The following is a 115,343-nucleotide window of genomic DNA, read 5'->3' as shown; positions in this document are numbered from 1 at the left end:
CACATCAATACGATGCCGCTTGAGCAGTTTAATACCATGGGAGAGGGGGTGATAATCACCGTTAAGTATAGTCACCTCTTCCGCACCGCTTTCTTGAATATATGCCCTTAACTCATTGCCATAGTCATACCCAAGAATGGCACCTAGCTGTACGGTTTTAAGGGAATCGATTCCTTTATAGACCCAATCGCTCTCTTTACGCACAAAGAACCTATTCTCTAAAACAGCAAGCTCCTCTTTAGGATAAACAAAGTCGGGAGCATCACTCTTAAAGCCCCCCATAATAGCGTTAACTTCACCCTTACGTGCTTCTTGAATAGCCCGAGACCAGTTCATCTCAATATATTCAACCTCATAACCATGTTTAGAAAACACCCGCTCGGCCACTTCTACCATAAACCCCGGCAGTTCCGACCCCGCTTCACAGTTAAAAGGACACCAACGATCGGCCGCAATTGAAATATGCTCGGCAAAAGACGCAGGCACAAACATAACGCACCATAAACAGAGGCAACGTAATAAATAACGCATAAAAACAAACAACCGCAACATAAGCACACTGGCAGTAAAGAGACATCTGTTAAGTATAGCGAACACAACTAGATCGCGCATATAATTAGGCTGTTATCTGCAATAAACAGTGCAGAGCCACCCCGATTAGTCGACAAAATAGGGATCCCTACCTAAAGTTAACATAGGGCTTTTTTTCGGCGTCTACACACCGTTTAACCCCAGCCAAAGGCCAAACAGAACTAAATGGGGGGAGCGCACTGAAATGTGGTGCAATGCCCTATGTTCCTTGGTAAAAGAAGAGATGTAAAAATAGCCTAAACTCTTCTGCATTTTTACTTTACTAGCACGCCAACGGAAAATTAGGTTAATCGATTAATAGGTATGCACTATGGGTAAAGAACGCATTGCAACAGGTTGGCAAGAATGGGCCCTACTGCCCGAACTTGGCTTACCACCGTTACAAACAAAAATAGATTCCGGCAGACAAACATCGACTCTACACGCCTTTATGACAGAAGAGTTTGAGCGAGATGAGCAAGTGTATGTTCGCTTTTGCATTCATCCAAAACAAAACGATCACTCCGACGCCATCATGTGCGAAGCGCCGATCCTTGGTAAATATGAAGGTACAAATAAACACGGCGATCCGGATAATGATTACTTAATCCGCACAACCATACAGATGGGGCAACAACAATGGCCTGTCGAGCTTGTCATCACCAATATGGATGACATGACGTTCCGCTTACTCCTAGGTCACTCTGCAATTGACGGACGACTCATCGTTGACCCTGCCGCAACATTTTTATTAGGTGGGCCTGACGACATTATAGATAACTCACCCCAAAAGGCCGAAAAATGAATATCGCCATCCTTTCACGTAACCGAAAGCTATACTCGACTCGCCGCTTAGTTGAAGCCTGCGAGCAACGCGGCCACACACCGATGGTAGTTGATGCATTAAGAACCTATATGGATATTGCATCCAATAAACCACAAGCTCACTTTAAAGGTGAGCCACTGCCTAATTTTGATGCGGTCATCCCCCGTATTGGTGCCTCCATCACCTTTTATGGTACGGCGGTTTTACGTCAGTTTGAAATGATGGGGTCTTACCCGTTAAACGAATCGGTCGCAATCTCACGCTCGAGAGATAAGCTTCGCACCATGCAGCTACTCTCACGCAAAGGCGTAGGCATGCCCTTCACCGGCTTTGCCAACAACCCTGATGATATCGGCGATTTGATTAAAATGGTGGGCGGCGCGCCCCTTGTTATCAAATTGCTTGAAGGTACCCAAGGTATTGGGGTTGTATTAGCCGAAACCCAAAAAGCGGCTGAAAGTGTATTAGAAGCGTTTATGGGTTTAAAAGTTAACATCATGGTACAGGAATATATTAAAGAAGCGGGCGGTGCCGATATTCGCTGTTTAGTGATTGGCGATAAAGTTGTTGCAGCCATGAAACGCCAAGCGATGGAAGGTGAATTTCGTTCTAACCTCCACCGTGGTGGTAGTGCCTCACTGATTAGAATATCACCGGCTGAACGTGCCACCGCAGTCAATGCTGCCAAAATCATGGGGCTTAATGTGGCAGGGGTTGATCTATTACGCTCTGAGCGCGGGCCTTTAGTGATGGAAGTTAACTCATCACCTGGACTAGAAGGTATTGAAGCGGCAACCGGCAAAGATATAGCTGGCATGATCATCGAATTTATTGAAAAAAATGCTAAGCCGCACCGTACAAAAACACGGGGTAAAGGTTAATCCCTATGGCAGATACCACATTCACAATTAACGGAACACATGTCGCCCCCGGCACGCGAACAACGATTGAACTGCCTGCCGGGCGGCTATATACCCATACACCCATGACAATCCCCGTTCACGTGGTCAACGGCAAACGGGGTGGACCTAGGCTGTTTCTCAGTGCCGCTATTCATGGGGATGAGATTAATGGCGTTGAGATTATTCGGCGTGTATTAACGTTGCCGGCGCTCAAGCGTCTTAAAGGTACATTGATCGCAGTGCCTATCGTTAACGTACATGGCTTACTTAGCCACTCCCGTTACCTACCCGACCGCCGCGACCTCAACCGCTCCTTTCCCGGTAGCGAAAAAGGCTCACTGGCTGCACGTATTGCGCACCTTTTTATGGAAGAGATTGTCTGTCAAAGTACCCACGGCATCGACCTTCATACGGGCGCAGTACATCGTACAAACCTGCCTCAAATTCGTGCCAACCTGGATGATGAGGAGACCGAGCGACTCGCACGGGCCTTTAATGTTCCAGTGATCATCTCCTCTAACCTACGGGACGGGTCACTTAGGGAAGCCGCCGCCGAACATGGCATACCTATGCTTTTATATGAGGCAGGTGAAGCACTACGTTTTGACGAGATGGCGATTAGAGCCGGTGTTAAAGGGATTGTGAATGTCATGCGTTCATTAGGTATGCTTCCGCCCTCCCGTGGCACCAGCAAATCGTATAAAGAACCGGTTGTTGCCCGCTCTAGCTCATGGGTAAGAGCCTCAGACAGCGGTATTTTACGTGCACTTATCCCCTTAGGCGGCCGTGTAAGCAAAGGCACCCTACTCGGTGTTGTATCTGATCCCTTTGGGGAAAAAGAAGCACAAATCACCTCCCCCTATAGCGGAATTATTATTGGCAAAACCAACCTCCCTCTCGTCAACGAAGGTGATGCGCTTTACCACATTGCTCGTTTTGGTGACATTGAAGAGATTGAAGCTAAAGTTGATGAGTTCCAAGAAGATCTATCTGATGAACTTAATCGATAAACACAGGATCGCCGGTTAAATGGTTACAACATATTGGAAAAGAAAAGGTCATGCGATGAGCATCGGTAATGATGACCAGATCGCCGCATGGCTAGATGACCCATCGAGCTTTATTTGGATTGATATCCAATATAGCGACATGGATCAACACCGGGTGGGCGAGCTACTCGCCTCTTTAAACTGCAATGCGCTTGCGGTTAAAGATGTACTGCGAACACGCCACCCCCCCAAAATAGAGCTTTTCCAACATCAGACCTTTATCCTGTACCGTGGTATTTCCGAAGTCATTAATGAACTGGAATACGACCACCAACAGATCGGCTTTTTTATCAATGATCGCTACCTTGTAACGGTACACCCTGAGCATTCGATGGGGATTAGTCAGATTCTGCTGGCTGATGAGTTGCCAGAATACGTAGAAGAGCCGATGCTTCTGGCCCTAAAGATCATGCATCGTTCATCCGATACCTACCTATCCAATATGCTGGAATTTGAAGACGTCTTAGGACGACAGGAAGACGCGCTATTGGCCGGTGAAGGCGAAAAACATATGGCCGCATTAGCGGGTTACCGTATAAAACTGCTTCGCCTAAAACGTATCTTTAATTACCACCAGCAGATGTTTGCAGAGTTTTGCTCCCACGCAAACGATAACAGTGAATCCTTTATTCAACTGTCAAAACATGAACACTACCTCACCGATGTTTATGAACGTTTTGAACGGATCTACAGCTTATCCTGCCTGTATTATGAGATGTGCTCTGATATGGTCGAAGGCTACATCTCCATAAGCTCACATCAACAGAATGTGTCTATGCGGGTGCTGACCGTTATTACCGCTATTTTTGTACCCTTAAGCTTCTTAGCAGGGTTATACGGGATGAACTTTGAAAATATCCCAGAATTACACCACCCTAACGCTTACTACATTCTACTTAGCAGTATGCTCTTCATATCCGTTTCACTGATCGTACTCTTTAAGCGTAAAAAATGGATCTAACTTCGGCTCAACCGTTATCAGCAAGGGCTATTAAAAATGACTGAATTTTGGAATTATCCACTGCTGAATGTCGGCGAGTACCAGTTACTCGCCAATCAACTGGTGATCTGTATCACCATCATTATCTTAACCTTTGTTATCGCCTCCTTTGTTAAAAAGTGGTTCAAATACCTCGCCAAAACCAGAGCTGTTCTCTCCCACGACCAGATGTACATCATTGTACGCTTAGCCCATTACGTCATTATCGTGGCGGGCTTACTGATGGCAGTTGCCTCGTTAGGCATTGATATTAGTAAACTAGCACTCATTGCCAGTGCATTAGGTATAGGTATCGGGTTAGGGCTACAGGGAATCGTCAACAACTTTGTCTCTGGGGTCGCGATCATGCTTGAACGCAGCCTAAAAGTCGGCGACTTTATTGAGCTAGACACGGGGATCACCGGTGAAGTGATGGAGATCCACATGCGAGCAACACTCATCCGCACAAATGATAATGTTGATATCCTGATCCCCAACGCCGACCTCACCAACAGTAACGTGATCAACTGGACCCTAGAAGAATCCATCCGCCGCTTTCGTATCCCTGTGGGCGTTGCTTATGGCAGCGATAAAGACCTAGTCAAACAAGCGATGTTAGAGGCCGCGGCGGTCGTCCCTTACACCCTAACACTCAAAGGAAAAGAACCTATCGTATGGATGACCGGCTTCGGCGATAGCAGCTTAGATTTTACTCTAGGCGTTTGGGTAACAGCCGATCAAGTCAAACGCCCTACCGCCATCATGTCTGATTACTTATGGGCGATTGACGATGCCTTTAGAAAATACAAAATAGAGATTCCCTTTCCACAACGGGACCTACACCTTCGCAGCCTAGCAACAAAAGTGACAGACGAAGTCCGCACACTAAAAGAGCACTAAACCTTTAAAAAAGGTCTGGTTTAAACGCTAATCTATACACATAAAAAAACCGCCATCATAGCGGTTTTTACATCAATATAACCCTAGAAAAACAGAAAGAGGGAGATCACGTTTACAGCTTAAAATCATCCTGAAGTTTCGCCCAATGCGCCCTCAAACGTTGTTTATGAGCTTCATGCATAGGTAAATCCGTCAATAACTCAGGCCATAGCTTAGATTTTTCGATTGCATGATACAACGACTCTCTAACCGCGATCCACGGCACACCGATTCTATTCGACCACACCTCAAAATGAGCGAGTGATAGTCGATACCAATCTTTCTCTTTCGCCATATTCAACCCAGTTTTTCGCTCTCCCTGAATGTATGCAGCAGTGAACACAATATCGTATGCGGGTGATAATTCAGGGTTAATATGGTCTGGATAAATTACAGAGAAATTCTTTGTATGAGCATCACCGTTGCCCAATAAAATATTTGCTAAAAGACGAACCGCCAACTGCTGAACATCACGAATACTTGAATATTTAAACAGCGTTCGGCCTATCATTTCATAATTAGCCTTATCATATTTATCACTGGCATATAGATTGAAAATCTGAGCAAAATCTTCCGTATGTACTCTACCCTGCTCCGTTCGATCAAAGCGTTTAATGGCGTAAGCATATGATTCATTCGGGAGCGCTATATCCGGTAGCCCGTTCAAATCAGCAAGCTCCACTAATTTAATCTCTGGTATATCGACACCTATAGATTCAGCCAACCGCATAACGGTGTATTCATTTTCGGGCACATAGAGGTGAATCGTCGAGGGCGTTTTTATAATCCAATTATCTCCCTCAATCCCCGAATCGATGTTATAACGCCCATCTTTATAGGCCGATGAAAACTTGATCTGCACACCCGCAAGGGAAAACTGACGAGACTTCGCGCCAAGATCCATCAGTATAGGCTCAGCCTGTTCACGGTTAATAAGCGCCCAAGGCGGCACCTCATTCGCAGCCAGTGGAATAGCCCTAATCGCACCCGGTAGATTGTCCCCAACATACGCCAGTAAAGGAAACTCATTCTCCTCGCTGACTTTAACCCCCTGCGCCATCCATTTTCTTAATGCTCCCTCAGGTAATAAATTCGATAAAACAGGGGGCAAGCGAATTGATGTCATTTGAGGGTTCGCAAGGAATTGCGGGGCATCTATCTGCGCAAGGGAAACGGTAGGCTTTAAGGCGGGATGAAGCTTTTGATATTCAGGCGAAAATACCAAAATATTTTTTGAATTAGCGTAATTAACTAATATACCCACCTGTGTACCATGGAGAGTAATACTCAGGGCAGCCACCCTCTCATGGCGTTTATCACTCATCTGAAAGTTCCTGCATTAATGCATTTATCCCTGTTGCTGATGATAAAGCCTTCGATGGATCCTCTTCATACTGAAGTTGCTGAAGCATAAATTGCTTGTAAGTTTCCAACTGCGCTTCAGAAGCATTAAGAATCATATCCACCAACAACATACGTTCACGCGGCACCAGCGCCATTTCAAGCGCGAGTGCATCAGTCACACGAAATAACGTAGACAGCCGAACATCCGCTCCATTTTCTAATCGGTTATATTGCTGAGTCTTCATCCCCGTAAGCGCCTGCATCGCATTTTGCGGACCGACTTTAGCTTTACGGTATTTAGCAACCTCTTGACCAACCTGTTCTGGAAAACGCATATAAAATCAACTTATCTATTTACTTTACTTAAATATAAACTAATAGATTTATTTTACAATAAATTAAACTAATGAGTTGATTTTATGCAAGATGGAAAAACGACCGGACAGCATCGATATAGTTCAGATAGCAAAAAGCCCCGCATTCGCGAGGCTTCTTTGTATTTGGTAGGACTAGTCAGATTATTCCCCTTCGGGCTATCGTCGCAAGCTCCGATGTGGTCTCGCTGCGCTCGGCTCAAACTGCGCAGTTCTCATCTGCTAGTCCTGATAGCAAAAAGCCCCGCATTCGCGAGGCTTCTTTGTATTTGGTAGGACTAGTCAGATTCGAACTGACGACCCCTTGCATGTCGAGCAAGTGCTCTAACCAACTGAGCTATAGTCCTAAATAGGTGGTGCGCAGTATACAACGCTGTTTAACCAGTTCAATATATTTTTGATATTTTTTCTAAAAATAATCATTAACACCACTCTAACCAGAGATATCTACCATTAGATGTCATTCCTCACTTTATGATTAGACCTAAGCAAACTAGAATACATCCAGTGGGAGGTCATGCGAGGTACGACCTGCGAGAGCAGTACATACGATGAGTAGTTAGCGATCTCTTTGTAAGGGTTTCTGCGAGGTGCTTTCCTTTCTATCCATATGATCTGGATAGCCTCAGCTCTACAATGCAGCGCTTACTGCCATGAAACTCAGTACTCCCATCAATCAGACATTTATCCACGCATACGCAACCATGTCGATGCAAAAAAGAGGCAGACCCTATGCTTAAAGATGTTTCCATCAAAACAAAATTAGCCATTATGGTGGCTCTGCCTGTTATTGGATTGATATTTATTACGCTATTTGCACTGCAAGAGCTGAAGTTAACGGAAGCTGGCTCTAAACGGATTTATCATGATCGGGTTGTCCCACTCGAAGATTTAAAGATTATTGCCGATGACTATGCGGTGCTCGTTATCGACGCGATCAATAAAGCGAATGCTGGTATTTTTACGTTAACGCAGACAATAAAAGATATTGAGAGTTCTAAACAGGAGATTGACCTAAAGTGGCAAGCGTATCTCGCGACCGGTCTATCCGATGAGGAAAGGCAGCTCGCGAATGAAGCACAAACCCTTTTCGTGTCAGCAAACACCGCTATCGATAATGCACTGCAAACCCTCAACCGTATATCAGGAAGCCCAGAGGGGCAGCTTGACGCGTTGGACGGCCCACTTTACGCCCATATAGACCCGATTAGTGAGAAAGTGACGGAGTTAATTAACTTACAACTGCGCGTTGCTAAGCAGGAATATGAAACTATTCAACAGGTGTATGCAGAAAGTGTTCTGATGCTGTCGGTCTTATCAATAGTGATTATGGTGCTACTGATTGCCATATCAACCTATATCTACCGCTCCATGATGACTCCACTGTCACATATGCAGGAAACCATTGAGCGTATTTCTGAGTCATCTGATTTAACCCTCACCTTACATACTGAAGGTAAAAATGAGTTAGGCACGATCAGCCGAAGCTTTAATACCATGATTGCACAAGTACGTGAGATGGTGAGCCAAATATCATCCGCGACCAATCGACTGGCCAACGCTGCGACCGATATGACAAATGTCAGTGTTGAAACAAAGTCGAGTATTAATACCCAACGTGCAGAGATAGAACAAGTGTCTGCCGCGATGAACGAAATGGCGGCAACATCGCAAGAGATCTCACGCAATGCCGAGCAAGCCGATACGGATGCACGCAACACAAAAGACAAGGCTCAGCTAGGGTCTACAATCGTCAATCAAGCGGTTGTAGCGACCAATGCACTGGTGACCGATGTACAAAGTGTATCCGGTAAAATTAAAACACTGGAATCCGATAGCGAGAACATAGGCTCCATTATTGATGTGATCAAAAGTGTTGCCGAGCAAACCAACTTACTTGCGCTTAATGCTGCAATCGAGGCAGCCCGTGCAGGCGATCAAGGCCGTGGGTTTGCCGTTGTAGCCGATGAAGTACGTACACTCGCGCAACGTACCCAGGTCTCTACACAAGAGATACAAGAAGCGATTGAACGTTTGCAATCGGGGATCTCTGACGCCGTAACGGCCATGGACGAAGGCCAAGAAAAAGCCGAGATAACAGGCGCTAAAGCCACTGAAGCGGGCCGTGCTTTAGAAGATATATCAACAGCGGTCTTGAGTATTACGGATATGAATGCCCTCATCTCTAGCGCATCCAATGAGCAAGCCAGCGTCTCTGAAGAGATTAATCAATCACTGATTAACCTGCACAATGCCTCTAATACCTCGAGCCATAGTGCGGAAAAAATATCATTATCGAGTGCGGAGCTTAACGCGCTGTCCAACGAGCTTAAAGCGATGATCACTAAATTTCGTGTAAATTAAACAGAACCCTTTCATTGGCAAACCGAGTAACACCCGAGCATATGAACAATCATCAGTGATGATTTTCATATGCTCTAACGGTCTCACGCTCAATCCACCAGCTTATGTTCTATCGCATAACGAGTGAGCCCTGCGGCCGTATGTATATCTAATTTCTGCTTAATATTTTGTCGGTGGGTTTCGACGGTACGTACCGAGATATCGAGTTCTCGGGCAATCTCTTTATTACTATTACCTTCAGACACCAAGATTAATACATCTTTTTCACGACCGGTGAGCTCTTCCTGTGCCTGAGCACTGGCCTGCCCGCCCTCTTGCTCAAACTGACTAAATAAACTTTGAGATGCCCCTGAGCTAAAGTATGTCCCGCCACCATAGACGGTTTCAATGGCCGAGATGAGTTCACTAGATGAAACGTCTTTTAAAACATAACCCGCCGCGCCGCATTTGATCAGCTTAACAATATATTCGCGGTTGTCGTGCATACTCAAAATTAAGACTTTGACGTCGGGTTGCTCAATGCGGAATCGTTCTGAGGCTTCAAACCCGTTCATGACCGGCATGGATATGTCCATCAGTACCACGTCAGGGTTAAGCTGAGCCGCTAACTCCAAGGCTTGTAGGCCATCATTGGCCATACCCACGATCTCAAGCAATGCTTCGCTTTCTAAACGAGCACTGATCCCGTCGAGTACGAGAGGATGATCATCAACCAGTAATACGCGGATCTTGTTTACAGTCGACATTAGACGTTGTTACCCCCTATAAAATTGCGAAACCGACTTTAATACGTGTGCCTACACCCAAACGACTTTTTATACTAAAACGGCCACTGAGTAACTCGGTACGTTCACGCATGTTAAGCAGACCTATACCTGTTCCCGTCTTCTCTGGATTAAACCCTCTACCATCATCTGAGACTTCTAACCAAAGGTGGCCTTCACCAGACCATATTTTTAAACCAACATGTTGAGCTTGCGCGTGTTTTTCAATATTGGTCAGTGTTTCTTGCGCTATTCTATACAGTGATATCTCAATGTCATCAGGTAAACGTTGTTCTGGCAGGGTTATTCTGACATTCATCTGTATGCCGGTACGCTCAGAAAACTCACTGGTCATACTGTATAACCCTGATTCCAGCCCTAGGTCATCAAGCTGTATCGGTCTTAGATCATGGGAGATCCGGCGTACTTCTTGAATCGCCATATTAAGGACATCGCAGCCCTTTGTAATATCATGGACCGCGCTTTCGTCACCTTTTAAAAGCTTATCTCGGGCCAGCTCTAACCTAAATTTCACCGATACCATTAATTGGTTAATGCCATCATGCAGTTCACGCGCAAAGTTACGCCGTTGACTCACTTGAAATTGGACGTATCGATGGGCTAGCTCGCGTAGACGTACATCCGCTAGCTGTGATGAGTGCATGTTAATGGCGACACCGATGAGCGCAATAACAATGATTGTCGCAGACAGAATGACCACCACCGTAAAGAAAGTATTTCGGATATTACGTGTCACTTTAAGGCGGGTATTCGCTACCTCTTTAGCGATATCGTCAATATAGAGACCGGTTCCCATCATCCAATTAAATTTAGGGATTTTAACCACATAGCTTAGCTTTTTTTCTTGGTGGCCTTCCGAAGGTTTACGCCATAAGTAACGATAAAAGCCGCCCCCCTCTTCCGCAATTTTAATCAAATCACGTATGACATACTTCCCATTGGTATCTTGCAGCTCTATTAAGTTCTGCCCGACCAACTCGGGTTGGATGGGGTGAACTAAGTTAACGCCTGCCATGTCATATACAAAGAAATAGCCATCACTGCTATAGATGAGGTTTTGCAGCATGTTCTTTATTTCTTTCTCAGCGTTTTTATCGCCGGGTTCCGCTTCTTCAACAATCTCCTCTATCGCGTTCATGGCCAACGCGACATAATGTTGTAGCTCTTGATGCTTAGAGTGAAGGAGGTTTTCTTCGAAGGTTTTAATCTCTTGCTCAGAAAGAATATGTGCCTGATTAAGGCTGATCATAGTAATAGCGATCGTCACAATAATCAGTGGCAATATAGACAGCAGCAGTATTTTGGCTTTTAACGAGGTCGTGACGCGTTTCATAGTAAATTATTATAATGAGTGACTGGCAACATAGCGCAGTCGATAACGACAAAGCAGCGGGCTGCTAACCAATAGATCCCTATGCTTAATAAGCACTGACGCAATCAGTATAAAGCAGTCTTACGGAGAACACCCGATGGTTTTTACGTTATGGGACAATGTCGCGCAAGTCACACAAAAGGCAATTACGGTCGGCGCATTAGAAACGCTTAACACATCCGTACGGACCCAACAGGACGGTGAGCTTACCTTCCATATTCATATACTTAAGAACCTAAAAAATAAGCCACGGCTCGAACCTACGGATACCAATAGCCAGCGCCAACCTGATACTGACCCCTTTCTGCCCCATGAACAGGCCCTGTTTGTCAGCCAAGTCGGTGACACCCATAAATGTTTATTAAATAAATATAATGTATTAAATGACCATATTTTGCTCGTTACCCAAGCCTTTGAAGAGCAAAGTAACGTGCTAAACCAAGCCGACTTTAACGCACTACAGCAATGCCTCTGCGCAGCCCCAGCCTTAGCCTTTTATAATAGTGGCCAAACCGCCGGTGCAAGCCAGCGTCATAAGCATTTACAATTGGTCAAGCTACCCGATCAACCGGAGCAGCTTATCGCGTTTTACCCACAGTTATCCGCACTGCATGATGAAGTGCCTAGAACCTTAGCTGACCTGCCATTTCGACACGCCGCACTCGCCCTACCGCCCAACCTATTTGCGGCAGAACATATGTATAACAACGATAACGCGACCCAATTAAAACAGCTTTATGACAGACTGAGGATGACGCTGGGGATCGAGAAAAAAGAGGACAAGGTATCAAGCGATTACAATCTACTCATAACCCCTGATTGGATGCTGATGATACCCCGATCGGAGGAGTGCTTTGCCGGCCTATCACTTAACGCCTTAGCATTTAGTGGGTCCATTTTGGTAAAAAGTGAGGCCCAAGCCCAACAGATCATTGATGCAGGGTTGGCCAACGCATTAACGGCGGTGAGTTCAACCCGCCACGGGTCAGATTAACGCAGTTTGGCCATTACCTAAGACAACCCGTTGTGGCTGATATTGCCAATGCTGCTGTATTCGCTCATCAGAGAGAAGCTTATCGGGACTATCGACTGCGCTCACCCGCCCCTGATCTAACAAACAACAGCGATCACAATAGCGCAGCACTTGGTTAAGGTCGTGCAAAATAGCAACAACGCCAAATCCCTCCTTTTTCACCAGCGTTTGGGTCAACCTTAAGAGATTATGCTGCTGCCCTAAATCTTGTGCAGAGGTGGGCTCATCAAGCAGCAACAGCGGCGAGTGGCGGGCTTGACTGAGTTGTAATAATACCCGCGCCAACTGAACCCGCTGCCTTTCACCGCCGGAAAGCGAAGGATAGGCACGATCCGCAAAGCTATAACAGTCCGTGGCATGCATTTTTTCATCGATCAAACTAGCGGCCTGGGCTTTCGATAGGGAGAGCGGGGTTAACCCCAGCGCGACGACCTCTCGCGCACTGAATGGGAAGGTTAACTGGCTCGACTGGGGCAACACCGCCAGATGTTTCGCTAATTCGCGGCGGTTCCATTGCGCTAACGCTTTGCCATAAAGCGTGATCGAACCGCTGGCTTTAATATCACCACTAATCGCTTTTAACAGGGTTGTTTTACCCGCACCGTTTGCTCCTAGCAAGCCATACACTTCACCCGCCTTGACCGAAATAGACACTTGATTAAGTAGCAGCTTGCCCTGTGGTTTAAAGCTGACATTCGTCAGTTGTAACATCATCAACTCCAATTTTTACGCTGCTGGATTAACAGAATCAAGAAGAATGGCGCGCCAAGTAATACAGTGACTAAGCCCACAGGGAGTTCAGCTGGCTGCACCACTAAACGCGCTAATAGATCAGAACACATCAGCAGGACGGCACCTAATAGCGCAGATAACGGCAGTAAAAAATGGTGATTAGGCCCAGTCGCTAAACGTACCAAATGGGGAACCACTAAACCCACAAAGCCGATGATGCCTGAGCAAGACACCGCAACACCGACACCGACAGCGGTAAGGATAATCATCTGTAACTTTAACTGCTCAACATCGACCCCTAAGTGGCGCGCTTCCGGCTCACCTAAAAGTAACGCATTAAGGGCTTGGGCTCGCCGCTGGAAAGCAATCATTAACAGCACCATAGTGGTAAAAGCTAACCATAAATTAGCATCATTGGCTCCGGTTAATGACCCCATCTGCCACACATTTAGCTCGCGTAAACTGGCATCATCTGCAAAATAACTTAAGAAACCAATGGCCGCACCCGCAAAAGCGGATATCGCTACCCCCGCCAGTAATAAGATTAAGACTGAGGTGCCGCTTTTGGATTGAGCTAAACCGTAGACCAGCAACGTCGTCAGTAAACCACCCACAAACGCCATTGTAGGGATCGTCCAACTCCCCCACACCGCTGGGAACACAACAATAGCAACAATAGCACCCACCGCGGCACCGGACGAAACGCCGATAATACCGGGATCCGCTAACGGGTTACGGAATAACCCCTGCACAACGGCGCCACATTGGGCCAATATCGCCCCGACAAACACCGCTAAAAGGAGCCTTGGCAAACGCAGCTCCAACACCACTATCTGTTGGTAATCCTCAAGTTGACTCAAGTTCGCGCCAAATAGCTTATCCACCACAATCAGTAAACTGTCGTATACCGGTAGATTCATGGCCCCGAGCACAAGCGATAACAGTGCGCACACAATCAAAAGGCTAGCTAGGGCTAAGGCGCAAAGGGAAACAGACCGTTGCATCAGTTGTTTGCCTGCACAACAAGCGCCGGTGCATTAGATAACGCCTGCGTTAAACGGATCGCTTCATTAATCGCTGACACACTCAACCCAGCAACCAACGTAGCGCCATTCACCGCAATGATCCGCTTCTGTTTTACCGCCGGTGTATGGGTTAATACCGGGTTTGCGTCAAGTAAGCTCTGCACTGCGCTTTCAACATCACTACCAGCAACAATAATGACTGAAGGCTGCATCTCAAATAGGGACTCTGCAGAGATGTTTCGATAGTTTTTAAAATCAGCGACATTTTGCGCCTTCATCAGTTCAATAAATGACTGGCCACTGGTTCCTTCACCGGCCAAACGCAGTTTACTATCGTCCATCGACAGTAAGAACGCGATGCGCTCACCCGCTAAGTTAGTCCTATCCAGTTCGGCCAACTTTGCATCAACCGTTGTGAGTAAGCGCAGACCTTTTTCTTTTTGATCTAACGCGTCAGCCAAGGTCAGCACATTGTCACGTAATTGATCGCTGCTTTTAGCACTGCGTAATTGCACAAACTTAACCTCCGCCTGTGTAAGTGCACTCACAACTGATGGGGGACCTATATGTTCACTCCCAATCACAACCGATGGGTTTAAACTCATTAAGCCTTCCGCTGATAAAGTACGGTGATAACCAATACTTGGCAGTGCGGGAAAACCTTCAGGAAGCTGGCTAGTGACATCAATAGCGATCAGGTCATCCTCAAACCCCAACGCAAAAATCAGCTCGGTAACCCCCGCATCGGTACTAATTAAGCGTGGGCGTTCGTCAGCGTAAAGTGCAACTGGGGCGAGCATTAACACAATCACCTTTAGCCAAGCGAACGCTGACAACGTAATTTTTGTCCGAGCAAAAAAGAGAAACGGCAATCTAATCATGGTTGGGCGTCTTCCATTAAAATTTGAGTGTTAGTGATTTGCTGTTCATTCAGGAGCGCTAAGAGTTTGAGCAACGGCGCTACGTCGGAATCCCGCGCGGCGGCAATGGAGAGCGCGCGCTCCTTTTGATCGGCAATATGAGTCAACAGCGCTTGTTTAAACTCAGCCCATTCATAAAATCGCTGTTCGCCAATCCCATAAATAGGTGCCTCTTCCAATAAACTAATACTGAGCGGCGCAACGGTATTTTCATGCACACTGATATCACTATCACTGTCCGGTATGTCAACCGGTAATGCGAGTAAACGCGTATTTGCCGTTAACAGTAAAAAAACCACAACGATAAAAATAATATCGATTAATGGCGTTAGCTCTAAACTGCTATTTAGCGCTGCCTTTTGCTGCATTCGGATCATTTTAATGCCTCAGTGCACACACCTTCGATACGCAGGTTGCCCACATTAAGCACCTGCTCGGTTATGGCGATTAGACGGTCGACCCACAGCTGAAAGCCATGTGCTCCAATGACAGCGGGAACCGCAATGATCAATCCTGCGGCGGTTGTTTTCATCGCGATACCTAACCCTTCAGCCATCATGGAGGGGTTAATCGGCCCCTGATGATCACCTAAGGCATCAAACACTTGAATTAAGCCGATAACGGTACCGAGCAACCCCAACAAGGGTGCAATGAGTGCGATGATTTGTAGCATACGGATACCGTGGCTCAGTTTGCGCTGGCGGTTGTGCAACCATATGGCCGCAATATCCGTGCGCATCGTCCGTGTCTGATCCGCATGCTGATTAAGTAAGGCCATACCCGCTGTAGGCAATCGCCGCTGAAGACTGTGGTAACACAGTACCGTTATCCGCTCGAGTAGAATTAATAAGGTCAGCACGGAACAGATTAATAACGGAATACCTAAAGGCCCCAAGTACTGCTGCGTTAAAACAAAGAGATTCATCATGTATCGTTTTAAAACCTAAAAATCAGTTAAGTGAGAAAACAACCGGAATTCGAACCCGTGAAGCAACACGAATACCGTTCTTTTCAGAAGGCTTAAATTTCCACCCAGATACCGCCTTCAACGCCGATTGATCCAGCAGGGTTAAGCCTGAACTCTGGGTTATCTCCAATTTTGATTTATTACCTTTTTCATCCAACCAAATATCTAACCATACCGTCCCCTCTTGCCCCCGTTTACGCGCAACTTTCGGGTAACGGGGCGGCGTGGGCTGCACCGCAAAAATGGGCTTAGTAATAATCGTTTCATGGCTATCTAACGGGTCGGCCAGAGCCTGTGTTGATGCTGGGGCCTTCGCTTTCACATCGGCCAGCGATGTCGTTGGGGCCTCCTTGATAACCTCAGGCGTTTTAACTGGAAGATGATCTTGCGTTTTAGAAGAAGAGCTCGGCTTAGATGGAGGCTTAGGGCGTTCGCTAAGCTCTGTCGCTCTCTTATCAATGGGGGTCGACTTAGTCACCCTTGTATCGGGCATAGAAGATACTGCAGGTACAGGTGATACCTCACGTTTAGGCGGCGGGGTAGCCGTATCGCTGGGCATCACCGCAGCGGTATTTTCTACGACAGTCTTATCCTCTACCCGCTTTTTTGGTGGCTGCTTAAAGGAGATCGCAAGCGATACATGACTATCATCGCCAGACGCGCCGCCCATAACGCTAGGTTTTACCAACGCAGCAAACGCCCACTCTTGCAGCACCAGAAGCCCACAGACAAACAGCAGCCTCCAGCTCAACAGCCCCCATTTTTTTGTAACGTACTGGGTCATAAATTTAAGCCACCTTAACCTTATACAACACAAAATCTTCACATCAATCTATGAATTGGCAGCAATAATAAAACAGCAAACATAGTAATGCAAATACAAGTCATTATCATTTACATTAAGTTTTATAAATAGTAGCATCCCCACCATCAGGACCTAAAGGGGATAAAAATCCCTAACTTTAACGGGCGAATAACCCTTGCTGATCAACAATCATTTGCAGCAACAGGCCAACGCTAGACAATCAATTCTCATTAACGTAATAGGGGAATTCATGAAACCTAAACCTTTAGCGGTGCTTATTAGTGGCATCATTTCAATGCCTGCGATGGCGGCATCTGCTGCTGATAACAGCCCAGTCTTTAATGTGGGTGAAGTGGTGGTAAACGCCACACGCATGGAACAGAAGTCAGATGAGGTTTCACGCCAGATCACCATTATTGATAAGGAAACCATCGACAGCATTCAGCCTCAGTCAGTCGCTGAGGTGGTGGCGAATGAACCTAATATATTGATTGAAGGCGGTTCCCGACCGGGCTTTCAAACCATTAATATTCGCGGATTAGGCAATAACCGCGTGTTACAAACCGTTGATGGTGTACGACAAGATTTTGAATCTGGACACCGCGCCAGTTACTTTTTAGACCCGGTCATAATGAAATCGGTTGAAGTGGTGAAAGGGCCTGCCAGCACCCTATGGGGTTCCGGTGCATTAGGCGGTGTGGTCGCGCAAACCACCATTGATGCAGAAGATATTTTAGACAGCGATAATGATGTGGGCGGCCTCATCAAAAGCGGTTTCAACTTCAACAATGATCAGCTTACCACGACAGCAGTTATCGCTGGCCGTACCGATACCCTTGATTGGCTAATCAGCGGTTATGGCCGCGATTCTAATGATATAGAGCTAGGTAACGGTGAGCCGCTGGGTAACTCCGCGTCAGAAGACCAAGGGGCACTGGCTAAGTTAACTTGGCAGCTTAATGAAGATCAATCCATTGCATTTAATATGCGCCATGCAACCGTCGAAGGCGGTGTTCCCTCTAATGGCGCCTCCCAAGTTAATGGCAGTAGTGTTTTCTTAATTGATAAAGACCAAGTGAATAACAGCGTCTCCGCCGACTACAGAATCGATACAGCGTCACCGCTCTTAAATGCACAGATCATGGCGTACTGGAATAGTGTTGAAGTGGATGAGTCCCGAGTCAGCGACAATCGTGCAGATAGCACCGAAAAAGATACATACGGACTCAATATCAATAACTTATCCCAATTTGGCGACATCTCGATACTCTACGGTGTTGATGGATCACACAGTAATTTTTCGGCACAACGCAGCGGTACTGACCGCCCGACCCCACCGGACGCAACTATGGATATATGGGGTGCATTTACCCAAGGTATTATCCCCTTATCTCCTAAGTGGTCTGTAGAGTTAGGCGCTCGTTATGATCATTTTTCAACGGAGGCCAAAAACTTAGGTCAAAGTCGCTCTGATAATGAGCTATCCCCTTCTGCCGCGCTGATCTGGCAAACAACCGACAACCTAGAGCTTACCCTACGCCACGATCGGGCATTTCGTGCGCCAACCGCGGAGGAGCTTTACAGCACGGGCACCCATTTTTGTATGGGACCGGGTATGTGTAACACCTTTTTACCCAACCCAGAGCTAGACGCAGAAAAAGCGGCCAATACGGAGTTGATTGCGAAACTGGCGATTAATCAGGCATGGACGGTAAAAACCTCTATCTTTGAAAACCGTGTAGATGACTTTATTGAGCAGACCGTATCCATGTCCCCTTTCCCGGGTAATACCTATTGGGAAAATGTTGATAAAGCAAAACTACATGGGTTTGAAATTAGCGCGGTATACAGCCAAAACGATATTAATTTAGCCTTAGGTTACGGCCAAACTCGAGGTAAAGATCTAGCGACAGGCGACCCGCTTAACAATATTCCAGCCGATACTTGGTCCGCTGATCTAAGCTCTAGCTTCTTGAATAATCAGCTAAAAGCAGGCGTACGCGTCTTATATGCGGAAGAACAAAACTTGTCCACAGGTGACGTGTATGACGACTACACCATTACTGATATCTATGCGGCTTGGCAACCCAAAGCCATTAAGGACTTAACGCTCAACCTCACAATTAATAATGCCACGGACGAATATTACCGTCGGGCATGGGCTGAGCTATATGAAGCGGGCCGCGAAGTATCCCTCGCTGCCACGTATAAGTTCTAACGAAAGGCGTTCAATTAACAGGGCGGTTCTCCCCCCTTCGAATCGCCCTGTTAATACTTAACCTAGAGCATCATAGTCATGAATAGAGAAGACGGATCAAACCTCCCCGGCGATCTTGCCGAAGCCCTATTAAGCGAGCTTGCGACGTGGGGAAATACCACGACGATCATTTTACATGGTGGGTCTGTATTTGAGTTTAAAGGCCCCTTTCCTAAGGGTGAAATTGGCCATGGTTACTACAACCTAACAGGCCCGATTCCAGGCTTCCACGGACATATCAATTTAAATGGGATTCATCATATTAACTTTCAAGATAAGCCCCACCGAGGCCAAGCAAGTTACGCCTTTAATTTCCAAGACCAAGACGATAACAATATATTCAAAGTATTTTTAGGACGAAACGAGGACGGTACGTTAATCGCCGACCAAGTCAGTCGCTTTAAACACATCCAACAACAGCTTAGTTTAAAAAACCTGTAGGAATGCCCCATGAATAAAGACTCACTACAAACCCGCGTGCAAGAAGAGGTCTTAACCTTTATCAACAGTCGTAAAAGCCTACAGCTGGCGACATCTGGAAAAAATGGTGAGCCTTATGCGTCATACTCACCGTTCGCAATCGGCGATGATTGTTTATATGTTTTGCTGAGTGAAATGGCCGTACACGCCACAAATCTGCAAGAAAACTCAGCGGCGTCGGTACTGATTATTCAGGACGAAGATGATGCAAAAGAACTGTTTGCCCGTAAGCGGATTAACTACTCGATAAACGCTGAGCTATTAAGCTATGACAATGAAAATTGGACCTTGGGTATTAATACACTGGCTGAACGGCATGGGGACAGAATCAATAAACTCAGCCAACTATCTGACTTTAAACTCTTTAAGTTAACCCCCACAGGTGGGCGCTATGTTAAAGGTTTTGGTAAAGCTTATACCTTGGCGGGAGAGGGGCTAACCGGTAGTGAGGTTCAGCATATGACGGGCGGACATACAAAAAGGGATGCAGCCTAGCCCTATTTGAGAACGCCGCCTAAAAAAGCGAGTCGTATCACGAGCGACTCGCTTTTTATATTTAACACAGAGGCTTAACCTGCATCAAACATAACCGCATCGGTGGCATCCCACCATTTCTCTGTAGCATTCGGTTGCTTTAACGGCTCCGCGGGTTCCGGCGTGTACTCTGCATTAGAGGTTGCCCTTGGTAACGGCGCAGGTTGTGGAGTCGGTACGCTTAGTGCTTTCTTTTCCTCTTTAAAAAAGCGTTTTTCCTTCTCCTTCAGCGCAGGAAAGCCCTGATTATACTGCTGATAAAAACGGTTATTACTTCTTTCTAACTCTTGGCTACTCGAGGGGGTATTCAAAATACGCGGAGTAATTAACAACACCATTTCAGTTTCCTCTTCCTCTTCAATCGTACTACGGAAAGCCGCACCTAAAACAGGTACATCGCCTAAAAAGGGAACCTTACGTTCGTTGTTTGAAACCGTCGAGCGGATTAAACCACCCACCGCCACCGTCAAACCATTTTGAGCGGCAACAATCCCTCTTAACCGAGAGGTGTTAATTGTATCTATCGAAAGGTTTACCACATTACCTGTACCATCCGTCACAGGCACGGTTCCACCGCCCGGATTCAAGGTTGAGCTCTCTTGCTCTAAATCTAATAAGACAGAACCATCTGAGTTAATACGCGGCGTAATCTTTAACGAGATACCGATCTCTCTGAGTTCCGTTTGCGTCTCAATATAAGCCGGCGAGATAACAACGCCGCTGTCTATTGTCGCTGGGTTATATGTAAAACCACGCGTCATAATATTTTCTTCACCAATAAAGAGGTCAGCCTCTCGATGATTAGACGCCAAGACCATCGGATTGGAGAGTACTTTTAAACGCTTATTTTCTTCAAGAAACTCAATATTGGCGCGTAAACGGTCATTCAGATATTCGTAAAGGAATGAGCCTGAATTTAAGAGGCCATTATTACCAAACGAGGTCGGTGTTAGTGAATCATTGCTACCAAAAGGGGCCAATTCGAAATTAAAGATAGAGTTAAAATCTTCGCCCAACGAGATGCTGAGGATCTTCATTTCCAACATCACTTGGGGAACAGGAATGTCCATCTGCTTGACTAAACTAGCTATGGAGGTCAGCACTTTATCATCATCTGTTCGAGCGATAATCATATTATGCTCGTTATTCACGGTTACATAGATCGGCTGAGGCTGTAAGGTAACCGCTTGAATTTTATTAGGATCTAATGGCACCACACTGCTGCCGGTACCTTCCCTTGTTAGCTGTTCGATCTGTGCCACCGAAAAATCCGACGTATTCGCATCGCCATTACTACCATAGCGTTGCTGTGACGAATTGCTTGAAGATCGGCTTGAAGATCGACCGGATGTGCTATTTGAACGACTGCTGCTTCGGCTCGATGTCGATGTGGACTGCCCTGCTTCAATACCTAGCGATAACTCGACACGGTCGCCATAAAGATCTTCAATCGCTTGGGCAACAATTTGCACATTCGCATTACGTAATCTAAATACCTCAATCCGTTGGCTCTCTCGTACAACAAGGTCGCGGGTGTACTCTTCACGCCCCATAATACGGTAAGTACGGGTATCCTCATCATAGCGGTACCACAGATCACTAATTCGGCAGATCGACTTAATTGCATCAATCTCCGAAACATTTTTAAGGTGTATAGTGATACTTTTATTGATCGCACTGGGCGTGGCAATAATATTTGATTGTGATAACTCAGATAGGACCCTAACCACATCCCCCAGCCGTGTTTCTGAAAACTCTATTTCGGAAATCGTCGCAGCCGCAGAAGCATAACAAGCGAAGGCAAAGGGCACTAAGCCCAACACTATTTTTTTAAACATATTACCCATTAGCGAAGCACCTTCATCTGCCCTAAAGTCCCAGCCTCAATCGTGAGGCTTAACCGAGATATCTTTGTAATTCTGATTGCATGTCTGGGGTTGGTTGGATCAATATTAATCTCATCCCCCTCTTTAACCATATGCACACGGCTGCCCGCAATCTGGATCAATGCCATCGGTGGCAGGTTTGCCCCTCTGTCCACATAGCCTTTGAACAGCAGTGCTGGCACCTTTACATCATCGGGCGTACTACGAAAACCACGTCCAAACGCATTAAGTAGTCCATTAACGCCACCCGCTTCATCTGTATTTTGCAGTGTTTGCGGCGCACTAAAGGGATCTCTCATAACAAGAACCTCTGCCGCATGCACTGTGTTAAAACAAACCAGCGTCATTAACAAAACAAACCAATTCATAAGCACCTAACCTGATACAGCAAACATTGATTTAAAGAAGCCATAATAGACATACCCAACAACACCACCGATCAATAAAATTGATATAGGCTCCATTGCGCCAGCTAAGGCCTTAGTAATAGAACGCACACGCTCTTCATAAAAACCGCCAGCATCTTCCATTACTTGCACCATATTACCGGTACGCTCACCCACTAACGTCATCTCTTGAATCAGCCCTTCGATATAGGGTTTACGAAAACTTTTCCCCATATCATCACCGCACAAAATATCATCTGCAGCTTGAGAGATATCCCGTGCAATCACCTTGTTACTAATTAACGAACTGATAATCTGCAACGACTGCACAACCGATATGCCGCTCTGGAGCATACTGGTTAAACCCCACGTAACTTGGGACATCGCCGTTGCCGAAATCATTGAACCGATAAGAGGCGTTTTTAATAAAATAAAATCGATCCATAGCCGCCCTTTCGGGTGTTTATACACAAGGTAGATCGAGATGGATATCACCGTCAGAACGACAATAATGAGCCACCAATATTGGTGGATAAAACTTGAAATACCTATCATTTGTAGCATTTCAGTCGGCGGGATACGCCCTGTTTTTTCAAAGAATGCCGCAAATTTAGGGATAACGGTCGTCATCAAAAACACAAATACACCTACCGTCATGAGTAACACCACCGCAGGGTAGGTCATGGTTGAGATTAATTGACTTTTAATCTCCGCCTGTCGCTCCATAAAATCGGCAATACGCACTAGTGCCGGCTCAAGTTCACCACTGGCTTCAGCACTACGGATCATATGTAAGGCTAAAGGTGTGAACACCCCTTCATGTTTTTCCATCGCTTGTGAAAACGATCGACCCGCACTGATATGGTCATTCATATCATCGATGATTCGGCGCATACCTCCACGCTGTATGCCACGCAAAATATCCAAGCCTTCTGACACGGAAAGCCCCGAGCGAAGCATTAATGCAAACTGTCGGAAGAAAAAGATTTTTTGTGAATTTTTAATCGGTAAAAACGCACTTATCTCATCCCATAAACCCACACTAGGTTGCGCTTTTCCCTGTTTCGATGCGCTTTCACGAATGTCAGTAATATAGATCCCTTTTTGCTGTAACTTGGCAATGGCTGCATCATGGTCGACCGCTGAAATACTGCCGCTACGGGCTTCGCCTGAGGTACTGATGCCGTTATAGGAGAACTTCATCTAGCCGCCTCCACTAACTGATTTACTAACCCTAAGTGCTTAAGTTCATCTAAGGTGGTGAGCCCCTGAATAACTTTCTCACACCCATCATGGGCGAGGCTGACATAATATTGCGCATGTTGACGTAATTTCTGTTCGTCAGCGCCCTGTGTGATCAACTCACGAAGTGGATCATCCACCCATAAGGTTTCAAACAACGCTATACGCCCTTTAAAACCCGTTCCGTCACACAATGAACACCCTTGAGGGTGGGAAAGCATAACGGTTTGATCGCTGTCTAAGCCAAGAGAATCCAGTTCAGCAAAATCAGCTTCCATCTCCAATTTACAATGTTGGCATAGCTTTCTCGCCAAACGCTGCGCAACAATTCCTTGCAAGCTGGAGGCGATCATAAAGGGTTCTAAACCGATATTTTTCAATCGTGTCACACTGGCAATGGCGGAGTTTGTATGCAGAGTGGACAGTACCATATGACCGGTTGTCGCAGCTTTAAGCGCGATCTCTGCTGTTTCCACATCACGTATCTCCCCCACCATAATCACATCGGGATCATGGCGTAAAAAACTACGTAACGCGGAAGCAAAGTTTACTTTGGCATTCATCTGTACTTGAGAAACGCCTTCAACCACCATCTCCACAGGGTCTTCCGCCGTGAGTATATTGGTACTTTCTGACTTAAGCTGCGTTAATGCGGCATAGAGTGTGGTCGATTTACCACTACCGGTTGGGCCGGTGATAAGCACAATACCGTGGGGTTGCGCGATCACGCGACTAAACTGACGTAAGCTTTCGGATGACATTCCCAGTTGCGTTAACGTTAAGAGCTGATTGTCAGTGCCTAATAATCGCAGGGTGACGCGCTCTCCGTGCTTCGTAGGTGCGGTTGCGACCCTCATTTCAAATTCGATATTTACCGGCGTTACATAATCCGCACCGCCATCCTGAGGCATACGCGTTTCCGCAATATCCAGATGGGACATCACTTTAATTCGGCTTACCAGTGAGCTGCCTTCGGCCAAGGAAAACCGTTTACCAAACTGCTGCAAGCGGCCATCAATACGAAGACGAATGAGGTAATGGTCAGTTTGCGGCTCGATATGAATATCAGATGCTCGGTGCATATAGGCTGCATTTAACAACTGTTTAAACGCATCCACCGCATCAAAACCGGTCTCGGGGGTATGGATCTCTAAATCTATGCGTAAGCAACTTTCAAACGTTTCAGGATCAGTGACGCATAATTTAATATCGGTTTTAAAGATCCGTTGAAGTTGCTTTTCTAAGGCTGGATTTTCAGGCGAGTCGGTAACCACATAAATCACCTCTTGCTCATCACTCACCAGCTCAATCGGTAAAATACGGAACTGCGTAATAAAACTCTGGGGGATTAATTTCAGTTGTTTTCTATGTATACGAACCTGAGACGCGCGCACAAACAACATATCACGCTCACTCGCATAGGCATGATAAAAACTGCTCAGGGATAACCGCTGCTGGTAGCAAAGCGCGGTTACATCATCCAACTTAAAACGACGGGCCATTAAGCGCGCATCCGCTTGCTGCTCAGCCGTTATTAAACCTTGATTAATCGCTGCCTCAAGCAGCCCTTTTCCTCGAATGCTCATAGCGCTACCTATTTAACACCTTGAGCGCGTTTTCAAACTGCTCTTTTCTAGAGGTTAACTGCAAGGCTTTCTCACGCGTAATCAACTTACTTTTAACCCGTAATGCCAACGCATATTCAAGGGTTTGATTACCTTGTGCCCGCCCAGTTTCCATCACAGAACGAATCTGTGACGAATTTTGCTCACGAATAAGATTAGAAACAGCAGGGTTAACCATTAAAATCTCATTAACCGGTATACGCCCTACACCATCAGCTGATTGCACAAGGGTTTGCGTAACAACAGCACGTAAACTCATCGATAGCTGCTGACGCACCGTGTTTTGCAAATCACCGGGGAACATCCCCACCAGACGATCAATCACTCCCACGGCATCATTGGTATGCAAGGTCGCAAATACAAGGTGGCCCGTCTCCGCAGCCGTAATAGCGGCGTGCATCGTTTCAAGGTCACGCATTTCGCCCAATAACATCACATCAGGGTCTTCTCGCATGGCACTGCGAATAGCGTCGGCAAAGGATAGAACGTCTTCCCCGACTTCCCGCTGGTGTACCACCGCTTTTTTATTCGTGTGAACAAACTCGATGGGGTCTTCAATCGTTAAAATGTGACACGCACGTTCTTCATTTATCTTATTGATCATGCTCGCTAAGGTCGTGGATTTACCACTACCTGTTGTGCCCGTCACCAAAACCAGACCATCTTTTTGGCCGGCGATCACCGCTAACTGCGCGGGCAGACCTAACTCCTCAAACGTACAAAAAGCATTGTTCAATGCCCGTGCGGCAAAGGCTAAGTTGCCCCGTTCAAAATAAAAATTTAAGCGGAACCTTTCACCGTTTTGGTTGCTATAACCTAAATCACAGCTACGTTGGTGGGTTAGATGCTCAAACTGCTCTACCGATAAGATCGCTTCAGCCATCCCTAATAGGGTATGTTTTTCTAAAACGGGCAACTGCACTTGCTCGACCAAATCCCCCTGAATACGTAACACAGGAGCAACATTAACAGAGCCATGCATATCAGAAGCGCCCTGCGCCAACATACAAGCCAATAGCGTTTCGAACTGCTGTGTATAGGAATGACTATTCATTACAAGGCCAGTGTTATTTGAATATCTAAAACACGTCCACCACCGATGGCTGTGCGCTCCGTTCTGCTAACCTGGATTTTGATAGGCACAACAGAAAATTCCAGCGTAGATAACTTTTGAATAAAACCATACAACGCGCTGTAGCCGCCTTGTAAATGAAGCTCATACAGGGGTCTATTCAAAGAGGAGGCCGCCGTTTTTCTTGCCTTTTTAGAGACAAATTGCATAAGGTTTGCCTCACTTTGCACTTTAGACAGTAATTGAAGGTTATTGTCTTTGGCATTGCGGTTAACCTCTCCGACTAATTTGGCCACTTGAGTTTTATCGCGTAGGTCGACAAACACGTGGCCAAAGCCCGACAGCAGCGCCTGCTCTTCTTCAATTAAGCGTTCAAGTTTTTTAACATCTTTAGTGCGAATCGACTTACCATCCAGCTCCGGCAGCGCCTTACTTTTAGTGTTTTTTCGCTCTTTCGAAAGCTTTTTATCCATGGAGGTCAGCTGATCATCTAAAATCAGCACCTGAGTATTTAACTCAGCCCCACGTGTAAAAAGGTAGCCGCCAACAACCAACACCAAACACAGAGCCAGAAGTAATATTTTCTCTCGGGGAGCCATTGCCGCAAACGCAGTCATCATTATTGAGCCTCCTGACGTTTAAGCAAAAACTCAAACGCATAAACACCGTTCTGCATCCGTGCAGCATCACCGCTGAAGTTACTCGGGCTTTTATCGATATACATATGCAGTGATTCTAAGCTGATAGATAACACCTGATTAAAATCATCAATACTGGCTTGGTCGACCGCTTTCCCTGTCAACGAGAACTCATACCACTGATTCTCTTTTATGCTCTCTAACACAACACCATCATTAATGCTTTCTGACAGTACCGGCAGCAAACGCGACATAAAGGATTGGCGCTTGACGATAACCTGTTCCACTAACTGTTTTTCCGATTGAAGGAGCCCTAGGTCTTTCTGTTTTTCTTCATACAACGCAATGTTCTTCTGTGCCTCACCGTACTCTTTACGCTGCTCTTTCTTAGAGGCTTTAAAACGATTTAATTGCTCCTCTTTTGCAACCAACTGCTGGGTTAGCTGTTCAAGTTTCCAATAGTAATACCCCTCATAAGAAGCAATAAACAGAGGAACAGCTAGCAAGGCCATAGCAACCTTAAAACGCGGGCTACGATAAAAAGGATCAGGCGGGGGCATCCCGGCTAGTGGTGTAACCAACAATGGCGAAAGCCCCAAAAAGTGCTGTACGGCACCCAACTCACATAAAAGAGCCTCACTCCCTTCTGCTACATCAAGTGAGGTGTGACGCGCTAACGGCTCTGGGGTAAGCTGAAATACCGATTCAAGATATTCAATCTGCTCCGCATAAACCTGATCAACATCCGCCACGACCCAGCGCTCGATATCAACAAACGCACCCTGCCCCATAACATCAGCAACCGCTGTAATATCTAACTGCTTACCGGAACACTTAATCATGACCGTATCGATAACACTGTGATTCGACAGCACGGCACATAACACATACGCTTGATGAAATTCAGTCAATAAAATCGTCTCGGAGCTATCGCCAATTAAGGGGATGGTTGAGCCCGCAAAAGGGTAAACCTGTCTTAAATTTAGGCGCGGAATGCCATTTGACCCACTGATTTTTTTGACCGCATCCAACCACTGCTGATGTTGTACAATCGGCATGGCCGTACACAGATACTTATTCGCCATATCACGGCTACCAGACAGATCGCTGTCATCCGCCGACGGGGTTACTTGTGGACGCCACTGGGTCAGTAATCGCTGGTCCGAAAGCTGTAGTTTTTGCTGAATATGTAAACACTCAGCAATCTGTTCTCTTGACACCATCTGTTCACGCATGGCGACCTCACCAAACCGCATTGGGCTTGGATCGCCCGTCTGGTGCGTGCGCTGCTTTTCTTCCATGGCTAAAACAATCAGCTCTTCACGTTGAGCAGCGCTAATATACCCACGTCCCATCAACAGCCAGCCTAAATCCCAATGGGGAGATTGAGACGCAACAATACCCTCCATCTCCCAGCGCAGCATTTCCAACAAATTACTGCTGTCTGCGGAATCAAAACTGTCGGTGACTTCAACCAGGCCAGAGATCGCACTAATATGCAGTAATAGAACATTACTCGGTATATTTTTACCCAGTACGTTTTGCAGCTGCTCAAAGACATCTTTCAATGCAGCATCAGGCTCAACTTTATGTGATGTAACAGAGACCGTTACTTTCAACTCATTACGACTACCGTTAATCACGGTCGCCTTTAGATCAAAACCGTTCACCTTAAGAACAAGAATTCCTTTTCCCGCTGTTTTTTTATTCAGGAAAGACAACATTATTTAACCTCAAGCTGCAAAGCGGGTTGCGTTGAACGTGGAATAACCAAAAGACGGTCATAAGCATTAACGACCGAGCCGCTATCAACGACAAATATGGGATGCTGACCCGCAGGAATATAGGTTGTTTCGGGGTTAGAAATAGAACCTACCCCCTTTTTCTGCCACTCTGAAGAGGAGAAGGTAAGCGTGCGCTCTATAGAGGGGACACCACCAGAGGCCGCCGCGATGGAAAAGTAATAGGTTGTCCAGCGTTCATCATCGCTGGCTGCTTTATTCTGGAAAACCGCTATAGCTACTTCTTGCGCTGTCAGCTTATAGTTAGTCACATTAATATTGAGCTGGCTTAAAGGCACCTGCCAATCCAAACTAGAAACAGCCCCAGAAACAAGCGTATTAAATGGAGCTGGATGCGAACCATCATCCCCGGTATAAGTAAATCGGTAATCCCCTACAGCAGTACTACTGACCTCGAACCCTACACCCCAACCATCTAAAAATGCACCGTCACTATCGACACCCTCTTGTAGATAAGGGCCACGATAGCCTTTCAATTGTGTATACCTCGGCGGAACCTCAAAATCACCCGCACCTGTAAGTTTAAGATAAGGTTTTATCCCGCCAAACGTGTCCCAGTCATTCGCGCCATCAAGATTCCACACATCATTTTTCCCAATTAACGGAAATAGCTCAGACGGGTCTTGCGACGGCGTGCCACTGGTGGGCGGTAAAACCCCGTTATCAACAACAAAGCCAGATAACAGTGGCTGGTTTTGGTAGGTCGATTGATTATAAACAGCCCGTTTAATGAGCTTCATTTTCGCTACGGTTTCATCATAACGAAGCTGATTGTCTTGGTTATCAATAAAGGCTAATGGAGTACTCGCGATTAAGCCAATAATGAGCATCACTAAAACCAACTCAAGCAATGTAAAACCTTGCTGCTTAAACTGAGTGCAACGCGGATCGTTGTTAATCGATAAAGTGGGCATTAACGTAGACATAAAACAATATCATCCCCACTACTGCTACATAAAAGATCTTGACTGCAATAACCGTCTTCCTCGTCATCCGTTTCAGCGTAGTCACAGCTATTCGGCTCATAAATCCCATTCCCCCCTAAACTCACTAAACGGGCAGCCCCTGGCACAATGCTATTATCCTGCAAAAGCTCAAGGTCTATCGCCAGATAAGGCCGGCCAAAGCGATCTAAAGGCGAGCCATCCTCAATTTTTCGCCATTGAAATAGACAGTCTAAGGTATGACATCCATCACGGCTGCGACTAACGCCATTATCCACGGGGTAATGATCAAACGGATCGGCAATGGCAATAACCGACTCGATGACGTCGCCACCTGAAGCAATTAGGTTAGGTTCACCAGCACTGCTGCTATCATCGACGCTGGTTCCATTGGCCGCCAAATCATCACCTATATCCACATAAAGGTATTTATGGCCACTTAAATAAGGTCCGCGCCAACCACGCCGGTAATCAATACTCCAGTCTGCGGCTGAGGCTGGCTTAATAAAAAGGAAAGAAAGGTCAGCAGGGGTGTCACGGGAAGGGATAAAATCGGTATCGGTATAGTAAGCATCAATAGCGTCACCCAGTTGTTGCATCTGGTAACGTGCCGCTTGCTCTGTGGCATCAGAGCCCACATCACGAAACGATGTGACAACACCACCAGCGATGACTAACAGCAGCGCCGCAACAACTAACATTTCTAATAAGGTAAAACCCGACTGATAACGGAAAACCGCTTTCCTAAAAGCATCGTCCCTGACACTTTTAGAAAAACGGTCTGATACACCACAGCTTGTACATCTGTCTACAAAATACATTTACTACCACATCATTTTTATTGTTTTTATAATGATGACTAGAGCTAACTAGTCAGTTTTTCTGTTAATTTTTTAATCAATATCTAAGTAACCTAGCTACCCAATTAAATAAGAAAAAAGGCAGGAGGGCTCCCCCCCCTGCCAACATCAGGAGTGATTACTCTTCTTCATTACCTTTTGCTTCGGCAATTTCGTCATCGTAAGCATCGCCGCCAGCATCCAGCACTGCTAGAATTTCAGCTGACTCATCTACAGTCCATTCGTCAGATGCATCACAATCAGTATCCCCAAACTCTGCTGTACCATCAGTACACTCTGCGACTTTAACTGCTATAGAGAAGTGCCCATACTTATCTGGACCAACATTACCGTCACTTGGTGCACGACCTATGATGTTATTAATCAGGCTAGAATCTGGACCGATACCAAAGACAGCAACGACGTCACCCTCATCACCACCAATCTCTGCAGGCTCATCAAAAAATGCGATAGGAGCAACTGCTCCAGAAGCTGCGTTATTAAAATCAACTAAAGCACCCGCTCCGTATTCCCATTCCGTTCCATCAATCAAAGGGTCACGAAAAATAAGATTGGGTTTAGTAATATCAACTAGCGCAACATCATCAACACCGGTTGCAATGGCACCAGCTGTAACAACGCCATCACAAACAGCCAGCGTCGCGTAACGCAGGCCGGTAAGGCCAGCATCAGCCATATTATCCCAGACAGGATCAGCCACATCGACACCAATAACTTCTAACTTATCTGCAATGTCACCGGTAAGACCACCGTTTACACGGGACACATTTGAGTTATCACCACTGTTACTAAGAAGAATTGCACCCGTCGCGGTTCCTGCACCCAGCGTTGCACTTAAGCCATCAGCATCCACTGCCATATTATCAATACAGATCAGTGACTCCAGCTCATCCGGTAGCAAACGTTTCTCGGTAGTTTTGAATACCTTCATACCACTCTCTAAAGTTGCCATGGTATGAACAGCAGTTGCTTGGGCAGCGCCTTCCTCTTTACCATCAAGAGAGGAGATAACTGCACCGGCGATAATGGCCAAGATTGCCACTACGACCAAAAGCTCAAGCAAGGTAAAACCGCCCTGCTTCGCTTGTAATTTTTCACCCTTACTACGCAAATCTGCGTCTTTAACGTGAGACAAGTCTGCTTTCTTAAATTTTGCGATCGTATTTTTTATTTTTTTAGTATTCATGAGTTTTCTCAACACATTTACCGCATCTGCCTCATACAGACTTTTGGATTTCTCGATTTAATTTTTAAAAGATGCAAACCCTCATTGCACTCTTATCTCATATCTCTTCTTTTTATACGTCGACAACAAAACGGTACTGCTTACCGCAATGCAAAATCACCTCTTTTTGCTGCCGTTTTAAAATTTTTGTTTCAATGCGTATCTCGCCAAAACCATCATGGCTTAGAACATCGTCGAATAGTTCAAGTAACTTTTGTTTAGCCGACTCAGCGGTTTTATTATCAGCTTGCACAATACAGCTCCAACCTTGCTTCGTAATTCTAGATGCCAACAGCAGCGAGTTTACAGATCTGACTTTTTGCCATGTCTAATATCCATAGTAAGTGACCGATAGCGTTTGAGAGTATTGTATTTAGGAAGAACCCCCGCAAACTTTGGGATGCTCCATCCTCCCAAGACATTCGGGAAATATTCCCAAGCCTTTATCTTTCTAAACAGTTAACATCCAGTTATGGCTAACAAAACTCACTAAATGGCATTACTTTCTGCCTAATGACACTATCGATGACCCCATTCATTTTGATCATATATTCATAAACTAATTGTGCGTTATAGGAAAAATTCCTTTTTTTAACAAAAGCGTCATCTTTTCGTTAGATTTCTTAATCGCTCTCTGTTTTAAACATACTGCTAGCGCAGGTAATCATGTGACCGATAACCTGTATCGATAAGGTTAAAAAAGCAGCACGGGGCATGACCCATCGCTATCGATAAAGACGTCAAAGAGGCAGCTGAAGCAAACGGGAAAAGAAAAAACTCGGAAGGGTAAAGAGCAAAGGTATGGAATACACCCCTGCCCTTTAACTGATCATGCGTAGGTCATTAGTGAATGGTTAACTTACTCTGACATGCTATTTAAATAGGCTTGATCTGCAATCTCGGTCCACGCCCGTGCTTTTGCCATATAGCTGGCTTGAGAGTGTTGAATACGCTTAGCTAAGGGGTCTTTCTCTGCATGAGCCGCTAACAACGCGCTATTCGCAGCTTGCATGGCATTAATCACATCCTTAGGAAACGACTTAACCTGAATAGCTGGGTATTCACGTTTCATGTTCGCCCAGTTAACGGCTGATTCATGCTGGAAGTGGATATACATATCATACGCGACAACTCGCATTGCGGTTGTTAGGATCTGCTGTAGATCGGCGGGCAGGCGAGCAAACGCTTTTTTATTCACCAAAAACTGCAACTCACTCGCCGGTTCATGCCAACCGGTATAATAAAATGGCGCGATCTTGTGAAAACCCATTTGGATATCAAGGGAAGGGCCTATCCACTCAACCGCGTCAATCGTACGCCGCTCTAAGGATGTATAGAGATCACCGGGCGCTATATTGACGGGTTTGGCCCCTAATTTAGCCCAGATCTCTCCAGCAAAACCAGGAATACGTATTTTTAACCCTTGGACATCGGCAAGCGAGTTAATCTCTTTTTGAAACCAGCCTCCCATCTGAACCCCCGTATTACCACCGGGAAAGGAGTAGAGCCCAAAGGGTTCATACACCTCGTTCATTAACGACTGACCATCACCATAATAAAACCAACCGTATTGCTCAGGCGCAGTCATACCAAACGGCATCGTCGTAAAATAAAGACTATTAGGCAACTTCCCTTTCCAATAATAGGAAGCGGAATGACCAATATCATATTGGCCGGCCCTTACCATATCAAACACGCCGAACGGGGCTTTATGCTTATTACTCGAATCAATTCTAATCTGAAGGCGGCCGTTTGACAGCGTCTTCGCCAGATATGCCAAACGCTTAGTGGTATCACCCAACAGTGGTGTATTTGCACCCCAAGTCTCAGCCAGCTTTAAATGATAGACTTTATCATCGGCCTGACTCGGCAGTGCCATCACAAAACAGCAGCACAGCGATACGCTGTAAATTATCCTTTTTATGCCCATCTAACTAAACTCTCCAAACATCATCCAACGATTAGAGCCTGCATAGTAATACGCAATACCCCTCCTCTCAAATGAAGTTACATTGAGTCCTAAACGAGAGACAAAAAAATGCCCCGGAAACCGAGGCGGCCCAATTAGCCCTGACGTGAGCATTGGGCAATGGGAATAAACAATAAGCGGGCGTTTATCAGCCCGCTACGTAAAGGGGCGCGACCCGCCCCATCACATGTTCTTTACGATAGGCCGTAAAAACTAGGGAATAACAGAATGGAAACAACCACCGCTACCTGCATGATGATAAACGGCATAACACCCCGATAGATATCCATTGTAGTCACTTGCGGTGGCGCAACCCCCTTAAGGTAAAAGAGGCTAAATCCAAAGGGCGGTGTTAAGAAACTCGTTTGCAGGTTCATGGCGATCAAAATCGCAAACCAAACCGGTGCGATACCAAAAGCATCTGCTACAGGTGCGAGAATCGGTACGATGATAAAGCTAATCTCTACAAAATCGATAAAGAAGCCTAGTACCAAAATAGCCAACATTGAAAGAATCAAGAAGCCTGTGGCACCACCCGGAAGATCCGACAGAACCTCTTCTACGATGTAGTCACCGCCGGTATATGTGAAGGCCATTGAGAATGCGGTAGCACCTAGCAATATGGCGAAAACCATCGCGGTCACTTTAACCGTTTCTTGCGCGGAGCTCAGTACCATTTTCCAACTAAACTGACGATAAAGTGCAGCAAGAATCATAGCGCCCACACCACCTAACGCCGATGATTCTGTTGGTGTAGCAATACCCGCAAAGATGGAACCTAATACGATCAAAATCAATGCTAGAGGAGGCACAATGGCAATTAACGCCTTGGTATACTGCTCTCGCTTGTTCTTCACGTCATCATCTAAAGGCAGTGCTGGTGCAGCTTCAGGTTTCATATAGCTATAGATCAAGATATAAACAACATAAATACCGATCAGCATTAAACCTGGGCCTACCGCGGCTTTAAACAGATCACCGACAGGAATGCCAAGTACATCCCCTAAGATAATAAGAATAATAGACGGAGGAATAATCTGGCCTAAGGTACCTGATGCACAAATAGTCCCGCAGGCTAACGACTTGTCGTATTTATACTTCAGCATAACCGGCAGTGAGATCAAGCCCATCGCCACCACTGAAGCACCCACAACCCCTGTAGACGCGGCTAAAAGCGCACCAACCAATACAGTTGAGATCGCTAAACCACCGCGCACTCCACCAAAAAGCTTACCCATCGACTCAAGCAACTGCTCAGCCAATTGGGTTTTCTGTAAAACAATCCCCATAAAAATAAATAAGGGAACCGCCATCAATACCGTATTTTCCATAATGCTCTGGATACGGAATGGCATAAAAGCGAACATTTCTGCACCTTCGGCGAAAACACCAAAGAGCAAAGCAACGCCACCAAAAGTAAAAGCAACTGGGAAGCCGACAAGCAGCATAAGCAGCGCCACGGCGAACATGACAATACCAATCATTACTAGGGCCTCTTAATGTTGTGGTGGTTGATAATCATCTGCTTGGCTATTGCCCAAGTAGACGTTTAAAGATTTAAGGAACAGACCCACACCGCTAATTAAAATAGCGAAGAAAGCGAAAGGAATAACAGACTTAATTAACCAGCGATAAGGTAAACCACCTGGATCGCCTGAGGTTTCACCGAGTTCAAATGCTTCACGCGCAAAATCAACACCATACCAGCCCACTAATGCGCAGAAAGGGAATAACAGTATTAAGCAACCTAGCATATCGATTATAGATTTAGTTTTTGCACTTAGGCCGTCATAAATAATATCAACACGTACATGCCCGCCTGTTTTTAGCGTATAGGGTACACCCAGAAGGAAAACAGCAGCATAAAGATGCCACTCCATCTCCTGCATCCCGATAGAAACGTCATTAAAAACGTAGCGCATAACAACATCGATAAAGACATTGAACAGCATTAACACAAATAGGACTGCAGAGATCTTACCCATCAGCTCTGAAAAGCTGTTGATCACCTGCTCCAGTCTCAATAGAAACATGCTAGCTCCAAGAAAAAATAGATAATGGCACCCTGAATAGGGACAACACTCAAAATACCAACGGTAGGTTCTTTAACTTTAGGTAATAAAGGGCAACTCATGGGTCACCCTGTGGAACAACGTAATAAAATAAGACCTGCCCCTTCAACAGGCCTTATTCATCATACGTTTAGTCAGACAAGCTATTTAGGTAAGCTTTATCAGAGATATTAGTCCACTCACGCGCTTTAGCCATGTATGTAGACTGAGAATCTAAGATTTTCTTAGCTAATGGATCAGTTGCAGCTTTCTCTGCAAGCAACTCATCGTTTGCTTTACGCATAGCTGTGATTACTTCAGGTGGGAACGTTTTAACCTGAATATTTGGGAACTCAGACTTCATGCTAGCCCAGTTAACTGCAGATTCATGATAAGACTGAATGTACATATCATACGCCGCAGTACGCATAGCCGTTTTCAGGATCTGCTGTAGATCAGCGGGTAGTTTTGCATAAGCCTTTTTGTTGATAAGGAACTGCAACTCAGTAGCAGGCTCATGCCAACCTGTGTAGTAGAATGGGGCTATTTTGTGGAAACCCATACGTAGATCAAGTGATGGACCTACCCACTCTAACGCATCAATGGTACGACGTTCCAGTGCAGTATATAGCTCACCTGGTGGAATGTTCGTAGGTTTAGCACCTAGCTTAGCCATAACTTCGCCAGCGAAACCAGGGATACGCATTTTCAGACCTTGTAGGTCATCTAATGAGTTAATCTCTTTCTGGAACCAACCGCCCATCTGGTTACCTGTGTTACCACCAGGGAAGGACATAAGGTTGTATTTGCCATACACCTCATCCATTAGTTCTTGGCCACCGCCATGATAGAACCAACCATACTGTTCAGGTGCAGTCATACCAAAAGGCATTGTGGTGAAGTAAAGGGTATTTGGCACTTTACCCTTCCAGTAATAAGACGCAGAGTGACCCATGTCGTACTGTCCAGAACGAACCATGTCAAAAACACCAAACGGTGCTTTATGTTTATTCTTAGAGTCGATCGTGATTTGTAGTCGGCCGTTAGACATTTTATTTGCCAACTCAGCCATATTCTTTGGCGCATCGCCAAATATTGGAAAATTCGTTGGCCAAGTTTCGGCAAGTTTCAACTTATAAACTTTATCAGCCGCCATTGCTGGCATGGCTAATACAGCTGTACAAGCTGCTGCAGTGATCAAGGTTTTTTTAAAAGTCATTTTGAACATTTTTATTATCGCCCTCTAGCTATATTACTGCTTTGGATAACCGTCAAAAAAGTTGGTCGCAATGGTTAAAAAGATCTCCTGCCCAAAACCACTACGACCACAAGTACAATCTGCTAAGAATCAATCGGCTAAGAATCGATGATTCAGCTTAGATAGTGTGGCACAGCACCGTAAACACGCCAATTGGGATTACTGCGCAAGTGTTTAGCTAAGATTACTTAGACTATTCTACGTATAAATACGTAGAAAATTAAAGAGATACCGTAGCGATGTGGGATTAAAAATTTTTTTAGCGTATTCCCACGAACTTAGTCTAGACTAGGAATATGCATAACACACACATAGAGTTAACAAACCAGCGCAAAAACAACCTAGCCATCGGGGCGCTGGGGTTGCTGTTTTTTCTATTTGTTGTTTTATTCCAGCTTGCCAGCGTTTCAGCCACCTCGCCACATGCCCAACCTATCCTATTATCAGAAAATAGCCTGCTACCCTCGTTTGTCGATGCAACGAATGGTAATGACGACATTGAACAGCCGGATATAATTTCGCCCTCAGTTTACCTCTCTCCTACGATTTTATCCTATAAGGCCCCCACAACACCTTGCGCGCATGGTGTGACTAAAAGGTGGTTTAAACCCCTTCAGCAAGCACCGCCGCACTACAGCTAGTACACATAAATTAGGCCTTATTATTTTTTTGTACTGCCACAATGGCGAGGTATTAATAATGAAGAATTATAACGAACTCAATACTGTTTTCTTAGAAGAATCGGCTCAAGTTATCCGCCCAGAACAACTCACTGAATACTCCTTAGAAACACCTGCGATCAATGTATTAACTGACTTTTTACACGTTCAACCACTCTTAATGGAGCTCGACGTCTCCGTCGACGATGCCCGTCATATGATGCGCAAAGTTCACGTGCGCTCCGTGTTAGTTATCGATTCAGATGAAAACTTTAAAGGACTTTTAACCTTAGCCGATCTTGAAAGCCGATCAGCACTCAGTGTAGCCACAACCGCAGGGATCAAGCGTCAGGACATCTCTATTCGAGATGTAATGACACCCCGTGCGCAACTAAAGGCGATTCCTTTATCCGAACTTCAATCTGCAAAAATCGGGAATTTATTACAGACACTCAAACATGAAGGCGCGCCCCATATTTTGATCGTCGATACCTCAAACCGCAGCATTCGAGGGGTTATATCCAGTAGTGATATTGCACGTCGATTAAACATTTCTGTTGATATCTCTAAACGCGCGAATAGCTTTAAAGAGGTGGTCGGCATTCTAGCCTCAGGGCAAGAGTACTAACCTGCCACTTAACAGTTAGAACCAAGCCTCCCACCTAGGAGGCTTTTTATTAAGCCTTAGCACGACCCTATCCGGACATTTCACGTTCATTTCACATCACTCACGATAGCCTTCAGGTTTTAATCAGCCATGTAGTGATCTCACATGAAGAAAAGCACAACGATTTCTCGGTTATGGGCCTCCCCACCACGTTTTAATAGAACCACACTCTCTTTGCTCACCGCCGTTGCACTTACTCTCTTTTACAACAGTGCGCTCTGGTCTCTGATCCTTAAAACCCCCTTCGATAACGCAGTAGATCTATACGTATTTTGCGGTGCATTTTTCCTATTTATTTTTTCAATCTTTAATATACTCATTACGTTAGTCAGCGTCCCTTATCTTCAAAAGCCGCTCATCATTCTGCTGATTTTATCAGCTGCAGGTTGTAACTTTTTTGCAAACCACTACGGCATTATGTTTGATCGAAATATGATGCAGAACTTGATGGAAACAGACAGCGCCGAAGTCGTCGAGCTGATCAATGCTAACTTCCTTATTAACCTATTGTTTTTTGGCGTGATACCGGGCGTTTTTATCGCCCTCATCAAGATAAAGCCGACAGACTTACGCACCGATGTGAAACAGAAACTGATTAATATTCTATTATCCAGCCTGTTATTAATCGCGGTCATTCTCTTAGCTTACAAAGATTTCTCTTCTGTTTTTCGCACCCACCGCGAAATCCGAAACTTAATTATTCCTACCAGCTACCTCTATTACGGCAGTCGATATTTATCTGGAGCCTATGATTTAAATAATCGCCCCTTTCAAACCATCGGATTAGATGCATCCTCTGGCCCACTGCTCAACAGTGCAACAAAAAAAGTGGTGACGGTGGTTGTAGTCGGTGAAACCGCCAGGGCGATGAACTTCTCCTTAAATCACTACGGGCGCGATACAAATCCTGAATTATCTAAAGAGAACATTATTAATTTCTCCCAAACCTATTCATGCGGTACTGACACTGCAGTATCGGTACCTTGTATGTTTTCTGACATACCGCGCAGCAACTTTGATAATGCGACCGCAAAATCCCGCGAGAATGTCTTGGATGTGCTGTCCCACGCGGGCGTCAATGTGCTTTGGCGAGACAATAATTCTGGCTGTAAAGGCGTGTGTGATCGTATCCACCAGCAATCACAAAAAGACTATAGGTTAGAGGCCAACTGTAACAAAGATGAATGCTTTGATGAGATGATGCTGAATAACCTGTCAGCCTACCTTGAAGGATCGACTGAAAATGCCATGGTTGTGCTTCACCAACACGGGAGTCACGGCCCCTCATATACGCAACGCTACCCTAAAGCTTATGAGCGTTTCACGCCGGTGTGCACAGGCAGTGACTTACAATCCTGCAGCCAACAGCAGGTGATTAATGCTTATGATAATACGATTCTGTATACCGACCACTTCCTCGCCAAAGTGATCGCATTTCTAAAACAATACGATGATCAATACATCACCGCAATGCTGTATGTTTCAGACCATGGAGAATCACTGGGCGAAAGTAATCTGTATTTACATGGGCTCCCCTACTTTATCGCACCCGAAGAGCAAACCCATGTACCGCTGATCTTATGGTTATCGGAAGCATACAAATCGCAATTCAAGATCAATAGTGAATGCCTCGCTAGGCAAGCAAGTAGCCAGCTGTCCCACGACAATATATTCCACTCAATTCTAGGCTTGATGAACATTCAAACAACACTAAGAAAGAACGACATGGATATTTTTGCCCAGTGTCGAAACACAGCTCAGATTGCAGGGATTAGCCGCTTATGAACCACCACTTTTGGCACAGGCACTTGAGCCTACCCCTGTTATGCAGCGCACTTTTATTTAGCGCCATTGAATATTGGCAATTAGATTTTCTGTTAGCTAACCGTATTTATGCGCTGGAAGGGGGGCAATGGCTGTATAAAGACCATTGGCTTTTTTCCACTGTTTTACATACCGACGCACGCAATGTGATGATCTCTCTATTATTCATTGTACTCATAGGCTTAGTCTCATCATTTTGTATACGCCAACTGTTACCATTAAGAACAGCACTCGCTTATCTCTTTTCGTCTGCTACCTTATCGGCTCTTCTGATCACAACGGCTAAACACTTTAGCCAAATGGATTGCCCTTGGGATTTAGTTAATTATGGTGGAACGCTCGCCTTTATCCCCTATTTCCACGCCCGCCCTGAATGGATGCCGAATGCCCAATGTTTTCCAGCGGGCCATGCATCCGCGGGCTATGCTTGGTTAGGGCTCTATTTCTTAGCTCTAAAGTACCGTCCTCAATGGAAGCACCTGATTTTAGTCGCTATTCTCTGCTTAGGTATTTTATTTGGCGCTGTACAGCAACTGCGCGGTGCACACTTTATCTCCCATGACTTAGTGACCCTTACTCTCTGCTGGCTGACTGCATTATTGCTTTACCCATTATTTTTCTCAGGTAAAGTAAAGGCGCTAGTGCACCCTTTCTTAACGCAAAAACCTCTTCAACATTCTTAGAATAGGCCGTTGTATGCATATATTGTTGACCGATGATGACCCCGATATTTTATCAACAATAGCGGATCATTTAGAGCTACATAATATGACGGTAGATTTTGCCTATAACGGACAACAGGCACTCTCCTTACTGGAAAACAATCATTACGATGTGATCGTACTTGATATTATGATGCCCAAACTTGATGGACTCCTCACCTGCGAGGCGCTTCGTAATCTGGGTAATACAACGCCAGTCCTGATGCTGACAGCACGAGATACACTGGACGATAAAATAACCGGATTTCAACATGGGGCTGATGATTACCTCGTAAAGCCGTTTGCCATGCGCGAGCTCATATGTCGCATCGAAGCACTCGGGCAACGCACCTCCCATAATAAAACACGAAAAATACACTGTGGTGAGCTAGAACTCGATCTTGGGCAAGGTCATGCCATCAGAGCAGGACAGACACTACGTCTCAACGCACTGCAATTCCGTTTACTCAAACTCCTGATGACCCAAGCGCCACAGATTGTCACCCGCGAGCAAATAGAAAAAACACTGTGGCAAGATAATCCGCCTGATAGCGATGCGCTTAGAAGTCATTTTTACCAACTCCGCAATATTGTCGATAAACCCTTTACTTATCCGATGTTAGAAACCATTCGCGGCGTCGGTTATCGCTTAACAGAGCACAAAACCGGAGATGCATCGTGAAGCTAAACTATACCCAACGCCTAATTGCCTCGGTTAGCCTATATACCTCACTATTATTTTGCATTTCACTCGGTGCCGCGTGGTTTACATTTGAAAAAATTGAGGAAAGCGAATACGAAGCCTCCGTACTACACGTTAATAGTTTGATTAAATCATTGATGGTCAACACCCCCGATCTCGAAAGCACCCACCCACAAAGCGGTATTGGTTTATATCTATCAAACGCAGCCCTTCCCGCAGAGTTCACAGAGTTCAAACAGCCAGGATTACACAGGTTAGCGAATGGGGATGAACTCATCATGGATTACCACCCCACCAGCCACCAACCCTATTACCTACTCTTAGCCCCCCCTCATCAATATGAGGCGGGTATAGATAGTGAGTTTTCTGATTTAATTGTGCTTCTTATGGGCCTGATTATGGCCACCGTTGTCTCAGGCGGGATGGCTTGGTTTTTAGCAAAACGACTGGCTGAACCCGTTATCCAACTGAAACAACAGATCAATCAGCTCGAAACCAAAAACCTGCGTCTTACGGTAATGGAGCGAGATGATGAGGTGGGGGAACTTAGCCGATCAATTTCAGCCTTAGTCACACGAATCGACCAATTCACCCAACGAGAACAAGAGTTCACACGCTTTGCCAGCCACGAACTCCGTAGCCCCGTCACAATATTAAAAGGTAATATCGAACTACTCAGTTCTACACTCTCGCCGACCCCGAGAACCGACCGCGCCTTACAACGTATGGACAAAGCGACAGATCGAATGTCTGCGTTAATTCAGACCTTTTTATGGTTAAGTCGAGAAGGAGGTGATGATGAACCAGAAGAGAATCTAATCGACTTAGCCCAGTTCAAGCTCATGGTCGACGAGTGCCTACAGCATATACCCTCAGACGAAGCGAAAAGAGTCGTCCTTTCTGGCGACACCATCGTTTGGCGTAGTAATCGTTTTCTGATCTCGATTATACTCGAGAACCTAATCAACAATGCCCTAAAATACAGCACCGGCGATATCCTTATTACCGCTAACGATAATCACTTTACCGTTTCAAACGCCCCCGTAAACATCACAAAAAGCTCATCAACAGGTCTTGGGTTATTAATTGTCCAACGGATCTGTGAGGCCAAAGGTTGGCAGTATCAACTGGATGCAAGCGATGACATATTCAACGTGATTATCAACTGTGTTAAGGAACCCACGGATACTCACCATTGAGGTGTATATACTCAGCTTATTATTGAGCCCGTGGCGCTCTTTTTATCGCCCGCCTATCCGATTTTTAACTTTTTAAGAAAGCCTTAAGAAAGCAACGCTAACGTATATACCATCAACTATTGGAGATGGCATATGCCTGTTGCAATGCTCAGACACCGCGAGCAGTTTTATCCAAAATCAGACCTTCTTCTTGTTTCCAGTAAGGCAAACAAAGAAAAGGTCAAACAGTTTGCGGAAGCACGTTTTAAAGCGGCCTACAATGCGGATGTGAATGACTTTCTGCCTAATATGTTAGCGCTGCTGGACAATCAGTTAGCCATTCAGGCATCCGTTGGTTATCAATCGGCAGCAACAAACCGTCTCTATCTTGAGCACTATTTAGACCAACCCATCGAAGACGCCATAGCTAAACAGCTTAATATTAAAACGCCTCAACGTAGTGAAATACTGGAAGTAGGTAACCTCGCATCGCTCTCCCCCGGAGCGACACGACGGTTAATCCTTAACTTAGCCTGCCACTTTCAAAAGCAGGGTTATAAATGGTTAGTCATCACCGCCACATCCCACGTAAAAAATAGCTTTGATAAACTTAATGTGGGCTTAGACCTGCACCGAGTATGCAAGGCAGAGGCAAGCGCAGTCGCAGATACGTCTTCCAACTGGGGCAGTTATTACGCACATAACCCTGAGGTGTATATCGGTGATATGGATGCGGGTATTAACGTACTCAAAAGCAACCCCGTTATCGGCAAACTTCTCACCCGTTTAAAAAACCCTGTTAGTGACAGTACTGTCTCCATCACAACTGGCTCAACGATCAACGAAGGGACTGTCGCATGAGCCAACTTTTAAAAAAGATACACGCCTACGCACTATCACAACCCACGAAAATCGCCCTAAGTAGCCGTGTAGCCACGCTTAATTATGCACAGCTATATGGTCAAGTTGAGTCATTGACCGTACAGTTAAAACAGACCCGCTGCGCTAGGTTAGGCATCTGGGCGGATAACGCACCTAATTGGGTGGTTACTCAGCTAGCGGCGATGTCTGCGGGTATTAATGTGATCCCTATACCCACATTTTTTAGCTCAGCTCAGGTACACCACCTGATCAACCACGCGGATATTGAACTTATTATTTTAGATGAGCGATTAACATCAGCTGATCCACATCTTGATTTTAAACACTATGCCAGCACCCCGCTCACACTCCCTTCAGGCCTGTCCGCTTATCAAAAATCGAATCTTGAAAGCACCGCCAACACAGCGGATGCAAAGACCGCATTAGTAACCTTCACATCAGGCAGTACAGGCACCCCCAAAGGCGTTTGCATAGGGGCTGACCTAGTGGACCAGATGTGCCGGTCTTTATATTCACTCACCCATGAGATCGGTGTAAAAAAACACCTCTGTCTGCTGCCCCTCGCTGTGATGCTTGAAAATGTAGCCGGTGTATTCTTACCACTGTATGCGGGTGAAACCGTGGTGATTGATGGCTCAGACATCACAGGGCTTAAGGGCTCATCTCAACCGGATATTCAGCAACTAGGTCTGTACCTTAGCACTGAGCAACCCCATAGTTTAATCGTAACGCCTGAGCTACTAAAACTTTTGCTCCTACTAAAACTGCAAGGCCAAGCGCTCGATCATTTAAAGCTGATCGCTGTTGGCGGCGGAAAAGTACCCACACAATTGCTCCAACAAGCACACGCGTTGAACCTGCCGGTTTATGAGGGTTATGGTTTAAGTGAATGCGGCTCTGTGGTTGCACTCAACACACCTAACGCGACCAAACTAGGCAGCGCGGGTAAAACCCTACCCCACTGTGAGATCAAGATCTCGGACAGCGATGAGATCTTGGTCTACGGCCCACATATGCAAGGGTACTTACATGAGCCTTTATTAGCATCTGATCACATTTCAACGGGAGACCTAGGTTATATCGATGAAGAGGGCTTTTTATTCATTACCGGTCGTATCAAAAACGTTCAAATCAACAGCTTTGGCCGGAACTTCAGCCCTGAATGGATCGAATCAGAGATCAACGGCTTACCCGGTGTAATCCGGTCCGCTATTTTCGGTGATGGAAAACCCTATATTACGGCCCTCATTCAAACAATACCCGGCATCACTGCCACTCAGCTTGAACAACAAATTAGCCAATTAAACCAATCACTCCCCGATTATGCTCAGATTAAAGCAACACTGCCCATGTCCGCTGAAACCCTCATCAGTAACGGATTATTAACCGCAAATGGGCGCATAAAACGAGACGCAATTGAACACTATTACACACAGCAGATTGAAAACGGCTACAGCAGCGTTACCGTCAACTTGTAGGATTAAATAACATGGCATTTTTTAACACTTTATCGCAAGAAACAATGGCCGCGCAGCAAGCCTTTCTTAGCCGCCCGATCATTCAACAAACACTATCAGGTGATATCTCCCTTGCACGCTATCAAGCATTTTTAACCGAAGCCTATCATCACGTTAAACATACAGTGCCTTTATTAATGGCCTGTGGCTCCCGTTTACCTGAGACGTTTAACTGGCTACAAAAAGCAATCGCAGAATATATTGAAGAAGAGATTGGCCATGAACAGTGGATTCTTAACGATATAGAGCACACCGGTTTAGATCCGCTAAGTGTAAAAACAGGCACCCCTGCACTGCCTACCGAAGTAATGGTCGCTTACGCTTATAACCAAATAGACCGGGTAAATCCACTCGCTTTTTTCGGCATGGTTCATGTATTGGAAGGCACCAGTATCGCGCTGGCCACTCACACATCTGAATTAGCCCAGAGCCGATTAGGCTTACCTGATGGCGCGTTCAGCTACCTTCGATCCCATGGCTCATTAGATCTAGCGCATGTGAAGTTTTTTGAAGACCTTATGAATAAAATTGAGTGCCCTGCTGCACAGCAGACGATCATTCATGCAGCACAAGCGTTCTATCACCTCTACGGCGAAGTGCTCTCATCAGTGGAAGGTGCGGAATGACTCTACCCGATAAGGCGACACTGATTATTGGCGCATCCGGTGGTATAGGCCAAGCGCTGGCTCAACAACTGGCAGAACAAGGCGAAAGCCTTGTTCTATGTGGGCGGAATCAAACTGCGTTAGCGCACCTAAAAGCAAACCTAGCGGCTCAAGAAAAGCACACTATATTGGTAGCTGATTTAACCAGTGTAGCGGGCCGTGAAGCGATTGTGCTGGCGGTTAGCAACACACCGATTGACACCATCATTAATTTAGCCGGTACCAATCAGCTAAGCGCATTTAAAAGACAAACACATGAATCCATTGAAACCACGATTCACACCAATCTAACCGCAATAATGCTGCTGATTCATGACCTCATCCCCCTATTAGAAACACGCAGCAGTAGCACCCTCGTTAATGTTGGCTCAACACTCGGCGCCATAGGCCTTCCCGGTTATGTGACCTATTGCACATCAAAATTCGCCCTACGTGGCTTCAGTGAAGCCTTATCCCGCGAATTAGCTGACACCGCCATCAATGTAAAATACTTTGCCCCTCGCACCACCGAGACTTCTATTAATTCAGCGCGCGCAAACGCAATGAACATGGAGCTCGGCAATAAGGCTGATAGCACGCAATACGTTGCGAACGAACTTATACGTTTTTTAGCCACTGAAAAAGAGAGCTGCCATTTAGGCTGGCCAGAAAAGCTGTTTGTAAAAATTAACAGCGTACTTCCGTCCGTTGTAAGTAAACACTTAAAAACACAACTTCCCATTGTCCGTAAATATATTGGCTGAGAGGCCCAACTATGAAAAAACTATTGATCACTACAGCACTTACACTCTTTAGTATGTGCATACTGGCTGCACCAGTTGATGATGCGCGTATCGCGCTACAAACCGAGTGGGCACAGATTAAGTACGAAACAGACAAAGACCAGCAGGAAGCGATGTTTAAAGCACTGGCAGAGCGCTCTGAAACAACATTGGCTGCGTTCCCTAACTCCGCTGAGATTATGATCTGGCGGGCAATTATTCTCAGTACCTATGCCGGAGAAAAAGGCGGCTTAGGCGCGTTAGGCTTAGTTAAAGACGCTAAAAAGCTGCTTGAAACATCAATTGAAATTGATCCAACCGCTCTACAAGGTTCGGCATACACCAGTTTAGGCAGCCTTTATTATCAAGTACCCGGCTGGCCTATTGGGTTTGGTAGTGACAAAAAAGCAAAAGCATTTTTAGAAAAATCACTTGAAATAAACCCCGATGGTATTGATAGTAACTTCTTTAATGCTGATTTCCTGATTGAGCAAAACAAAAAGGCTGAAGCGAAAGCGTTATTAGAACACGCGCTAGAAGCAGCACCCAGACCTGGCCGTGAAAGTGCCGATAAAGGCCGTCGCCTAGAGATTCAGGCGCTGTTAGAAAAGCTTTAACCTGAGGGTTATTAACCAAACAATGAAGACATTACTGGTAGAAGATGATCCCTTGCTGGGTCAGGGCATTGCGGACGCGTTAACCTATCAATCACATCTTGTGGAGTGGGTAAAAACAGGTCTGCACGCGCTTAGCTTTGCTCACGCGAGTCAATTTGATGTCATCATACTGGATCTAGGCCTCCCCGATATGGATGGTCTAGATGTACTACAGCAACTGCGCAACGACAACGTCTTAACCCCTGTCCTTATTTTAACCGCACGTAGCACCTCAGGCGAAAAGGTAACAGGGCTTGATCGTGGCGCAGATGACTACATGGTTAAGCCGTTCGACGTTCCCGAACTCATGGCGCGTTTAAGGGCCTTACAACGCAGGGAGTCACAACAGAAAAGCCCGATCATCACCCATGGTAATCTTGAAATTGATCCAGCCAACCTCTCCCTTTCAAAAAATGGCGAGCCCATCTCTCTCTCTCGTCATGAGTATGATTTACTACTACATATGATTAACCGCCCAACCCAAGTGTTTAGTCGCGAAGCGCTCGTGGATAAGCTGTATAACTGGGACAACGACGTAAGCAGCAATACAGTCGAGGTTTATGTACACCACCTCCGGAAAAAACTAGGTAAGCATATTATTAAAACGATCCGTGGCATTGGCTATCAACTTGGGAGCACCTCAGAGTGAACTCCATACGCGCCTATCTAACCATAACCTTAGTCATTGGCATTGGCCTAGCCATCGCCGCCTCAATCGCCATGAGCTACCAACGTATTACCCATGAAACCGAGGAGTTATACGACGCGGAACTGGCTCAAATAAGCCGCGTTTTAGAAGCCGTATTAAGTATCGAGTTCGAATTTACCGGCGTACATATTTCAGAAACAACCCACGAGAAACAAAAACTGGTCATTTCACCCGAGATTATTGCTGAGGGTGAATACAACAAAGATGGCCATAAATATGAAAAGAAATTAGCCTTTCAAGTATGGAGCCGTAAAGGGGTTCCCCTGCTAGGTAGTAGCAATAATGATGTTTCATTAAGCTTTTCCAATGAACCCGGTTATAGCTATGAAACCATTGATGATAAAGCGTGGCGTACCTTTGTTAGATACAGCGACACCTTATCTATTTGGATTAAAGTGTCACAATCAGTTGAGATACGTGAGGACGTAACCCATAAAATCGCCTCCGTTAACGCATCGATTTTGCTCATCTTATTACCGGTGATTTTTATCTTAATCACACTCATCGTGCGTAAAGGGCTGGCCCCGCTCAATGAGATCAACCGTCAGATATCCCTCCGCGGGAATAATAACCTAACCCCTTTAAACTTCACGTCAGTGCCGAATGAGCTGCAACAAATCGTTGGATCAATTAACCACCTTATGTCTTCGCTAGGGGCCGCGATAGAGAGACAACGACGCTTCACCGGCAACGCCGCACACGAATTAAGAACCCCCTTAGCGGCAATAAAAGTCCACGCTCAAAATATGCACCCTGACAATGAGCGCCTGAAAAACATTCAAGACCACATTGTCTCTGGTATCGATAAATTAACACACCTGTTTAACCAGCTCATTACCTTAAGCCAAGCGGAGTGTTCACAAGTCTATGATAAAAAAGAAGCCGTTAATATGAACGATCTGGTCTGTGAAATAACCACTGAGCTAAGCGCTACCATCCACAGAAAACAGATTACCCTCAGTACACACATAGATAAAAACATTAAGATTCAGGCTAATCGAGAAAAGCTCTCTATCTTGCTAAGAAACCTCATCGACAATGCAGTCAAATATGTACCAGATCAAGGTAAAGTGACCATCAACGCCGAACTATCTGATACCCGCGTTAACCTTAGCGTTTCAGATAATGGCATTGGATTAAACCAAGAACAAAAAGCACATGTTTTTGAACGCTTTTATAGGGCAAGCAGCCAAGATATGGACGGTTGTGGTATAGGTTTATCGATAGTAAAAGAGATATGCGACAGTAGCGGATACAGCATCGCCCTATCTGACACAGAACGGTATCAAACAGGCTTAACCGTGACCGTCGGGATGCCTAATGAGCCCATGGCGACGGATAACCCCTGAGCCAATTGTTTAAATACGTCGTTTATTAAGCGTATATACCCGACTATACTTTAAACGGGTAAAAGCATAATGTAAGCGAAAAGAGTCCGTCTAATCACGCTTAGGGAGATGTCAGATGGGACATAGGAAATGGTTAAGGCAATTCCCCTTACACCTTCATATCAGTACGCTTTTCGTTGTTATTATATTGACGCTTGGCAGCATACTGAGTTATTGGAATTATCAAAAAACATCAGAAATTATTTATAGTGCTAATGATAAAATTTTTGAACATATCAGCGATCGCATTACCCTAAAATTTAGAGAAGCCTATATTCCCGTTGCCCACACCGTTAACCTCCTCGCTCAAACCTCATTAAGTAAAGCCAGTACCCTGACCCAACAAAGCGAATACTTTCCCCTACTAGCTGAAGTACTCGGCAACCAGCCCGAACTCACCGCGATTGCGGCAGGTTTTGAAAATGGCGACTACTTTATCGCGAGGGCGCTACATGACGATTATATGAAAGCACGCTTCAACGCACCCGATAATAGTTACATTCAAATAGATCAGACCCATACTGGTGCTGGCGGGCGGCGTTTAGAACGTATTTTTTTCGACAAAGATCTCAATAAAATAGGCCAACCGTTCTATCAAGAATCAAGCTATGACCCAAGAACAAGGCCTTGGTATAAAGATGTATTAAATAGCCAACAAATAGGCGTAACCGCCCCCTATTTTTACTATTTTATTCAAAAAGTTGGCATAACCTTATCCCGGCAATCGGCCGATAAAAATGCAGTCATTGCCGCAGATATGACCCTCGACATGCTGTCAGATATCATTGCCAACAGCGGTAAAGCACAGCAAGCAGAGATTGTCTTACTCAATGATGAAGACCATGTCATCGCCTACAAGGACCATAGCCTACTCACCAAGCTAGAGGCAGACAACAAGGTAAAGTACGCATCACTCGACGACCTTAACAACCCCATATTTAGCGCACTTCACCAAGCCCCTTTATCACTAGACCGCCCGTTATCAATTTTAGTCGATGGACGAAAATGGATAGGAAAAACCAACCCTATCGCCCTGAGCGACAATCTCCGTTTCCGGTTAGTCATCATGATGCCGGAAGACCAGTTACTCTCAGGCGCGATCGTTGCCCGGCAACAATCCCTGTTGATCACGATTATCATTATATTATTCACCGTACCACTTATATGGCTTGTGGCTAGGGCCATCTCAACGCCCCTCACCGAGCTCGCGAACCAAACATCCGCCATCCGTCGTTTTGAATTAACCCCTCAACCCGAAATCAAAACCCGTATCGCGGAGGTCCAAGACTTAGGCGCGGCCATATCGATGATGCGCGAAACCATCACGCGCTTTCTAGGACTGTTACACAATATAAATGCAGAGCGGGATTTCACTACCCTACTTGACCTAGTCAAGAAAGAGATGCTCATCATTAGTAATGCAAACGCCGTATCCATTCACTTATTGAGCGATGATGAATCACAATTAAAACCCAGCTGCACCGATCAAAACCAGCAGGAGATCTCACTCCCCACTATTACATTAAATACAGAGACCACACTCTGTCATGCCTTAATGGGGCAAGAGATACAACACTACAGACTCAGCCTTAACGACAGCACCGACCCTCACCACTCCTTACTCGCCACACTCAACTGCTCAAACGCTGAAGTCTATATCATCCCCTTATTGAACCGCTTACAGGAAAGTATCGGAACCTTAACCTTCATCCTTCCTGCGGGTAAAAGCTTTACCCCCGATCAACAAGCCTTTATCCAAGAGTTTTCCAGTTTTGCCAGCATGACCTTGGCCACAAGACAGCTGGTTCGGATGCAAAAAAGCCTATTAGAGTCCTTTGTCGAGCTTATTGCGCAGACCATCGATGCGAAATCGCCCTACACCGGTGGCCATTGTCAGCGGGTACCCGCACTCACAAAAATGCTCGCCCAAGCGGCCGAGCAGTCGAATGCTCCCGCGTTAAAAGAATTTAAAATGAGCACGAATATGTGGGAAACCTTACATATCGCTAGCTGGATGCACGACTGCGGGAAGGTCACAACCCCAGACTATGTAGTCGATAAAGCTACCCGTCTTGAGACCATCTATAACCGCATCCACGAGATTAGAATGCGCTTTGAAATACTAAAACGTGATGCCGAAATAGAATACTGGAAAGCCTACCCTGATAGTGAAGACAAACCTCAACTCTTTGCCAACCTTCAGGCCCGCTGGCAGCAGATCGATGATGACTTTGCCTTTGTCGCCCAATGTAACGATGGCGATCAATTTATGGGGAAAGCGGAACTGTCGCGTTTAAACAGTATTGCGGCACAAACCTGGGAACGCACACTGGACGACCGTCTAGGATTATCTTGGGAAGAGCAAAACCGTATGCCTAAAGCCATACCGACCCTGCCCACAAAAGAGAGATTACTCGCCGACCGCGCCGAACATTTAATATTAAGGGACGATACAAGCACCTACTCAGCGGATAATATTTGGGGCTTTACACTCACACCACCCGAGTATCTCTACAACCGTGGAGAGCTGTACAACCTCAGCATTCAGCGTGGAACATTAACGCCTGAAGAGCGCTTTAAAATTAACGATCATATTGTTCAAACGATCAAAATGCTCGAAGCCTTACCTTATCCACGCCATTTACGAAACATTCCAACCTATGCGGGGGGACATCATGAAAAAATGGATGGTTCCGGTTATCCCCGAGGGTTACATAAAGAAGATATGCCATTACCCAGTCGCATCATGGCTGTAGCCGATATTTTCGAAGCACTCACCGCAGCAGACAGGCCCTATAAAAAAGCGAAGAAACTATCCGAAGCGGTCAAAATTATGGCCAAAATGCGGGACGACAATTATATCGATGCGGACCTTTTTGACCTATTCCTACGCTCTGGCACTTACAAAACGTACGCACAACGTTACTTAAGCCCTGAACAGATTGACGAGGTAGATATCTTTACTTACCTGCAAGAGGAAGAAAGTACGACCGATCTGGCGTAAACCCAATCAAAAAAATGATAAGCTAAGCCTCAAGCTCTCAATTTTAGCCTTGCTCCGGCCCGCCCATCGCATCCAATGCAAAGGCGGCCTCAACACATTAACGCTATCACTAAGCGCGGCGCTCATCATGCCTGCAACGGAAATGCCGTCACTATGCCCTTTCAATCTCGAACTGATCAACCAAGCGTAGAGAAAACCGTTGTATTTTGGCTATTTAACGCCACCGCCCCTTGACAGCGCAGCGCTTGAGCGCCACATTTACAGTTACATCTAAAATAGGTAGATCAGGATCTTTATGTTTCACTTAGCTCCAGAAGAAATCGCAAAGCACTTAGCCGATTTAACAAGCGCTTTAACGACTGAAAAAGATCATACCAAACTATTAGACCGTATCATTTTAGGTTGTATGTACCTCACCAATGCGGATGGAGGGACGCTGTATACGTTGAATGAAGAGAATGAAAATGAGTTAGCATTCACTATTCTGCATAACCGCTCTCTAGGCATCCACCGCAAGCCCCATGACCTACAAGCGATTCAAGTTTTCAACTCACAGCAGCAGGCCTCAAAATTAGTGGTCGTACAAACCTTTGTACAGCGTGAAACCATTAATATTCCCGATGCCTATGCATGCTCAACCTATGATTTTTCGGGCACACGCAATTTCGACAAGCAGCTAAGTTACCATTCCAAATCATTCCTCTGTGTACCTTTACAAGATCACGAGGGTGAGATCATTGGTGTTTTACAGCTTATTAATGCCATTGATGATAAAGGCGAGATCATTCCTTTTCAGGAAACTCAGCAGTATTTAGTAGAATCTCTCGCCTCGCTTGCAGCAACCGTGCTCACAAAACAACGCTTAATCGATGCACAACGCCACCTTTTTGAGTCATTTATCAAATTAATAGGCCGTGCCATTGACCATAAGTCACCCGTAACGGGCAAACACTGCGAACAAGTGCCTGAAATCGCAATGCTTTTAGCCGACGCCGTCAACGCGGCAAACCAAGGAGCGTTTGCTGATACGACATTTTGTGACGTCGAGATGTATGAACTGCGTATAGCGGCTTGGTTACATGACTGCGGCAAGATAACAACACCTGAATATATTATCGACAAAGCAACCAAGCTACATACGATGTTTGATCGTATTGATTTGATTGAATCGAGATTTCGCGAATACAGGTTACATTTAGAGATAGATTATCTAACCACAAGCGCCACCGCCTCAGAACAGGAACGCGCTGAAGCTCAGGTTCGTTTAAAACAGCAACAACAGCAGCTGGAACAGGATCTAGACTTTATAAAACACGCGAATGCCGGCTCTGAATTTATGGCCGATGAGGATGTGGAACGTATCCTTAGCCTTGCAAAAATCAGCTGGACCGACATAGAAGGCAAGGTGCGTCATTTATTGACCAACGATGAAACCGAGAATCTATGTATCCGTAAAGGAACGCTGACCGAATATGAACGGCAAGTCATGCGCGACCATATTAAGGTTTCCATCGATATGCTGGAGTCCCTCAACTACCCGAAACAACTGAAAGATGTGCCCGAGATTGCCTGTAACCACCACGAGCATTTAGATGGAAGCGGCTATCCCCGTGGCCTAAAAGCCGATGACCTATCAACCCGTGCCCGCATTATGTGCATCGCGGATATTTTTGAGGCGTTAACGTCGCCCGACCGTCCTTACAAAAAAGGGATGCTACTGTCTCAAGCAATGACGATCCTTGGCCGCATGGTAGAAAACAATCACCTAGATGCCGACCTCTTTAAGCTCTTTGTCGAAAGTGGCGCTTACCTTTCCTATGCTCAAAAACATATGACCCCCAGGCAGATCGATGAGTTTTCTATAGACTCACTGCCCGGCTTTGCTTAGTTTTATTTACTTGTATGACTAAACACGCCATCCCAATCACGTGGGGGCGGCGTGCTTTTATATTCAGCGATACGATGAAGGTAGATTCTTGCCATCACATCATCTGCGGCAAGACATAAGTAATCACTAAAGCGTAACGCGGCCTCATCCCACTCTCTCTGTGTATACGCCTGCACCCCCTTAGAGAATAAGGTGACCGCATCCCGTTGATGCTGCGTACACTGCTCACGTAAACCTATAGGCTCTAGAATATCAACCGCTTCCTGGCGGCCTTTTACCTGCACACGGTCCAATTTACGATAAAGGTATTCCGGCACCATCACCGCCACATCACCACTAACTAGCAGCGGGGTCCCATAATACTTAGTTAAGCTCTCCAAGCGTGATGCTAAATTAACCGCGTCGCCCATCACCGTGTAGGCCATACGGAAAGATGAGCCCATGTTACCAACATTCATTAAACCGCTATTAATCCCCATCCCCACTTCTACCGGCGGCAGACCTTCCTGCGCAAGTTCTTGATTAAGGTCGGGCAATATAGCCAACATTTTCAACGCCGCTTGTAAGGCATGACGGGCATGCTCCTCATCTTTAATAGGAGCCCCCCAAAAAGCCATAACCGCATCCCCTATATACTTATCCACCGTGCCGCGCTGTTCATGGATAACCTTCGTCATCCCCGTTAAATAGATATTCATTAAACGGGTCAACTGCTGCGGTGTGAGCTGTTCTGACAGATCGGTAAATCCTCGAACATCTGAGAAGAACACACTCATCTCGCGACTCTCACCCGACAACTGTACCGTTTGGTCTTGCTGGCTTAACTCCTCCACAACTTCCGGAGGAATATATTGACCAAATTGATTGGCTAATTGGGCAATATTGCGCGTCTCAAAAAAGTACCCTGTCGTTTGCTGAAAAAGGTACAACACGCTTATTAAGATCAAGGTATAACCTAAGGGAATAACCCACAACAGCTGCTGCCAAGCATACAGGTTTACCGCTATCACTAGCCCACTAATCGCCAGTGTAATGAGCGTTGAAACGAAGACAGATAATCGAGGAATCACAAACGAGAGCAGAAGACCGCACAGAATAAGCTGGACGATCTCCACACCGAGCGTGTAATCAGGTTGCTGCTGAAGGCGTTCATCTAACATACCCGATAAAATATTTGCATGGACCTCCACACCGGAGTAGCGATTACTCATCGGAGTTACCCTAAGATCCAACAAGCCCGCGGCACTCGTACCGACTAAAATAATAGCGCCTTCTAGTACTTCAGGCTTCACAACCCCATTAATAACATCCGTAGCCGACACATATGGAAAACTCCCCTGTGGACCACGATAAGGCACTAATACTGCACCATGCTGATCGACTGGAATACGAATACCGGCAGCTTCAACCGCAACCAAGGCCTCTCTTTCACCGGTAAAGTCGGTTTCAATAATAGGGTGGACTTTATCTTCATCAAACAGCGCCAACAACATAGCTAACGCCAGTGAGGGGTAATACTCTCCTTCAAAACGCTGCAACACAGGTACACGTCGATACACCCCATCTGAATCAACCATTGGGTTATCAAAAAAACCATTCCAAACACTCTCACTTTGCAACGCCGTCAAACTTGAGATCACACCATTGGCTTCAGGAATCGGTAACGTTGCTAAAACAGGATCGCCTCCTATCACCGCATTACCGGGATGCCCCACTTGTAAATTCTTTGGACTACGGTCAAATAGGTACCCCAATACAACAGACCTATCCATGATGGCTCTGGCAAAATGCACATCTGAGTTAAGTGTAGAGAGCAGCGTAGTGACATTTGTCTCGTTAGCGTTATCGTTTAAAAAGCGCTTAAGTTCAACCAAGTCTATGCTTTGATCCGCTTCTGAAAACACCATATCAAAACCGAGGATAGCCACCCCGTAGTGATCAAACAACTGATCGACCATACGCGCCAATTTTGAACGATTCCATGGCCACCGCCCTTCCGCTGCAAGGCTTTTTTCATCAATATCAACAATAACAATACGCGGATCTTGCTCTGTGGATAGGAACTGGCGTAAACGTAGATCGTAGAGGTCATACTCAAAGCGTTCAAACAACTCCGGGCGATCGCCACTCACCACAGGCACGATCATTAGCACGGTGAGAAGAATGCCCAACAATGTCCTTATTTTTCTTTGTTTCATAGCTTACTCTACAGCGGTTCTACGAAGCGATTGAAAGGAGCCCGATCCATTCTTTGATACGTTTTATTAGGTTTATTGTGCAGCGTTCACGCTACCCTAGATACAAAACAAGCCAAACAATACAGGCAAGCTAAAAGATTGAGCATAAAAGCAATACGCCCTTATTAACAAGCTTAAATTTCAAACTAATACATTTGCTGCAACGGGCTAATATCTGTATCTTGAAGAGCCGTTGGCGTTTATATAAAACTGTCGTACTCAGCAAACGTTTGCTTTACCAAAAAGTCAGCACCTTCAACGATTTGGTTGTCCTATTTTTTTGCTGTCGCTTTTTCCAACCCAACGACCATAATGTACATAGTAGTGTACTTAATTTAGATGCACATCTGAGGTGGAACGTGAAGATCGACGTGTTAGGTTGTAGTGGTGGCATAGGTCAGGGGTTAAAGACTACAACATTTTTGGTAGATGATTCGTTATTGGTCGATGCAGGCACCGGTCTCGAGTTGTTAACAATGGAGCGTATGTTAAAAATACGTGATGTTGTCATTACCCATGCACATATTGACCACATTATGGGCCTGCCTTTAATGCTCGCTACGATCTATGACCAACACAAAGCGCCACTTAACATTTATGCTCTTCCTGAGGTGATTGATGCCTTGAAGCAGCATATCTTCAACTGGACCATCTGGCCCGATTACACGTGTTTGCCTGAAGGGTCGCCCATTATCCACTTACACACCGTTAAACCTGGGGATAAGCTTTGCCTACAAGGCAAAAACATCGAAGTACTACCCGCGCAGCACCCTACCCCAACGGTTGGCTATTTTCTATCGGATGAGCACGCATCCTTTGCGTTTACCGGTGACTCCGGTATTAATGATGCGCTCTGGCCTATCTTAAATGATCGTAAACCTGATCTACTGATTATTGATGTCTCGTTTACCGACGAGATAGATGAACTCGCACGCTTAAGTGGCCACTTAACCCCAAGCCACTTACAAGAGCAATTAGCCCAGCTAAACCATGATTGCAAAATCATGATCACCCATTTAAAGCCTGGGTTTGAAGACACCATTATGCAACAGTGTCATCAACTATTGCCTGATAAACAGATTTATCGTTTGCATCACAACCAGATAATTAACCTAAGCTCTCCTTAAGGCCTTTCTTGCCTGAGTTATGGAGAGGACTCCCCTTCAAGAAAAATAGTACCATTGATGCTGGACGCTACGCCGGTCAATCCATTCACCCCTTCAGCAGCATAACTTGTGACAGCACCTTCCGCATTATCACCCACAAAATCGATACTCATATGACCGGAAAGATCAGTAGACACAACACCAGCACCGCAGGTTAGTCCGCTACAGGTACCGGTTAATGCAACCTCTTCACCATTTAATACACTACTTAAGTTCAAATCAGCACTCGCAGCTTCGCGCAACTCATAAGAATTGCCCAATATATCGGCTTCAACGCCTATTTCTAGTAACTTTTGCCCATCAAAATCGACTCGAAAGTAGGTCCCACTATATACATGCCCACCCGTGCCAGTGACTGTTGAAAAATCATTCAATGTACCTGTGGCGCCCGTTTCGTTTTGTGGGCTTGTATATCCACCATGCGTAGCGTCATATCGATAAACAAAATCGCCTGTTTTATTTGTAATAACCGAATCTGGGGTCAAATCATCACTGTACATAAAATGAAAGCTACCCGATGTGACCGTCGGCAAACCATTTTCAACGACAGTATAACCGCTGGCCCAACGCCCCCAGCTAACTTTAGCCGTACCGACCGTACTCTCACCCTGATCAAGCACAACCCCTAACAGAGACGGGCTAGATATAACACAAGGAGAACAAGGATCGGACGATAAACTACTTTCATCGTTAAAGACGACGCCTGTTACAACATCCCCGCCACTCAGCGTACGATCTATTGTAATATCAGAATTACGGTCAGCACCTTCAACACTACCTGCTGAGACCTCTACACCACCAAGATTCACTTGCGAGAAAGCCAAAGCGACAACACTTTCATCCGATGCGGCTTCACCATTTCCTGTTGGGTTAGGTGAAGCTGCCACTGTAATTTGTTGCGTACTCTCACTATCCACTTGAGAGGCTGGCACAGAAATATCCTTACTATCAAGGGATCGACGAACCGCAGTCGGTGTCCGGAATATATTTATCGTTCCCTCAGCGCCCACCAACTGAAACGAGAAGCCTTTTGCAATATCACTGGCTCCCCCTTTATTAGCTACGTTAATCGCACCATTATTAACGCTCCCCTTGACCTCATCGCCCTGCTTATCAACGGTAAAGTCAGTACCACGAATACCGATTGTCGCCACAACCGCATCTAAGGTGTAATCCTCTTTATCCACTTTACCTATCTGGCCAGACAGCGTTCTCATACCGCCTTTTAACAACCGGTAAACCGCTTTTCCATCTTCAGGATTAGCCTCATCAAATTGATATTCAGCTATTTTAAATTCAGTACCCGGCTTTAATGATAAGCGCGCACCATCGGTGAATCGTATCTGTAAACGCCCCGTATCCCCCGTTTTCAACAGGTCATCCGCATACACATCAACTTTACGTTTCAACACCCGCTGGGCGCCCGCAGACTCTGCCGTATTCTGACCAAAACTCAAAATAACAGTACCTACGCTTTGAGGCGCAGCAGAGGCAAAACTAGAAAATAGTATAAATAGAGCCGCCGTGACATAGATTTTCATATGCTAAATCTCACTGAAAGTTATAACGCAAGCCCAGCATTGCTTGCTGGCGGTCATATTCATAAAGCTCAATATTCGAGCCTATATCGGTAAAACTATAATTAGCTAACACTGTCCAAGAGGGCGCAACCATCCACTCCATATTCACATTAAACATAGCAAAATCATCCCTACGCTTAATATTATAGATCCAATCTTTACCTTTATATTCGCTACGTTGATAAGTAATAGCGGGCGTTAGCTTAATATCACTAGTAGGCGATAGCTGAATCCCTAAGTTCCCGCCGTGGAAAACCCGATCAACTTGGCCATTTGCTAAAATACCCGCGGTTTTTGGATTTTCTGTTCCGGCAAAAGCACTGATAAAATAAAGAGGACGCCAGCCACCCTCCCCTGCATAGATATAGCTTGCACCGACATTACTCAGGGTTGCATCTTTCCATGACTGGTCATCATAAGCGAGGTCATTGGCCCCTACGAAAAACTTCATGACCGAACGTTTACTAAGCTGCTTACTCCACGTGCCTGTGATACCAAACATGTCGCGGTAGTTGTTATTGGCTAACTGGTACTTTTGTAGGTTGAAGTTGAATTGAAATTGATTAGCTTCACCCTTCCATATATGCCCAGCACTTAAATTAATATTATTGTAGTCTTGCTCATCTTCGCTATCGTAAATACGCGAATCGACATTGGCACTAAACACAAGCGCGTTGTCGGGGTTGTATGCATGTTCAACACTCGATCCAACCCTGACTTGCGCATATGAATCGCCACGACCTAATGCGTTGTCACTCAATATGACCACATTGGTTTGTCCGCCGGGACCTGAGTTTATATTTGAGTCGTAACCTGCCCACAGCTCGACAAAGCTCTTAAATTTAGTCGGTGAAATTGACGTTTTTTCTGTAATCAGGGTCAGAAACTGCTGAATACGCGCGCGGACTACATCGGGTGGATTTTCTGCATCAACCTGCTGGAATAACACTTGTGCTCTGTCATATTGAGCGATCAAATAATAACCACGCGCCAGTTCCAACGTCGCTAGCGAGTTCTTAGGTTCCAACATATGAACACGCTCAAGAGCAAAAATACCTTCACTAAGATGCCCACTATCAATGGCTGCTACGCCATACTGAAAATCAAACGCAGGGTCACCTTCCATCTCATCAAGATTATCAAGCGATAACTGGTAGGCTTTTACAGACTCTCCTTTCTCAAGGAGCTGAGACAAATCACTGACCGTATCTGCCATTGCCGTTGTCGACAAACACATTACATTCAGCATCAGACCAATAGATAATTTCCTGAACACTGACTACTCCTGAGCAAGATTATAAGTGGTTTTTAAACACTATTAGTTTAAGGCTAACAGCTATATAAGGACGATACATCTACAATTTTAATAAAACTTAGCGCTTTTTTTGTTACTGATATTGTGGTGGTAACGCTCTAGAGTTCAAAACCTCTGTCGCAGGAATGTTTTTATCATTAACACCATCGATTAAAACAGGCCCTAGGTCTTTAACTGTTTCAAAAATATCGAAAGGAGTGTCTTTCATCTCTATTCGACTCTCCCTACTTGCTAAGAAGAAGTAATGTCCAGCGGAAACAGGCGCATTACTAAAATCATTTTCTACAACGATTTCTCCCTCCAAGACATAGCCGTACAGCCCCATTATGCCACGCGTATCTTGTTGGCAGGCGCTATCGCAGTAGAAAAGCGTGTAATGTGTGCCTCGAACCCCAATAGTTGCAATCGGTGTATGCACTTGATAATGCTCCACATTAGCATGACTGATCGCACCGGTAATGGTCCGCAGTCCACCTTTTAATAGGCGATAAACTGAGTTCCCCGTTTCCGGTGTATCTTTATTAAATTGGTAGGTTTCAACACTGAATACGGTTTCTTCTCGTAAGGAGAAACGGGAACCATCGCTAAAACGTAACTGAAGTTGTCCTTTAGGCCCTGTTGAGATTAAATCCTGCGTATATATGCTAGATTTACGTTTGAGATCACGACTAGGTTGCTGCGGTAATTGGGCCGTGTTTTCCCCTATACTTAAAACAACCGCGGCCGCTTCTTGAGCTGCGGCCATACTCGGGCTTGCACCGATTGCAGTCATGAATAGCACCGCTGTAAACATCAATAATCTAGGTAGCCGTGCCATCGTCTCGTCCTTGTTTTAAACTGCCGTCAAATCGATAAAAACTCAACTAACAAATGTGTGTTGTTTTAATTTCTGTAATTCATCGCGATAACGTGCTGCAACTTCAAAATCTAGATTTTTAGCGGCTTCATACATTTTATCTTCGATGCGTGTCATCGCTTTTGCCAGCTCTTTAACTGACATCAATGACGGATCTACCTGATACTCACCTGTCTGCTCCGCAACTTTCTTCGCCGTTCGTGTTGCTTTGCGGCCTGGGATCGTACTCGCTCCTTCCATAATATCAGCGACCGACTTCGTAATACCTTTAGGCACGATCCCGCGCTCTTCATTATAAGCAATCTGCTTATCTCGACGTCGCTGCGTTTCATCAATGGCGCGCTGCATCGATCCTGTCATGCGATCTGCATAAAGAATAGCACGCCCATTAACATTTCGAGCCGCACGTCCAATTGTCTGAATCAACGATGTTTCTGAACGGAGGAAGCCTTCTTTATCGGCATCAAGTATCGTAACTAAAGACACTTCGGGCATATCAATACCCTCTCGAAGTAAATTAATGCCGACTAAGACATCAAATTCACCAATACGGAGGTCTCGAATAATTTCCACACGCTCAACCGTATCTATATCGGAATGAAGGTATCGAACTCTAACTCCGTGTTCATCGAGGTATTCAGTCAGATCCTCAGCCATACGCTTTGTCAGCACAGTGACGATAATACGCTCTTTTTTAGCGACAACTTTATGTATCTCTGATAACAGGTCATCCACTTGAGTTGAAGCAGGCCGAACCTCAACTTCTGGATCAATCAATCCCGTCGGGCGCACCACCTGTTCAACAATCGCTTGTTGATTAGCAGCCTCGTATTTACTCGGTGTCGCAGATACAAAAATCATTTGAGGGGACTCTTCCTCCCACTCTTCAAATTTCATCGGTCGATTATCTAATGCAGAAGGTAGACGAAAACCATACTCAACCAGCGTCTCTTTACGTGAACGGTCTCCACGATACATCGCCCCGATTTGCGGCACAGTGACATGAGATTCATCCAGTACAAGCAAGGCATTATCCGGCAGATAATCAAATAAGGTTGGCGGTGCAGCCCCCGGCTCTCTACCAGATAGGTAGCGAGAATAGTTTTCGATGCCTGAGCAATACCCAAGCTCCATAATCATCTCCATATCATAGAGAGTTCGCTGCTCTAACCTTTGCGCCTCAACCAGTTTTTGATTATCACGCAGCTGTTTTAATCGTTCTCGTAGCTCATCTTTAATTTTGTCGACCGCCGCCAGCAAGGTTTCACGGGGCGTAACATAATGGGATTTTGGATAAATAGTCGCGCGGGGAACCCGACGTAGTATTTCACCGGTCAAGGGATCAAAGTAACTAATCTCTTCAATCTCTTCATCAAACAGCTGGATACGGATCGCTTCCTGCTCAGATTCTGCCGGAAACACATCAATCACTTCACCTCGTACACGGTATGTACCACGATGTAGCTCTATATCATTACGCGTATACTGCAACTCAGCCAAACGACGTAATACGGCACGCTGATCAATAATATCGCCACGATCAATATGCAGCATCATGCCCAAATAAGATTTAGGATCACCCAACCCGTAAATAGCTGAAACGGTGGCAACAATAATAGCATCGTCCCGCTCCAACAACGCTTTGGTTGCTGACAATCGCATCTGCTCTATATGGTCATTGATAGAGGCATCTTTTTCAATAAAGGTATCTGAGGACGGTACGTACGCTTCCGGCTGGTAATAATCATAATAGGAAACAAAGTACTCGACCGAATTATCAGGAAAGAACTCTTTAAATTCACCGTAAAGCTGGGCCGCTAATGTTTTATTATGCGCCATTACAATGGTTGGGCGCTGAACTTGAGCAATCACATTAGCAATCGTAAAGGTTTTCCCTGAACCGGTTACCCCCAAAAGCGTCTGCGCTGCCAGCCCCGACTCTATACCATCAACAAGTTCCGCAATTGCTTGAGGCTGATCACCCGCCGGAGCAAATTTTGAATGGACTTTAAAGCGCTCTTTCATACCATAACCATGTAAAGATAAACCGCGCATTATAGCCCACTCCCTTTTATTTTGAGCAGTTATTTGCCCAGCCAAGCAGACAATCAAAGCAATAAAGTTTCCTTTAATAGAATTATGAGCAATATATTGCGCCAAAAAGACGTTTTTTAACCCAAACAGGATTCATGCTGGCTTTTCTTTCCTGTATTATTAGCGGGTTTGGGGATGTCTAATCTAGTTTTGCTATGCATCTCTACTGATTATATCGCTACCTGCTGATGCGTCCCTTTCATACCATTGTACAAGCAGGTAATTTTTTGAGGATTTAGGCTTGAACGTTCAACTTTCAGACCGCGTCAACAACATAAAACCTTCACCCACGCTGGCGGTTACTAACCGTGCAGCCGAATTGCGCGCGGCAGGTAAGAACATTATTGGCCTGGGTGCTGGTGAGCCAGACTTTGATACGCCCGATCACATCAAACAGGCCGCCATCCAGGCGTTAAATGAAGGTTTCACTAAATACACCGCCGTAGACGGTACGCCATCCCTAAAGAAAGCGATTATTAACAAATTCAAACAGGATAATGGCCTAGCGTACGAAGCGAACCAGATCCTCGTTTCCTGTGGCGGCAAACAAAGCTTTTTTAACTTATCACTTGCGCTATTAAATGAAGGTGATGAAGTTATCGTGCCAGCCCCTTATTGGGTGTCTTATCCCGATATGGTCATTATGGCCGATGCAAAGCCGGTTATTATCACTACAACCCAAGCACAGCGCTTTAAAATGACGCCGGAGCAACTTGAAGCCGCGATCACAGATAAAACGCGCTTGGTGGTTTTAAATAGCCCATCAAACCCAACCGGTGTTGCATACAGCCTTGATGAACTCAAAGCATTGGCCGAGGTACTGTTAAAGTACCCTCAAGTATTAATTGCAACCGATGATATGTATGAGCACATTCGCTTGAATGATAAGCCATTCATCAACATCTTAAATGCATGTCCAGCACTATATGATCGCACCATTGTATTGAATGGCGTATCAAAAGCTTACTCAATGACAGGTTGGCGTATAGGCTATGCCGCAGGACCTGCTTGGTTGATTGGCGCAATGAAAAAGATCCAATCACAAAGCACATCTAACCCTACGTCAATTGCCCAAGTCGCTGCACAAGCCGCTCTTGAAGGTTCACAGGATTGCGTTAAAGAGATGGTTGTCGCCTTCAAGGCACGTCATGAGTATGTTGTTAAAACACTTAACACTATACCCGGTGTTAGCTGCATTCCTGCTGACGGCACTTTTTATGCATTTCCTAGCTTTCAAAACGTGATCGATAATGATGACCGCTTTGACGATGATATCGCACTTGCTGAGTTTCTATTGATAGAAGCTGGCGTCGCACTTGTACCGGGCTCCGCCTTTGGCGCACCCGGCAATATGCGCTTATCTTTTGCAACCAGCATGGATGTACTTGAAGATGCGCTTGGACGCATCAGCAAAGCACTCTCTGCCTAAGCGCGTAGACACCAAAAAAACCGAGCCGATGTGCTCGGTTTTTTCTATCTATAGGAACCTTCTCGCAACGTAAGCATCAGAGAAATGACTTATAAAAAGGGAGATATTTCGATGCTAGGTAAATTAAGCTGTTTAAGCCGCTCTTCGTGGTATTGGCTCGGGCTCATTATCCTCGGCCTTAGCATGGAAGGCATAGCCCTATTTTTTCAATACGGATTAAATTACGGCCCCTGTGTGCTCTGCATTCATGTTCGTATCTGGGTTATGGCCTTAACCGCTGTCGCCATCTTAGGTTTTTTTGCTCGAAAAGCCCCTTGGGGTGCAAAGCTCTCCCACTTACTGATGCTTGTTGTCAGCCTTGGCTTAACAGAACGTTCTTGGCAAACACTGGCAGTTGAACGCGGCTGGGTCATTGATAGCTGCAGCATGAACAGCGGTCTACCTAACTGGTTTGCACTGGATCAGTGGTTCCCACAAGTATTTGAACCTTGGGAGCCTTGTGGATATACGCCAGAGCTCCTCTTCGGTATCACTATGGCTGAAGGCTTGATGCTAATATCCATTCTGCTGTTGGGCGTCTCTATACTATTTAGTGCGCTTAAGTTTCGCAGCAAATAAACACCGCTAAAATAACGTAAATAACCTGTCAGCCCCGCCCATCGCTACAGGTTATTTACGTACCTTTCCCCAGTGAACGATTCAGTCAGCAAAATAAATCTTTTCTGTTACTGACACACCGCCCTGCTGACCTAACAATAAAACGCTACTGTTTCTCCTTTTGAGCGCACCTATGAAGCTGTCAGCAAACACAATGAAGCACTTACTCAACCTATATCCGCCCTACATCGGCGCAGGTATAAAAGTTGAACACATCTCTCCCAACTGGAATCAGATTACCGCATCAATGAAAGTACGCTGGTACAACCGCAACGCCGTCGGCACCCACTTTGGCGGTAGCATCTATTCCATGATCGACCCACATATCATGCTAATCCTGATGAAAAAACTCGGTAAGGAATACTGGGTATGGGATAGCGCAGCTGAAATTGAATTTATCAAAGCTACCCGAAAAAAGATAACTGCACAGATTCAGGTGGATGATACTGAAATAGAACGTATTAAAGCCCTAGCCAATACGGGTAAAAAACAGTTCCCTGAATTCCACATAGCGATTATTGATAGCGACAACAGCTTAATCGCCCGTGTTAAAAAAGTACTCTATGTTAAGAAGCGCCCACCCTCGAGTGAATAAATTTGTTATTAGATTACCCGCTTTCTGTCACTGACTCCGCTCCGTTTGACCTTTAAATTATTAGCATCGAACAATGGTTTGCCATTGGCCTAATGCGATCACGTTTAAAAATAACAATAATGAACGGCAACAGGAGCGCTCCAGTGATATTCATCCTCACCCCTATTATTAAACTAATGGACAGGCTGCCCTACCTATACAAGTTTATATTAGTTAGTACCGTATTTACCCTGCCATTAGCCCTGCTCTGCGCAGTTCAAATTCAGCATTTAAAAGCCGATATTACCGACACAAATCATAGACTGGCCGCCATCAATAAACTCAGCAGTGATTACCAGCTATTAAACGCCTTTACCGAGTACCGAGACCTACGCTTTATTACCGGCTTTTTAAACACAGAAATACCGCAAATCTACCAACAACAAAAAACCGCACTGAGCGATAAGATCACCAGAAAACTGAGCACCGAATCGAACCTTGCGAGTTTATGGAAAGAGATAGAAACAAGCCAATACTCAACCTTAGGCTTAGAGCTTGAAAATCGTTTTCAACACTTCAACCAACTTCCCTTAACACTGATAACCGCCAGCAAAGACGCGAGCTTTAAGTCAGGCATAACCCGTGACATCGACACGCGTATCTACATGATCTTACGTATAATGCTGGAGGAAGTCCCCGCCACATTAGACTATTTCGGCGCCACAAGGGACTACGTAGGGCACGGCCTCATCACCGGCTATCTGGGCTCTGCCGCACTTGACCATTTAAATCAACTTTATGACCACCTACAAACCCAGGCATCAGCATTGGAAGCCAGTACCGAAAAGCTGGCACAACTAAAAACAATCGACCCCACGTTTATAACCCGGAGCCACGCCGCCCACCAAGCCGTTCGAGACTTCGCTGACAAGCTCGACAGGGAGATTATTATCGGCGAAGCCATGGCGCAGACGTGGGAGGATTTCTTCGACGCCTCCGCGCACAACCTGCAACCACTATTTCAGTTTTCAGAGTACGCCCTAGACTATGCGGCCTTACTACTAGAGCAACGCCTATCACAACAAACCCACAAGCTATACAGTCTCATCGCCGCCATCACCTTAATTATGCTATTAGCCGCATACTTCTATCTAGGGTTTAATATTTCGGTGCAACGGAATATGAAAGTCGTGCTCAACGCCGCCCAACGCATCGCGCAGGGCGATTTGACCGCAGCATTAACCCCACAATCAAAAGATGAGATGGCTCAACTCAGCACTCAATTTAACGAGATGAGACAACGCATTCACCTACTGATAGAACAGGTAAAACTTACGGCTACGAGTGTAGATGAACAATCTACACGCTTAGATATCACCGCGCAGAACTCCAGTCATTCAGCACAACAGCAAAAACAGCAAACGACAGAAATAACCCTCATTATTAACGAGATGTCCGCCCTTGCAGAAAGGATAAGTCATGAAATCAACAACGCCTCCCATGAAGCGTCTCAAGCCAATGCGCTAGCCACTAAAAGCAACGCGCATGTTCAATCCGCACTCGACCAAATAGAACAGTTTTCAGCGCATTTAACAGAATCTAGCCGCTCAATTGACCACTTAGCAGCCAAAAGCAGTAATATCGTTAAAGTCCTCGATGTCATCAAAGCCATTGCCGAACAAACAAACCTGCTAGCCCTTAACGCGGCGATCGAAGCCGCACGCGCAGGTGATAAAGGACGCGGCTTTGCCGTTGTTGCTGATGAAGTACGCAACTTAGCCCAGCGTACACACAGCTCAACAGAGGAGATAGAAAACATGCTCAATGAGTTTAAAAAAGGGGTCGACAGCGCTGTTATTGAAATGAACCAAAGTGCACAGCAAGCGGAACAAACCGTATCTCAGTCAAAAGCGATCAGTTCAGCACTTAATGAGATAACGGAATCCGTATCAACAATCTCAAACATGAACCAGCGCATTACACATTACTCCGATGAGCAATCGAACAACGCACTCAACATCAAGGACCGTATCTCACAGGTAAACCAAGCCAGCAAACTAACCGCCCAAGGCGCAGACGAAACAGCAAAAGCGTGTGGTCAGATGAGCGAACTCTCCGATCAACTGAAAAGCATCATCACCGCATTCAAACTATAAATGTCAGCCATAAAAAAGCCCGCTTAAAAAGCGGGCAAAATAACAGGATGTTACTAAAATAAGGCTTAGTACGTATATGTAGGCACCGACAGGCGGTTTGAATGAGAAGACCTCAACAACGCCTTAACAGAAGCGGCTACAGCCCTAAATGCACCGGCGAACACTTCGCCACGCTGCTTATGGGCTAACGCGATGTAATACGCAGTATCTACATCACCGCAAGCATTAAGACGTACTGACATTTCCGATTCGTTATTCACACATACACCAAATTAAATCAACAAAACATTAAAAGAAGCCCCGCCAATCGAACACGTATATTCACTCAACAAAATCACATATAAAAAATAACTTACTGTAATTAAAGAGAAACATATCTGCTGTTGATTAACGATGAAGTACATACTAAAGTCTATCGAGAAGATTAACAAACGACTGTTTTTCACTAAATAGATGAATTTATCTAATCTATAGGAGATTACTATCAGACGCCTCCCCCCCCTTAATGCGCTACGCAGTTTTGAAGCAGCCGCCCGCACAGGTAGCTTTAATAAAGCAGCCGAGGAGCTATTTGTTACCCCCTCAGCCGTTAGCCACCAGATAAAAAGTCTGGAAGCATTTTTAGGCGTGCAACTTTTTGAGCGTATTAAACGCCAGGTGAAATTAACCCCGCCGGGTGAGCGCTACCTTCTCGCCATTCAGTCCGCGTTAGATGAAATAGATGACGCTACAAAAAAAATGATGACGGTCCCTAATTCAAATATCGTCAATTTAAGCGTAGCGCCCGCGTTCCTAACCCGCTGGCTCGTACCCAGAATCAATCACTTTCAGTCCCTCAGCCCAGATGTGGAACTTCGATTAACCGCATCAATGAGCCAGATCGATTTTCGCTACAGCGATATGGATATGGCCGTGTTTTATGGTGATGGCAACTGGCCTGATCTCCACTACCACCTATTACGCAACGTACACTTAGTCCCCGTATGCAGCCCCAAACTTTTGCAGGGAAAAGCCAGCATAGAATCAACTGAAGATCTTCTACAGCACACACTTATCCACATATCTAAACGGGATACCGAGTGGCAATCCCTGCTAGAACAAAACGGCGTTAACAAAATAGAGAAGGCACGTAGCATGACGTTTTCCAGTACATCACTAGCATTAGGTGCAGCAATGGAGGGCTTAGGCATCACCTTGGCTGACCGCGGCCTTGCTGAACGGGAACTGGAATATGGACAACTCATCTGCCCACTGGATATATCCTTAGATACACAAAAGTCGTTCTACTTGGTTTATCAAAAAGGACGCCCTCTCACCGAAAGCATGCAGGCGTTTAGAGATTGGATACTTGAAGAGATGCAAACGGAACAACGCGCACTGCAACAGTCTGATATATAAGAATTTCCCACCCATGCGCCTAGAAAAACACCTACAACTCTTAGGTAGAGTTTGTTAGTCTGCTATGTCCCTATGCCATCGGTATCATTGTATCTATATACCTTTAATACAAACCGACCGGCTGGTTTTGCTCTGTCACTAAGACGAACTAATGGGGATTCAAGAACAGATTGTTGCAATTCTTGACATTATAAAACATTGTGGCGTCACTTGATCCCGCTACAATAGCTCCTTACAAATCTGCATCAGAGATATAACAATAATGTGCATGCTAAAAAAACATTACTTAACGCTCGCGGCGTTAATTTTTACCCTACTCCCTGTAGCCGCCTATGCTCAAGGGCTTCCCGCTGAAGTAGTGACCGTTTCCAACTCTCTCTTAGATAAAAAAATCTCTGCTGTAGGTAATTTAAGAGCGAATGAATCTGTCATGTTACGACCCGAACAAAGCGGTCGTATTGAAAAAATACTATTCACTGAAGGCGAAAAAGTAGAGCAAGGCAAACCGCTCTTCATTTTAGACAGCTCCGTCTACATGGCCGAGCTTAAATCAGCCCAAGCCAGTGTTCAGTTGAGCCGTGTTGACTATGAACGCGCGAAAAGCCTATTAAGTAAAAAAGTAGGCTCGGCCCAAGATCGTGACAGCACATTAGCGCAACTACGTGTTGACCAAGCACACCAAGCATTGGCACAAGCCAAGCTGGATAAAATGACCATCAAGGCGCCTTTTACCGGTTACACAGGTTTGCGCTTAGTCAGCCCCGGTGATTTTGTAAACCAGGGCGAAAGTTTAGTAAAACTGACCGATTACAGCACATTAAAACTTGATCTAAAGTTTCCTGAAATCTACCTATCCGAGCTACAAATAGGCCGCGTCATTGAGATTCAAGTCGACGCCCTACCCGGCGAAGTGATTAAAGGCAAACTCTCAGCGATCTCACCTAGCTCAGACAGCAATGCCCATAACATCGAAATCCGTGCAGAGATTCCTAATAATGACGGCAAACTGAGACCCGGCCTATTTGCACAAGCCTCTCTACTTGTGGACCAGCAAGAAACCGTTGTTATACCTGAGCAAGCCATTGTTCCCAAAGACGGCCAGTTCTTTGTAATGACCGTCACTGAAGACCATAAAGTTAATATGATTCCCGTCAAAATGGGGCAACGTCGTCCGGGGGTTGTACAGATCATTGAAGGACTCAGCGCGGGTGATATTCTGATTATTGCAGGGCAGATCAAACTCAAGCCCGGTATGCCAGTGACCCCCATCTTTGTTGATGGTAGCCAAAAAGAAAACGCAACGGCGAAACAGGGTTAATCCATTATGGTTCTTTCAGAAATCAGCATAAAACGCCCTGTACTCGCGACGGTGATGAGCTTATTAATCTTGCTCATCGGTTTTATCTCATATGACCGCTTATCCGTACGTGAATACCCTAAAATCGATCTACCGGTTGTGACGGTTGAAACCACTTACCCCGGTGCAAGCGCCTCAATTATTGAAACCCAAGTAACGCAAATCATTGAAGATTCGTTATCGGGTATTGAGGGGATCGATTTCATGAATTCGATCAGCCGTACCGAAAAATCACAGATCAGTATCACCTTTAATATCGATCGCGAACCGAATGCTGCCGCAGCCGATGTGCGCGACCGTGTCAGTCGTATTACCGGCCAACTACCTGATGATATAGACCCACCAGTCGTCACCAAAACGGAAGCGGATGCCCAACCTATTATCTGGTTAGCCTTTAACTCCGACCGCCACGATATGATGGAGGTCACGGAGATTGCAGATCAGCGCGTTAAAGATCAGCTGCAAACAGTCTCCGGGGTTGCAAACGTCAGAATCTTTGGTGAGCGTAAATACTCCATGCGAATATGGCTCGACCCTGCACGAATGGCCGCTTACAAGGTTATTCCAAGTGATATCGAAACGGCATTAAGCCATCAAAATATTGAGATACCGGCTGGCCGTATAGAAAGTAAGGAGCGAGAGTTCACTCTGCTCGCCAAAACCGATGTAAACGATGTTGACGCCTTTAAGCGGATTATTATTCGCAATGCAGACGGCTACCCTGTACGTATTCAAGATGTTGCTCGAGTAGAGATCGCCCCTGAGAACATACGCCGTATCACCCGCTATAAAGGTGAAAATGCCGTTGCACTGGGTGTCGTAAAACAATCGACCGCTAACCCCCTCGATGTTTCTAAAGGGATTCGCGCAACGCTGGACAGAGTAAAACCAACCCTACCTGAAGGCATGAGCGTTGAAGTGGCGTATGACTCCTCCATCTTTATTGAAGAGTCCATTAAATCGGTCTATCAGACACTGATACAGGCCGGTATTCTCGTCATCTTTGTTCTACTTTTCTTTTTAAGAAATATACGCGCAACCTTAATCCCAGTGGTTACTATTCCTTTATCATTAATCGGCGCATTAGCCATGATGTATTGGATGGATTTCAGCATCAACACCCTAACCTTGCTCGCACTCGTGCTAGCGATAGGCCTGGTTGTCGATGATGCAATTGTGATGCTGGAAAACATTTACCGCCATGTGGAAGATGGATTAGACCCCATCCAAGCCGCCTTTAAAGGCGCAAAAGAGATCGGCTTTGCGGTATTAGCCACAACCATTGTACTTGTCGCGGTCTTTGCACCGGTGGCGTTTTCAGAAGGTCGTACGGGCAAACTCTTTACCGAATTTGCATTAACACTGGCTGGCGCCGTTGTGGTCTCCACCTTTGTGGCACTCACCTTATCACCGATGATGTGCTCACGTTTACTTAAGCACGAAAAGCGTCACTCCACCTTTTTCAATTTAATTGAAGGCTTATTAGTCGCGGTCACCCGTGGTTACGAACGCGCGTTAGGAAAACTACTTAAATCGCGCTTACTCGCCATACTGATTATGCTGTTAAGCTTTGCCGGCGCTACCTTCTATTACTTACAGTTACCACAAGAGTTAGCCCCTTATGAAGACCGGGGTACAATACTCAACTTTGCCCTCGCGCCAGATGGCTCATCAGTCGATTATATCGATCGCTATACACGCCAGATTGAAGCGACTATCAGTAAAACGCCAGAAACCGATCGATACTTTACCGTTGTCGGCTTTCCGTCCGAAACTAACGCCTTAGTCTTCCAAGGCCTTAAACGCTGGGAGGAGCGCGACAAAAAACAGCAAGCGATCGTACTCGAACAAACGCCTAAGCTGTTTGGTGGTATTCCGGGCATTATGAGCTTCTCCCTGAACCGTCCCTCGTTAGGACAGAGCTTTATCTCCCGTCCCGTTGAATTTATTGTCAAAACAAACGGCACCTATGATGACTTAAAACGCATCACCGACCAGTTAATGGCAAAGGTGTATGAGAACAAAGGCTTTGCCCAACCGGATTCGGATCTGAAACTCAATAAACCTGAACTGCAGATCAATGTGAAACGTGACAAGTTGTCAGATATGGGCGTTGATGTCTCAGATTTAGGCCGCACCTTAGAAACCTACATGGCAGGACGTGAAGTCACCCGCTTTAAGCGCTTAGGCGAGCAGTACGAAGTCATTGTTAAAGCAGACGATGAGCAACGTCGTGACCCAAGTGATCTCACCGACCTCTATATGCGCACCGGCAGTGGTGATATGGTCCAACTCTCAAACTTAGTTGAGATCAACGAAACCGTAGCGCCACGAGAACTTAACCACTTTGATAAAGTTAAAGCGGTTAAAATACAAACTCAGCTGGCACCGGATTACAGTTTAGGTGAAGCACTGGCGTTTCTTGAGAAAGAGTTGGCCCATATTGCTCCCCAAGCCTCTTTTGATTACACCGGCTCCTCGCGAGAGTTCAAATCCTCAAGCAGCAGCATGCAGGTCACCTTTATACTGGCCCTGGTTGTTGTATTCTTAGTGCTTGCGGCGCAGTTTGAAAGCTTTAAAAATCCAATGATTATTATGCTATCGGTTCCCCCTGCGATCTTTGGCGCACTGTTTGCGTTACACTACAGCGGCGGTTCACTCAGCGTATACAGCCAAATAGGCTTAATCACCTTAGTCGGATTGGTCACTAAACACGGAATTTTGATAGTTGAGTTTGCTAACCAACTACAAGACCAAGGGAAAGAGCTGCAAGCTTCAATTTTAGAAGCAGCTTCCCTACGCTTACGCCCAATCCTAATGACAACAGGCGCGACTGTATTAGGCACCGTTCCACTTGCTTTTGCTTTTGGTGCCGGTGCAGAATCACGTCAACAGATAGGTTGGGTTATTGTCGGCGGGATGACATTTGGTACACTATTAACATTATTTGTCATTCCTACAGTTTACAGTTATTTAGGTAAGCGAACTTTTAAAGAAGTTCAGCCTGAACAGGTTTAAGGACGTTCATTGCATGAAAACCAAACAATTCCTACAAGCTTCTTGCCTAACATTAGCCGTCAGTGTGGCGCTGACGAGCCAAGTCAACGCTGGGCAACTCGCTGATATATATCAACTGGCATTAGCGAATGATCCGCAATTGAAAGCGGCTGAAGCAGCTTACAATGCAGATAAAGAGATCGAGGCACAGAGCCGTGCCTCTCTTCTACCTAATTTAAGCCTAGATGCGAGCACAAAGTCGATTGATAGCGACACGGCTAATTATAACAATCACGGTTATACCTTATCGTTAACCCAGCCGGTGTTTAATGCCGCGTCTTGGTTTACCTTTAAACAAGGTAAAGTGTTATCGCAACAAGCCGCTCTGCAGTTTGACCTTGAGCAACAAACACTTATTAGCCGCACAGTTGAAGCCTACCTCAGCGTTTTACGCGCAAAAAGTGAGCTACAAACATCAGAAGCTCAAGAGCGCGCCATTAAGCGCCGTTTAGACCAAGTTAACGCGCAGTTTGAAGTCGGTTTAATTGCCAATACCGATGTTCAAGAAGCTCAAGCCTCTTACGATAATGCCCGCGTAGCACGTATCGCTGCTGAAGGTGACTTAGATAATAGCTATGAAGAGCTAGCAAGGCTGACCGGTAAAAGCTTTGATGTCATCGCACAGCTGTCCAACGATTACCCCATTGAAGAACCGTCACCCGCACAAGCCCAGCCTTGGCTCGACAAAGCGATGACCAGCAATTTAAATTTAAAAATTGCTAACCTCTCCACTGAGGCAGCCCGTCGCGCAGCACAAGCCGGCCATGCAGGTCACTACCCTACATTAAACCTAACGGCTAATTACGATTATGATGAAGGTACATCGGTCAGCAATGATGGTAGCGATACAAGCTCCATTGGCTTAACCTTATCAGTCCCTCTCTTTTCCGGCGGCTCTGTCAGTTCAAAATCAAGAGAGCTGGAACAACGACTTGTACAAAGCCAGTTTAATCGGGATGACACCTTAAGAGCGGTCACACAATCAACCCGCAGCCTTCTACGTAACTTACGTACAGGCGCGCTCAGTGTCCAAGCCCTTAAACAAAGCATCAAATCTAGCGAGACCGCATTACAAGCCACAGAAGAAGGCTACAACGTGGGTACACGTAATGTTGTCGATGTGCTTCAAGCCGAGCAACAACTGTATTCATCCCAACGGGATTATGCTTCTGCGCGATTTGATTTTGTACAAAACCTAATTACCTTTAAGCAACAGCTGGGCACCCTGAGTCCAGAAGATATCAACGAACTCGACAGCTGGTTAAAGTAAACAGCGCTTTGTTATCGCGCTCATACATTAGTCATCTGCATCCGATTGAGCGGCTTCCCATCCGAGGATAGCCGCTTTTCTATCTATACCCCAACGATAATGCCCCATCTCCCCTGTCTCACGAATAACACGATGGCAAGGTATGAGAAAACCAAGGCTATTAGCCCCTACCGCACTGCCAACCGCCCGCGAAGCGTTAGGCGAGCCGATCAGTTTCGCCACCTGAGAGTAGGACACTAACGCACCTCTCTCTACCCGAAGCAACGCTTCCCAGACTTTAAGTTGAAAATTTGTCCCTTTAAGTAACAAATGCAACGGTTTATCGCCTTTTTTAAGGGTAAAGATCGTATTAATAACCCCCTGCGCCTGCTGATCGTCCCGTGTAAAACACGCACCACTCCAACGCTGAAAGAGGGCCTGCTCATGGGTCTCACTCTGCCCTTCCGAAAAGATTAAATGACAGATCCCCCGTCCAGTCCAAGCCACATAGGCAGATCCAAAGGGCGAATCACCGTAACCATGAAAAACCTCTAACCCCGCACCTAATGCTTTTATTTCACCCGGGGTCATCGCCTCACAACTAACTAACAGATCATGCAAGCGGCCTGGCCCTGACAAGCCAACATCCAATGCCGTATCTAATACACTCTTAGACTGACGCAGGGCGTGTTTTGCCCGCTCCTTAGTGAGGTATTGCATAAACCGCTTTGGAGAGACCCCTGCCCACTGGGTAAACATACGCTGAAGATGGCCTTCACTAATCCCCAGATGTTGAGACAACACCGATAAGGATGGCTGCTCCTGCACATGGTTAGACAAGAAATGAATCGCTTTTTCTATCACGTGATAAGATGGGCCTTCCTCATACAGAGCGACAGGCTCATGTACGTTGCACTCAGTTTTTTCCATGCTGATCTCTGTCTCCAAAACATCGTCTAACACCACGGATCATATGACCCCGTCAGCCATTGTAAAAAGGTAAAAACGGTACAACCACCCGTTTCCTGTGATGAAGCGTATTACTTATACACCGGATCAAAGCCCAAGCGCTCACCTTTAACATATTCTATTGATGCGTAGATAATAGGTAATGATTTTAATATTTGATCATATTTTATGCATCATTCAAAAAACAAACTAGACTGACATAGATGACCTTATAAAAGTGGGCGGAATGTCAGCGCTCTATTCAGTTAACACGCTCTTCATACGTGATGCGATGACTACTATATGAATCAAGGACAGAGAAATGTAAAAGCCTACTTTTATTTCCTTGGCTTCGTCGTAATCTTCATCGCGTTCACGGTCACATCTATCTACTCCTACCTACAATATTCCCACATCAGAACTGAGTTAATTGATGTAACAAAAAACAATGATAATCAATTGAGCGCAGCAATGGATATGCGTGTCGCGGTGAGAGAGCGGGCCATTCTGTTATGGCGTATGGCCCTACAAGACGATTACTTTGAAAGGGATGAAACCTTACAAGCGTTCTATGAGCACGGTTCAAACTATCATAAGTCCAGAATGCTGATCCTAACCTCGCACATGGACCCCGATGAAGCGTACTTAATGACCACGCTGGATAAAGAAACCAACAAAAGAGCACCGATTTTACGGGACTTTGCCAATAAGCTATTAGAGAAAAAGGACAACAAAGACCACACCCAATCACTCAACCAAGTACTGACCAATCAGATTGTAGTCGCTAATTTATTAGACAGTATGATCGCACTTCAGCAATCACAAAATGAATACTCCCGTTACCATTCAGCAGAAGAGATGGCCAACCTCCTCTCTAAAATGATTCTATTCATGATCATCATTATCGCCGGCGGCTTTATGTTTGCAACCTATGTCATTATGACAACAACCAAACAGAGCCAATTACTGGAAAAAATGAACGATGAGTTAGAGCACCTCGCCTGCCATGATCACTTAACCGGTCTACCTAACCGGATGCTGTTACTGCAACAATTAGAGCGGTTACTCTCCACCGTCCACCGTAAAAAAATTCAAGCCGCATTGATGTTTATCGATATTGATAACTTTAAAGAGATTAACGACACCTTTGGTCACGATTTCGGTGATCACTGTTTAAAAGATTTGACCCAGAATATGCTAAAAATCATACGGGGAGCTGATATTTTAGGACGGCTTGGAGGGGATGAGTTTTTAATACTGATCAACGAGATTGAATCATCCAACCAGATGATCGTCATTGCACATAAACTACTCGAAAGCCTCAATACCCACTATACCCTAGCGGATAAGACCGTCACCATATCAGCCAGCATTGGCATTTATATGCTGTCTGACGAAACAACGGGGGCAAAAGACGCTATCGACTTAGCCGACAAAGCGATGTACCAAGCAAAAAAATCCGGCAAAAACCGCTTCGTTATCGTCTAATTTAATCCTACCTAATACCTGTTGTAGTCACAGGTATTATTGTTCATTCCCTTAAAGCTGCTAAAATTGCGCTCCTGTTTATTTAGGTGCTGATCATGTCTCAAATTTCTTCGCTTACAGAGTTACTACGCCAAAGTGGCGGTCAATTCCGATTCTTTGATATGGGTCGTCGGGTCCAGAAGTTTTCCGTCGAACAGTTTGAAAAAATTGAGAACCAGCAAACACCTTATCCCTACCCTTACCTGCAACATGCATGGGTCGCGTTAATGGTATGGAACCCTAAAAACAAACAGCAAGGCGCAGCCTGGTTCCTTAAATTGCCCTTAGATGAGCAAGGGTTTCTGATCCAAGCGGTACGTGACGACTTACTCTCACGCTTACTGAAAAATGCGGGCGGCGTTCTGCAACACGAACAAAGCGGCGAAGTGCCTGACGATGCCTTAAAAGACAACCCCTTTTCCTTTAAGCCCGATCAAGAGAAAATGGCGATATTTCACGCCTACTCGACGTTGACCTCAAGTGAGCCCGCCTCACAATATTTTGAGCACGCTCAACAATACTTTGCCGGCCAGATAGGGTTTGATAATTGGCAATCGCTGGGTTTTCAAGGTATTGCAGACTTAGTCGTACGTCATGAGAAAGGCAGCAACAGCAAAGTCATTACGCAAGCGATTCCACATCTTCCCGACGTCCCCTTTGAAGTATTGTGCACCTGTTTGGAAAGCATTCAACCGGATCACAGCCTGTATGAAGCCTTATGTCTTCGCGCGGAACAAACACTGACACAAGGTACCGCTAACGCCAATCATATAGCGGCACTTACACGAGGCTTATCGAGTGGCCCAACAACGTCACGAAAAATGGCCCTCATAAAACAGATACTTGATACAGATTACGCCCTTGAGCCTGAAGTGATCACCGCCATTGCAACCCGTTGTCACGAATGCTTGCAAGAGCCAACGCTGTTACAGGTTTTCCTAGAAAAACTCGCCATAGGTGAAAGCGGCCAAACCGGTTTCTCACGGATTTTATCCGATCTTATGTTTATGCCCGCGCTCCGCGCATTAATTCTCATGCAATTTAGAAATGAAGACCGTAGCCCCGAATTAACTGCGGCAATAGGTGCCATGTTTGGCAGTGATTTTAGTTAAGATTAGCGGCTCGGATTATTACTCCGCACGAGGGTAAGCGCGCTTAAAACACAGGTCGTTACACTCAACTGTAACGACCACTCAGTGCGTTTATCGACACATTTCCAGCGTTCTGATATAGGTTTTCTGGATAATCAACGCATCATGACTCGCGCGATGACGTGCAATATTCAGCTCCTGCTCCACCTCGGTTTTAACTTGATGCCAAATAGCCATCTGCGGTTCAGATAAAATCATATCTAAAGCACTCACCCGAAACTGCATCGGCATACCGGCACGATAAAACAGCTTTATTAACCAGGTTTGGTCTACCCCCCAACCATCGCTATATACTGTTTTATTAAACAGGAAACGATTCAACTCACTCGCCACCTGAGCAACCGGTTTACCACATTGAACAAGCTGACTACGCGGGATGTTGTGATAGGTTTCCGCTTCCTCACTCCAGTGAACCCAATCATCTTTAGGCGCGATCAAACTGCAATAACGCTCATCATCAGACAATACAACGCCAACCTCAATAGGGTAGCTATCCACACCAAAGCCTGACGCCTCAAGATCAATAATATAAGGACACTCTATTTTCGCGATAAGCCTACATCTCCCAAGGCAACTTTATTCATATGACATGCTGCGTGATTATTCCCGACCAATTGCGGCGCTTATACCTTGGGTGAGTGTCAACAAGTCCGCAGCGGACATCTCGATCTCTAAGCCTCGCTTGCCCGCGCTCATATAGATAGTTTCATGCAAGCTAGCGGAATCATCCAGCACCAAGGGTAAGCGTTTTTTCTGCCCCAAGGGACTAATTCCCCCAACAACATACCCTGTTGCACGCTCAGCATCTTTCGGCTGCGCCATGGTTGCCTTCTTAACCTTCAGTGCACTGGCGATCGCTTTAAGATCCAGCTGCCCAGAGACAGGCACAACCCCCACCGCGAGACGTTTATTGTCGCCATTTAGCTCCACCAGCAAGGTTTTAAACACCCGTGCAGGATCAATACCTATCGCCTCAGCCGCTTCGGTACCATATGACGCAGCGTTTGGGTCATGTTTATACTCATGCACTTGATGGGGCACGTTTGCTTTAATGGCTATATCGATAGCTGGGGTCATAACAAAACCTAACAACACATAAAAAATGACTTTAAAGCGGCTTGCTCTTTTATGGAAAGCGTCGCTAACTATTCTGTCGTTCGAATAAGGAGATCAGCAAGGTCGATTATATCCACAATAGTACCTTCACCTTTGCTGACTCGAATTATTTTATCTTTTAGTTTAATAATTTCTGTCGCAGTACGCTCTCTAGATAATCGAGATAAAAGGGACTCTGGTAGATAGGTTGATTGGTACCTTAACTCAACATCCAACACCTCTCCCCGCGCAACTTTCTTCTGCCAACCCGGAGGTAACTCGCCTCCTCTTTCTAACTTTTTACGCAACCCCTTAGGCAGCTCTTTTTTCTTCCCCCACTGTTTACCTGTATAAGGGTGGGCATCCGACTCCGCATACCGATAATAATCTAAGATGGTTTTCCGCTCAGCAGTAGAAAACAGGCCCTCTAAAATTGTCTCTGCTTCACTCACAAGTGAGTCAGCATTAAGGCCCGTTTTATCCTCATGTACATGGGACGATTTATAATCTGCCTTATTCTCTTTTTTCCCTGCCCATTCAGGCTTTGCCCCATAACTACTAATGGGCAACAAAACAAAAACCAAAACACCTACACTCAGTGATCGCATGATTTTTTTCATAGTTATAAACCTATTTCCTACTAATGTTAGAACCTTCGTGCGCCCTATTCACCACCGATACCTATATCGGTTTTACAAAGGTCAAAGAAAATCGACGCACCTCGGCCAACGGTAATTGCTCGGTTTAAGCTTAGGTTCGACAAGATTTATCGTTCCTTAAGCATCCAGGTCAATAACATTCATCTCAGCTTGGGCACCCTCGATGTTTGCCGCAAAGGCTGAAGCACTGACTCTAACCCATTGATCCGGATATCCAGCATCAACTCCATCAACGAGCCTAACTCCCCGTGGGGAAACCCTTTCTGGGCAAACCACAATAGATACTCTTCGGGTAGATCTAGCAGCACGCGGCCTTGATATTTACCAAATGGCATCTTCATATTGGCCAACTTAAGTAGATGTTTCTTCTCTAAATCCAAAACTTATCTCACATCTCATCGATTATCCCTCTGTTCATCGCTGAACTGAGATATTATTCTTGTTTACAGGTTTCTAAATCACATCGGGTTAGAGTAATGTCTGACAACATAGAATATCAACCTATTCATTGTGCTTTATATGACGGATTTGAGCTCGCATGTATGCGGAAAGAGGTACACAAGCTCACATGGTCAGATCAGGGCCAAACGTATACCCTCAAATTACGGTGTTTAAACCTACAATGTGAGCAGGGTGCGGAGTATCTTATTGCAGAAAGCCAAGAGCAGGCAGCTTACAAAATCCGATTAGATCACATTACCAGTACACTACCCTATTAAGCGTTAAGGATAATATCAGTGCCAAACACGCAATTAAGTACCATCAATATTTTCCCCGTAAAATCGATGGCAAACGTTTCATTATCCTCAGCTTTCGTCGGTGAGTCCGGTTTAGCCTTTGATCGCCGTTTTATGCTCAGTACCCCTACCGGTGAGCTTCTCTCTGCCCGTAATGTGCCTGAGTTGCTGCATTATCAGGCCTTAATCAAAGCAGATGGCCTAGAAATTATTTCACCTAAGGGCGACCATATCACGCTACGTTACCCTGAACTCTTTCAAAACTATCGTCAGGTTACGCTCTGGGGCACAGACGTTAACGCTCAACATTGCGGTACCCAATTTGATGAGTGGTTTACAGAAAGGTTAGGTGTGCCCTGCCAACTCCTTTATTTTGGTGAGCAATCGGAGCGTTATACTTCACGCCGGCCAGAAAAACCGGTCGCGTTTGCCGATGGATACCCATTATTGCTGATCTCAGAGGCTTCCTTAGCCGACCTTAACAGTCGCAGTGCCGCCCCCTCCGTCATGGATCAATTCCGTGCTAACTTAGTGGTCAGTAACTGCGAAGCATTCGCCGAAGATGGCTGGAAGCGAATTCGCATCGGCGAAGTAGAGTTTGAGATTGTAAAACCCTGCTCACGCTGCATCATGACAAGCTACGATCTAAACTCCCTTAAACCGATCAGCAAAGGCGAGCCGATTAAAACACTGTCTAAGTATCGACTGGGCGAGGATAACGAAATCTATTTTGGGCAAAACCTGATCCCGTTAAATGAAGGACAGATAGCGTTGAATGACACGGTCGAAGTGCTCGAAACTAAAGCGCCTGAGCAATACCCAGACAACGCCCCAGTTATTAACAATGCCGTAACAAACGCAGCATCAACAAACACGGCCCCCAGGTTAACAACCTCGCAAACCACATGGGATAACGACCAAACACTCAATCTAACCTGTGTCGCCCGCGTAGAGGAAACCTCTGATGTGGTGACCTTCCGCTTTCAACTACCCCAAGGTTATCGCGCAGACTATTTGGCAGGCCAATTTATCACCTTAAACCTCACGATCGATGGTTTACCTATTGCCCGTTGTTATACCTTATCGTCATCACCCTCTAGGCCCAGCGATATAGCGATTACGGTAAAACGCGTGAGTGGAGGTTGTGTCTCTAACTGGTTGCATGACAACCTCAATGTTGGCGACCACATTACGGCACTGCCCCCACAAGGGGTGTTTAATAAGAGCGTTCTACCAACAAACGCCCCTTGCCTCTTACTTTCAGCCGGCAGCGGCATTACCCCAATGCTCTCCATCGTCAGAGCACTAACCGATACCCATGCAGCCCAGGATATTATTTTTTACCATCAAGCGCGCACCGAAGCCGACTTAATCTGCCAAGATGAACTACGCTGGTTAGCGCAGCAGAACCCACAATTGAAACTACTGTTTTGCCTAAGCCAACCTGACCCGACATGGTCGGGGCTCAGTGGCCGTATCAACCTGACCCAACTACAACAGCAGGTGCCTGACCTTAAAGCCCGTACTGTTCTTTGCTGCGGCCCCGAAGGGTTTATGACCCAAGCGAAAACCTTATGTCAGCAATTAGGTCATCAGGAGGAAAACTGGCATGAAGAGAGCTTTGGTCTGCCGCCACACTCAACGATTCTATCGAGCCTGACAGAGGTTGAATTAACCATAAACGGCAGTACCATCGCCGGTGATAACCAAACCACCCTGCTCGACCAAGCAGAAGATGCCGGTATCTACATCCCCTCCGGTTGTAGAGCGGGCGTATGTGGTGCGTGCAAAGTCACGCTTATTAAAGGCGAAGTAGAACAGAGTTCCGACTTGCCTCTAAGCGACAAAGATAAACAACAGGGGGCAATCCTCGCCTGTAGCTCGATCCCTGAATCCGATTGTGAGATCGAATTTTAAACAAAAAAAAGCCCAGCTGATGACCAGCTGGGCTTTTCTAAAATTCTTAGCTTAAATTAAGCTACTTTTAATTCAGCAACTTTTTTAGCAGCTTCTTCAGCTAGCTCAGTTACTTTCTTGCCAGACTCTTCAACAGTTGCAACGTAAGCATCTTTAGCTTCAGCCATTGCAGCAACGCCTTTTTCAGCCGTTTCTGTCATTTTAGCTTCTACAGTTTTGTAGAATTTAACTTGTAGGTCTAGAGCAGCTTTAGGATCTTTGCATTCGCACAAAGTTTTGAACTGTTCAACAGACGCGTTAGCTAGTTCTTCAACGTATGCTTTCTGAAGGGAAACCAACGTTTCAACCGTCTTAGTATTTACATCAACTAAGTTCTGCATTGGTTTGAAAAGGTCAGCCATTTCTTTAGTAAGTTCTGGTTTGAAAAAATCAGCAAAAGGGTTAGTAGCAGCGTTCATATTTATATCTCCAATTATCATCATGCTGCAGTGCAGCAATCCATTACAGCTAAGATACGGCTTGTGCGATTTTTAGTCAAGCACTTTTTGTGCAGCGCACAATAATTTTTTTTCTAACCACAATTTTTAGCTAGAAAACGATCTAACTGATTAGCAAACGCCTGACGATCAGATTGATTAAACGTGTTTGGACCACCCGTATCAACACCCGAATTACGTAGAGTTTCCATAAAATCCCTCATCGATAATCGCTGTTTAATATTTTCAGGGGTATACAGCTCCCCACGAGGATTTATAGCAACACCCTTTTTATCAATCACTTCAGATGCCAAAGGAATATCTTGCGTCACCACCAAATCCCCCTCTTCCAGCTTCGCCACAATGTGGTTATCCGCTACATCAAATCCCTGCGGTACTTGAACCGCATTAATTAACGGTGATGGAGGTGTCGCCATATACTGATTGGCCACTAAGGTCATTGATACGTTTTTTCGTTCAGCCGCTCGGAAAAGAATCTCTTTGATTACTTTTGGACAAGCATCGGCATCAACCCAAATATGCATAGGTATCCTCTGTCAAAAATAGAATAAAGCCCCATCGTTACAATAATACTGCAATCACGCTGGGCCAATAATAAATACGATAAATAATTAAGGCCTCCCTTTATATAAGCAAAGCGTGTTGACCCACGACCATAACCTAAACAGCACTAAGCAATGCACCAAAAAAAACCAACTAGCACCTTATGCGTGCAAGCAAACCCTACCTAATCCAGTTAACCGCCCCACTATCGTCTCAAAACCTATAGATAACGCCCGAAAACTGAGCGTCCCACCACAAACCTATAGTTCTGGCTTAACTCTTGCAAAACAAACGAAGGGGACTGACTTTTTCGAGGAAGAACGCATGCTGCCATTATCTTTTGGTTATTCATTATTAAGCAAAGTATCGCTACAAACATCAGGGATTCTGCTGCTTTGTGGATGGCTATTGGTGATCGCCACTCAAGCCTACGATATCACGCAGGCACTATGGGTGTTAGTCCCCCTAAGCTACTTTCAGATCAGCTTTATTTTCATGTGCCAACGCCGTTGGGACAATCTAGTGTCTGTTATAAATGAATTTACACAACATAATTTACACTTCCGCGAACAACACTCAAGCAGCGATAAACCCCTAAGGGAGTTAACACAAAACCTTTATAGCCTTTCCCGTAATTATGAAGAGCTGAACGATCTATCTAACCAGCTCTGCAGTGAGATGAAATTCTCGACCCATGAATTGGAAAACCTCGCCAAGCATACCGCCGATGCCGCCTCTGAGCAGCAAAACCAATTACTCACGGTTGCAAGTGCCTCTGAAGAGATGAGTCAAACCGTCCACTTAATTAGAGAGCACGTGCAAAAAACCCACAGTAATGCACAGGACTCCCAAACCATGTGTATTGACGGTAGCCAAGAGGCGCACCAACTGAACAACTCTATTGTCGACGTACGTCAGCAATTTACAGAAGCGGTCACAAAAATAAACCAGCTCACCAGTGAAGCTGAAGCGATACAGGCCTTTGTCAGTACGATAGAAAAGGTCGCCGCACAGACAAACCTACTCGCCTTAAACGCAGCGATAGAGGCTGCACGCGCAGGTGAAGCGGGCAGAGGGTTCGCTGTTGTCGCCGACGAAGTCCGTCAATTAGCCGGTAACACTGAGAAAGCTACCAGCGACATTACGCACCTCGTCAGCTCAATGCTTAACCGCGTAGGCGAAGTCACCACCAGCATGGAAAGCTGCGAGACGATGCTCTCAACCGGTTCAAACACATGCACCCGTATGCTTGACCTATTACACGCCATTGAAAACGGCAGTAATACAAGTTTGGCCTTTATTAGTGAGGTCAACCATTCGATTGATGAGCACGCCTCGGCCAGTAATGAGCTCAGCGAAAAACTGACCAATATCGGCATGTTATTACAGCAACATAGCGAGCAAGCCAGTTCACTCACTGAGCTAACCGGCTATCTTGAAAAGTTAGCTGAAAAATCAGCTCAAAAGGAGGCTGTCGCATGATCGAAGCCGGTATTTTCAGTGCCCTACTCTTTGTGATGATCAGTGCCAATCTCTATCATCGTAGCAAATTGGCAAAACGACGCGCCATCAAACGTCAGCGAGGCATCAGCCAACTCTCACTTATCCTTGAGTTGATACAAAAGATGCAGCGCCATCGCGGCCTCTGCGCTAACCTCACGCAAAACCAGACAGAACAACGCCGCTTGAGTATGGATATCGACTACCTCTGGTCCTCTCTCATAAGCGAAGATTATGCAGGAAATTTGATCCGAGTTAAGCGCCAGCAGATCAATTGGCAAGCGATCAGCGCCGCCCCCGAAAACAGTTTTATGCCCCACTGCCAACTGATTGAAAAACTTCTGCATGAGTTAACCGTCATTGCCGATACCTGCTCACTTACCGCGCAGGAGAGAAATCATGACAATCAAAACCTATGGCATAACGTACTAAAACGTCCACAGTTTGCCGAATCATTGGGACGTTTAAGGGCCTTAGGCAATAAAGCAGCCTCCCTAGGACACTGCCCTGCAGATATCCGTGTCCAGCTTCTCTATCAACTACAAAATATAGAAAAGCATCAGATAGAGGGCGGTAATACGCGGCAAATTATCACACTGATTAATAATGAAATACTGACCCCAGAGCAGATCAGCATAGAGCCTCGGGTTTATTTTAATCAGCTCACCCAAGCCATTGATGAACAACTTTCCATCACACGCGACCATCTTAGCCAACTAAGCTAACTCTCTTAATAGATACGCCTGGCCCCGTGTGCAAAAACACAGCTGAGGGGACAGGCGCTCTCTACACGGCACTCGTCACACCACCCACACTTACTTAACTCGCAAACGTCACGCCTTAAGGGCTAAAAACCACCTATCACTCGGTCTGCGCTTTTCCTCTTGCCCTCACTCCCATACAATTAGGCTCAACAATAAGCTCTTAACGGATACCGCTATGCCTAAGGCCTCAGAATTAAAAAAAGGAATGGTCGTCGAGATCAATAACAACTATTACTCTGTTCACAGTATTGATGTTCGCAGCCCAAGCTCTCGCGGTGCCAACACCTTATATAAAGTGCGTTTCAGCCAGCTACCCGGCGGAGGCAAATATGAAGAGACCTTTATCGGCGGTGATCTATTAAAAGAGGTGCTACTTGAGCGCCGTAACTGTTCATACCTGTACCGTGAAGATGACACATTTACCTTTATGGACAGCGAAGACTACAATCAGTACCTCTTAAACTCTGCCGCCATTGAAGCACAGTTACCCTACCTCCAAGATGGTATGGAAAATATTCAAGCCATGATGATTGATGGTGAAGTACTTACCATTCAGATGCCTAGCAGCGTTGTACTCACCATTGCAGAGTGTGTCCCAGGCATGAAAGCAGCCAGTGCTACCGGCCGAACGAAACCCGCTATTTTATCTAATGGCTTAGAGGTTCAAGTACCGGAATATATTAAGGAAGGGGAAAAAGTGAAAGTGAACACAGAAACCGGTAAATTTATGGAACGTGCATAACCCCCTCTCTTTAATGCAAAAGGTAGCGTACAACCATGACAGCTGAACACACGCCAAAACGTATTGGTCAAGGTATGTGGATGGTGGCTTGGGTCCTGTTACTCGGCCTACTCTACCTTTTCTTTGAAGACACCATTTCCCAACACTATAACCCGAACCAAAATTTAATCGCTGATAATGGCAGTGCAACGGTGGTGCTCCAACGAAACCGGGCGGGTCACTACGTCGCCCCAGGTAAAATCAATGGTACCGATGTGACTTTTCTCCTCGATACGGGTGCAACTACCATCAGTATTCCTGAAGCGGTCGCAAACAAGATCGGCTTAGAAAAAGGCTTTCGCTCGGATGTCAGCACCGCTAACGGGAATATCACGGTTTACAACAGCACATTGGATAGTGTGCAACTCGGCGGTATTAAACTGCTCGATATTCGCGGCCATATTAACCCCTATATGGACGGCGAAACAGTATTGCTGGGCATGAGCTTTATGAAGCACCTTGAGATTACACAAAAAGGTAATACCTTAACCTTGCGCCGGTAACGAGGTCCGCCCCTCCATCATACTCAATATTAGCTCGGCATCGCTTTAGAGGTGACCAACTTCAACGCCAACCCCATGAATACGACGCCCGCTACACGATTCAAATAAATCTGAGCACCCGGTGAACGATTAAGCCAGCGCCCTAAAAATGCCGCCAGCAGCGCGATCACACACAAAATAGCTAACGCGACCAACATAAAGATACCGCCGAGCATAAAGACTTGCAGGGTAAACTCACCCTTTTCCGGCGCAATAAATTGCGGAAGAAAGGCCAGAAAAAAGATAGAGACCTTAGGGTTAGTAATATTCATAAAGATACCGCGACGGTATAACGCACCCAACGAGCGGCTTGCTTGACGCTTTAATTCAACACTGTCAGCTGACGCCTGAAAAGCCCGCACGGCTAAATAAACCAAATACGCAGCCCCAATCACCTTCAACACAGTAAACGCCACGGCCGATGTTTGAAAAATAGCGGCAACACCCAGCGCAACAGCTGAGGTATGAACGATCAAACCGGAACAAAGCCCTAACGTAACCATAACCCCCGCCGCCCGACCATGAATAGCTGACTGCGTTAGCACAAAAAGATTATCCGGCCCCGGCACAACCGCGAGCAGCGCCGAAGCGGCAATAAACATAATAAGAGATTCAATAGGTATCACTGCTGTTCCTCTTTAGTAACACAACCGGTTACGCCTTAGCCTTCTTTGACCGCCGCCATGACATGCACGACCACGTCCCGAAATTGACGCATTAACTGCTTCCGTCCCTGCCCTCGCTGTTCGAGTAACGCCCAGCTTTTTTGCTGCATGTTACGCTCCACCAGCAAGAGAAAATCATCATTCTGTAAAAAGATCTGTAACCGGCTTTCGGACACCTTTTTAAGAAACACCAATAACAGCTTATGCAGGGTATAAGCGCAACTTTCATAACTTCGGTTATAGTGACAAAACGCGTCTAAATCGGACCAGTCATGGGGCGTCAATTCAAATGAGCCCTCCCCATGTTGTAATAACCGACACACGAGCGGTATATCCAAATCGATCAAGTCATCGCTTAAACGGTAGTTAATCTGCTCCAAAAACCGCTGTCGCAAGTGTTGCTGTAATCGGTTTGCCTCGGCCGACAGTGCCGCTAGCACTAAGGCAGCATGGCTACCACTCACACTGTCTCTCGCTGTCCCTAACCGTACGGTTTCAAAACCATTACTGTGCCAATAGCCCAGTAGATCTGTACTGGCCGCAAAACTGGCGCCTAAATAATCCCACCCTTCGCTTTCAGCATACTGTTGAACGGCGCCTAACAAGGCCGTACCCAACTGCTCTCGCTGAAGCGCGGGGTGAATAGCAACACGCATAATACGTCCCGCTTTCAAAGGGGCGGCGGCTTTGGCTCCTTCCTGACAAACTAAGGTTTGCGGAAGCAGATGACCCCGTGGCCGACGCTTACCCGACCAAATATCATCCACTAATGCTGAGGGCAGCGGCCCCTCTTCTGCGACCAATACCGCCCCTGCCACATGGTTGTCTATTTTAAGTAACCATATATGTAAGTTAGGGCTGTCTAACAACACCCGTAGATCCCCCGGCGAGGTACGATAATGCGCCAGTATTAATAAACCAAATAGCTGGCCTAAGGTGGTGTAATCCTCAATCAATTGATCGCGATCTAACTTCTCAATAACCGGTGGAAAACGCGCGGTTGTATCATCACCCTGAGCACGGTAAGCCTCAACTAACACCTGACCCTCGACCGCTTGCGCATTGAGTAATAGCAGCTGAAAAGTTAAGGATTCTAGCGGATCATGCGCAGACCAACGAATCGGCTGTTTAAGGTGGATGCGCTTCCAATTAGGCGTTTCACGGTCGAGAACTTTCTTAAACCGAACGCTAAACCCTTGCCCAGTCCCCTCATAACCATGAATCGTGGAAGCAAACCCAATGCGAGGAAAGCGCTGTAATAGTTTTGATAAAACCGGCACCGGAATCGCCGCCGCCTCATCGACCAATAACACTTGTCCATCGCCCCGCTCCTTAAGCGCCAACTCCGGCGCCAAAAAGCGTATCTGGTGATCCCCATGCTGCATTAACCCTTTGCTATATTCATAGTCAGGGAGGAGCTGGTGCGCCATAGCAAAGACTTCATCCACAGCGGCATAATCGGGGGCGGTAATTAATACCTGTTGATAATCCAGCCCTGATAACTGGGCAGCGGCAATCCCTAACGCGACCGACTTGCCTCGCCCTCTATCAGCCGTCAAAACAGCGGGCCGTCGGCCTCGTCTGAACTGACTTAAAATCAACTCAACCGCGTGCTGTTGATCCACGGTTCTATTCGGCAAGATCGGCTCATCATCCCCCTCTTGAGAGGAGGTCATCACATCCGGCAGCTCAACCTCAACCCCAGCGAGGGCGTTCTTTTCACGATAGATAACCGTGTAGGCATCATCTTCTAACAACATAACCACGCGGGAGATAAAACGACGCCCCGCATCAACGGTCTCATAAGGGTAGGCTACGATGCTTTTATGTTCGGGGTCGTCATAGTCGGGCCATTCATCTAAATCTGGGCAGACTAAAACCAGTAAGCTCCCCCCCGCTAGCGCACCCGCGATTTGACCAAAACTATTCGGGTTAAAACCGTCCCATGCATTAAACACAACCGACGACGTTGTTTGACCTAAAATCAGGTGAAGATCCGCTGGTTTTATATGGGGTAAAGATTGAGAGGAGGATAGTTCAGCATCGGCACCCCCCGCATTACAGCGCAGAGGGTCTCCGATCCAAAGCAGATCAGGTAAGTTATTAAGGTGCTGCGCTTGGAGTGCGCACCACGCTTTAGTGCCACTAACCACGAGTAAACGACGATGATTATGCTGCTCAGCATCGCGCTGCAATCGTGTAAATAAAGATTCAATAACAGCCATAGTGTTCTCTTACATGAGTCGCCATACAGTCAGTGTAGCTAACGGAGCATTTAGACCGAGTAAGTAAGAGACGGCTCAGTACTGTTCTCGATATAAGCGTTATATTGATCGCCCCCCGCTTCACGGGCTTGCTCAAGCTGCTGCATCGTTGTGTCAAATAAACGCTCAGCGGTTAACAGGCGAGTCGGTTGCAGCGTCACAACACCTAAACTAACCGTGACACATAAATCCTTAGCCTCGGATTCATTAGGCAACGCCAATGTTCTTACCGCTAAAGAACAACGTTCAGCCAACTGCACAACCAGCTCATTGGTCGACGGTAAAATAAAACCAAACTGACTCTCATCAACACGGGCCAAGATATCACCGGGCCGACTCACACAACTCTTTAACGTCTCAGAGATGCGCTGCACTAAAATATCAGCCGCATCAACGCCATAGTGCTCACTGTATTGAGCAAAATCATCAATACGTAAGAGGATTATTGATAGGGGCGAAAATTCGCGCACCGCTCTGCGGCACTCAATATCTAAGGCCTCATCAAAATGGGTGCGATTGACCAACCCCGTCAACGGATCATTCCATGAGGTATCGATCATCTGTTCTGACATAATATCCTGCTCATCTTTCAACCGTTTTAAATGCTGAGAGAGGCGTTTAAGGTAAGAGGCTAATAAAAACGATAACAGCAAACCGGTCAGCAGAAAGAACAGAGAGGTATAGTTCATCTTACCAGCAAGGTAAGATTCGGTGGCAGCAAAGCTCAGTGTCAATTCGCTGCCATCTAAAAGAGTGATGGTTTTATCCGTAATCGAATCTTCCGCAACGGTGCCTTGTCCAAGGGAATACACAGGCCCATTAGCCTCTGCCGCCGCAGTAAACAGATGAACGACCAGTTCATTCTCTACACTGTTTAAGAGGGTTGTTTTAATCAGGTTGTCTAGATCCAGCAGCGCCAACATCCGCTGCGCCCCAGCACCCGAAGCGCGCACAATGACTGATCGCTCGCCCAACTGAACAATTTGGCTAGTAACCGACTCCCCATTAAAAATATCAACCACAGCGGGGTCGAGGGAGTCCGTTACGACCGCGCCCTCTGCAACAGAAAATTGCGTGGGATTTAGCTGCCCCTCAGGTAACCAGAGTAATGCCTCTACCCCCTGATGAGGATTGACGATACGGCTCGCCACCGCGCTTAAATCCATACCCGCCATTTGGGGTGATAGATCAAGGTATGCCTGTAGCGATGCCACATTATAAAAACTGTAAGCCAGCCTTTGTTCAAAGCGTGCGGTATCTTGTGCAATCTGAACGTGAAAGCCCTGAATCGCCGTATCCCGTTCCTGTTTAAACATATAGAGGAAGATAAGCAGGGAAAACAATGCACCACACAAAACGAAAGCAACGGCGACATCGATCCGTTTTTTCCCTTTGGGCGTGGTAGAGCTCTCCGAACTGGACTTATCTAAGGTAGGCGTCTCGTCTGAAACAGACATTAAAAAGCTCCGATGAATCAATCAGTAAGGTTCATTAAACCCCTTTATTACTGCTACGATAGTGCACCCGAACTGTTTTTTCCAGCATTTCCGTTAATCACAACCAGGTCTGATATAGTGGAACCCTTAATTTAAGCGCTACAGGTTATCCGTGAGTAAAGCAGCCAAGAAAATCGCCATCTTTGTTGATGTACAAAATATCTATTACACCACTCGCCAAGCGTTTGGTTGTCCTTTTAATTTTCGTAAATTTTGGAAGATCATCAGTCAAGAGGGTGAGATCACCCACGCCTTTGCTTACGCCATTGAAAGTAACAATGACGGCCAGCGCAAATTCCAAGATGCCTTACGCCATATCGGCTTTGATGTGAAACTAAAACCCTTTATCCAACGTAAGGATGGCTCCGCCAAAGGTGATTGGGATGTCGGGATTACCATCGATGTTATGGAGTACGCTCCAGACGTAGATACCGTGATCTTGCTCTCAGGGGATGGAGACTTTGACCTACTATTAAAAAAAGTGCGGGACAAATATCACGTCACAACCGAAGTGTATGCCGTACAGGCACTCACAGCCAAATCATTGATTAATGCGGCTGACATTTACAAACCTATACTGCCCCAACTACTCGTGTGCTAACACGGCTGAATACACGCCCGATGCTCGGCTAACCACAGCATACAGCACACTAAAAATTATGATTGACCGCAAAAAGTCTCAACGGCATACTGTCGTTACTATGAAATCGATAAAACACCTAACCCAAGGCCACACTCAGCCATCTTCTACTACACTGCGACGCCGTGTATCGAATGCCTGTGCCTTTTTGGGTGTTGATAAGCGACGACGCTAAATAAACTAAAGCGTATCACCTCCTAAGAAACCGCAGGCTAACCCCCGCGGTTTTTTTGTGCCCAAAATAACCTCAATCCTATTTACATCACGCTTATAAGCGGATGAAAAACGTACTTAATTATTAAGGAAAAAACCATGTCTGCACCGACCGATATAACCTCAAACCCAATCGATCCATCCCTAGCGATACAGAAAGAACACCTTATGCCAATCACCCCAAGACCGGCAATCTGCTTTGTCGAAGGCAAAGGGGATTATCTATACGATCAATCGGGCAAAGCCTATTTAGATCTCGTGCAAGGCTGGGCGGTCAACACCTTAGGCCACAGCCCCACCGTGATTCAACAAGCGCTACTCGAACAATCGGCCCAATTAATTAATCCAGGTCCCGCCTTTTTTAATAAACCGATGATCAATCTAGCCGCAACCTTATGCAGTCACTCGGTGTTCGATCAGGTCTTTTTTGCCAACAGCGGCGCGGAAGCGAATGAAGGCGCGATCAAACTCGCCAGAAAATGGGGACAGTTTCATAAATCAGGCGCCTTTAAGATCATCACCTTTCAACAGGGGTTTCATGGCAGAACCTTAGCCACCATGTCAGCAACAGGGAAAGACACCTTTGCTCCCCTCTTTGAACCCAAAGTGGATGGCTTTATCAAAGTCCCCTTTAATCAACTCGACGCCACTGAGCAGGCTATCGATAAGCAGACCGTGGCCATTATGCTGGAACTGATTCAGGGTGAAGCCGGAGTGATACCTGCAGACCCAGACTTTGTGAAAGGAGTGGAGGCCCTGTGTAAAAAACATAACCTGCTTCTTATTATTGATGAAGTACAAACCGGTATCGCCAGAACCGGCAGCCTATTTGCCTATGAACAGTTCCAGATTCAACCGGACATCATGACCTTAGGTAAAGGACTCGGTGGCGGCGTACCGATCTCAGCACTACTCGCTAAAAAACATGCCTGCTGCTTTGAATACGGCGACCAAGGAGGCACTTTTAATGGTAACCCGCTCATGTGCGCAAGCGCTAATGCGGTGTTATCCACCGTGCTTAGCCCTGAATTCCTCCCCCATATAAACAGCGTGAGTGAGTACTTCCAACAGCAGTTACACACACTCAGCGTAACTTTTGGCTTAGGTGAGGTTAGAGGTAAAGGCCTGCTGTTAGCACTCGATACCCCACACCACTCGGCACCGCTCATTGTGCAAAAAGCATTGGCCCTAGGCGTGCTATTAAATGCCCCCAGAGAAAACACCCTACGGTTTATGCCTGCGCTTAACATCAGTCACGCCGAGATTGATTTAGGCCTAGCGTGCTTAACCCGCATCTTAAATGACACTCAGCAGGCGGCTTCATGTTAAACCTTAGCTATGTAAAACTGAGGAGCTGCACCCTGCTCTACGATATAATGGCTATCTGCATGTGCGCTGAAACGGTATGATCTCGATAACTATCGAATCGATCGAACTATAGACCTAAAAAGGACACAGGATGTTATTAAAGAATCTGGAAGGTGGCGAACTACGCTTTGGCGAAGGACGTATTAGCGGCTATATCGCCGTTACACTCGCAACTTTATGCTTCTTGGGCGTACTCGCATTCCACTTCCCGGAATATCTTACGACACCCGAACTACGAGCGGCCTACGATGTAGAGCTTATTCGCATGATTATGTTTGTTGCATTAATCATCTCTGGCAGCTTAGGCCTGCTCAACTTTGTAAGGAACACCAATAAACGGGCAGGCTTAATCGCTTGGTCCCTCATTACCATCACCATCGCATTGGGCGGACACCGTGTTGAAGTCGCTGACTTTGAACAAAGTAACGCTTACCTAGGGCTCGACTGGTTTATTCTTGATCTGCTTGGTTCAACGCTTATCTTTGTCTTTATAGAAAAGATCATCCCCCATAAAAAACAAGCGATCCTTAGACCTGAATGGCAAACCGACCTGCACCACTTCTTTGTTAATCACCTGATTGTCGGCTTTGTACTACTGGCCGCCAACCAATTTGTCTCTAATGCCTTTGGTTGGGCCGTCGACAGTGGCTCCCAAGAGTGGATACAAAACGTCGGCTGGTTCAGCCAGCTGATGCTGGTCCTTTTAGTCGCTGACCTTGTGCAATATGCACTGCACCGCGTCTACCATGAAGTGCCTTTTTTCTGGCGTTTCCATGCCATTCACCATAGCGCTAAAACCATGGACTGGCTCGCAGGATCTCGTCAGCATATTGCCGAACTCACCCTAACCCGCTGCGGCGTACTCGCCCCGATCTTTATCTTAGGGTTTGATAAAAGCGTCATCGATGCCTATATCATCATCGTGGGCTTCCAAGCCGTGCTGAACCACACCAATGCACAGATAAAATTTGGCTGGCTTAAATATTTTATCGTCACCCCTCAGTTTCACCACTGGCACCACTCATCCGATAAAGCGGCGATTGATCGCAACTATGCCGCGCACTTTGCCTTTATTGATTACCTTTTCGGCACCGCCGTACGGGGGCAAAACGAGTGGCCAGAAGCCTATGGGGTGGTGGGTGACTATGTACCAGAAGGTTGGATAAAGCAGCAGGCGTTTCCGCTTAAAGGAAAAAGTTAGCCGGTACTAAAACAACTAAACCGATGAGTTATCATCGGTTTAGTTTTTATTCATCATCCTCTGGCCATTTTGCTTTAATTTCTAGCATCTTATCCAGCTCTTGCTCTAAAATCGTTACCAACGTCGGATCAAAATGCTTACCACTTTGCTCACGAATATAATCCATGGTGGTGTCAACCGACCAAGCCTCTTTGTAAGGACGCTTTGAAGTCAACGCATCAAAAACATCAGCAAGTGCAATGATACGCCCTTCAATTGGGATTTGTTCACCCTGTATCCCATGAGGGTAACCCGTGCCATCCCATTTTTCATGATGGTATAAGGACACAGACTTAGCCAATAACAATAACGATGAGTCACAATCCCCTAGAATTTCAGCACCGATTAGAGGGTGTTTTTTGATCTCTTCAAACTCGCTATCGGTTAGCTTGCCAGGTTTTAACATAATGTGATCAGAGATACCTATTTTTCCGATGTCGTGCATAGGTGCAGCATGAAATAAGTCATCGGCATCATCGTCACTGTAACCATATGCAAGTGCTATAATTTTAGAGTAATAGCTCATACGGATAATATGAGTGCCTGTTTCATTATCTTTATATTCGGAAGCACGCCCAAGTCGCTGAATAACTTGTAAACGAGTACGACGTAACTCTTCAGCCTGCACCAGTGATAAATGCGTCTTCACTCGGGCTTTAACAATCGCTGGGGAAATAGGTTTGGTAATATAGTCCACCCCCCCCGCTTCGAAACCCGCCGTTTCATCAACTTCATCTTTTAATGCAGTAACAAAAATAACTGGAATATAGCGAGTTCGCTTATCCAATTTTAAATGGCGACAGGCTTCAATACCTGTCATTTCTGGCATCATAACATCCATAAGAATAAGGTCAGGATTATGTTCAAGCGCTAGTTTAATTGCTACTTCACCATTTTTAGCATAAATCAAACGATAGTCATCTTCTAAAAGCTGCTTGAGTACCCGTAGGTTGGTTGGTTCATCATCAACTAATAACAGCGTTTTTTTGTTATTTACTGTCAAACCTTCACTCCTTATCCGGTAGTTCATTAGCTAAATCTTGCAGTAAAGACAAGGCCACATCAAAATCAAAATCCTCAAAAGCGCGTTGAATAGCAAGCACCCGTTGCTTATTTTTGGCATCAGCATGCTTCATTAACACGTTTAACGCTTCCTCATCAAATTCACTGGCTTTGGCAATATTGATTAAGTCTAAAATACTTTCTTTAAAGGGAGTTGGATCGGTTGAGGATTCTAACGCTTCCACATCATTAGCCGAAGCATTATTAAATTGCTCTCGGAGGTTATCACATTCAGTTTGAAGCTCAGCATATAGCTGACCGATACGTTCAATAATTGCAGTGCTGGATTCAAACTGATAATGGGTAACAGTATCTTCTAACAATAAGAACTGTTCTTCTAATTTTCGAATTGCCAAATTGCCTACAATCCCTCTCAAACTATGCGCTTTCTGCAACAATGCAGGGGCATCGTTGCTGGTAACTAAATTATTTAATGTCGCAATTAAGTTACTATTTTGCTGTAAAAAAAGACTTAATTCTTTGATATATATACTGCTCTCTTGCCATAAACTCAGCGCCTCTTGCATATTTACCAAGCCATTACTTGCAGCGACTAAACAGTCTTGCTCAGTATCCACAGCCCTAAGCGACTTACCGGTGAGACGCGCAATTTCTGCTGTTAGCTCATTAAAGTTAACCGGTTTACTGGCAAAGCCATCCATACCGGCTTCGCGAGCAGCAACCTTATCCTCTTCTAGGACACTAGCGGTTAAGGCGATAATAGGAACTGGGGGACGGCTCTGTTGTTTTTCCCATTCTCTTACAATTCGAGCGGCCATATGCCCATCAATAATAGGCATTTGCACATCCATTAGCACTACATCAAACGGGTGTTGTTTTATTAATTTCGTTGCACCCTCACCGTCGCTTGCAGTGGTAACGCGATGCCCCTGCCGACCGAAGTACAACTTAAGAAGCTCTCGGTTTTGCTTAATATCATCAGCTATGAGTATACTCATTGGCTCTAGCGATATTGTTTGAGCACTCTCTGTAGCTGCTTTATCTGCATCACCAACAGTAAGAGGAATGCTAAATTCAAAACAACTACCCTCACCAACAACACTACTAACAGATATACTCCCCCCCATTAATTCAACTAGTTGCTTACTAATTGAAGTACCTAACCCAGTCCCCCCAAAGCGACGCGTCATTGAAGCATCTGCTTGAGTGAACGGATCAAAAATATGCTCTAGTCTATCTGCAGAAATACCAATGCCTGTATCACTAACCTTAAAGTGCACAAAACCTTCTTCAGCCAGAGTCACCTGCAAAACCACACGGCCTTGTTTAGTAAACTTGATAGCGTTACCTATTAAATTAATAAGCACCTGGCGGATTCGATCTCGCGCCCCAACATAAAACTCCTGTATCTCAGGATCAATCTCTAGCTCCAAAGCTAACGATTTTTTACGCGCTTGTACCCACATAGTGGATATAACCAAGTCTAGCTGCTGCCTCAGTGAAAAGTGTAGATGCTCCAGTGTCAGCTTGCCCTTTTCCATTTTTGCACTATCGAGAATATCATCAATTAAGTGCAGCAAAGAATGTGCAGCATTACTGATAATACACAGATGTTTGCGTTGATCATTCGATAAATCTGAATCCAACAATATTTCACTAAAGCCCAGTATCGCATTCATAGGCGTACGGATTTCATGACTCATGTTAGCTAGGAACTCACTCTTAATCGCTGTAGCCCGCTCTGCGCGCTCTTTTTCTTGCACCAGCTGATGTTCCATCAACTTGCGCTCGGTGATATCCATTAAAAAACCGTCTAGGCAAACAATTTCACCTTGTTCATCACGTATACAGATACCCGCATCTAGCACCCAACGAATACTGCCGTCTTTATGATAAATCCGATATTCAACCTGAAACCCCTCAGTCGTTTCAACAACACCATTAGTAAGTTCAACATCGTCAGGGTGAATAATATGACCAAAAGACACTTTATTATTCTGTTCAAGGAACTCTTCAGCGGTATAACCCGTAATACCTTCAACCGCTTCACTTACAAATTGCATATGCCAATCTTTATCGCAGTTGCAGCGGTAAGCGGCTCCTGGAATATTGCCAATCAAAGTCCGGAACTTTTCTTCGCTTTCGCGAATATTTTTTTCCATATCAAGACGTGCACTAATATCTGAGATAAAACCAACAAAAAAGTCTTCATTAGGCAGCTGCACATGACCAATTGCTAGCCGTATAGGTACTCTATGACCTAACTTATGTAAGGCATCTACTTCTCGCCCTTTACCAATTATTTTGGCTTCATGAGTCTTTAGGTAGCGTTCAAGAAAGGAATCATGCTGATGAGCGATCTCGGGAGGCGTCAGTATAGAAACATTTTTTCCAGTTAACTCATCAGGTTTCCACCCTAAAATGGTTGTGACGGCATTATTAGCATCCATTATAAAACCGTGCGCATTGATGGTTACCACACCATCGACTGCAGTCTCCATTATGGCTTTTAAACGTTTTTCATTACTACGGGTACTCAGAGAAACATCTCGGTATTTGATAACGAGGTTAACACCTAATACAAAAAACGTGGTAAACAGGACAATAATCGCTATCCCTATAGACAAAAATGCACTGTCTGTACTCGAATCATCCTTAATTAACTCCCCATAGCTAATAAAACGGGCAGCCAGCATGCCAATGTAATGCATACCTGAAATTGCTAGCCCCATAATAACGGCACTGATTACATTTAAATTTAATTCCGACACGTGAAAGCGGTGAAAACGACGAATACCAAAACGCACCGATAAAGAAAGGATGGCCAACGTAACAGCGCATGCAATAGATAATACAAAATAAGTAATGTCATAACGTACAAGCGGTGCCATTTGCATCGCTTCCATGCCTACATAGTGCATTATACCAATGCCTGCACCAACTAACGTACCGCCAATAACGAGCTCCACATTCGTTGCGTTAGGTTTTGCAATAATGTTTAGCGCAACCCATGAAGCGGCAATGCTTGGCAACATAGATATGATTGTCAATTTCCAGTCATAGTCGACCGTCGTGCATAAATCAAACGCAAGCATCCCAATAAAGTGCATTGACCAAACACCACAACCCAACGCAAAACTACCCGCAAGCAGCGCCAATTTACGTTGAAGGGAACTGGTAAAATCTTCAGTTTGAGAAACCAACTGTAAAGCCATAAAAGAAGAAAAAATGGCAAGAAAAACAGACAAGCCAACAAGGGTTAAATCATAAGTGCCTGACACTAAGAGATTATCGTCAGGGTAACGAAAAAACTCGACTAGCCAATCCATCATTCCACCTTATTTTATCTATTAATAAAATTTAGATACCAAACAGCAGTCATGGAACGCCCAATACAACTCATGGCCAATAATAAACAACGACTGATACAACAATAAAAATATTACATGAATAGCAATAAAACGCGAGCGGCTTTAACGACTTACAACGTTTCACTCACCGCTATTTTTCAGCACACCGTATCATCTAAAAACAAGAAGCCTAGTGAATAATGATTCCAACCTATTCACGTGCTAAATACTGGACCGCCTCCCTTAAAGCGTACCTACCTATACCCATTACTGCATATTAATGTACAGTTTTCCGGCTGTATGCTTTATGAATAACAACGTTAAAGAAAACGTTAAAAAATGCCTGGCCTTAGGTGTAGCACACTATGCCGCACACGTTGCTTTTATTGATTACCGTTTCGGCACCGCCGTACGGGGGAAAAACTAGTGGCCAGAAGCCTATCGGGTGGTGGGTGACTATGTACCAGAAGGATGGATAAAGCAGCAGGCGTTCCCGCTTAAAATAAAAGTTAGCCTGCGCTAAAACAACTAAACCGATGAGTCATCATCGGTTTAGTTTTTATGATCTATCAACTCCGCGAACGAACACACCAGTCTAATATCTACTATTCGGCTGTTGGTTAGCGCTAATTATCTATTATATGAAACGGAAAAAGGCACTTGTTTTAATGGATGCCAGTACCTAATGAACCAACTGCTTTAATGAGTGTCTGTCCCTACTTCACCTTAGTACCTAATGAACCAACTGCTTTAATGAGTGTCTGTCCCTACTTCACCTTGGTAAACTTAACACTAGACTAACCATACGAATTACCCACAGAGAGGCTGAACAATGTTCAAACCTATCGCAATGCTTATTCACCATTTTTCTCTGTCCACTCTAATAGATCAAAACCATCAATTAATGCATTGAAGATTTTTTTATGATCATTGGAACCAGAATTTGGTTTTAATCGATTATAAAACTCCAGAATAGATTCAGCATATGTTTGATCTTTACTTCCATCGTTTAGCTTTAAAGAGTTACCAACTTCAGCTTTTAACTGTGCATACCGTTCAGGTACAGACTCTAGATTTAATTCACTCTCAATATCTGAAATTAGCTGCTGTGTATCATTTTTTATTTTGTCAAAAAAAATTCGTGTACTCATACTTAAATCCTTCTAAGCGATATAATGCTATAAATTACGGCTGATTAAACAGCTGCGCTAACGTTTTCATCGGTAAGTACATACGCATATGCCCATTGTGCTCACACAGCCTTTTAAAGCCAAACATTGCATAAAACGCTTGCGCTGAATCGGTCAGACAATCGACAACGACAGCATAAGCTCTCATATGCTGATTAACATCCCATAGGTACTTTAGCGCACGGATCAGGCTAACCTTTCCTAAACCTTCTCCCTGAAATTCTTTGTGTACGGCAAGTTGCGCTAGTAGAAATACAGGAATTGGATATCGAGGGAGTTTCTTTGCTATATGAACAGGCAGGGTTTCACGACTAATCGAGCTAGGCGCGACCGTATAAAATGCACAAATCGCGTACTTCTGATTGGGCAGCGGTAAAGCACTAGGCAACACCATGGTACGACTGATACTCGCTTGCATGTGCTTAACGGCTTGTGTTTTTATGAAGTTATTTAACTTTTCTTCGCCGCAATCAAACGGATTACGATCATGTTCTGATTTACTCAGCTCAACGAAGGTTTTACCCCACCTCACTTGATACCGCTCTCATCTGCAAGCTGTACTGCATCAAGCAATGCCTGATTGGGTGCGTTAGCCTTGTCACAGGCCGCCATAAATTCGTCAAAGACATTGTCTTTAACAACCATACTTTCGTGCGCTTCAATTACGTGAGTTGCATCCTCATCCATTACCCTAACAACATACTCAGTCAAACTCTTCAAACCAAGTAATGCTGAGGCTTTTTCTGCTTTTACCTTAATCTCTTCATCAAGACGAATATCTAAACGTGCCGTTGCCATGCGCCCTCCAGCGTACGGAAAGTATCCGTACTATGTCCAAATTATAGAATACTTATTAAAGCAACTCAATCTGTACGGAACATTGCCGGATAAGTACAGGAAATAGCCTTTAAGGATACGCACCTTCACCCTTTGCTTATTCGGCAGCATAAAAAACCCGCTTTAACTAAAAAGCGGGCTTTAGGATTGTGCGTAGCCTTTACTCAAGCGATTTTAGTTAACATCACTACAACGCTTACTACCTTAGGCGACTTGTTCGGTGCCTTGTGCGCTCGGTTCGGCTTTAACTGCTTGACGGCTAAAGGCAGTTAGCATCGCCTGCAGTGCAGCGGCTGAGGTATCCTCATTGGTCGCAACGGCGTACTCTAGCGCACCATTGATAGCAACACAGATAGAAGCCAAAGCTTGGGCATCCGTACCGGCGCCGATTGAGTGCTCATCAAAATGGCTGACTTCAATCTCACATTGGTACTGCTTGGCCAAGGCATCACACAATGCTTCTAGGGCGCCAGCTCCTTTACCTGAGAATTGGGCCTCACCAATGCTAAACTGTGCACTCACTTGGTTTGAGTCTGTATGCAGCTCATAGTCATTTAGTTGCCATTGAGCAGGTACGCTGACAAGGCTTTGCTCATAAATAGTTTTAATGGTCACCGCAGATAGCTCCACCCCTTGGGTTTCAGCTGCCTGCTGTACCTGCTGACTCAAAGGCGCATGCATCCACTTAGGTAGCTCAATACCAAAATCCCGTTCCAAAACAAGGGCGACACCGCCTTTACCGCTTTGGCTGTTGATACGAATAACCGCTTCATATTCACGACCAATATCCCGTGGATCGATCGGTAGATACGCTACATTCCAATGGGTTTGTTGATGCTCAGTATGGTAGTTAACTGATTTTCTAATCGCGTCTTGATGACTGCCGGAAAATGCAGTGTAGACCAACTCGCCCGCCCAAGGGTGACGTGCAGCAACCGGTAGCTCAGTACAGTATTCCACCACATCAATAATCTCGGGAATATTGGAAAAGTCTAACTCAGGATCGACACCTTGAGAGTACAAGTTCATCCCCATGGTCACTATATCCATATTGCCGGTACGTTCACCGTTGCCGATCAATGTCCCTTCAACACGGTCTGCACCGGCCATTACACCCAACTCAGCCGCTGCAACGCCGCAGCCACGGTCATTGTGGGTATGCAAACTGATACGAATTTTATCTCGCTGTTTAAGGTGACGGCAGAAGTACTCTATCTGATCGGCATACACATTGGGCGATGACATCTCGACCGTTGCGGGTAAGTTGATCACGATTTTTTGGCCGTTTTCAGGTTCCCATTCGGCGATCACCGCATCACACACCTCAACGGCGTAGTCGATCTCGGTTCCGGTAAAGCTTTCAGGTGAGTATTGAAACTCCCATGCAGTTGCCGGGTATTGAGCCGCATAATCGCGAACCCAACGCGCTCCTTGAGTCGCAATCGCTTTTATCTCGTCACGGCTCATATTAAATACTTGTTCGCGCTGGACGATGGATGTGGAGTTATACACATGCACATTGGCGCGTTTAACACCGGCAAGCGCTTCATAAGTACGTTTGATCAATGCTTCCCGCGCTTGGGTTAGTACCTGAATTGTTACATCATCAGGGATGCGATCCTCTTCGATCAACTTACGGACAAAATCAAAATCCGGCTGGGAGGCGGAAGGAAAACCCACTTCAATCTCTTTAAAGCCTAGCTTAACCAATAAGCTGAACATGCGGGTTTTCTGCGCAACTGACATAGGGTTTACCAGCGCTTGATTACCATCACGCAGGTCAACACTACACCAATCGGGTGCTTTATTGATCTCTTGATCTGGCCATGTACGATCCGTTAAACGGACGGTTTCAAAACGACGATATTTTTTATGATCAAACATAACGCTTACCTACGGTTCAGTAATGCACAATTTTTTATGTCTACAACGACTTTACATTAAAACCCGCTGTCAACATTCAAGTGGAATGGGACAGCGGGGTACTTAATACAGTACGGGCTCAGTTATCTGCTTTTGGCACTCAGGATAGGTTCGATAAAACCTTAGGGCTGGAGAGGCTCACGGATGGTGATAACTCCCTCACATCGGGATGACGCTGTGATTTTTAACCCATAAACCGGTTCCGTTTGGGACGAAACCTGCTCCTTAACTGATAGAAACAAGTTTATAGCGTACCTTGCGCAATTACCGTTCTAATTCATTAAATATTTAATCATTTGCGCAATATTAAAAAAGCAAATACACTAAAAACACACATATTATTGCTAGCAGTTAAAATATCATGAAAAAAAACATCCACCTCGACCGCTTTGACCTAAAAATATTGCACGCGCTACAAGATAATGGGGAGCTTTCCAATCAGGATTTAGCGGAACAGGTAGGTTTAACTGCGGCACCCTGCTCCCGACGGGTCAAAGCGTTAGAGGAATCTGGCGTTATCCGTGATCGTGTTGTGCGTTTAAATGAACGCTCGGTAGGACTTAATCTCTTTGTCATACTGCATATTAGTATGGATAAACATATTCCTGAACGATTTGAAGCGTTTGAGCGTACGATCCAAACCTTGCCTGAAGTGATGGAGTGCTACCTGATTACGGGGCATGATGCAGACTATCAGCTTAAAGTCGCCGTACCCGATATGGATCGATATCAAGACATTTTGTTGGGAAAAATCACCCGTATACAAGGTGTCACGGGGGTTAAGTCGTCATTTATCATGCGGAAGGTGGTTGATAGCACCGCCGTGCCCCTTAAATATAGCGCCCTATAACAGGAGGTAAGGAGCACTTGTACAGCCTTCCTAGCGAGCCTTATTGGGAGACATAGATCTGTAAATCATCATCGAGGTTCGATTCAATCTCACGGATGCGGGCAATGGAGATATCATCTAACCGCTGCCCTGCACTCAACAACATTATCCCCTCTTCACTGATAAGGTCGCGGGTTAGTTTCATGCCTTTTGCCAGCTGATCACTGTGAATACATTTATCATTAATCGCATCGCCGGTATCACTTAACGCTTTAATCGCGGCAATCAAGATAGTGACGATGTTTTGGTTATAACGTTCAGCTGCGGTGGTTTGTAAATAGTTGATCGCTTCGATCGTACTGTAGGGGCGCTCATCATAAAAGCCGTATAGGAGTTCAACGTAATCATTGACGACCGCAAGCACCTGCGCCCGATAACTGATCTCATCACCTTTTAGCTTTTTCGGGTAACCCGTGCCATCAAGGTACTCTTTGTGTTGAGAGATGATCTTACCGGCGGGATACAGCGGTTTAACCATTAAGGTAGCCGCCTGCGCTAATAAAGGGTGGGTTTGAAACGTGCGCTGCTGCTCCACATCCAATTTGAGATAAGGGACTCTTATCAGGTCGTCGGAAAAGCTGAGTTTACCGATCTGACGTAGCTGCCACGCAAAATAGAGCTGTTTAAGCTCACTCCCTTCAAGGCCCGCTTGTTTAGCCACGGTGGCGCAAATTAAGTTTAACGTTTGGTTATTACTGGAGGCTTTAACCCCTAAACGTCTCGCCGTCAGGGTCGAAAACATACGCACAACTGCGCGATAGCTGTTTTTTATACTCTGGTTTGCCACTTTAAGCTGCTCTGTACGGGCCTGAACTTTTAAATCCAGCGACTCATTCAGTGCTTGCAACTCAAGGTTTTGTTGTTTGGTTTCTTCACTTAAACGCGCATTCTCTTTTTTAAGTAGTGCATGCTCAAAGCTGCGCTTAACCAAGTTAAGTACATCGTCATCTTCCCAAGGTTTAGAGATAAAACGACTGACTTGGCCTTTATTAATCGCATCAATGGTGGCTTGTACATCGGCATATCCGCTCACCACAACACGTTCGCAGTCTGGAAAGTTTTTCGCAACCTGTTCTAAAAAGCACTCGCCCGCCATTTCGGGCATACGCATATCACTAATAACCATATCGACCGAGTGAGTTTTAAGTAGCTCTAACGCTTCTATCGCAGATACGGTTGTAATGACATGACACTTTAAAATACGCAGTAAACGCTTTAACGAACTTAAAACTGCGGGCTCATCATCAACGATCAGGACAGTATTATCAGTGTATTCCATTGCGATTAATCCCTATCTAATTATTATTTTTAAACCGCTACGATGGCATCCCCTGTACCCAGTTGCTCGGTAACTATAGGTAATAACAAGGTAAAACAGGTGCCTTTACCCTCTTCACTTTGTACATTAATGTCGCCGTTGTGCTCATCAACAATAATGCCGTAGGAGATTGCTAACCCAAGGCCGGTGCCTTCGCCCACCTGTTTGGTGGTATAAAATGGATCAAAGAGTTTGCTGATCTCATCTTCGGCGATACCACAGCCATCATCCTTAATACGTATCTCAATGTAATCTCCGATCACTTGACTTGAAATATCAATGTGCCCCTGCCCTTCAATCGCATGCCCCGCATTTAAAATAATATTCAGTAGTACCTGTTTAATTTTACTGGGCAAGCAGTAGGTTTGTGGGAGATCACCTAACGCTGTCGATAACTCACAATGGTACTTAAGCTCATTGTTCGCCACGGTTAAGGTACTGGTGATACATTCATTAATGTCCGCTAACTGCATCCTCCCCGTTTGATCCGCATGGGAAAACGCTTTTAAGCCTTTAACAATTTCCTTAACCCGTATAGACCCTTCGTGTGTATCTTTTAATAGATCATCTAGGTCGTCATTCATAAACTCGAGATCACTGCTTTCAGTCAGGTCTGCGATAACCTGTAGCTGAGCATCACGTTCAGCAGGGTCGTCTATCTCCTGTAGACGCTGATATTCAGCCACTAATTTTCGGTAGTTTTTAGCATAGATCTCTAAGGTTGAGAGATTACTAATGACGAAGCCTAATGGATTGTTAATCTCATGGGCGACACCGGCAGAAAGCACACCAATGGACGCCATCTTTTCTGATTGGATCAGCTTTGTTTGGGCATCTTTAATTTCGTGATTGGCTTTTTCTAACTCTTGAGTTCTCTCCTGGACTCGGTCTTCTAAGGATCGGTTGAGCTCCTGTAGTTCAGTTTCAAACTGATCCCTTCTCAAGCTGACCTCTTTTAAGTTGGCGGCCATTGAGTTAAAGGCATAAGCCACATGGGAGATCTCATCACGGCCCTTAAACGGCACTTTAATGGCTAAATTACCTTTAGCTATAGATTTAGCCGCCGCACTTAACGACTTAAGCTGGCTCGTTAAGTAGGTACCTAACATGGATGAAAAAACAGCCACAAACAACATACCCACCGCAGCAACAGTAACACTCTCTGTGGTTGCAGCCTCAATGGCCTTAGTCAGGCTATTAATATCAATGCCGACCTCTACCCGACCATACACCTCACCGCCTTCACTAATTTCAGCATAAGTATCAAAGATCGTATCGTCTACATGCTCAACATCGATATCCTGCTTAAAGGGGCGGCTTAAAATAGCGGCATCACCGCCCTCAGCAAAAACTTGATTACCGGGGCCTAACACCCGCGCATAAACCAAATCGGGGTTTTTCATCACCTCATCAACAAACGCACTAAGGGAGGCTAGGTCATAACTCAAAACAGCGTTCGCTGTGGTTGTCGCAAATAATGTCGCCGTTGTCGACGCGCGTTTTGATAGGCTGTCATAGTTGGTGGTACGAAGATATTCCAACGTAATAGATGCCAAGATCAGCAACAAAACCGCTTGTATTATCGCTATACCTAAAATTGTTTTTAGCCTTAATGACACAAACAGCGCCCTCTCAGGTAACCATAAAAATAACTACAGTAGATGTTCAAGTAGTTTTATATTTAACGCGCGCACATCATCCCAGTCGTGATCTTCTGCAACCTCTAACGCTTTAAAGTGAATCGTCTTTAACAGCGCTTGCCCTTCGGGGTCACTGCTCATATTAATAAGAGCTTGCTGAATTTTGTGTCTCAATTCCATATCAATACGAGGATGAACAGCGATCGCGTGGGGGGTATAGCCCGGCGTAGACCATAAAACACGTAAGTTGTCCCGCACATCGGGCGCAGTATTATTGAAGGTTCGTATCACCCCCCCACCCGCAGGAAAGAGCCCTTTAGATACCGTTAAATAAACGGAATCATGGGAGGAGACGTATTTAGGGGTGACGTCGATACCGTCTTTAGCCATTTTAGCTTGTGGCAGTACGCTTGCGGCAAACGCTGCTGGGGATGGAAACGCCAGCGTTTCGCCCTGCAATTGATCAAGTGAGGTAATCGAGCTGTCTTTAGCGACAACAATAATCCCTTTGATTTTCCGATCCTGTTGTTTTGCAATCGCCTCATAACCGGGTGTTTGGTGAAACAGCGTGTAATGATATGGATTCATATACGCAATATCATATTCCCCCGCGAGGACTCTTTTTTCAAAAGTAGGGATATCATTTGCGGTACTGAATAAAATTTTAACCCCTACCTTCTCACTCAAATAATTACTGATCGGTGTCCACAATCTGGCTAGTTTTTTAGCGGACTGCTGCGGAACGATGCCAAAGGTTAAGGTGTCGGCTGCCACGTAGGGCGACGCGAGTAGCGCACAGAGCAGTAAGGCGGATAGATGAGTTCTCATGTATGGCTCCTGACATAATCGGACAACATGGCCCGCTCAATCAACTGTGGATCTAATTCGGCAAATAACTGCTCGAGCGGTAGCTTTTTATTTTCGGCATCCACCAGTGCTTTAGCAATATGTAACTGATAAAGCACAACATCATCACCGTCTGATTCAAGGGGGTTAGATTGATAGCGAAGCGTATCAATAATTAATGCCTCAAATCCCCAGAGTTTAAGTAAAAAACTGCCGACAAGATCGAAAGAGCCATTAAATTCCCGCCCCGCAATAACCAACTCGCCTATGTTGTGAAGTAGACCTGAAAAGTAAGCTCGCTCTTTTTTAGCCCGCTCTAACCGAGTAAAGCTCGCCAGGTGAATACATTTTTCCGCCACACGTTCTGACTGTCTAAGCAGTTGATTATTAAAATCAGAGTTACCGTTTTCACTCGTGTAGACGCTAAAACAAAGGACTAATTTTCTAATTAAGTCATACCCTAAACGGATCACCGCCTCTCTAGCGGAGTACACCGGCTTAACGCCACAAAAGTATGCCGAATTGGCTAACTGCAATATTTTTGATAAGACTGCGACATCATGGCTCAACAACTGGTCAACACGGGCAGGGTCCGGTTCTTCTACTGAGTCTAAATACTCAACCAGTGCCTGATAATTAGCCGGCAATAAGGGCAAGCTATCCAAACGCCCCATTTCGGCACGTAGTTCATCATCTAAGGCGAAGGTTCGCAAACAGACTGCACGCTCAATCACCTCAACAATTTCATCGAGCTCAAACGGTTTTGACAGCAGTAAGTGAGCAATATTGGCGGATTCGATCACCGTATCATGGCTTATGTCCGCAGACAGTATGACCCTGACCGCATCGGGGTAGCTTTTTTTCACTTGTTTGAGGAAGTCAGCCCCATCCATTTCTGGCATTTTCTTCTCAACCAATACAACCCAGGGGGTCGCCTTAGCCATTTGACTTAACGCTTGGGCGGGCGAGGCTTCAAACACCATTGTCCATTCTTTTAATCGCGAACGTAATGCGCGACGTAAAGCACTGAGCACTTGTGACTCATCATCAATAAAATAAACAGTGGCTTGGTTCATTTCCATTACATCAGATCCATACAAATTTGATACGTTTCGATTAGCTCAACGCGGTAGGGTAAACCCAAGACTTCGCTTTTAGCAGTGCTTTAAACTCATCCGCCACAACGGGCCGACTAAAATAAAAACCCTGAACCTCATCACAGCCCATCTCTTGCAGTTGCTTGAGTTGTTCAACGGTTTCTACACCTTCAGCAACCACACGCATACCTAGGTCATGAGACATAATGATCATATTTTTAACAAGGTTTGCTTTCTCAGCCCTTTCCGACAGCTCCATCACAAAGGAGCGGTCAACTTTTAAGGTGTCTACCGGGAGGCGGGTCAAGTAGTTTAACGATGAGTAACCTGTACCAAAATCGTCAATCGCAATTTTCACCCCTAAGGCTTTAATCTGCTTTAACACATCAATACTGTGTTCAATATCTTGCATCAAAAACGTCTCGGTCACTTCCAGCTCTATAAATTCGGATGACAAACCGCTGCCTTCGATAATCGTTTTCACCTTATCGGCTAAACCGTTCTCGACCAACTGACGGCCGGACACATTCACCGACATAATGAAAGGGGGAAGCCCCTCCGCCTGCCACGCATAACACTGGGCAATGGCTGTCGATAAAACCCATTCACCAATAGGCTCAATTAAACCGGTTAACTCCGCTAAGGGAATAAACCGATCAGGGGAGATCATTCCTTTCTCTGCATGTCGCCAACGAATCAGCGCTTCAGCCCCTAGGATTTCACCCGTCACTAGCGATATTTTTGGCTGGTAGAACAATGAGAATTCGTTACGTTTGAGGGCATGGCAAAGCTCACTCTGCAAGCTCACCATATCATCCCGATTTTTATCCATGCTGGGGCTGTAACGAGGGTAAATATCAAGCCCTCTATCCTTACTGTAATTCGCCGCTAATTGCGCACTTCGAATGAGTGCCTCTGCACTGTCACCATCCTCTGGGTACACAGAATAGCCAGCACTAAAGGTAAGCATGAGCTCTCGGTCATCAAAATTAATCAGTTGTTTAAAGGGAGATAGGAGTGAGCGAATAAACGTTAGGGCCGTCTGCTCAGTGAACTTCTCGGGCACAAAGAAAACAAAGGCTGCGCCGTTCATTAAACTGAATTCGATCTCATCACTGACGTTCGCTTGAAATAACGCGTAAAGATGGTGCAATAAATGATCGGACTTTTGATAGCCTAGGCAATCATTAAAGTGCCTAAAATGCCGAATATCTAAATAAATTAATGAAAAACCTGAGTGGGTTAATATTTTCCCCTCAATGTTATCCATCAGTGACAGTTTTGCGGGGGCTAGATCCGCCTCGGCTTTGTCCACATAACCTAACTTAACAAACGACAGTGATACCTCCCAACGCTGGTCAGTAGCAGGCCGTGAACAGACATGCAGTACCCGATCATACTTAGTATCAGGTAACTCCAACTCTACCCCACCGGAAAGTGCTAAGCTCTTAACATCGTTGGCAGATAATAAAGGCAGTGCGCTCTCAAGTGCTAAGCCCACTAACGTGCTAGCCTTATCCTTAAAGAAAAGATCCACACCCTCACCAAGGTCAGTAATCACACCTTGATCGTTCATTATAATACTGGCTGAAATAGTGCCAGCGTCGTTGATATGACATGCATACTCTTGACGCCAATGTTCAAAAGCTTGATCCATCTCTTCGAGTAGCTGCGTCTCCTCCCACGGCTTCTCTAAAAACTTATACACAGCCCCACTGTTTAATGCGGCAATCACCGACTGTAAATCGGCATACCCACTTAAAATAAGCCCTAAGGTCGATGGGTATTTCTCTTTAATCTCAATTAACAGCTCACCGCCATTTTTATTGGGCATACGATAATCAGAAAGTACAACGGGAAAGGCTTTATCTTTAAGAATCTCTAACGCTTCCTCTGGCCCATTTGCAATACTGACTTTATAACCTGCGCGATGGAAAATTCGCTTTAACGCTCGCAATATTGAAGGCTCATCATCAACTAATAAAAGAGATCGATCCATAGCATTCCCTACACATAAAATTATCAGTTAAACACCAGTATAGTCGATAGGTCATGCTTTTCGGGCCTAAATAAGCACTTTCTAATAACCATTCACCTCTTACATTTATAACGCTGCTGTAACGCCATAGCAACAAAGCAAAGTTAAACCTTAGCAAAATAGATTAAAATCGATAAACTTCCTTAAATGCGTTCTAATCAAGCTAAAGTATCTACACTAAAGTCGTGTCGTTGCTAAACATTATTTAGCTATCACTCAAGCTGATAAAAATAAAATGTGTACGCAAAACTGAGTCAATGGAGTTGGTTATGAAGGGCGTGATTTTTAATGTTCTGGAAGAGATGGTGATTGAACAGTACAACATGCAAACATGGAACGAGATTCTTGCGTCACAAACAGCAGAAGGTATTTACACCGCGGGCGAAAGTTATCCTGATGAGGAGTTATTTAACTTAGTAGCCACCATTTCTGACAAAACCGATATCCCGGTTGAAACACTGGTCGGCGCGTTTGGCGAGCGGCTATTTGAGGGGCTCGCCGCACGAAATCCTTCATTTATTGAAGCCGAGCCAACCCTCAAAGGTTTTTTAAAAAGCGTACACAGTGTGATTCATATGGAAGTGCGCAAGTTGTACGAAAACCCTAACCTACCGGATTTTGAGTACGCTGAAGATGCAGACGATACATTATTAATGCGCTACCGATCCCCTAGAAAACTATGCATCTTGGCTGAAGGCTTAATTAGAGGGGCCGCCCATCACTATGATACATTGATCACTATTGATCACCCCGTCTGCATGCATAAAGGCGCAGAGCACTGCGACTTAATAGTGAGGTTCTTGTAATGGATACACAAGATCAAGAAAATGCTTACAAAATTGCCTATGAACGGGAAAAGCGTGCCCGTTTAAAAGCGGAAGACCTGCTTGAAACTAAAGCGCGTGAGATTTTTTTGCAGAATGACCAGCTAAGAGAGAACTATGATCTGCTAAAAAAACAGCAATCCATTATATTGCAAAATGACAAACTCGCCACGATCGGTACCTTAGCGGCAGGGATGGCCCATGAGATCAACAACCCCCTCGCATTTGTAAAAAGTAATATAGAATCCCTTGGGCGATACCATGAGTCCTATTCACGACTGGTCTCCTTTATAAAAGAGGTATCAACGCACTTACCCGAAGCCGAGCAGAACAACTTAAAAGCATTGTTCGACGAAGAGGATATTGATTTTATTCAAGAGGACTTACCCGACCTTATGGTAGATACCATCGAAGGATTAACCCGGGTTCGTGATATTGTGATGAACTTACGTAGCTTTGCACGCACGCAATCCTCTGACCGCTGCGCAGCTCATGTTGTCGATGGCCTCCATAGCACATTAAAACTGTTAAACAGTGAATTAAAGAACGCCGTAAGCGTAAAATTAAACCTTGCGCAGGTACACGAAATTTATTGTAATCCCAACGCACTTAATCAGGTCTTTTTAAATTTAATCATCAATGCAAAACATGCGACCGAAGGCAGAGAAAACCCAACCATTGAGATAACCAGCCGTGATACACCATCTGAGGTTATTATCGAAGTGACCGATAATGGATGCGGCATGCCGCCTGAGGTACAAAAAGAGATCTTTTCCCCATTTTATACAACTAAACCGGTTGGTTCCGGTACCGGCATGGGATTAGCCATTGCTTACGGTATTATAAAAGATCATGAGGGTGAGATCAGTGTAAAGAGCACCGAAGGGCAAGGAACAACCTTCACTATAACGCTTCCCATACACGCCACCAAAGAAATCGAACAAACGGATAACTAGCCCTCTCTATTGAGAATTGATCAAGGAATACAGGTTCATGCTCAGCAACGCTATCATCAACATTACAAACCTACGACTCCGCACGTTCATTGGATTTAACCCTGATGAGATGCAAAAACAGCAAGATGTCGTGATTAATATTGAGATCCAATACCCCGCGAGTAATGGTTTTACTAATGATGATGTAGAGCAAGCACTTAACTATAAAACCATTACCAAAGAGATTATTCACCACGTAGAAAACGGGCGTTTTTTATTGCTAGAAAAATTGGTATCCGACGTGCTCGACATATGCAGCGCCCATCCTTGGACCCGTTATGCAAAAGTCACGGTGGACAAACCCCATGCCCTGAGGTTTGCTGATTCCGTATCATTATCCCTTGAGTGGCAAAAAGATTAGTGCCACTCCGATACTTGCTGCTCAAGAAAAAGCGGTGCAGGTGCATCCATAACGGCGGCGATGCTTGAAACAATCTCGCGCTCACCGGCTGTCACTTTACCATCTTGATAGATACAGTTTTTAATCCCTGTAATTAGGCGAGGTTTGAGTACAGGGTAGGCACAGGCCAAACGATTTACCGCCTGAATAAACCGCTCTAAATCACAAGCATCTTCAGGCAATAAACGCAGATTATATAACCCCGCAGCGCCTGCCCCACGGTTAAACGCTCTTTCAGCATCGGCGCTATCCTCATGCCCATGATGAGCAAGGAGTGATAATATAATTTGATATTCATCACTCAAAGCACTCACCTCTTTAAAGCGAGGTTTAGCCTCTTTTTTGGTCTCAAACTCACCCGCCAAATAATGACGTACCAACTGAAATAAGCACCATTCAAATAGATCGGTCTTTTTATCCGCACGAATCAGCAGCAATAAGGTGTGCTTAAACACTTTATATTGTTCCGGCGACATACATTTGAGCGCGGGTAATAACAGCTCAATTAACGGTAAACGTACCTCCCTATTTAGGCGTTCAACAACCGGATGAAGTTGACGCATAAGTGGCTCAATGCCTTTTATGTCACATTGAGCTATCAGCTGCCACTGCTTCGCTTTAAGCTCAGGTTCAACATGAACAACAAGCGAGTAACACAAAGCAATCGCCCCAAACGGATCATGGGCCTGTTGGTACAGCGTTTCAGGAATACGCTCAATGTCCTGTCTAATCTGATCCAGATCAGCCTGTGCGGAAAATAGCGCATCAGGATTAACACCCGCCGCAACAGCAGCCCCAGTCATCACGGTCTGAGTGAATGCCTCACGCTTTTCAGCTTGGGTGATTTTATCGTCTTCTTGCTTACGTGTACGAGATGCGGCACT

Annotated in this window: 103 protein-coding genes and 1 tRNA gene (2 of these 104 only partly in view); 49 read left to right on the top strand and 55 right to left on the bottom strand. The window is 45.5% G+C overall.

Translation table 11 applies throughout. The annotated features are described in order from the left end of the window. On the bottom strand, nt 1–486 hold the 5' portion of the coding sequence (locus A3773_RS04150) for a substrate-binding periplasmic protein (protein WP_231902139.1). Its footprint begins 234 nt before the window's first position; only the first 486 of its 720 coding nucleotides appear in the window; its start codon is at nt 484–486; the stop codon falls past the left edge of the window. Between the two features lie 415 nt (nt 487–901). On the opposite strand from A3773_RS04150, the gene A3773_RS04145 reads away from it, so the two are divergent. From A3773_RS04145 to A3773_RS04125, 5 genes are read left to right on the top strand one after another with little or no spacing between them, the layout of a single operon-like run. After that, on the top strand, nt 902–1,375 hold the full coding sequence (locus A3773_RS04145) for an ATP-dependent zinc protease family protein (protein ID WP_067983380.1): 474 nt from the start codon (nt 902–904) through the stop codon (nt 1,373–1,375). Then, the gene (rimK, locus tag A3773_RS04140; protein WP_067983377.1) at nt 1,372–2,277 is read left to right on the top strand and encodes a 30S ribosomal protein S6--L-glutamate ligase; all 906 of its coding nucleotides are present in this window, start codon (nt 1,372–1,374) and stop codon (nt 2,275–2,277) included. Before A3773_RS04145 ends, rimK begins: the two co-directional genes overlap by 4 nt. Before the next feature lie 5 nt (nt 2,278–2,282). Further along, a complete protein-coding gene (locus A3773_RS04135; RefSeq protein ID WP_067983376.1) occupies nt 2,283–3,308 on the top strand; it encodes a succinylglutamate desuccinylase/aspartoacylase family protein in 1,026 nt (341 codons plus the stop codon). Nucleotides 3,309–3,327: 19 nt separating this feature from the next. Further along, nucleotides 3,328–4,308, top strand: a complete 981-nt coding sequence (locus A3773_RS04130) for a magnesium transporter CorA family protein (protein WP_067983373.1) — start codon at nt 3,328–3,330, stop codon at nt 4,306–4,308. A 36-nt stretch (nt 4,309–4,344) separates the two neighbouring features. Next, entirely contained in the window at nt 4,345–5,226 is an 882-nt protein-coding gene (locus A3773_RS04125) for a mechanosensitive ion channel family protein (protein WP_067983370.1), read from the top strand. A gap of 112 nt (nt 5,227–5,338) precedes the next feature. Here A3773_RS04125 and A3773_RS04120 read toward each other — a convergent pair whose 3' ends face one another. The 3 genes from A3773_RS04120 to A3773_RS04110 all read right to left on the bottom strand — a co-directional run bounded on the left by A3773_RS04120 (nt 5,339) and on the right by A3773_RS04110 (nt 7,330). Continuing rightward, a complete protein-coding gene (locus A3773_RS04120) occupies nt 5,339–6,589 on the bottom strand; it encodes a type II toxin-antitoxin system HipA family toxin (protein ID WP_067983368.1) in 1,251 nt (416 codons plus the stop codon). After that, nucleotides 6,582–6,944: a hypothetical protein gene (locus tag A3773_RS04115; protein WP_067983365.1), complete on the bottom strand. Its 363-nt coding sequence runs from the start codon at nt 6,942–6,944 to the stop codon at nt 6,582–6,584. The genes A3773_RS04120 and A3773_RS04115 overlap by 8 nt, the downstream gene beginning before the upstream one ends. 309 nt (nt 6,945–7,253) lie before the next feature. Then, nucleotides 7,254–7,330 (bottom strand) — tRNA-Val (locus A3773_RS04110). A gap of 385 nt (nt 7,331–7,715) precedes the next feature. Between A3773_RS04110 and A3773_RS04105 the strand changes: the two genes are divergently transcribed. Next, the gene (locus A3773_RS04105; protein WP_067983363.1) at nt 7,716–9,347 is read left to right on the top strand and encodes a methyl-accepting chemotaxis protein; all 1,632 of its coding nucleotides are present in this window, start codon (nt 7,716–7,718) and stop codon (nt 9,345–9,347) included. 89 nt (nt 9,348–9,436) lie between these two features. Here the strand turns inward: A3773_RS04105 and A3773_RS04100 are convergent, their stop codons facing one another. Further along, a complete protein-coding gene (locus A3773_RS04100) occupies nt 9,437–10,093 on the bottom strand; it encodes a response regulator (protein WP_067983361.1) in 657 nt (218 codons plus the stop codon). A gap of 16 nt (nt 10,094–10,109) precedes the next feature. Continuing rightward, nucleotides 10,110–11,465, bottom strand: a complete 1,356-nt coding sequence (locus tag A3773_RS04095; RefSeq protein WP_067983359.1) for a cache domain-containing protein — start codon at nt 11,463–11,465, stop codon at nt 10,110–10,112. 136 nt (nt 11,466–11,601) lie between these two features. Here A3773_RS04095 and A3773_RS04090 point away from each other — a divergent pair, with 136 nt between their 5' ends. After that, a complete protein-coding gene (locus tag A3773_RS04090; protein ID WP_067983358.1) occupies nt 11,602–12,498 on the top strand; it encodes an ATP adenylyltransferase family protein in 897 nt (298 codons plus the stop codon). Here the strand turns inward: A3773_RS04090 and A3773_RS04085 are convergent. Genes A3773_RS04085 through A3773_RS04060 form a run of 6 tightly spaced genes read right to left on the bottom strand, consistent with a single transcriptional unit; the run spans nt 12,490 to nt 16,965 of the window. Then, on the bottom strand, nt 12,490–13,251 hold the full coding sequence (locus A3773_RS04085) for a heme ABC transporter ATP-binding protein (protein WP_231902138.1): 762 nt from the start codon (nt 13,249–13,251) through the stop codon (nt 12,490–12,492). The two genes, A3773_RS04090 and A3773_RS04085, sit on opposite strands and share 9 nt — an antisense overlap. Next, entirely contained in the window at nt 13,251–14,273 is a 1,023-nt protein-coding gene (locus A3773_RS04080; protein ID WP_067983353.1) for a FecCD family ABC transporter permease, read from the bottom strand. The genes A3773_RS04085 and A3773_RS04080 overlap by 1 nt, the downstream gene beginning before the upstream one ends. Then, complete coding sequence (locus A3773_RS04075; RefSeq protein ID WP_067983351.1) at nt 14,273–15,175, bottom strand: heme/hemin ABC transporter substrate-binding protein; 903 nt, start codon at nt 15,173–15,175, stop codon at nt 14,273–14,275. The genes A3773_RS04080 and A3773_RS04075 overlap by 1 nt, the downstream gene beginning before the upstream one ends. After that, complete coding sequence (locus tag A3773_RS04070) at nt 15,172–15,582, bottom strand: ExbD/TolR family protein (RefSeq protein WP_197462721.1); 411 nt, start codon at nt 15,580–15,582, stop codon at nt 15,172–15,174. The genes A3773_RS04075 and A3773_RS04070 overlap by 4 nt, the downstream gene beginning before the upstream one ends. 5 nt (nt 15,583–15,587) lie before the next feature. Beyond that, on the bottom strand, nt 15,588–16,142 hold the full coding sequence (locus tag A3773_RS04065) for a MotA/TolQ/ExbB proton channel family protein (protein ID WP_156473434.1): 555 nt from the start codon (nt 16,140–16,142) through the stop codon (nt 15,588–15,590). Nucleotides 16,143–16,164: 22 nt separating this feature from the next. Next, nucleotides 16,165–16,965, bottom strand: coding sequence for an energy transducer TonB (locus A3773_RS04060; protein WP_067983348.1), 801 nt, complete (start codon nt 16,963–16,965; stop codon nt 16,165–16,167). 271 nt (nt 16,966–17,236) lie between these two features. On the opposite strand from A3773_RS04060, the gene A3773_RS04055 reads away from it, so the two are divergent. The 3 genes from A3773_RS04055 (at nt 17,237) to A3773_RS04045 (ending at nt 20,218) form a co-directional block, all read left to right on the top strand. Next, a complete protein-coding gene (locus A3773_RS04055) occupies nt 17,237–19,204 on the top strand; it encodes a TonB-dependent hemoglobin/transferrin/lactoferrin family receptor (RefSeq protein ID WP_067983346.1) in 1,968 nt (655 codons plus the stop codon). A gap of 78 nt (nt 19,205–19,282) precedes the next feature. Continuing rightward, nucleotides 19,283–19,684, top strand: a complete 402-nt coding sequence (gene hutX, locus A3773_RS04050; protein WP_067983344.1) for a heme utilization cystosolic carrier protein HutX — start codon at nt 19,283–19,285, stop codon at nt 19,682–19,684. Nucleotides 19,685–19,693: 9 nt separating this feature from the next. After that, nucleotides 19,694–20,218 carry a HugZ family pyridoxamine 5'-phosphate oxidase gene (locus A3773_RS04045; RefSeq protein WP_067983342.1) on the top strand — a complete coding sequence of 175 codons (525 nt, stop codon included), beginning with the start codon at nt 19,694–19,696 and terminating at the stop codon, nt 20,216–20,218. Between the two features lie 74 nt (nt 20,219–20,292). On the opposite strand, the gene A3773_RS04040 is transcribed toward A3773_RS04045, so the two are convergent. The 15 genes from A3773_RS04040 to A3773_RS03970 form a co-directional block, all read right to left on the bottom strand. Further along, a complete protein-coding gene (locus A3773_RS04040; protein ID WP_067983340.1) occupies nt 20,293–22,104 on the bottom strand; it encodes a type II secretion system protein GspD in 1,812 nt (603 codons plus the stop codon). Continuing rightward, nucleotides 22,104–22,511: a hypothetical protein gene (locus A3773_RS04035; RefSeq protein ID WP_067983338.1), complete on the bottom strand. Its 408-nt coding sequence runs from the start codon at nt 22,509–22,511 to the stop codon at nt 22,104–22,106. The genes A3773_RS04040 and A3773_RS04035 overlap by 1 nt, the downstream gene beginning before the upstream one ends. Nucleotides 22,512–22,517: 6 nt before the next feature. Next, a complete protein-coding gene (locus tag A3773_RS04030) occupies nt 22,518–23,732 on the bottom strand; it encodes a type II secretion system F family protein (RefSeq protein WP_067983336.1) in 1,215 nt (404 codons plus the stop codon). Continuing rightward, nucleotides 23,729–25,357 (bottom strand): GspE/PulE family protein, encoded by a 1,629-nt coding sequence (locus tag A3773_RS04025; RefSeq protein ID WP_067983334.1) that lies wholly within the window; start codon nt 25,355–25,357, stop codon nt 23,729–23,731. Before A3773_RS04025 ends, A3773_RS04030 begins: the two co-directional genes overlap by 4 nt. Nucleotides 25,358–25,361: 4 nt before the next feature. Further along, nucleotides 25,362–26,450: a type IV pilus twitching motility protein PilT gene (locus A3773_RS04020; protein ID WP_075109475.1), complete on the bottom strand. Its 1,089-nt coding sequence runs from the start codon at nt 26,448–26,450 to the stop codon at nt 25,362–25,364. Beyond that, nucleotides 26,450–27,088 (bottom strand): hypothetical protein, encoded by a 639-nt coding sequence (locus A3773_RS04015; RefSeq protein WP_067983332.1) that lies wholly within the window; start codon nt 27,086–27,088, stop codon nt 26,450–26,452. The genes A3773_RS04020 and A3773_RS04015 overlap by 1 nt, the downstream gene beginning before the upstream one ends. Next, on the bottom strand, nt 27,088–28,830 hold the full coding sequence (locus tag A3773_RS04010; protein WP_067983330.1) for a PilN family protein: 1,743 nt from the start codon (nt 28,828–28,830) through the stop codon (nt 27,088–27,090). The genes A3773_RS04015 and A3773_RS04010 overlap by 1 nt, the downstream gene beginning before the upstream one ends. Beyond that, on the bottom strand, nt 28,830–29,834 hold the full coding sequence (locus tag A3773_RS04005) for a type II secretion system protein (RefSeq protein ID WP_082800544.1): 1,005 nt from the start codon (nt 29,832–29,834) through the stop codon (nt 28,830–28,832). Before A3773_RS04005 ends, A3773_RS04010 begins: the two co-directional genes overlap by 1 nt. Then, a complete protein-coding gene (locus tag A3773_RS04000) occupies nt 29,822–30,673 on the bottom strand; it encodes a type II secretion system protein (protein ID WP_067983326.1) in 852 nt (283 codons plus the stop codon). Before A3773_RS04000 ends, A3773_RS04005 begins: the two co-directional genes overlap by 13 nt. A 157-nt stretch (nt 30,674–30,830) precedes the next feature. Then, nucleotides 30,831–31,898, bottom strand: coding sequence for a type II secretion system protein (locus A3773_RS03995; RefSeq protein ID WP_067983323.1), 1,068 nt, complete (start codon nt 31,896–31,898; stop codon nt 30,831–30,833). A 112-nt stretch (nt 31,899–32,010) separates the two neighbouring features. Beyond that, nucleotides 32,011–32,190: a hypothetical protein gene (locus tag A3773_RS03990; protein ID WP_067983322.1), complete on the bottom strand. Its 180-nt coding sequence runs from the start codon at nt 32,188–32,190 to the stop codon at nt 32,011–32,013. Nucleotides 32,191–32,796: 606 nt separating this feature from the next. Then, nucleotides 32,797–33,867 carry a TRAP transporter substrate-binding protein gene (locus A3773_RS03985; protein ID WP_067983319.1) on the bottom strand — a complete coding sequence of 357 codons (1,071 nt, stop codon included), beginning with the start codon at nt 33,865–33,867 and terminating at the stop codon, nt 32,797–32,799. Nucleotides 33,868–34,100: 233 nt separating this feature from the next. Beyond that, nucleotides 34,101–35,390, bottom strand: a complete 1,290-nt coding sequence (locus A3773_RS03980; protein ID WP_067983317.1) for a TRAP transporter large permease — start codon at nt 35,388–35,390, stop codon at nt 34,101–34,103. 12 nt (nt 35,391–35,402) lie between these two features. After that, nucleotides 35,403–35,939, bottom strand: coding sequence for a TRAP transporter small permease subunit (locus A3773_RS03975; protein WP_067983315.1), 537 nt, complete (start codon nt 35,937–35,939; stop codon nt 35,403–35,405). A 169-nt stretch (nt 35,940–36,108) separates the two neighbouring features. Next, a complete protein-coding gene (locus tag A3773_RS03970; RefSeq protein ID WP_067983313.1) occupies nt 36,109–37,185 on the bottom strand; it encodes a TRAP transporter substrate-binding protein in 1,077 nt (358 codons plus the stop codon). Nucleotides 37,186–37,511: 326 nt separating this feature from the next. Here A3773_RS03970 and A3773_RS03965 point away from each other — a divergent pair, with 326 nt between their 5' ends. The 15 genes from A3773_RS03965 to A3773_RS03895 all read left to right on the top strand — a co-directional run bounded on the left by A3773_RS03965 (nt 37,512) and on the right by A3773_RS03895 (nt 54,417). Further along, nucleotides 37,512–37,856, top strand: coding sequence for a hypothetical protein (locus A3773_RS03965; RefSeq protein ID WP_067983311.1), 345 nt, complete (start codon nt 37,512–37,514; stop codon nt 37,854–37,856). A gap of 58 nt (nt 37,857–37,914) precedes the next feature. Beyond that, nucleotides 37,915–38,502 carry a CBS domain-containing protein gene (locus tag A3773_RS03960; protein ID WP_067983309.1) on the top strand — a complete coding sequence of 196 codons (588 nt, stop codon included), beginning with the start codon at nt 37,915–37,917 and terminating at the stop codon, nt 38,500–38,502. 144 nt (nt 38,503–38,646) lie between these two features. Next, nucleotides 38,647–40,326, top strand: coding sequence for a phosphoethanolamine transferase (locus tag A3773_RS03955; RefSeq protein ID WP_067983307.1), 1,680 nt, complete (start codon nt 38,647–38,649; stop codon nt 40,324–40,326). Continuing rightward, the gene (locus tag A3773_RS03950) at nt 40,323–41,048 is read left to right on the top strand and encodes a phosphatase PAP2 family protein (protein ID WP_067983305.1); all 726 of its coding nucleotides are present in this window, start codon (nt 40,323–40,325) and stop codon (nt 41,046–41,048) included. The genes A3773_RS03955 and A3773_RS03950 overlap by 4 nt, the downstream gene beginning before the upstream one ends. A 13-nt stretch (nt 41,049–41,061) precedes the next feature. Next, nucleotides 41,062–41,748 carry a response regulator transcription factor gene (locus A3773_RS03945; RefSeq protein ID WP_067983304.1) on the top strand — a complete coding sequence of 229 codons (687 nt, stop codon included), beginning with the start codon at nt 41,062–41,064 and terminating at the stop codon, nt 41,746–41,748. Further along, nucleotides 41,745–42,968, top strand: a complete 1,224-nt coding sequence (locus A3773_RS03940; RefSeq protein WP_067983302.1) for a sensor histidine kinase — start codon at nt 41,745–41,747, stop codon at nt 42,966–42,968. Before A3773_RS03945 ends, A3773_RS03940 begins: the two co-directional genes overlap by 4 nt. Before the next feature lie 132 nt (nt 42,969–43,100). Continuing rightward, nucleotides 43,101–43,808: a thermostable hemolysin gene (locus tag A3773_RS03935; protein WP_067983299.1), complete on the top strand. Its 708-nt coding sequence runs from the start codon at nt 43,101–43,103 to the stop codon at nt 43,806–43,808. Next, on the top strand, nt 43,805–45,307 hold the full coding sequence (locus tag A3773_RS03930) for an AMP-binding protein (protein WP_067983297.1): 1,503 nt from the start codon (nt 43,805–43,807) through the stop codon (nt 45,305–45,307). Before A3773_RS03935 ends, A3773_RS03930 begins: the two co-directional genes overlap by 4 nt. Before the next feature lie 11 nt (nt 45,308–45,318). Beyond that, nucleotides 45,319–45,972 carry an iron-containing redox enzyme family protein gene (locus A3773_RS03925; RefSeq protein ID WP_067983294.1) on the top strand — a complete coding sequence of 218 codons (654 nt, stop codon included), beginning with the start codon at nt 45,319–45,321 and terminating at the stop codon, nt 45,970–45,972. Continuing rightward, nucleotides 45,969–46,754, top strand: coding sequence for an SDR family oxidoreductase (locus A3773_RS03920; RefSeq protein WP_067983291.1), 786 nt, complete (start codon nt 45,969–45,971; stop codon nt 46,752–46,754). Before A3773_RS03925 ends, A3773_RS03920 begins: the two co-directional genes overlap by 4 nt. 11 nt (nt 46,755–46,765) lie before the next feature. Continuing rightward, a complete protein-coding gene (locus A3773_RS03915) occupies nt 46,766–47,389 on the top strand; it encodes a tetratricopeptide repeat protein (RefSeq protein WP_067983289.1) in 624 nt (207 codons plus the stop codon). 22 nt (nt 47,390–47,411) lie between these two features. Beyond that, nucleotides 47,412–48,077, top strand: coding sequence for a response regulator (locus tag A3773_RS03910; protein WP_067983287.1), 666 nt, complete (start codon nt 47,412–47,414; stop codon nt 48,075–48,077). After that, a complete protein-coding gene (locus tag A3773_RS03905) occupies nt 48,074–49,486 on the top strand; it encodes an ATP-binding protein (protein WP_067983285.1) in 1,413 nt (470 codons plus the stop codon). The genes A3773_RS03910 and A3773_RS03905 overlap by 4 nt, the downstream gene beginning before the upstream one ends. Before the next feature lie 115 nt (nt 49,487–49,601). Next, nucleotides 49,602–52,529: an HD domain-containing phosphohydrolase gene (locus A3773_RS03900; protein WP_067983283.1), complete on the top strand. Its 2,928-nt coding sequence runs from the start codon at nt 49,602–49,604 to the stop codon at nt 52,527–52,529. Nucleotides 52,530–52,824: 295 nt separating this feature from the next. After that, entirely contained in the window at nt 52,825–54,417 is a 1,593-nt protein-coding gene (locus A3773_RS03895) for an HD domain-containing phosphohydrolase (RefSeq protein ID WP_067983281.1), read from the top strand. A gap of 2 nt (nt 54,418–54,419) precedes the next feature. On the opposite strand, the gene A3773_RS03890 is transcribed toward A3773_RS03895, so the two are convergent. Then, nucleotides 54,420–56,615 carry a CHASE2 domain-containing protein gene (locus A3773_RS03890; protein ID WP_067983279.1) on the bottom strand — a complete coding sequence of 732 codons (2,196 nt, stop codon included), beginning with the start codon at nt 56,613–56,615 and terminating at the stop codon, nt 54,420–54,422. A gap of 398 nt (nt 56,616–57,013) precedes the next feature. On the opposite strand from A3773_RS03890, the gene A3773_RS03885 reads away from it, so the two are divergent. Next, nucleotides 57,014–57,781: an MBL fold metallo-hydrolase gene (locus A3773_RS03885; protein ID WP_067983277.1), complete on the top strand. Its 768-nt coding sequence runs from the start codon at nt 57,014–57,016 to the stop codon at nt 57,779–57,781. A gap of 17 nt (nt 57,782–57,798) precedes the next feature. Here A3773_RS03885 and A3773_RS03880 read toward each other — a convergent pair whose 3' ends face one another. From A3773_RS03880 to uvrB, 4 genes are all read right to left on the bottom strand, one after another. Then, nucleotides 57,799–59,361, bottom strand: a complete 1,563-nt coding sequence (locus A3773_RS03880) for a FecR family protein (protein ID WP_067983275.1) — start codon at nt 59,359–59,361, stop codon at nt 57,799–57,801. Between the two features lie 10 nt (nt 59,362–59,371). After that, a complete protein-coding gene (locus A3773_RS03875) occupies nt 59,372–60,676 on the bottom strand; it encodes a tetratricopeptide repeat protein (RefSeq protein ID WP_156473433.1) in 1,305 nt (434 codons plus the stop codon). Nucleotides 60,677–60,788: 112 nt separating this feature from the next. Then, on the bottom strand, nt 60,789–61,532 hold the full coding sequence (locus A3773_RS03870) for a FecR family protein (protein ID WP_067983271.1): 744 nt from the start codon (nt 61,530–61,532) through the stop codon (nt 60,789–60,791). A 42-nt stretch (nt 61,533–61,574) separates the two neighbouring features. Continuing rightward, complete coding sequence (gene uvrB, locus A3773_RS03865; protein WP_067983560.1) at nt 61,575–63,596, bottom strand: excinuclease ABC subunit UvrB; 2,022 nt, start codon at nt 63,594–63,596, stop codon at nt 61,575–61,577. 310 nt (nt 63,597–63,906) lie between these two features. Between uvrB and A3773_RS03860 the strand changes: the two genes are divergently transcribed. The 4 genes from A3773_RS03860 (at nt 63,907) to A3773_RS03845 (ending at nt 68,481) form a co-directional block, all read left to right on the top strand. Then, entirely contained in the window at nt 63,907–65,094 is a 1,188-nt protein-coding gene (locus A3773_RS03860) for a pyridoxal phosphate-dependent aminotransferase (protein WP_067983269.1), read from the top strand. 111 nt (nt 65,095–65,205) lie between these two features. Then, on the top strand, nt 65,206–65,712 hold the full coding sequence (locus tag A3773_RS03855; RefSeq protein WP_067983266.1) for a disulfide bond formation protein B: 507 nt from the start codon (nt 65,206–65,208) through the stop codon (nt 65,710–65,712). A 172-nt stretch (nt 65,713–65,884) separates the two neighbouring features. Continuing rightward, nucleotides 65,885–66,346: a DUF4442 domain-containing protein gene (locus A3773_RS03850; RefSeq protein ID WP_067983265.1), complete on the top strand. Its 462-nt coding sequence runs from the start codon at nt 65,885–65,887 to the stop codon at nt 66,344–66,346. Nucleotides 66,347–66,489: 143 nt separating this feature from the next. Continuing rightward, nucleotides 66,490–68,481 (top strand): methyl-accepting chemotaxis protein, encoded by a 1,992-nt coding sequence (locus A3773_RS03845; RefSeq protein WP_067983263.1) that lies wholly within the window; start codon nt 66,490–66,492, stop codon nt 68,479–68,481. A 65-nt stretch (nt 68,482–68,546) separates the two neighbouring features. On the opposite strand, the gene A3773_RS17775 is transcribed toward A3773_RS03845, so the two are convergent. Beyond that, nucleotides 68,547–68,741: an RSP_7527 family protein gene (locus A3773_RS17775; protein ID WP_156473432.1), complete on the bottom strand. Its 195-nt coding sequence runs from the start codon at nt 68,739–68,741 to the stop codon at nt 68,547–68,549. Between the two features lie 217 nt (nt 68,742–68,958). Here A3773_RS17775 and gcvA point away from each other — a divergent pair, with 217 nt between their 5' ends. The 4 genes from gcvA (at nt 68,959) to A3773_RS03825 (ending at nt 75,563) form a co-directional block, all read left to right on the top strand. Further along, a complete protein-coding gene (gene gcvA / locus A3773_RS03840; protein WP_331709166.1) occupies nt 68,959–69,879 on the top strand; it encodes a transcriptional regulator GcvA in 921 nt (306 codons plus the stop codon). 262 nt (nt 69,880–70,141) lie between these two features. Continuing rightward, nucleotides 70,142–71,197 carry an efflux RND transporter periplasmic adaptor subunit gene (locus A3773_RS03835; RefSeq protein ID WP_067983259.1) on the top strand — a complete coding sequence of 352 codons (1,056 nt, stop codon included), beginning with the start codon at nt 70,142–70,144 and terminating at the stop codon, nt 71,195–71,197. A gap of 6 nt (nt 71,198–71,203) precedes the next feature. Then, nucleotides 71,204–74,254, top strand: a complete 3,051-nt coding sequence (locus tag A3773_RS03830) for an efflux RND transporter permease subunit (protein WP_067983257.1) — start codon at nt 71,204–71,206, stop codon at nt 74,252–74,254. A gap of 13 nt (nt 74,255–74,267) precedes the next feature. Continuing rightward, complete coding sequence (locus tag A3773_RS03825; protein WP_067983255.1) at nt 74,268–75,563, top strand: TolC family outer membrane protein; 1,296 nt, start codon at nt 74,268–74,270, stop codon at nt 75,561–75,563. A gap of 27 nt (nt 75,564–75,590) precedes the next feature. On the opposite strand, the gene A3773_RS03820 is transcribed toward A3773_RS03825, so the two are convergent. After that, nucleotides 75,591–76,472 (bottom strand): methylated-DNA--[protein]-cysteine S-methyltransferase, encoded by an 882-nt coding sequence (locus tag A3773_RS03820; protein ID WP_082800542.1) that lies wholly within the window; start codon nt 76,470–76,472, stop codon nt 75,591–75,593. A 321-nt stretch (nt 76,473–76,793) separates the two neighbouring features. Between A3773_RS03820 and A3773_RS03815 the strand changes: the two genes are divergently transcribed. Both A3773_RS03815 and A3773_RS03810 read left to right on the top strand, forming a co-directional pair. Then, complete coding sequence (locus A3773_RS03815) at nt 76,794–77,978, top strand: GGDEF domain-containing protein (protein ID WP_082800541.1); 1,185 nt, start codon at nt 76,794–76,796, stop codon at nt 77,976–77,978. A gap of 95 nt (nt 77,979–78,073) precedes the next feature. Continuing rightward, nucleotides 78,074–79,129, top strand: a complete 1,056-nt coding sequence (locus A3773_RS03810; protein WP_067983251.1) for a DUF3549 family protein — start codon at nt 78,074–78,076, stop codon at nt 79,127–79,129. A 90-nt stretch (nt 79,130–79,219) separates the two neighbouring features. Here the strand turns inward: A3773_RS03810 and A3773_RS03805 are convergent, their stop codons facing one another. The 4 genes from A3773_RS03805 to A3773_RS03790 all read right to left on the bottom strand — a co-directional run bounded on the left by A3773_RS03805 (nt 79,220) and on the right by A3773_RS03790 (nt 81,302). Continuing rightward, on the bottom strand, nt 79,220–79,666 hold the full coding sequence (locus tag A3773_RS03805; RefSeq protein ID WP_231902137.1) for a 3'-5' exonuclease family protein: 447 nt from the start codon (nt 79,664–79,666) through the stop codon (nt 79,220–79,222). A gap of 102 nt (nt 79,667–79,768) precedes the next feature. Next, nucleotides 79,769–80,245, bottom strand: a complete 477-nt coding sequence (ybaK, locus tag A3773_RS03800; protein ID WP_067983246.1) for a Cys-tRNA(Pro) deacylase — start codon at nt 80,243–80,245, stop codon at nt 79,769–79,771. Between the two features lie 68 nt (nt 80,246–80,313). Then, nucleotides 80,314–80,883: a hypothetical protein gene (locus tag A3773_RS03795; protein ID WP_067983243.1), complete on the bottom strand. Its 570-nt coding sequence runs from the start codon at nt 80,881–80,883 to the stop codon at nt 80,314–80,316. A gap of 179 nt (nt 80,884–81,062) precedes the next feature. Further along, nucleotides 81,063–81,302 carry a DUF3820 family protein gene (locus tag A3773_RS03790; protein WP_075109474.1) on the bottom strand — a complete coding sequence of 80 codons (240 nt, stop codon included), beginning with the start codon at nt 81,300–81,302 and terminating at the stop codon, nt 81,063–81,065. A 96-nt stretch (nt 81,303–81,398) separates the two neighbouring features. On the opposite strand from A3773_RS03790, the gene A3773_RS03785 reads away from it, so the two are divergent. Together A3773_RS03785 and A3773_RS03780 are read left to right on the top strand one after the other, a co-directional pair. After that, entirely contained in the window at nt 81,399–81,641 is a 243-nt protein-coding gene (locus A3773_RS03785) for a Rho-binding antiterminator (RefSeq protein ID WP_067983241.1), read from the top strand. An 18-nt stretch (nt 81,642–81,659) separates the two neighbouring features. Then, nucleotides 81,660–83,576, top strand: coding sequence for a hybrid-cluster NAD(P)-dependent oxidoreductase (locus tag A3773_RS03780; RefSeq protein WP_067983239.1), 1,917 nt, complete (start codon nt 81,660–81,662; stop codon nt 83,574–83,576). A 56-nt stretch (nt 83,577–83,632) separates the two neighbouring features. Here the strand turns inward: A3773_RS03780 and A3773_RS03775 are convergent, their stop codons facing one another. Together A3773_RS03775 and A3773_RS03770 are read right to left on the bottom strand one after the other, a co-directional pair. Beyond that, nucleotides 83,633–84,034, bottom strand: a complete 402-nt coding sequence (locus tag A3773_RS03775) for a phasin family protein (RefSeq protein ID WP_067983237.1) — start codon at nt 84,032–84,034, stop codon at nt 83,633–83,635. Between the two features lie 113 nt (nt 84,035–84,147). Continuing rightward, nucleotides 84,148–84,597, bottom strand: coding sequence for a YaiI/YqxD family protein (locus tag A3773_RS03770; protein WP_067983236.1), 450 nt, complete (start codon nt 84,595–84,597; stop codon nt 84,148–84,150). Nucleotides 84,598–84,940: 343 nt separating this feature from the next. On the opposite strand from A3773_RS03770, the gene A3773_RS03765 reads away from it, so the two are divergent. The 4 genes from A3773_RS03765 to A3773_RS03750 all read left to right on the top strand — a co-directional run bounded on the left by A3773_RS03765 (nt 84,941) and on the right by A3773_RS03750 (nt 88,164). Then, nucleotides 84,941–86,098 carry a methyl-accepting chemotaxis protein gene (locus A3773_RS03765; protein WP_156473431.1) on the top strand — a complete coding sequence of 386 codons (1,158 nt, stop codon included), beginning with the start codon at nt 84,941–84,943 and terminating at the stop codon, nt 86,096–86,098. Further along, nucleotides 86,095–86,841: a hypothetical protein gene (locus A3773_RS03760; RefSeq protein WP_067983232.1), complete on the top strand. Its 747-nt coding sequence runs from the start codon at nt 86,095–86,097 to the stop codon at nt 86,839–86,841. Before A3773_RS03765 ends, A3773_RS03760 begins: the two co-directional genes overlap by 4 nt. Before the next feature lie 214 nt (nt 86,842–87,055). Further along, nucleotides 87,056–87,622 (top strand): elongation factor P-like protein EfpL, encoded by a 567-nt coding sequence (efpL, locus tag A3773_RS03755; protein ID WP_067983229.1) that lies wholly within the window; start codon nt 87,056–87,058, stop codon nt 87,620–87,622. A 35-nt stretch (nt 87,623–87,657) separates the two neighbouring features. After that, nucleotides 87,658–88,164, top strand: coding sequence for a retropepsin-like aspartic protease family protein (locus tag A3773_RS03750; protein WP_067983227.1), 507 nt, complete (start codon nt 87,658–87,660; stop codon nt 88,162–88,164). Nucleotides 88,165–88,193: 29 nt separating this feature from the next. On the opposite strand, the gene A3773_RS03745 is transcribed toward A3773_RS03750, so the two are convergent. From A3773_RS03745 to A3773_RS03735, 3 genes are read right to left on the bottom strand one after another with little or no spacing between them, the layout of a single operon-like run. Further along, a complete protein-coding gene (locus A3773_RS03745; protein ID WP_197462720.1) occupies nt 88,194–88,829 on the bottom strand; it encodes a LysE family translocator in 636 nt (211 codons plus the stop codon). A 35-nt stretch (nt 88,830–88,864) separates the two neighbouring features. Further along, a complete protein-coding gene (locus tag A3773_RS03740) occupies nt 88,865–91,093 on the bottom strand; it encodes a tRNA(Met) cytidine acetyltransferase TmcA (protein ID WP_067983226.1) in 2,229 nt (742 codons plus the stop codon). A 50-nt stretch (nt 91,094–91,143) separates the two neighbouring features. Continuing rightward, nucleotides 91,144–92,589 carry a diguanylate cyclase domain-containing protein gene (locus tag A3773_RS03735; RefSeq protein WP_067983224.1) on the bottom strand — a complete coding sequence of 482 codons (1,446 nt, stop codon included), beginning with the start codon at nt 92,587–92,589 and terminating at the stop codon, nt 91,144–91,146. A 151-nt stretch (nt 92,590–92,740) separates the two neighbouring features. Here A3773_RS03735 and A3773_RS03730 point away from each other — a divergent pair, with 151 nt between their 5' ends. The 3 genes from A3773_RS03730 to A3773_RS03720 all read left to right on the top strand — a co-directional run bounded on the left by A3773_RS03730 (nt 92,741) and on the right by A3773_RS03720 (nt 96,050). Continuing rightward, nucleotides 92,741–93,229: a LabA-like NYN domain-containing protein gene (locus A3773_RS03730; protein WP_067983222.1), complete on the top strand. Its 489-nt coding sequence runs from the start codon at nt 92,741–92,743 to the stop codon at nt 93,227–93,229. A gap of 351 nt (nt 93,230–93,580) precedes the next feature. Beyond that, entirely contained in the window at nt 93,581–94,810 is a 1,230-nt protein-coding gene (locus A3773_RS03725) for an acetylornithine transaminase (protein ID WP_082800539.1), read from the top strand. A gap of 130 nt (nt 94,811–94,940) precedes the next feature. Next, nucleotides 94,941–96,050, top strand: a complete 1,110-nt coding sequence (locus A3773_RS03720; protein WP_067983220.1) for a sterol desaturase family protein — start codon at nt 94,941–94,943, stop codon at nt 96,048–96,050. Nucleotides 96,051–96,096: 46 nt separating this feature from the next. Here the strand turns inward: A3773_RS03720 and A3773_RS03715 are convergent, their stop codons facing one another. The 6 genes from A3773_RS03715 to leuA all read right to left on the bottom strand — a co-directional run bounded on the left by A3773_RS03715 (nt 96,097) and on the right by leuA (nt 104,373). Continuing rightward, a complete protein-coding gene (locus tag A3773_RS03715) occupies nt 96,097–97,092 on the bottom strand; it encodes a response regulator (RefSeq protein ID WP_231902136.1) in 996 nt (331 codons plus the stop codon). Nucleotides 97,093–97,096: 4 nt separating this feature from the next. Continuing rightward, nucleotides 97,097–100,444 (bottom strand): MHYT domain-containing protein, encoded by a 3,348-nt coding sequence (locus A3773_RS03710; protein ID WP_067983216.1) that lies wholly within the window; start codon nt 100,442–100,444, stop codon nt 97,097–97,099. An 872-nt stretch (nt 100,445–101,316) separates the two neighbouring features. Next, a complete protein-coding gene (locus A3773_RS03705; RefSeq protein ID WP_067983214.1) occupies nt 101,317–101,613 on the bottom strand; it encodes a hypothetical protein in 297 nt (98 codons plus the stop codon). Nucleotides 101,614–101,647: 34 nt separating this feature from the next. Further along, nucleotides 101,648–102,184 carry a GNAT family N-acetyltransferase gene (locus A3773_RS03700; protein WP_067983212.1) on the bottom strand — a complete coding sequence of 179 codons (537 nt, stop codon included), beginning with the start codon at nt 102,182–102,184 and terminating at the stop codon, nt 101,648–101,650. Further along, nucleotides 102,181–102,450, bottom strand: coding sequence for a type II toxin-antitoxin system TacA family antitoxin (locus A3773_RS03695; RefSeq protein WP_067983211.1), 270 nt, complete (start codon nt 102,448–102,450; stop codon nt 102,181–102,183). Before A3773_RS03695 ends, A3773_RS03700 begins: the two co-directional genes overlap by 4 nt. A gap of 243 nt (nt 102,451–102,693) precedes the next feature. After that, entirely contained in the window at nt 102,694–104,373 is a 1,680-nt protein-coding gene (gene leuA, locus A3773_RS03690) for a 2-isopropylmalate synthase (protein WP_067983208.1), read from the bottom strand. A gap of 400 nt (nt 104,374–104,773) precedes the next feature. Here leuA and A3773_RS03685 point away from each other — a divergent pair, with 400 nt between their 5' ends. Further along, nucleotides 104,774–105,262, top strand: coding sequence for an Lrp/AsnC family transcriptional regulator (locus tag A3773_RS03685; RefSeq protein WP_067983207.1), 489 nt, complete (start codon nt 104,774–104,776; stop codon nt 105,260–105,262). 40 nt (nt 105,263–105,302) lie between these two features. Here the strand turns inward: A3773_RS03685 and nosR are convergent, their stop codons facing one another. From nosR to A3773_RS03660, 5 genes are read right to left on the bottom strand one after another with little or no spacing between them, the layout of a single operon-like run. After that, the gene (gene nosR / locus A3773_RS03680; protein WP_067983204.1) at nt 105,303–106,580 is read right to left on the bottom strand and encodes a response regulator c-di-GMP phosphodiesterase, NosR family; all 1,278 of its coding nucleotides are present in this window, start codon (nt 106,578–106,580) and stop codon (nt 105,303–105,305) included. A gap of 29 nt (nt 106,581–106,609) precedes the next feature. Then, on the bottom strand, nt 106,610–108,238 hold the full coding sequence (locus A3773_RS03675) for a sensor histidine kinase (protein ID WP_075109472.1): 1,629 nt from the start codon (nt 108,236–108,238) through the stop codon (nt 106,610–106,612). Nucleotides 108,239–108,271: 33 nt separating this feature from the next. Next, nucleotides 108,272–109,087 carry a phosphate/phosphite/phosphonate ABC transporter substrate-binding protein gene (locus A3773_RS03670; RefSeq protein ID WP_067983202.1) on the bottom strand — a complete coding sequence of 272 codons (816 nt, stop codon included), beginning with the start codon at nt 109,085–109,087 and terminating at the stop codon, nt 108,272–108,274. Further along, nucleotides 109,084–110,187, bottom strand: coding sequence for an HDOD domain-containing protein (locus A3773_RS03665; RefSeq protein ID WP_067983200.1), 1,104 nt, complete (start codon nt 110,185–110,187; stop codon nt 109,084–109,086). Before A3773_RS03665 ends, A3773_RS03670 begins: the two co-directional genes overlap by 4 nt. 34 nt (nt 110,188–110,221) lie before the next feature. After that, nucleotides 110,222–112,201, bottom strand: coding sequence for an EAL domain-containing response regulator (locus A3773_RS03660; RefSeq protein WP_067983198.1), 1,980 nt, complete (start codon nt 112,199–112,201; stop codon nt 110,222–110,224). Nucleotides 112,202–112,509: 308 nt separating this feature from the next. Between A3773_RS03660 and A3773_RS03655 the strand changes: the two genes are divergently transcribed. The 3 genes from A3773_RS03655 to folX are packed head-to-tail and all read left to right on the top strand — an operon-like array spanning nt 112,510 to nt 114,420. Then, entirely contained in the window at nt 112,510–113,046 is a 537-nt protein-coding gene (locus A3773_RS03655; protein ID WP_067983196.1) for a heme NO-binding domain-containing protein, read from the top strand. Beyond that, nucleotides 113,046–114,020 (top strand): sensor histidine kinase, encoded by a 975-nt coding sequence (locus A3773_RS03650; RefSeq protein ID WP_067983194.1) that lies wholly within the window; start codon nt 113,046–113,048, stop codon nt 114,018–114,020. Before A3773_RS03655 ends, A3773_RS03650 begins: the two co-directional genes overlap by 1 nt. A gap of 37 nt (nt 114,021–114,057) precedes the next feature. Beyond that, complete coding sequence (folX, locus tag A3773_RS03645) at nt 114,058–114,420, top strand: dihydroneopterin triphosphate 2'-epimerase (RefSeq protein ID WP_067983193.1); 363 nt, start codon at nt 114,058–114,060, stop codon at nt 114,418–114,420. On the opposite strand, the gene A3773_RS03640 is transcribed toward folX, so the two are convergent. Beyond that, nucleotides 114,417–115,343, bottom strand: partial view of a M48 family metallopeptidase gene (locus tag A3773_RS03640; RefSeq protein WP_067983191.1) — the 3' portion only. It continues 1,026 nt past the right edge of the window; only the last 927 of its 1,953 coding nucleotides appear in the window; its start codon lies off the right edge, out of view; it ends in the stop codon at nt 114,417–114,419. The genes folX and A3773_RS03640 overlap by 4 nt on opposite strands.

This window comes from Neptuniibacter pectenicola (genome assembly GCF_001597735.1).
Lineage (GTDB): Bacteria > Pseudomonadota > Gammaproteobacteria > Pseudomonadales > Balneatricaceae > Neptuniibacter > Neptuniibacter pectenicola.
The sequence above is the reverse complement of the archived record's forward strand: the minus strand, read 5'-3'. Positions and strand labels throughout refer to the sequence as shown.

Bases quoted from the DNA above. Each gene is read 5' to 3' on its own strand.
- folX (WP_067983193.1), top strand. From the start codon at position 114,058: ATGCTCAGCAACGCTATCATCAACATTACAAACCTACGACTCCGCACG.
- A3773_RS04055 (WP_067983346.1), top strand. From the start codon at position 17,237: ATGAAACCTAAACCTTTAGCGGTGCTTATTAGTGGCATCATTTCAATG.
- A3773_RS03915 (WP_067983289.1), top strand. From the start codon at position 46,766: ATGAAAAAACTATTGATCACTACAGCACTTACACTCTTTAGTATGTGC.
- A3773_RS04145 (WP_067983380.1), top strand. From the start codon at position 902: ATGGGTAAAGAACGCATTGCAACAGGTTGGCAAGAATGGGCCCTACTG.
- A3773_RS03930 (WP_067983297.1), top strand. From the start codon at position 43,805: ATGAGCCAACTTTTAAAAAAGATACACGCCTACGCACTATCACAACCC.
- A3773_RS04085 (WP_231902138.1), bottom strand. From the start codon at position 13,251: ATGATGTTACAACTGACGAATGTCAGCTTTAAACCACAGGGCAAGCTG.
- A3773_RS04075 (WP_067983351.1), bottom strand. From the start codon at position 15,175: ATGATTAGATTGCCGTTTCTCTTTTTTGCTCGGACAAAAATTACGTTG.
- A3773_RS03670 (WP_067983202.1), bottom strand. From the start codon at position 109,087: ATGAGAACTCATCTATCCGCCTTACTGCTCTGTGCGCTACTCGCGTCG.
- A3773_RS03935 (WP_067983299.1), top strand. From the start codon at position 43,101: ATGCCTGTTGCAATGCTCAGACACCGCGAGCAGTTTTATCCAAAATCA.
- A3773_RS03725 (WP_082800539.1), top strand. From the start codon at position 93,581: ATGTCTGCACCGACCGATATAACCTCAAACCCAATCGATCCATCCCTA.
- A3773_RS03735 (WP_067983224.1), bottom strand. From the start codon at position 92,589: ATGTCTGTTTCAGACGAGACGCCTACCTTAGATAAGTCCAGTTCGGAG.
- A3773_RS04015 (WP_067983332.1), bottom strand. From the start codon at position 27,088: ATGATGACTGCGTTTGCGGCAATGGCTCCCCGAGAGAAAATATTACTT.
- A3773_RS03820 (WP_082800542.1), bottom strand. From the start codon at position 76,472: ATGGAAAAAACTGAGTGCAACGTACATGAGCCTGTCGCTCTGTATGAG.
- A3773_RS03830 (WP_067983257.1), top strand. From the start codon at position 71,204: ATGGTTCTTTCAGAAATCAGCATAAAACGCCCTGTACTCGCGACGGTG.
- A3773_RS03655 (WP_067983196.1), top strand. From the start codon at position 112,510: ATGAAGGGCGTGATTTTTAATGTTCTGGAAGAGATGGTGATTGAACAG.
- A3773_RS03995 (WP_067983323.1), bottom strand. From the start codon at position 31,898: ATGAATACTAAAAAAATAAAAAATACGATCGCAAAATTTAAGAAAGCA.
- A3773_RS04010 (WP_067983330.1), bottom strand. From the start codon at position 28,830: ATGTTGTCTTTCCTGAATAAAAAAACAGCGGGAAAAGGAATTCTTGTT.
- A3773_RS03855 (WP_067983266.1), top strand. From the start codon at position 65,206: ATGCTAGGTAAATTAAGCTGTTTAAGCCGCTCTTCGTGGTATTGGCTC.
- A3773_RS04090 (WP_067983358.1), top strand. From the start codon at position 11,602: ATGGTTTTTACGTTATGGGACAATGTCGCGCAAGTCACACAAAAGGCA.
- leuA (WP_067983208.1), bottom strand. From the start codon at position 104,373: ATGTTTGATCATAAAAAATATCGTCGTTTTGAAACCGTCCGTTTAACG.
- A3773_RS04020 (WP_075109475.1), bottom strand. From the start codon at position 26,450: ATGAATAGTCATTCCTATACACAGCAGTTCGAAACGCTATTGGCTTGT.
- A3773_RS03870 (WP_067983271.1), bottom strand. From the start codon at position 61,532: ATGGCACGGCTACCTAGATTATTGATGTTTACAGCGGTGCTATTCATG.
- A3773_RS04095 (WP_067983359.1), bottom strand. From the start codon at position 11,465: ATGAAACGCGTCACGACCTCGTTAAAAGCCAAAATACTGCTGCTGTCT.
- A3773_RS03770 (WP_067983236.1), bottom strand. From the start codon at position 84,597: ATGCATATTTGGGTTGATGCCGATGCTTGTCCAAAAGTAATCAAAGAG.
- A3773_RS04125 (WP_067983370.1), top strand. From the start codon at position 4,345: ATGACTGAATTTTGGAATTATCCACTGCTGAATGTCGGCGAGTACCAG.
- A3773_RS03975 (WP_067983315.1), bottom strand. From the start codon at position 35,939: ATGTTTCTATTGAGACTGGAGCAGGTGATCAACAGCTTTTCAGAGCTG.
- A3773_RS03910 (WP_067983287.1), top strand. From the start codon at position 47,412: ATGAAGACATTACTGGTAGAAGATGATCCCTTGCTGGGTCAGGGCATT.
- A3773_RS03650 (WP_067983194.1), top strand. From the start codon at position 113,046: ATGGATACACAAGATCAAGAAAATGCTTACAAAATTGCCTATGAACGG.
- A3773_RS03945 (WP_067983304.1), top strand. From the start codon at position 41,062: ATGCATATATTGTTGACCGATGATGACCCCGATATTTTATCAACAATA.
- A3773_RS03740 (WP_067983226.1), bottom strand. From the start codon at position 91,093: ATGGCTGTTATTGAATCTTTATTTACACGATTGCAGCGCGATGCTGAG.
- A3773_RS03970 (WP_067983313.1), bottom strand. From the start codon at position 37,185: ATGTTCAAAATGACTTTTAAAAAAACCTTGATCACTGCAGCAGCTTGT.
- A3773_RS04130 (WP_067983373.1), top strand. From the start codon at position 3,328: ATGGTTACAACATATTGGAAAAGAAAAGGTCATGCGATGAGCATCGGT.
- A3773_RS04040 (WP_067983340.1), bottom strand. From the start codon at position 22,104: ATGGGTAATATGTTTAAAAAAATAGTGTTGGGCTTAGTGCCCTTTGCC.
- ybaK (WP_067983246.1), bottom strand. From the start codon at position 80,245: ATGACCCCAGCTATCGATATAGCCATTAAAGCAAACGTGCCCCATCAA.
- A3773_RS03895 (WP_067983281.1), top strand. From the start codon at position 52,825: ATGTTTCACTTAGCTCCAGAAGAAATCGCAAAGCACTTAGCCGATTTA.
- nosR (WP_067983204.1), bottom strand. From the start codon at position 106,580: ATGGAATACACTGATAATACTGTCCTGATCGTTGATGATGAGCCCGCA.
- A3773_RS04135 (WP_067983376.1), top strand. From the start codon at position 2,283: ATGGCAGATACCACATTCACAATTAACGGAACACATGTCGCCCCCGGC.
- A3773_RS03925 (WP_067983294.1), top strand. From the start codon at position 45,319: ATGGCATTTTTTAACACTTTATCGCAAGAAACAATGGCCGCGCAGCAA.
- A3773_RS04025 (WP_067983334.1), bottom strand. From the start codon at position 25,357: ATGAGCATTCGAGGAAAAGGGCTGCTTGAGGCAGCGATTAATCAAGGT.
- A3773_RS03825 (WP_067983255.1), top strand. From the start codon at position 74,268: ATGAAAACCAAACAATTCCTACAAGCTTCTTGCCTAACATTAGCCGTC.
- A3773_RS03710 (WP_067983216.1), bottom strand. From the start codon at position 100,444: ATGATGGATTGGCTAGTCGAGTTTTTTCGTTACCCTGACGATAATCTC.
- A3773_RS03685 (WP_067983207.1), top strand. From the start codon at position 104,774: ATGAAAAAAAACATCCACCTCGACCGCTTTGACCTAAAAATATTGCAC.
- efpL (WP_067983229.1), top strand. From the start codon at position 87,056: ATGCCTAAGGCCTCAGAATTAAAAAAAGGAATGGTCGTCGAGATCAAT.
- A3773_RS04035 (WP_067983338.1), bottom strand. From the start codon at position 22,511: ATGAATTGGTTTGTTTTGTTAATGACGCTGGTTTGTTTTAACACAGTG.
- A3773_RS03960 (WP_067983309.1), top strand. From the start codon at position 37,915: ATGAAGAATTATAACGAACTCAATACTGTTTTCTTAGAAGAATCGGCT.
- A3773_RS03775 (WP_067983237.1), bottom strand. From the start codon at position 84,034: ATGAACGCTGCTACTAACCCTTTTGCTGATTTTTTCAAACCAGAACTT.
- A3773_RS03850 (WP_067983265.1), top strand. From the start codon at position 65,885: ATGAAGCTGTCAGCAAACACAATGAAGCACTTACTCAACCTATATCCG.
- A3773_RS04080 (WP_067983353.1), bottom strand. From the start codon at position 14,273: ATGCAACGGTCTGTTTCCCTTTGCGCCTTAGCCCTAGCTAGCCTTTTG.
- A3773_RS03705 (WP_067983214.1), bottom strand. From the start codon at position 101,613: ATGAGTACACGAATTTTTTTTGACAAAATAAAAAATGATACACAGCAG.
- hutX (WP_067983344.1), top strand. From the start codon at position 19,283: ATGAATAGAGAAGACGGATCAAACCTCCCCGGCGATCTTGCCGAAGCC.
- A3773_RS03760 (WP_067983232.1), top strand. From the start codon at position 86,095: ATGATCGAAGCCGGTATTTTCAGTGCCCTACTCTTTGTGATGATCAGT.
- uvrB (WP_067983560.1), bottom strand. From the start codon at position 63,596: ATGAAAGAGCGCTTTAAAGTCCATTCAAAATTTGCTCCGGCGGGTGAT.
- A3773_RS03880 (WP_067983275.1), bottom strand. From the start codon at position 59,361: ATGAAAATCTATGTCACGGCGGCTCTATTTATACTATTTTCTAGTTTT.
- A3773_RS03950 (WP_067983305.1), top strand. From the start codon at position 40,323: ATGAACCACCACTTTTGGCACAGGCACTTGAGCCTACCCCTGTTATGC.
- A3773_RS04060 (WP_067983348.1), bottom strand. From the start codon at position 16,965: ATGACCCAGTACGTTACAAAAAAATGGGGGCTGTTGAGCTGGAGGCTG.
- A3773_RS04045 (WP_067983342.1), top strand. From the start codon at position 19,694: ATGAATAAAGACTCACTACAAACCCGCGTGCAAGAAGAGGTCTTAACC.
- A3773_RS03660 (WP_067983198.1), bottom strand. From the start codon at position 112,201: ATGGATCGATCTCTTTTATTAGTTGATGATGAGCCTTCAATATTGCGA.
- A3773_RS03750 (WP_067983227.1), top strand. From the start codon at position 87,658: ATGACAGCTGAACACACGCCAAAACGTATTGGTCAAGGTATGTGGATG.
- A3773_RS04030 (WP_067983336.1), bottom strand. From the start codon at position 23,732: ATGAAGTTCTCCTATAACGGCATCAGTACCTCAGGCGAAGCCCGTAGC.
- A3773_RS03720 (WP_067983220.1), top strand. From the start codon at position 94,941: ATGTTATTAAAGAATCTGGAAGGTGGCGAACTACGCTTTGGCGAAGGA.
- rimK (WP_067983377.1), top strand. From the start codon at position 1,372: ATGAATATCGCCATCCTTTCACGTAACCGAAAGCTATACTCGACTCGC.
- A3773_RS03795 (WP_067983243.1), bottom strand. From the start codon at position 80,883: ATGAAAAAAATCATGCGATCACTGAGTGTAGGTGTTTTGGTTTTTGTT.
- A3773_RS03695 (WP_067983211.1), bottom strand. From the start codon at position 102,450: ATGGCAACGGCACGTTTAGATATTCGTCTTGATGAAGAGATTAAGGTA.
- A3773_RS03955 (WP_067983307.1), top strand. From the start codon at position 38,647: ATGAAGAAAAGCACAACGATTTCTCGGTTATGGGCCTCCCCACCACGT.
- A3773_RS04065 (WP_156473434.1), bottom strand. From the start codon at position 16,142: ATGATGAATCTCTTTGTTTTAACGCAGCAGTACTTGGGGCCTTTAGGT.
- A3773_RS04070 (WP_197462721.1), bottom strand. From the start codon at position 15,582: ATGCAGCAAAAGGCAGCGCTAAATAGCAGTTTAGAGCTAACGCCATTA.
- A3773_RS03965 (WP_067983311.1), top strand. From the start codon at position 37,512: ATGCATAACACACACATAGAGTTAACAAACCAGCGCAAAAACAACCTA.
- A3773_RS03810 (WP_067983251.1), top strand. From the start codon at position 78,074: ATGTCTCAAATTTCTTCGCTTACAGAGTTACTACGCCAAAGTGGCGGT.
- A3773_RS04005 (WP_082800544.1), bottom strand. From the start codon at position 29,834: ATGTCTACGTTAATGCCCACTTTATCGATTAACAACGATCCGCGTTGC.
- A3773_RS03920 (WP_067983291.1), top strand. From the start codon at position 45,969: ATGACTCTACCCGATAAGGCGACACTGATTATTGGCGCATCCGGTGGT.
- A3773_RS03985 (WP_067983319.1), bottom strand. From the start codon at position 33,867: ATGGGCATAAAAAGGATAATTTACAGCGTATCGCTGTGCTGCTGTTTT.
- A3773_RS03785 (WP_067983241.1), top strand. From the start codon at position 81,399: ATGTCTGACAACATAGAATATCAACCTATTCATTGTGCTTTATATGAC.
- A3773_RS03980 (WP_067983317.1), bottom strand. From the start codon at position 35,390: ATGATTGGTATTGTCATGTTCGCCGTGGCGCTGCTTATGCTGCTTGTC.
- A3773_RS04115 (WP_067983365.1), bottom strand. From the start codon at position 6,944: ATGCGTTTTCCAGAACAGGTTGGTCAAGAGGTTGCTAAATACCGTAAA.
- A3773_RS03835 (WP_067983259.1), top strand. From the start codon at position 70,142: ATGTGCATGCTAAAAAAACATTACTTAACGCTCGCGGCGTTAATTTTT.
- A3773_RS04000 (WP_067983326.1), bottom strand. From the start codon at position 30,673: ATGTATTTTGTAGACAGATGTACAAGCTGTGGTGTATCAGACCGTTTT.
- A3773_RS04105 (WP_067983363.1), top strand. From the start codon at position 7,716: ATGCTTAAAGATGTTTCCATCAAAACAAAATTAGCCATTATGGTGGCT.
- A3773_RS03815 (WP_082800541.1), top strand. From the start codon at position 76,794: ATGAATCAAGGACAGAGAAATGTAAAAGCCTACTTTTATTTCCTTGGC.
- A3773_RS03765 (WP_156473431.1), top strand. From the start codon at position 84,941: ATGCTGCCATTATCTTTTGGTTATTCATTATTAAGCAAAGTATCGCTA.
- A3773_RS03900 (WP_067983283.1), top strand. From the start codon at position 49,602: ATGGGACATAGGAAATGGTTAAGGCAATTCCCCTTACACCTTCATATC.
- A3773_RS04120 (WP_067983368.1), bottom strand. From the start codon at position 6,589: ATGAGTGATAAACGCCATGAGAGGGTGGCTGCCCTGAGTATTACTCTC.
- A3773_RS03890 (WP_067983279.1), bottom strand. From the start codon at position 56,615: ATGAAACAAAGAAAAATAAGGACATTGTTGGGCATTCTTCTCACCGTG.
- A3773_RS03665 (WP_067983200.1), bottom strand. From the start codon at position 110,187: ATGGAAATGAACCAAGCCACTGTTTATTTTATTGATGATGAGTCACAA.
- A3773_RS04100 (WP_067983361.1), bottom strand. From the start codon at position 10,093: ATGTCGACTGTAAACAAGATCCGCGTATTACTGGTTGATGATCATCCT.